The sequence below is a fragment of the Paenibacillus sp. J31R122 genome (assembly GCF_056269185.1).
In genome coordinates this window covers 173,015-288,357 of record NZ_JBWDNM010000003.1, presented here as the reverse complement: position 1 = coordinate 288,357, position 115,343 = coordinate 173,015, and the positions used below count along the sequence as shown (strand labels likewise).

The 115,343-nt window shown below is 42.3% G+C and carries 103 protein-coding genes, 1 tRNA gene and 2 pseudogenes (2 of these 106 running past the window's edge); 34 read left to right on the top strand and 72 right to left on the bottom strand.

Translation table 11 applies throughout. The features are described 5' to 3' along the window. Positions 1-340 carry the start of a Gfo/Idh/MocA family protein gene (locus AC0YN7_RS07590; RefSeq protein ID WP_475809351.1) on the bottom strand. The gene continues 656 nt to the left of window position 1, outside the view, so the window shows 340 of its 996 coding nt (coding positions 1-340); the start codon lies at positions 338-340; its stop codon lies off the left edge, out of view. A 122-nt stretch (positions 341-462) separates the two neighbouring features. Between AC0YN7_RS07590 and AC0YN7_RS07585 the strand changes: the two genes are divergently transcribed. The 3 genes from AC0YN7_RS07585 (at position 463) to AC0YN7_RS07575 (ending at position 2,903) form a co-directional block, all read left to right on the top strand. Further along, a complete protein-coding gene (locus tag AC0YN7_RS07585; protein ID WP_475809350.1) occupies positions 463-1,299 on the top strand; it encodes a helix-turn-helix transcriptional regulator in 837 nt (278 codons plus the stop codon). A gap of 117 nt (positions 1,300-1,416) precedes the next feature. Continuing rightward, complete coding sequence (locus AC0YN7_RS07580) at positions 1,417-2,496, top strand: Gfo/Idh/MocA family protein (protein WP_475809349.1); 1,080 nt, start codon at positions 1,417-1,419, stop codon at positions 2,494-2,496. Positions 2,497-2,624: 128 nt separating this feature from the next. Further along, a complete protein-coding gene (locus AC0YN7_RS07575; protein WP_475809348.1) occupies positions 2,625-2,903 on the top strand; it encodes a hypothetical protein in 279 nt (92 codons plus the stop codon). A gap of 54 nt (positions 2,904-2,957) precedes the next feature. Here the strand turns inward: AC0YN7_RS07575 and AC0YN7_RS07570 are convergent, their stop codons facing one another. The 4 genes from AC0YN7_RS07570 to AC0YN7_RS07555 all read right to left on the bottom strand — a co-directional run bounded on the left by AC0YN7_RS07570 (position 2,958) and on the right by AC0YN7_RS07555 (position 4,963). Beyond that, positions 2,958-3,503, bottom strand: a complete 546-nt coding sequence (locus AC0YN7_RS07570; RefSeq protein ID WP_475809347.1) for a class F sortase — start codon at positions 3,501-3,503, stop codon at positions 2,958-2,960. 134 nt (positions 3,504-3,637) lie between these two features. Next, a complete protein-coding gene (locus tag AC0YN7_RS07565; RefSeq protein WP_475809346.1) occupies positions 3,638-3,946 on the bottom strand; it encodes a hypothetical protein in 309 nt (102 codons plus the stop codon). Between the two features lie 300 nt (positions 3,947-4,246). Further along, complete coding sequence (locus AC0YN7_RS07560) at positions 4,247-4,423, bottom strand: hypothetical protein (protein WP_475809345.1); 177 nt, start codon at positions 4,421-4,423, stop codon at positions 4,247-4,249. A gap of 60 nt (positions 4,424-4,483) precedes the next feature. Beyond that, positions 4,484-4,963 carry a hypothetical protein gene (locus tag AC0YN7_RS07555; protein ID WP_475809344.1) on the bottom strand — a complete coding sequence of 160 codons (480 nt, stop codon included), beginning with the start codon at positions 4,961-4,963 and terminating at the stop codon, positions 4,484-4,486. A gap of 284 nt (positions 4,964-5,247) precedes the next feature. Between AC0YN7_RS07555 and AC0YN7_RS07550 the strand changes: the two genes are divergently transcribed. Beyond that, on the top strand, positions 5,248-6,087 hold the full coding sequence (locus tag AC0YN7_RS07550) for a DegV family protein (RefSeq protein WP_475809343.1): 840 nt from the start codon (positions 5,248-5,250) through the stop codon (positions 6,085-6,087). A gap of 29 nt (positions 6,088-6,116) precedes the next feature. Here AC0YN7_RS07550 and AC0YN7_RS07545 read toward each other — a convergent pair whose 3' ends face one another. Together AC0YN7_RS07545 and AC0YN7_RS07540 are read right to left on the bottom strand one after the other, a co-directional pair. Continuing rightward, complete coding sequence (locus AC0YN7_RS07545; RefSeq protein ID WP_475809342.1) at positions 6,117-7,628, bottom strand: oligosaccharide flippase family protein; 1,512 nt, start codon at positions 7,626-7,628, stop codon at positions 6,117-6,119. A 92-nt stretch (positions 7,629-7,720) separates the two neighbouring features. Further along, positions 7,721-8,839 (bottom strand): amidase domain-containing protein, encoded by a 1,119-nt coding sequence (locus AC0YN7_RS07540; protein ID WP_475809341.1) that lies wholly within the window; start codon positions 8,837-8,839, stop codon positions 7,721-7,723. A gap of 236 nt (positions 8,840-9,075) precedes the next feature. On the opposite strand from AC0YN7_RS07540, the gene AC0YN7_RS07535 reads away from it, so the two are divergent. Next, positions 9,076-10,074 (top strand): NAD(P)/FAD-dependent oxidoreductase, encoded by a 999-nt coding sequence (locus AC0YN7_RS07535; RefSeq protein WP_475809340.1) that lies wholly within the window; start codon positions 9,076-9,078, stop codon positions 10,072-10,074. Positions 10,075-10,140: 66 nt separating this feature from the next. Here AC0YN7_RS07535 and AC0YN7_RS07530 read toward each other — a convergent pair whose 3' ends face one another. Continuing rightward, positions 10,141-10,788 carry a helix-turn-helix transcriptional regulator gene (locus AC0YN7_RS07530; RefSeq protein WP_475809339.1) on the bottom strand — a complete coding sequence of 216 codons (648 nt, stop codon included), beginning with the start codon at positions 10,786-10,788 and terminating at the stop codon, positions 10,141-10,143. Between the two features lie 206 nt (positions 10,789-10,994). On the opposite strand from AC0YN7_RS07530, the gene AC0YN7_RS07525 reads away from it, so the two are divergent. The 4 genes from AC0YN7_RS07525 to AC0YN7_RS07510 all read left to right on the top strand — a co-directional run bounded on the left by AC0YN7_RS07525 (position 10,995) and on the right by AC0YN7_RS07510 (position 12,791). After that, complete coding sequence (locus AC0YN7_RS07525; RefSeq protein WP_475809504.1) at positions 10,995-11,351, top strand: HesB/IscA family protein; 357 nt, start codon at positions 10,995-10,997, stop codon at positions 11,349-11,351. Between the two features lie 38 nt (positions 11,352-11,389). Beyond that, the gene (locus AC0YN7_RS07520; RefSeq protein WP_475809338.1) at positions 11,390-11,641 is read left to right on the top strand and encodes a DUF1450 domain-containing protein; all 252 of its coding nucleotides are present in this window, start codon (positions 11,390-11,392) and stop codon (positions 11,639-11,641) included. 101 nt (positions 11,642-11,742) lie between these two features. Continuing rightward, positions 11,743-12,357, top strand: a complete 615-nt coding sequence (locus AC0YN7_RS07515; RefSeq protein WP_475809337.1) for a superoxide dismutase — start codon at positions 11,743-11,745, stop codon at positions 12,355-12,357. A 194-nt stretch (positions 12,358-12,551) separates the two neighbouring features. Continuing rightward, complete coding sequence (locus AC0YN7_RS07510) at positions 12,552-12,791, top strand: indolepyruvate ferredoxin oxidoreductase subunit alpha (protein WP_475809336.1); 240 nt, start codon at positions 12,552-12,554, stop codon at positions 12,789-12,791. Between the two features lie 65 nt (positions 12,792-12,856). Here AC0YN7_RS07510 and trhO read toward each other — a convergent pair whose 3' ends face one another. The 4 genes from trhO to AC0YN7_RS07490 all read right to left on the bottom strand — a co-directional run bounded on the left by trhO (position 12,857) and on the right by AC0YN7_RS07490 (position 16,996). Further along, positions 12,857-13,762: an oxygen-dependent tRNA uridine(34) hydroxylase TrhO gene (trhO, locus tag AC0YN7_RS07505; RefSeq protein WP_475809335.1), complete on the bottom strand. Its 906-nt coding sequence runs from the start codon at positions 13,760-13,762 to the stop codon at positions 12,857-12,859. A 183-nt stretch (positions 13,763-13,945) separates the two neighbouring features. Beyond that, the gene (locus AC0YN7_RS07500; RefSeq protein ID WP_475809334.1) at positions 13,946-15,097 is read right to left on the bottom strand and encodes an NAD(P)/FAD-dependent oxidoreductase; all 1,152 of its coding nucleotides are present in this window, start codon (positions 15,095-15,097) and stop codon (positions 13,946-13,948) included. Positions 15,098-15,120: 23 nt separating this feature from the next. Beyond that, positions 15,121-15,834 (bottom strand): methyltransferase domain-containing protein, encoded by a 714-nt coding sequence (locus AC0YN7_RS07495; RefSeq protein ID WP_475809333.1) that lies wholly within the window; start codon positions 15,832-15,834, stop codon positions 15,121-15,123. Next, positions 15,827-16,996: a type III polyketide synthase gene (locus AC0YN7_RS07490; protein WP_475809332.1), complete on the bottom strand. Its 1,170-nt coding sequence runs from the start codon at positions 16,994-16,996 to the stop codon at positions 15,827-15,829. The genes AC0YN7_RS07495 and AC0YN7_RS07490 overlap by 8 nt, the downstream gene beginning before the upstream one ends. A 207-nt stretch (positions 16,997-17,203) precedes the next feature. Here AC0YN7_RS07490 and AC0YN7_RS07485 point away from each other — a divergent pair, with 207 nt between their 5' ends. Further along, positions 17,204-18,022, top strand: coding sequence for a DUF4358 domain-containing protein (locus tag AC0YN7_RS07485; RefSeq protein WP_475809331.1), 819 nt, complete (start codon positions 17,204-17,206; stop codon positions 18,020-18,022). A 197-nt stretch (positions 18,023-18,219) separates the two neighbouring features. On the opposite strand, the pseudogene AC0YN7_RS07480 reads toward AC0YN7_RS07485, so the two are convergent. Both AC0YN7_RS07480 and AC0YN7_RS07475 read right to left on the bottom strand, forming a co-directional pair. Continuing rightward, positions 18,220-18,396, bottom strand: a pseudogene (locus AC0YN7_RS07480) (NAD(P)-dependent oxidoreductase); the annotation flags it as partial. A 29-nt stretch (positions 18,397-18,425) separates the two neighbouring features. Beyond that, positions 18,426-19,187 (bottom strand): AAC(3) family N-acetyltransferase, encoded by a 762-nt coding sequence (locus AC0YN7_RS07475; RefSeq protein ID WP_475809330.1) that lies wholly within the window; start codon positions 19,185-19,187, stop codon positions 18,426-18,428. Positions 19,188-19,328: 141 nt separating this feature from the next. On the opposite strand from AC0YN7_RS07475, the gene AC0YN7_RS07470 reads away from it, so the two are divergent. From AC0YN7_RS07470 to AC0YN7_RS07455, 4 genes are all read left to right on the top strand, one after another. Continuing rightward, positions 19,329-19,691, top strand: a complete 363-nt coding sequence (locus tag AC0YN7_RS07470; protein ID WP_475809329.1) for a PadR family transcriptional regulator — start codon at positions 19,329-19,331, stop codon at positions 19,689-19,691. Next, positions 19,678-20,700, top strand: a complete 1,023-nt coding sequence (locus AC0YN7_RS07465; RefSeq protein ID WP_475809328.1) for a permease prefix domain 1-containing protein — start codon at positions 19,678-19,680, stop codon at positions 20,698-20,700. Before AC0YN7_RS07470 ends, AC0YN7_RS07465 begins: the two co-directional genes overlap by 14 nt. Before the next feature lie 35 nt (positions 20,701-20,735). Continuing rightward, a complete protein-coding gene (locus AC0YN7_RS07460; protein ID WP_475809327.1) occupies positions 20,736-21,416 on the top strand; it encodes a Crp/Fnr family transcriptional regulator in 681 nt (226 codons plus the stop codon). A gap of 79 nt (positions 21,417-21,495) precedes the next feature. Beyond that, entirely contained in the window at positions 21,496-22,344 is an 849-nt protein-coding gene (locus tag AC0YN7_RS07455; RefSeq protein ID WP_475809326.1) for a DNA alkylation repair protein, read from the top strand. 433 nt (positions 22,345-22,777) lie between these two features. Here AC0YN7_RS07455 and AC0YN7_RS07450 read toward each other — a convergent pair whose 3' ends face one another. The 6 genes from AC0YN7_RS07450 to AC0YN7_RS07425 all read right to left on the bottom strand — a co-directional run bounded on the left by AC0YN7_RS07450 (position 22,778) and on the right by AC0YN7_RS07425 (position 27,840). Further along, positions 22,778-23,239 (bottom strand): DinB family protein, encoded by a 462-nt coding sequence (locus tag AC0YN7_RS07450; RefSeq protein WP_475809325.1) that lies wholly within the window; start codon positions 23,237-23,239, stop codon positions 22,778-22,780. Positions 23,240-23,254: 15 nt separating this feature from the next. Further along, positions 23,255-23,761 (bottom strand): HugZ family pyridoxamine 5'-phosphate oxidase, encoded by a 507-nt coding sequence (locus AC0YN7_RS07445; protein WP_475809324.1) that lies wholly within the window; start codon positions 23,759-23,761, stop codon positions 23,255-23,257. Positions 23,762-23,800: 39 nt separating this feature from the next. Continuing rightward, the gene (locus AC0YN7_RS07440) at positions 23,801-24,580 is read right to left on the bottom strand and encodes an ABC transporter ATP-binding protein (protein WP_475809323.1); all 780 of its coding nucleotides are present in this window, start codon (positions 24,578-24,580) and stop codon (positions 23,801-23,803) included. A gap of 1 nt (position 24,581) precedes the next feature. After that, positions 24,582-25,571 (bottom strand): FecCD family ABC transporter permease, encoded by a 990-nt coding sequence (locus AC0YN7_RS07435; RefSeq protein WP_475809322.1) that lies wholly within the window; start codon positions 25,569-25,571, stop codon positions 24,582-24,584. A gap of 16 nt (positions 25,572-25,587) precedes the next feature. Further along, on the bottom strand, positions 25,588-26,601 hold the full coding sequence (locus tag AC0YN7_RS07430; protein ID WP_475809321.1) for an ABC transporter substrate-binding protein: 1,014 nt from the start codon (positions 26,599-26,601) through the stop codon (positions 25,588-25,590). 588 nt (positions 26,602-27,189) lie between these two features. Continuing rightward, positions 27,190-27,840, bottom strand: a complete 651-nt coding sequence (locus AC0YN7_RS07425; RefSeq protein WP_475809320.1) for a GntR family transcriptional regulator — start codon at positions 27,838-27,840, stop codon at positions 27,190-27,192. Positions 27,841-28,050: 210 nt separating this feature from the next. On the opposite strand from AC0YN7_RS07425, the gene AC0YN7_RS07420 reads away from it, so the two are divergent. The 3 genes from AC0YN7_RS07420 to AC0YN7_RS07410 are packed head-to-tail and all read left to right on the top strand — an operon-like array spanning position 28,051 to position 30,996. Then, the gene (locus tag AC0YN7_RS07420) at positions 28,051-28,755 is read left to right on the top strand and encodes a PIG-L deacetylase family protein (protein WP_475809319.1); all 705 of its coding nucleotides are present in this window, start codon (positions 28,051-28,053) and stop codon (positions 28,753-28,755) included. A gap of 43 nt (positions 28,756-28,798) precedes the next feature. After that, a complete protein-coding gene (locus AC0YN7_RS07415; protein ID WP_475809318.1) occupies positions 28,799-29,839 on the top strand; it encodes a zinc-dependent alcohol dehydrogenase in 1,041 nt (346 codons plus the stop codon). Continuing rightward, complete coding sequence (locus AC0YN7_RS07410) at positions 29,836-30,996, top strand: mandelate racemase/muconate lactonizing enzyme family protein (RefSeq protein WP_475809317.1); 1,161 nt, start codon at positions 29,836-29,838, stop codon at positions 30,994-30,996. The genes AC0YN7_RS07415 and AC0YN7_RS07410 overlap by 4 nt, the downstream gene beginning before the upstream one ends. A 113-nt stretch (positions 30,997-31,109) precedes the next feature. Here the strand turns inward: AC0YN7_RS07410 and AC0YN7_RS07405 are convergent, their stop codons facing one another. Next, complete coding sequence (locus AC0YN7_RS07405; RefSeq protein WP_475809316.1) at positions 31,110-32,090, bottom strand: ROK family protein; 981 nt, start codon at positions 32,088-32,090, stop codon at positions 31,110-31,112. 259 nt (positions 32,091-32,349) lie between these two features. Between AC0YN7_RS07405 and AC0YN7_RS07400 the strand changes: the two genes are divergently transcribed. Further along, positions 32,350-33,030 (top strand): cupin domain-containing protein, encoded by a 681-nt coding sequence (locus AC0YN7_RS07400; protein WP_475809315.1) that lies wholly within the window; start codon positions 32,350-32,352, stop codon positions 33,028-33,030. A 1-nt stretch (position 33,031) separates the two neighbouring features. Here AC0YN7_RS07400 and AC0YN7_RS07395 read toward each other — a convergent pair whose 3' ends face one another. From AC0YN7_RS07395 to AC0YN7_RS07380, 4 genes are all read right to left on the bottom strand, one after another. Beyond that, positions 33,032-33,919 (bottom strand): DMT family transporter, encoded by an 888-nt coding sequence (locus AC0YN7_RS07395; protein WP_475809314.1) that lies wholly within the window; start codon positions 33,917-33,919, stop codon positions 33,032-33,034. 201 nt (positions 33,920-34,120) lie between these two features. Next, a complete protein-coding gene (locus AC0YN7_RS07390) occupies positions 34,121-34,555 on the bottom strand; it encodes a MarR family winged helix-turn-helix transcriptional regulator (protein ID WP_475809313.1) in 435 nt (144 codons plus the stop codon). Between the two features lie 147 nt (positions 34,556-34,702). Then, positions 34,703-35,737, bottom strand: a complete 1,035-nt coding sequence (locus AC0YN7_RS07385) for an NADH:flavin oxidoreductase/NADH oxidase (RefSeq protein ID WP_475809312.1) — start codon at positions 35,735-35,737, stop codon at positions 34,703-34,705. 236 nt (positions 35,738-35,973) lie between these two features. Continuing rightward, a complete protein-coding gene (locus AC0YN7_RS07380; protein ID WP_475809311.1) occupies positions 35,974-37,137 on the bottom strand; it encodes an MFS transporter in 1,164 nt (387 codons plus the stop codon). A gap of 131 nt (positions 37,138-37,268) precedes the next feature. Between AC0YN7_RS07380 and AC0YN7_RS07375 the strand changes: the two genes are divergently transcribed. Then, a complete protein-coding gene (locus AC0YN7_RS07375; RefSeq protein WP_475809310.1) occupies positions 37,269-38,183 on the top strand; it encodes a LysR family transcriptional regulator in 915 nt (304 codons plus the stop codon). On the opposite strand, the gene AC0YN7_RS07370 is transcribed toward AC0YN7_RS07375, so the two are convergent. From AC0YN7_RS07370 to AC0YN7_RS07340, 7 genes are all read right to left on the bottom strand, one after another. After that, entirely contained in the window at positions 38,147-39,130 is a 984-nt protein-coding gene (locus tag AC0YN7_RS07370; protein WP_475809309.1) for a FecCD family ABC transporter permease, read from the bottom strand. The genes AC0YN7_RS07375 and AC0YN7_RS07370 overlap by 37 nt on opposite strands. Beyond that, positions 39,131-40,150, bottom strand: a complete 1,020-nt coding sequence (locus tag AC0YN7_RS07365) for a FecCD family ABC transporter permease (protein WP_475809308.1) — start codon at positions 40,148-40,150, stop codon at positions 39,131-39,133. Between the two features lie 23 nt (positions 40,151-40,173). Continuing rightward, positions 40,174-41,181 (bottom strand): ABC transporter substrate-binding protein, encoded by a 1,008-nt coding sequence (locus AC0YN7_RS07360; RefSeq protein ID WP_475809307.1) that lies wholly within the window; start codon positions 41,179-41,181, stop codon positions 40,174-40,176. A gap of 161 nt (positions 41,182-41,342) precedes the next feature. Continuing rightward, on the bottom strand, positions 41,343-42,938 hold the full coding sequence (locus AC0YN7_RS07355; protein WP_475809306.1) for an ABC transporter substrate-binding protein: 1,596 nt from the start codon (positions 42,936-42,938) through the stop codon (positions 41,343-41,345). 325 nt (positions 42,939-43,263) lie between these two features. Then, positions 43,264-43,935: a hypothetical protein gene (locus tag AC0YN7_RS07350; protein WP_475809305.1), complete on the bottom strand. Its 672-nt coding sequence runs from the start codon at positions 43,933-43,935 to the stop codon at positions 43,264-43,266. After that, complete coding sequence (locus tag AC0YN7_RS07345) at positions 43,928-44,614, bottom strand: hypothetical protein (protein ID WP_475809304.1); 687 nt, start codon at positions 44,612-44,614, stop codon at positions 43,928-43,930. The genes AC0YN7_RS07350 and AC0YN7_RS07345 overlap by 8 nt, the downstream gene beginning before the upstream one ends. A gap of 14 nt (positions 44,615-44,628) precedes the next feature. Continuing rightward, positions 44,629-45,258: a YhbD family protein gene (locus tag AC0YN7_RS07340; protein WP_475809303.1), complete on the bottom strand. Its 630-nt coding sequence runs from the start codon at positions 45,256-45,258 to the stop codon at positions 44,629-44,631. Positions 45,259-45,550: 292 nt separating this feature from the next. On the opposite strand from AC0YN7_RS07340, the gene AC0YN7_RS07335 reads away from it, so the two are divergent. The 8 genes from AC0YN7_RS07335 (at position 45,551) to AC0YN7_RS07300 (ending at position 54,603) form a co-directional block, all read left to right on the top strand. Then, entirely contained in the window at positions 45,551-47,392 is a 1,842-nt protein-coding gene (locus AC0YN7_RS07335; protein WP_475809302.1) for a sensor histidine kinase, read from the top strand. After that, positions 47,373-48,890 (top strand): response regulator transcription factor, encoded by a 1,518-nt coding sequence (locus AC0YN7_RS07330; protein WP_475809301.1) that lies wholly within the window; start codon positions 47,373-47,375, stop codon positions 48,888-48,890. Before AC0YN7_RS07335 ends, AC0YN7_RS07330 begins: the two co-directional genes overlap by 20 nt. Positions 48,891-49,026: 136 nt before the next feature. Beyond that, positions 49,027-50,307: an ABC transporter substrate-binding protein gene (locus AC0YN7_RS07325; RefSeq protein WP_475809300.1), complete on the top strand. Its 1,281-nt coding sequence runs from the start codon at positions 49,027-49,029 to the stop codon at positions 50,305-50,307. Between the two features lie 81 nt (positions 50,308-50,388). Then, a complete protein-coding gene (locus AC0YN7_RS07320) occupies positions 50,389-51,270 on the top strand; it encodes a carbohydrate ABC transporter permease (protein WP_475809299.1) in 882 nt (293 codons plus the stop codon). After that, positions 51,267-52,094: a carbohydrate ABC transporter permease gene (locus AC0YN7_RS07315; RefSeq protein WP_475809298.1), complete on the top strand. Its 828-nt coding sequence runs from the start codon at positions 51,267-51,269 to the stop codon at positions 52,092-52,094. Before AC0YN7_RS07320 ends, AC0YN7_RS07315 begins: the two co-directional genes overlap by 4 nt. Before the next feature lie 25 nt (positions 52,095-52,119). Further along, positions 52,120-52,905: an endonuclease/exonuclease/phosphatase family protein gene (locus AC0YN7_RS07310; protein WP_475809297.1), complete on the top strand. Its 786-nt coding sequence runs from the start codon at positions 52,120-52,122 to the stop codon at positions 52,903-52,905. Positions 52,906-53,034: 129 nt separating this feature from the next. Continuing rightward, positions 53,035-53,817 (top strand): HAD-IIA family hydrolase, encoded by a 783-nt coding sequence (locus AC0YN7_RS07305; RefSeq protein WP_475809296.1) that lies wholly within the window; start codon positions 53,035-53,037, stop codon positions 53,815-53,817. A 78-nt stretch (positions 53,818-53,895) separates the two neighbouring features. Continuing rightward, complete coding sequence (locus AC0YN7_RS07300) at positions 53,896-54,603, top strand: MgtC/SapB family protein (RefSeq protein WP_475809295.1); 708 nt, start codon at positions 53,896-53,898, stop codon at positions 54,601-54,603. A gap of 76 nt (positions 54,604-54,679) precedes the next feature. Here the strand turns inward: AC0YN7_RS07300 and AC0YN7_RS07295 are convergent, their stop codons facing one another. The 3 genes from AC0YN7_RS07295 to AC0YN7_RS07285 all read right to left on the bottom strand — a co-directional run bounded on the left by AC0YN7_RS07295 (position 54,680) and on the right by AC0YN7_RS07285 (position 59,902). Further along, entirely contained in the window at positions 54,680-56,371 is a 1,692-nt protein-coding gene (locus AC0YN7_RS07295; protein ID WP_475809294.1) for a type 2 periplasmic-binding domain-containing protein, read from the bottom strand. Between the two features lie 107 nt (positions 56,372-56,478). Beyond that, positions 56,479-58,086, bottom strand: a complete 1,608-nt coding sequence (locus AC0YN7_RS07290) for a response regulator transcription factor (RefSeq protein WP_475809293.1) — start codon at positions 58,084-58,086, stop codon at positions 56,479-56,481. Continuing rightward, complete coding sequence (locus tag AC0YN7_RS07285; RefSeq protein ID WP_475809292.1) at positions 58,067-59,902, bottom strand: sensor histidine kinase; 1,836 nt, start codon at positions 59,900-59,902, stop codon at positions 58,067-58,069. Before AC0YN7_RS07285 ends, AC0YN7_RS07290 begins: the two co-directional genes overlap by 20 nt. 240 nt (positions 59,903-60,142) lie before the next feature. Between AC0YN7_RS07285 and AC0YN7_RS07280 the strand changes: the two genes are divergently transcribed. From AC0YN7_RS07280 to AC0YN7_RS07265, 4 genes are all read left to right on the top strand, one after another. Next, positions 60,143-61,000, top strand: coding sequence for an ABC transporter permease (locus AC0YN7_RS07280; RefSeq protein WP_475809503.1), 858 nt, complete (start codon positions 60,143-60,145; stop codon positions 60,998-61,000). Positions 61,001-61,124: 124 nt separating this feature from the next. Further along, the gene (locus AC0YN7_RS07275) at positions 61,125-61,997 is read left to right on the top strand and encodes a carbohydrate ABC transporter permease (protein WP_475809291.1); all 873 of its coding nucleotides are present in this window, start codon (positions 61,125-61,127) and stop codon (positions 61,995-61,997) included. 364 nt (positions 61,998-62,361) lie between these two features. Then, positions 62,362-62,769, top strand: coding sequence for a DUF6855 family protein (locus AC0YN7_RS07270; RefSeq protein ID WP_475809290.1), 408 nt, complete (start codon positions 62,362-62,364; stop codon positions 62,767-62,769). Between the two features lie 178 nt (positions 62,770-62,947). Continuing rightward, positions 62,948-64,408, top strand: a complete 1,461-nt coding sequence (locus AC0YN7_RS07265; protein ID WP_475809289.1) for an MFS transporter — start codon at positions 62,948-62,950, stop codon at positions 64,406-64,408. Positions 64,409-64,523: 115 nt separating this feature from the next. Here the strand turns inward: AC0YN7_RS07265 and AC0YN7_RS07260 are convergent, their stop codons facing one another. The 19 genes and pseudogenes from AC0YN7_RS07260 to AC0YN7_RS07170 all read right to left on the bottom strand — a co-directional run bounded on the left by AC0YN7_RS07260 (position 64,524) and on the right by AC0YN7_RS07170 (position 83,112). Next, entirely contained in the window at positions 64,524-65,168 is a 645-nt protein-coding gene (locus AC0YN7_RS07260) for a formylglycine-generating enzyme family protein (protein WP_475809502.1), read from the bottom strand. Between the two features lie 59 nt (positions 65,169-65,227). Beyond that, the gene (locus AC0YN7_RS07255; protein WP_475809288.1) at positions 65,228-65,557 is read right to left on the bottom strand and encodes a DUF4180 domain-containing protein; all 330 of its coding nucleotides are present in this window, start codon (positions 65,555-65,557) and stop codon (positions 65,228-65,230) included. An 89-nt stretch (positions 65,558-65,646) separates the two neighbouring features. Next, positions 65,647-65,716: transfer RNA gene (locus AC0YN7_RS07250), tRNA-Phe, on the bottom strand. Continuing rightward, positions 65,688-66,869, bottom strand: coding sequence for an MFS transporter (locus tag AC0YN7_RS07245; RefSeq protein ID WP_475809287.1), 1,182 nt, complete (start codon positions 66,867-66,869; stop codon positions 65,688-65,690). Before AC0YN7_RS07245 ends, AC0YN7_RS07250 begins: the two co-directional genes overlap by 29 nt. A 30-nt stretch (positions 66,870-66,899) precedes the next feature. Beyond that, on the bottom strand, positions 66,900-67,715 hold the full coding sequence (locus tag AC0YN7_RS07240; RefSeq protein ID WP_475809286.1) for a MerR family transcriptional regulator: 816 nt from the start codon (positions 67,713-67,715) through the stop codon (positions 66,900-66,902). A gap of 235 nt (positions 67,716-67,950) precedes the next feature. After that, the gene (locus tag AC0YN7_RS07235) at positions 67,951-69,273 is read right to left on the bottom strand and encodes an MATE family efflux transporter (RefSeq protein ID WP_475809285.1); all 1,323 of its coding nucleotides are present in this window, start codon (positions 69,271-69,273) and stop codon (positions 67,951-67,953) included. A 207-nt stretch (positions 69,274-69,480) separates the two neighbouring features. Next, positions 69,481-69,723: a DUF1801 domain-containing protein gene (locus tag AC0YN7_RS07230; RefSeq protein WP_475809501.1), complete on the bottom strand. Its 243-nt coding sequence runs from the start codon at positions 69,721-69,723 to the stop codon at positions 69,481-69,483. Positions 69,724-69,725: 2 nt separating this feature from the next. Beyond that, positions 69,726-69,818, bottom strand: a pseudogene (locus AC0YN7_RS07225) (Lrp/AsnC family transcriptional regulator); the annotation flags it as partial. Positions 69,819-69,948: 130 nt separating this feature from the next. Continuing rightward, a complete protein-coding gene (locus tag AC0YN7_RS07220) occupies positions 69,949-70,572 on the bottom strand; it encodes a hypothetical protein (protein ID WP_475809284.1) in 624 nt (207 codons plus the stop codon). Positions 70,573-70,783: 211 nt separating this feature from the next. Further along, complete coding sequence (locus AC0YN7_RS07215; protein ID WP_475809283.1) at positions 70,784-71,572, bottom strand: DUF817 domain-containing protein; 789 nt, start codon at positions 71,570-71,572, stop codon at positions 70,784-70,786. Between the two features lie 474 nt (positions 71,573-72,046). Then, positions 72,047-72,358: a hypothetical protein gene (locus AC0YN7_RS07210; protein ID WP_475809282.1), complete on the bottom strand. Its 312-nt coding sequence runs from the start codon at positions 72,356-72,358 to the stop codon at positions 72,047-72,049. A 266-nt stretch (positions 72,359-72,624) separates the two neighbouring features. Further along, positions 72,625-73,341: a hypothetical protein gene (locus AC0YN7_RS07205; protein ID WP_475809281.1), complete on the bottom strand. Its 717-nt coding sequence runs from the start codon at positions 73,339-73,341 to the stop codon at positions 72,625-72,627. Then, entirely contained in the window at positions 73,338-74,210 is an 873-nt protein-coding gene (locus AC0YN7_RS07200; RefSeq protein WP_475809280.1) for an ABC transporter ATP-binding protein, read from the bottom strand. Before AC0YN7_RS07200 ends, AC0YN7_RS07205 begins: the two co-directional genes overlap by 4 nt. Then, positions 74,207-74,572, bottom strand: coding sequence for a GntR family transcriptional regulator (locus AC0YN7_RS07195; RefSeq protein ID WP_475809279.1), 366 nt, complete (start codon positions 74,570-74,572; stop codon positions 74,207-74,209). The genes AC0YN7_RS07200 and AC0YN7_RS07195 overlap by 4 nt, the downstream gene beginning before the upstream one ends. 737 nt (positions 74,573-75,309) lie before the next feature. After that, positions 75,310-76,047 carry a pyruvate formate-lyase-activating protein gene (gene pflA, locus AC0YN7_RS07190; RefSeq protein WP_475809278.1) on the bottom strand — a complete coding sequence of 246 codons (738 nt, stop codon included), beginning with the start codon at positions 76,045-76,047 and terminating at the stop codon, positions 75,310-75,312. 36 nt (positions 76,048-76,083) lie between these two features. After that, positions 76,084-78,354, bottom strand: coding sequence for a formate C-acetyltransferase (pflB, locus tag AC0YN7_RS07185; RefSeq protein ID WP_475809277.1), 2,271 nt, complete (start codon positions 78,352-78,354; stop codon positions 76,084-76,086). A gap of 24 nt (positions 78,355-78,378) precedes the next feature. Beyond that, entirely contained in the window at positions 78,379-78,975 is a 597-nt protein-coding gene (gene mobA, locus AC0YN7_RS07180; protein ID WP_475809276.1) for a molybdenum cofactor guanylyltransferase, read from the bottom strand. Between the two features lie 23 nt (positions 78,976-78,998). Then, entirely contained in the window at positions 78,999-81,605 is a 2,607-nt protein-coding gene (adhE, locus tag AC0YN7_RS07175) for a bifunctional acetaldehyde-CoA/alcohol dehydrogenase (protein WP_475809275.1), read from the bottom strand. A gap of 640 nt (positions 81,606-82,245) precedes the next feature. Beyond that, entirely contained in the window at positions 82,246-83,112 is an 867-nt protein-coding gene (locus AC0YN7_RS07170) for an AraC family transcriptional regulator (protein WP_475809274.1), read from the bottom strand. A 323-nt stretch (positions 83,113-83,435) separates the two neighbouring features. On the opposite strand from AC0YN7_RS07170, the gene AC0YN7_RS07165 reads away from it, so the two are divergent. Next, positions 83,436-84,362 carry a phosphotransferase family protein gene (locus AC0YN7_RS07165; protein ID WP_475809273.1) on the top strand — a complete coding sequence of 309 codons (927 nt, stop codon included), beginning with the start codon at positions 83,436-83,438 and terminating at the stop codon, positions 84,360-84,362. 273 nt (positions 84,363-84,635) lie between these two features. On the opposite strand, the gene AC0YN7_RS07160 is transcribed toward AC0YN7_RS07165, so the two are convergent. From AC0YN7_RS07160 to AC0YN7_RS07145, 4 genes are all read right to left on the bottom strand, one after another. Then, positions 84,636-87,536, bottom strand: coding sequence for an endo-beta-N-acetylglucosaminidase (locus AC0YN7_RS07160; RefSeq protein ID WP_475809272.1), 2,901 nt, complete (start codon positions 87,534-87,536; stop codon positions 84,636-84,638). Between the two features lie 44 nt (positions 87,537-87,580). After that, entirely contained in the window at positions 87,581-89,254 is a 1,674-nt protein-coding gene (locus AC0YN7_RS07155; RefSeq protein WP_475809271.1) for an extracellular solute-binding protein, read from the bottom strand. 82 nt (positions 89,255-89,336) lie between these two features. Next, positions 89,337-90,998, bottom strand: a complete 1,662-nt coding sequence (locus tag AC0YN7_RS07150) for a response regulator (RefSeq protein ID WP_475809270.1) — start codon at positions 90,996-90,998, stop codon at positions 89,337-89,339. Beyond that, complete coding sequence (locus AC0YN7_RS07145; RefSeq protein ID WP_475809269.1) at positions 90,995-92,737, bottom strand: sensor histidine kinase; 1,743 nt, start codon at positions 92,735-92,737, stop codon at positions 90,995-90,997. Before AC0YN7_RS07145 ends, AC0YN7_RS07150 begins: the two co-directional genes overlap by 4 nt. 928 nt (positions 92,738-93,665) lie before the next feature. Between AC0YN7_RS07145 and AC0YN7_RS07140 the strand changes: the two genes are divergently transcribed. Next, positions 93,666-95,999 carry a carbohydrate binding domain-containing protein gene (locus AC0YN7_RS07140; RefSeq protein ID WP_475809268.1) on the top strand — a complete coding sequence of 778 codons (2,334 nt, stop codon included), beginning with the start codon at positions 93,666-93,668 and terminating at the stop codon, positions 95,997-95,999. A gap of 111 nt (positions 96,000-96,110) precedes the next feature. Further along, positions 96,111-97,709, top strand: coding sequence for an S-layer homology domain-containing protein (locus tag AC0YN7_RS07135; RefSeq protein ID WP_475809267.1), 1,599 nt, complete (start codon positions 96,111-96,113; stop codon positions 97,707-97,709). Between the two features lie 120 nt (positions 97,710-97,829). Here AC0YN7_RS07135 and AC0YN7_RS07130 read toward each other — a convergent pair whose 3' ends face one another. The 14 genes from AC0YN7_RS07130 to AC0YN7_RS07065 all read right to left on the bottom strand — a co-directional run. Next, complete coding sequence (locus AC0YN7_RS07130) at positions 97,830-100,496, bottom strand: hypothetical protein (protein ID WP_475809266.1); 2,667 nt, start codon at positions 100,494-100,496, stop codon at positions 97,830-97,832. After that, positions 100,493-102,460 (bottom strand): DUF4838 domain-containing protein, encoded by a 1,968-nt coding sequence (locus AC0YN7_RS07125; protein WP_475809265.1) that lies wholly within the window; start codon positions 102,458-102,460, stop codon positions 100,493-100,495. The genes AC0YN7_RS07130 and AC0YN7_RS07125 overlap by 4 nt, the downstream gene beginning before the upstream one ends. A 13-nt stretch (positions 102,461-102,473) precedes the next feature. Further along, a complete protein-coding gene (locus AC0YN7_RS07120; protein WP_475809264.1) occupies positions 102,474-103,484 on the bottom strand; it encodes a Gfo/Idh/MocA family protein in 1,011 nt (336 codons plus the stop codon). A 15-nt stretch (positions 103,485-103,499) separates the two neighbouring features. Beyond that, the gene (locus AC0YN7_RS07115) at positions 103,500-104,264 is read right to left on the bottom strand and encodes an MBL fold metallo-hydrolase (RefSeq protein WP_475809263.1); all 765 of its coding nucleotides are present in this window, start codon (positions 104,262-104,264) and stop codon (positions 103,500-103,502) included. Continuing rightward, positions 104,240-104,629 carry a RidA family protein gene (locus AC0YN7_RS07110; RefSeq protein WP_475809262.1) on the bottom strand — a complete coding sequence of 130 codons (390 nt, stop codon included), beginning with the start codon at positions 104,627-104,629 and terminating at the stop codon, positions 104,240-104,242. The genes AC0YN7_RS07115 and AC0YN7_RS07110 overlap by 25 nt, the downstream gene beginning before the upstream one ends. Before the next feature lie 2 nt (positions 104,630-104,631). Further along, complete coding sequence (locus tag AC0YN7_RS07105) at positions 104,632-105,822, bottom strand: M20 family metallopeptidase (protein WP_475809261.1); 1,191 nt, start codon at positions 105,820-105,822, stop codon at positions 104,632-104,634. A gap of 11 nt (positions 105,823-105,833) precedes the next feature. After that, entirely contained in the window at positions 105,834-106,535 is a 702-nt protein-coding gene (locus AC0YN7_RS07100; RefSeq protein ID WP_475809260.1) for a GntR family transcriptional regulator, read from the bottom strand. A 62-nt stretch (positions 106,536-106,597) separates the two neighbouring features. Beyond that, entirely contained in the window at positions 106,598-107,617 is a 1,020-nt protein-coding gene (locus tag AC0YN7_RS07095) for a galactitol-1-phosphate 5-dehydrogenase (RefSeq protein WP_475809259.1), read from the bottom strand. Between the two features lie 15 nt (positions 107,618-107,632). Next, complete coding sequence (locus tag AC0YN7_RS07090) at positions 107,633-108,775, bottom strand: aminotransferase class V-fold PLP-dependent enzyme (protein ID WP_475809258.1); 1,143 nt, start codon at positions 108,773-108,775, stop codon at positions 107,633-107,635. A gap of 120 nt (positions 108,776-108,895) precedes the next feature. Further along, a complete protein-coding gene (locus AC0YN7_RS07085; RefSeq protein ID WP_475809257.1) occupies positions 108,896-109,774 on the bottom strand; it encodes a carbohydrate ABC transporter permease in 879 nt (292 codons plus the stop codon). 13 nt (positions 109,775-109,787) lie between these two features. Continuing rightward, positions 109,788-110,693 carry an ABC transporter permease gene (locus tag AC0YN7_RS07080; protein ID WP_475809256.1) on the bottom strand — a complete coding sequence of 302 codons (906 nt, stop codon included), beginning with the start codon at positions 110,691-110,693 and terminating at the stop codon, positions 109,788-109,790. Positions 110,694-110,802: 109 nt separating this feature from the next. Then, entirely contained in the window at positions 110,803-112,545 is a 1,743-nt protein-coding gene (locus tag AC0YN7_RS07075; RefSeq protein WP_475809255.1) for an extracellular solute-binding protein, read from the bottom strand. A gap of 105 nt (positions 112,546-112,650) precedes the next feature. Further along, the gene (locus tag AC0YN7_RS07070) at positions 112,651-114,081 is read right to left on the bottom strand and encodes a response regulator transcription factor (protein ID WP_475809254.1); all 1,431 of its coding nucleotides are present in this window, start codon (positions 114,079-114,081) and stop codon (positions 112,651-112,653) included. Further along, on the bottom strand, positions 114,074-115,343 hold the 3' portion of the coding sequence (locus AC0YN7_RS07065) for a sensor histidine kinase (protein ID WP_475809253.1). Its footprint extends 503 nt past the window's final position; 1,270 of the gene's 1,773 nt are visible here — the last part of the coding sequence; its start codon lies beyond the right edge, outside the window; its stop codon occupies positions 114,074-114,076. Before AC0YN7_RS07065 ends, AC0YN7_RS07070 begins: the two co-directional genes overlap by 8 nt.

Sequence of the window (115,343 nt, the reverse complement as noted above, 5' to 3'; positions counted from 1 at the left end):
CATCTTCCATCTCTGAGGCTTCTTTCGCTGTTAAAGCAAGCGGCTTCTCGCATAAAATATGCTTTCCAGCTTCAGCGGCACGAATCGTCCACTCTCTATGTAAATGATTTGGGAGCGGAATATAGACGACGTCTATGGAATCATCCTCTAATATAGCTTCATAGCTTCCATATGCTACAGGAATGTTGAGCTCATCAGCCGTTTTTTTGGCTTTTTCAATATCTCGGCTTGCGATGGCTGCTACTTCATTTAATTCAGAAAGATGTACTCCGGGAATCACGGCACCTCTTGCTATACTCGCACAGCCAAGGATGCCCCATTTTAACTTTTTTGCTGTCATGCTATAATCACCTCGAAATTTATTTTATGACTATATTGCGATTATAAGAGTTTAACAATAAAATTAAAATAATATTATTTTGTAGTTAATTGAAACAATATTGTCATCCGAGGTGATCAATCTTGCAAAGACAAAGCGTACTTGTAACTTTGCCGCATACACCGTTATTCTGCTTCCCGGAATCCGTTGGCTTTTACCAAAACCAACCTAATCATGCCGTGTTGAGAACGGCCGGCTCATTAAACAATTTTAACATTCATTATGTGACTTCTGGCAAAGGGTACGTCGAATATGACGGTGAAGTTCATACCTTAGAGACCGGGGACGCTGTACTATACTTTCCATTGCAACGACAGCATTATTACAGCAGTGAGGATGATCCTTGGAACGTACGTTGGTTTCATTTCTATGGCAATGGCTTGCAAGATTATATGATTGAAAGAGGACTTCATAAGAGCCAGCTCTGGACACTTCGTCAGACTGCTGACTGGGAAAACGCGCATGAAGAGCTTCTGGTGGAAACAGAGACGCACCGCATGCTGCATCCAACAAAATTATCTACGCTTACCTATGCATTGCTAGCCATATTTATCGAGCAGGCTATTCCATTATCAACCAGTAAATCCATTACTTCCGGCAACCGCATTATGGAATTGCTTCCTATCATGCAGCAAGAAGCAGCACAGCCCTTTATTTTAGAGCAGTGGGCTAAGCGTGCAGGCGTTAGTACTTACTATTTCTGCAAATTATTTCGCAGTGTTATGGAAATGACTCCTATGGATTTCATCACACGCTGTCGTTTGCAAATGGCTAAGCAATGGCTGCTCGAGCGCAAGGAAGCCAATATTGGTCAAATTGCAGCGGATGTCGGTTATCCAAGTGTAAGTTATTTTAATAAGCGGTTTATGGAGCACGAAGGCATGACTCCGACTGTTTATCGACAAATTCATAGTTTATAGCTTAATTTTTGCGCTGATTATGTCATAATATTATAGTCAATTGTCCTTTTTCCAGTATTTCAAGCTTCTTTGCCCTGTGCTACATTAAAACTATCAATATGCAAAGGGGTTATCTTAATGACTAACATGATAAAAATTGGAATAATTGGAAGCGGAGGAATCGCAAGAGCTCATGTTTCCGCTTATAAAAAAATGCCAAATGTTGAAATCGTTGCGATTGCAGATAGCATTCCTGGAAAAGCGCTCGACTTTATTAATCAAGAACAGCTTCCAAATGCCAAAGCATTTGAGGATCATAAGCAGTTGTTGGAGCTGGACATTGACGGCGTAAGCATTTGTACACCAAACTTTGCCCATCATGAGACGGCTGTCAACGCTCTAAATGCCGGCAAGCATGTACTAGTTGAGAAGCCAATGTCCGTTACGTTCCAGCAATCCATTGAAATGGTCGAAGCAGCTCAAATCAGCGGCAAAATGCTGTCCGTCGGCTTTCAGCCGAGATATGACCCCAATATGAAATTAATTAAAAATATTGTGGATTCAGGTAAGCTTGGCAAAGTATATTTCGTGGAGACGGGTGGCGGAAGACGCAGAGGCATCCCCGGCGGTACTTTTGTCCGCAAGGAGCTTGCAGGAGCAGGTGCCATGGCCGATATCGGCTGCTACTCACTTGATATGGCGCTGCACGCGCTTGGAAACCCTAAGCCGCTCACTGTATCGGCTTATACGTCCAATCATTTCGGAACTAATCCTAAATACTTCAGTGATGCTTCGAACTTTGACGTCGAAGACTTTGGGGTAGCCATGATACGGCTGGAAGGCGACATTGTCTTAAACTACAAAATAAGCTGGGCGATGCATATGGATACTCTTGGCGCGACTATGTTTTTAGGAACGGATGGAGGCTTGAAAGTTACTCCTGCCGGCACTGGACCGTGGAGCGGCGTATGGGATGGCAGCGTAGGCAGCATGACACTTTATAATGACGTTGTTAATCAGCATGTGGAATCTATTATTCCAGTCATTCAGCACGGAAAAAACTTGTTTGACGAGAAAGTGATGGACTTTGTAGCAGCTATTCGCGACAAGCGTCCTGCTCCTATTCCGGGTGCAGAAATACTATACAACCAAGCGATTATCGATGGCGTGCTGCGTTCGTCGGCTAGTAAGCGAGAAGTAACGATTGAATTGCCATAATAGTGATCTATAGAAGAATTGTTTGTCGATAAATAATCAGTTCCTAATTCAAGTTGTGACAAACACTGCAAAGCTTATTTGATAAGATAGTTTTCCAGTGTCCTTCAACAATGAATAGGAGTGAAAAAATGGAACAAATTATTAACCAGCACTTCACGAATGAAACCATTACATTTGATGGATTTAGTTTTGTAGGTTGTACCTTTACCGATTGCGTCATTATTATTACAAGCTTGGATTTCAACTTCGAGAGCTGCTCTTTTTATGGATCAGCCATTCATGTCAATCCAAAGCTCCCGATTTTTGAAATATCCCATCGTCTATCGCAATCCATATATGATAACGAAACATCCTGCTTTCGAGATAATTTCAGCTATCCTAGAAATGTCATTTCGCTTCCCGTTTAAATTATCATTCAAAATCCCCTCCGTGCAGAACAATGAAATACTGCACGGAGGAAATTATATAGATGATAAATGTGTGAACACAACTAATCTTTGCTCATATTCCCTTTTTTCCTTATTAAAATTCCCAGAACAAGTAATTAGATTCAAATGCGCTTCATCCGACTTTCCAAATATTTTCTTTAACGGCGCATCCGATGTTGGGTATGATTCAATATTTTCTACGATATAGACCAATTTCTGTCCCTTTTTATCCATTACAATAACTTGATTTCCAACCTTCATTTTTTTTAAATGATAAAATACTGCAGAGCCAGTATGATTATCTACATGCCCCGCCATCACAACATTTCCGATATCTCCAGCTTTTGTGCCTGGAATTAATATTCCCACTCGCTTCGTATTACCAGGAACACCCATTTGACCGTTTTTCAATATTCCAACCGGTTCAACTACAGCATCAATATTAATTGATGGAATTATTATTTTTACTGGCGTGAATACATTTTTTTTAATTTGACTAGGTTCATGTTTTTCTGGAACACGTTGATCTGGAACACGATGAACTGGAGTTGGCGTGTTTAGTATCTTCTGCTGTGGCACTTGTCTACTCTGTATAATTTGTTCTTTATCATTACATCCGCTGCATAAAAGAACGACAGACATCACCAAAAGTAGTAACACATTTTTATTCATCATATTATTAGAAAAGAGAAGAGGGTTTCCCCTCTCCTTCTTTAATTACTTGCTCCGCCAAAGCCTGTTTTTGGCATTTTAGGAGTTTCTTCAAGAGCTTTTAATTTCTTTTTATCTTTTGCGATTTTAGCGTGGAGCTTCTTTTCATGTACGCTTTTGGCGTGAAGCTTCTTTTCATGTGCGCTTTTAGCGTGCATTTTTTTCTCATGGGCTTTCTTCTCGTGCGCTTTCATTTCATGCGCGCTTTTAGCGTGCATTTTTTTCTCGTGTTCAGTAGGTGCAGCAGATACTGCTGATGCAATACTTAGGAATAGACATGTGGAAAGAACTACGGATACAAGTTTTTTCAATGTTAAACCTCCGTTATTATTATTTTTTCCCCATGACCTAATATAACCTCACCACGTATATAAATTCTGACTCATATCATCCTTTTTCATCCAATATAAGTTTAGGATTTAAGCTATGGATTAGAAATCCATAGCTCTCCGCCGTTTGTTATTTTTTTGAAAGCAGGTTCCTTAAACAAGAAAAAAGACATGGAATTTGAGTTCCGTGCCTTTTAAAACGCCACATTTAAGCAATATTAGTTGTCAGTTATACAAAAAAACTACTCTATGTAGAGTAGCGTGAATAATCATATAATTTCATTATACCGAGGAGATAATGCCGCGATTTAATTTCTTAGCATAATTAATAATGCTCTCATACTGTGTCTTGGCAATTCGGCGCTCTGACATAGCAAGCTGAGGATTTTTTACAATTTCGGCAAGCATTTTCAGCTCCTGCATTTCTTCAGCGGTCACTTTGACCGTTATTTTGGCCATATAATCTCCCCTCCCCATATAGTTTCGATATTATACGCACCTCGGCTAAAGAATTCCACGCTATGGCAGCGGTGCTTTTGGATTTGACTCAACTATTTCTTCTGGGACACTATTCGCAAGATCGATGTTCTGCTTTCCTTTCAAATAGGATAAGCCTGCATATCCAGCCAATAAGGAGCTGCTGATTACAGCAAAATCATCGTCAGTCTTCGCCATGGATAGAGCCGTTTTTGCAACAATCCCCGTTCCAATTGCAATTAGAAGATCTCCAAGAAAACCGAGGTCAATAAAAATTTTCTTCTTCGCATTTCGTTTATATCGAAGTCCTATAAGAAAGATCAAAAAGTAGTACACGCGTTGGAAGCTCCTAACAAACCAATTTGTTGATAATATAATTTCTTCCTCATCATATTCTATGACAAGTTTCGGTAATTCGATTATGCCATTTTTGACGAAATGACCAATTAGACCACCAATTAGGCTCATAGAAATCGGCAAGCCGAATACCTTCAGAAAATCATGCAAACTTGAGATGACCATCTGACCGCGACCACCTTTCTAGAAAAAATACAATAAAATCGAATATGTACTATTTCAACTGTATGTAACAGATCGGCGGTTCACCACTTTTTTTTGAACAAAAAACAAGGGTGCTATTCCTTCTTATAAGTGAGATACCAGATGAACTCGATTTGACGCTCGTTATGTCAGGTTATACATGCAGAATTTGAATCTCTCATACTTAACGTAGTAAACTATATGAAGGGCCAGTAAATGCGGCATCAGTATTGGTGGTTTAAAATAGCAACTAAGGAGACTAACATATGCCTGGTATAAGGATAGTAACAGATTCCACCACAGACTTGCCGAAGGACATACTAGCAAAATATCAAGTAGAGGTTATCCCGTTAACTATATATGTGGATGGGGAGACCTATGAAGACAATGTGACGATTGAACCTATTGAATTTATTCATAAAATGAAAAGCTCCGAAGAGCTTCCGAAAACATCACAGCCAGCCGTAGGTGTATTTGTAGAAGCCTATGACCGTCTCGGGAAAGATGGAGACACGATTATTTCTATTCATATGACTAGCGGTATGAGCGGAACGTATGCATCGGCTTATGCAGCTGCTGAGATGTCTTCAAGCAACGTAATTGTCATTGATTCACAAATGATTTCACAAGCACTTGGCTTTCAAGTTATAGAAGCAGCAAAAATGGCGCAGAAAGGCTGTTCGACAGAGCAGATTGTTGACCGCTTAAAAGATATTCGTAATCGTACGACTTTGTTTGTCGTCGTAGAAACGCTCGATAATTTGGTCAAGGGGGGACGAATTGGAAAGGCAAAAGGCTGGATAAGCACCATTCTAAGCATTAAACCAATTGCAATTATTGAGGAAGGCGTGTATACACCGTTCGCTAAAGTGCGTACCTCATCCCAAATTATAAAAAGACTGATGGAGCGGTTTGAGCAGGACATTCTAGGGAAAGAAGTTACCGAAATCGGAATTTCTCATGCGGATAATCTGCCGGTAGCGGAACGGCTTCGCGAGGAAATTGGCCGGATTACATCCACAAATGTCCAAATTCGTCCAGCTACTCCAGTCATCACAACTCATACGGGCTCTGGGGCTATTGGCTTTATGTATTGTACAACCTAATTGATCCATGAGCTGCATTGTTAGTTGCGCTATGATTTATAATTGTAAAAGAGGCGTACAAGTATATATAATCCGGCTGCTCCACTGAACATAATCATTCCTAAATAGGATTTTATTATTTCGGGTAAGTCATTTATTATAGGAAAAATGAAAAATGTAGTTACTAAAAGAATGGCACATGCAATACTAATGACATCCATCAATACCAACTTAAGACGAAATATATAAGCCCATCCCTGCCTTAGGGCACATAAATTCCATACAACTGCTACAAATTCTAAAGCGAGTATGCCTATGGCTGCCCCTGCATATCCAAAACCGGGAATACGGACAAGAAAGTAATGTGATAAAGCAGACACACAAATACCGGTAATGAGTCCTGCAAGCGGTACTTTCTTGCGATCCTGCGCCCATAGCATACTTGTCGTTAATTCTCTTAAGCCGACCAATAGCGGTATAATTGCCAGATAGCGTATTGGCGCTGCCGCTTCCTCCGTACCGAAAATAAGTTTAGAAAGCTCCGACCCATACACCAAGAGAAACATTCCAGACGTACATCCCCAAACCCATCCGAGTTCAAGCGCTTTTCGCATTCGTAGATAAAACAGATCATTTCGTTGTTCTCGCCAATCGGTAACGATTTTAATGGTCACCGTATGAGACAATGCAGCTGTGACTATGGTTGGCATATAGACAACAATGACCGCCATACCGGTAATGACACCAAACATAGCGGTTGCTTCTGAAGCAGTATGCCCTGCTGCCTGTAACCGGTTCGGTATAACAATGGCATCAAAAAAATCTGAAAGGGGGACAAGCATTCGTGTGAATGCGATGATCAGTGAGGAGTGGAAAAACCACAACAAAACAGAACGACTCGTCTTCATAGACGAGTCTCCCCGATCATCAGAGACCTCTTTTTCTTTTCTGCTTGAAAATACAAAAAATAAGATTAATGCGAAGAAAGCTAATAAAGCACCAATAAAAGTGCCAAGAATACCGCCGCCCACAGCAATCGGAGAACCTTTATGCAAAAAGAGTACAACGAGTATTAGCATAGATGCTACACGGACTGCTTGTTCAATTAATTCCGAAACAGCAATCATCCCGTAGTTTTCCAGACCTTGCAAATATCCTCGCAGCAAACTAAGCAAGGGTACTGCAAATAGCGCGGGCGCCAAGCAGCGGATAGCAAAATCTAACTTAGGATTTCCTAGCATATTGGCAATATCGGACGCGAACCAGAAAGAACAAAAACTAATGACTCCGCCAAAAATGATTATTACTGTAGATATAATTTTGAACCAAATCCAGCCTTTCACAGCATTTTTCGCCGTGAACATAGCTAATACGGTTGGAAACCCTCCAGTTATAACCATGAGTACGAAGCCATAGTAGGAATATACCAATTGGTACATCCCTACCCCTTCAGCTCCAACCAACCTCGTTAAAGATATCCTTCCAAATAAACCAATCACTTTCACTATAAAAATAGCGCTAGTTCGTAACGCCGTTTGTTTGAACAAAAGCGGCAGCTTCATTGCCTCACCCCTAGTTGACTAACAACCTGTCCTTTTTATTCTATGATAAAAAGGATTTAGGTATGTCCCATAGAGGCTGATATGCTTGCTGATTAATCATTCATATGAATAAGAATGTAACCAGTATGCTTGTCCCACCCAAGATCAAAAGGCACTCGGTATCGGTCAGCTGTATGAGAATTGACTAACGGATAGCCATTTTCGTCAAAACCAGTCACAATTGAGAAATGATCAACATCGCCGTGAAGCACATACGCAATTAAATCACCAGGCAATAGTTCTGAAATGGCGCCATTCGGATATTTCTTAGTTGGATTGACGATCTCAGTAAATAAGCCTTGGACAATGACCTTTCCATATCCCGAACGGAGCAAGTAGTTTTTAAATCCATCAGTCTGCACCCACGACTTACTGCCCCCTACCGAATAGAAATAACGCCAGCCGCCTGACATTTGCAAGCCGCCGCCTTCATCCTGATCACCGATCACCTGAGAAGCAAAGTTGGTGCAATCACCACCCTTACTTGTATAGTCCATATATTTGGGGTTGTAGCGATGATTATTTCCTGCCCCCCATGCAATTCCCGCATATTTATTGGCAAAAGCGACCGCTCGTGTACGATTGTATTTATTTCCGACAGGAACTTCCTTTTTATATTTGGCAGATGGAGCAAATCCTGATGCAGTAACTGGTATCAATTTCGAATTCTCATCAAGGGGGTCCAAATACCATTCTTTATAAAGATACCATTCACCCTTCATTTTTTTTAAAGTGAGCGCATGTCGGGTGCCAATACCGAACGATTGAGGGGGTAATATTTTATTCAAATAGACATAACTAAGCTTTAATGATTGAACCAGCGACACCTGTGCCGTGTTTCCTTCAATCTTGATACGAGTAATTCGAATATCGCTCACTGCTTCTACGAAATTAATTCCTCTTTGTTCTCCCCAAGCATGGATATATTGGTTTCTATGTAGCTCTTGACGCAATGCGTAGCGACTCGCCGAATGATCAAGCAAATAGAACATCTCGATATGTTCTTTATTAGTTTGGCTTATTAAATCAGCTCGTCCTTTATATAATTTGTTCAAAAAAGACACTACCTCTTTATTCGGTTCTGATCCTGCTTCTAGAAGTGGAACTCCTGACATAAAAATGACGGCAAAAATAACAATTACTTTTATAGTCCATATTTTGTATACGTGCATCGTTTCTTACCTTCCTCCTTTGCCTCTACACTTACTATTTTCCAAATGAATGCTCTTCATCCCAAATGCGAACTTTTGGTTTTTTTTGCAAACAATTTAAAATAGCTGCTCTGAGCTAAGCAGCAATCGGGGTTTGCAATCCTCTTTGACACAAGCTTGAATATAAGGTAAGTTATACAGTATAATATTATATATAAATATATAAAATATATAGTAATCAAAGGAGAGAACTTCTAGTGAATGCTGAACAACTAGATCAATTTACAGACATTACCATAATCGGCGGTGGTCCAGCCGGTATGTTTGCTGCATTTTATGCAGGAATGCGTCAGGCAAGTGCTAAAATTATTGATAGTATGCCACAGCTTGGCGGGCAGCTTACGGCTCTTTACCCCGAAAAATATATCTATGATGTTGCTGGATTTCCTAAAGTAACCGCGCAGCAACTCATCGAAAATTTAAATATACAGATGAACCAGTTTCCAGTGCAGGTTTGTCTGGAGGAAATGGTTCAGCAAGTGATCAAAAAAGATGAGCATCATTTCGAAATCATCACGAATAAAGCTACACATTACAGTAAGTCGGTCATTATAACTGGTGGCATTGGCGCATTCGAGCCTCGTCGATTAGAGTTGTCTAATGCGAGTCGTTTTGAGAAAAAAAACCTTGATTACTTTATAAATGACTTAAGCTTATATGCAGGTAAGCGGGTTATTATAAATGGCGGCGGCGATTCTGCTGTAGATTGGGCTCTTATGCTTGAGCCTATAGCAAAAGAAGTGAAGCTTATTCACAGACGAGACAAGTTTCGCGCACATGAGCATAGCGTAGAAAATCTTATGAAATCGAAAGTTAATGTAGTAACTCCCGCAGAGATCACCGAGCTGCATGGTGATGAGCAAATTGAGAAAATCACAATCACATTTAATAAGTCTGGTGAGACACGAGAAATCGAATGCGATGCTCTGATCGTAAACTTTGGTTTTGTCTCTTCACTTGGACCCATTTCAGAATGGGGATTAGAGATTCAAAATGGTTCCATTGTCGTTGACACCCGAATGGAGACCAATATTCCGGGAATTTTCGCAGCCGGCGATATTACAAGCTATCCAGGTAAATTGAAGCTCATAGCTGTCGGATTCGGAGAGGCTCCCACTGCAATAAATAATGCTAAAGTATATATAGATCCAACTGCAAAGCTATCACCTGGCCATAGCAGTAATATGAAGCTTTAAACGTAAACGATTAACGAAGTCCTCTACGGTAAAAATAAAAAAACAGTGAGATGTCTTTTAGACGCCTCACTGTTTTTTTATTTTTTTAATCGAATACGTACATCTCTGTCCATCAGAGGCAAGACACTCGGTACGCTCAACTTTAGCATCTCCAAGCACAGATTCAAACAATTGCAATTCGCACTGGCAAGCATGCTGATATTTCGAAGCGACTTGTTCAATCGGACAATTGTGTTCCTTTAATAAAAACTCATCATCATTAATCTTCTCTACCTCGACCATATAACCATTCTCGTTCTGAATATCTGCAAGTGTTGAGACTCGCTCAGATAAGTCTTTATCCTGCATGCTTGCATCGTATTTCTTTACCATTTTATTTTTTCGTCCTTCAAAGAGCTGTTCTAGAGCCGACTCGCCAAAGTTTTCCGTAATCTCATCTAATAACTCAAGTGTTAATGTCTGATATTTTTTAGGAAAAAAACCCTCAGCATGCTCGGTTAAGTAATAAACAGCTGTTGGTCTGCCCATTGATTGTCTAATCGTCTTTGATGCTATAAGGTTATCCCTCTCTAACGATTGAATGTGCCGTCTAACAGCCATAACCGTTATTCCTAGCTCTTCGGTAAGGTCCTTGGTTGTTAAGTCACCTTTCGTTTTAATAAGCTGGAGAATGAATTCCCTCGTCGAAAGCTGTCCTTGATCTATAGTTGTCATCTATATTCACCTTCCAATACATATCAATTTATGCCCCACAAGCTCATAATGAATACTGCAATAATATCATTTTCTAAAATTTATGTCTCTACCCCCGTCCCAAAATTACAATTGATCTTTTATATACAATTATATATACTAAATATAATAAATCAAATTTATTTCTTACATTTATACTTAATTTTATATAGAGAGGTGTATTAGTGATGATAGAAATAAGCAAAGCTGCAGAATCGATTATATCTCAAATGATTTCTGATGCTGAGATCGCAAACACATTTTTAAGGGTAGGCATTGAAGATGGGGGCTGCAGCGGTTTATCCTATCAAATTAAACTGGATGATACCCTTTTGCAAGAAGATAGCTCCATGCAAAACGAGGGTTTTAAGGTGGTATGGGACACACGCAGCGAACCCTATTTACACGGCTTGAAGATTGACTACATCGAGCAAGGAATGACAGGCGGGTTTACAATTGATAATCCGAATGCAAAAGCCACTTGCGGCTGCGGGGCAAGCTTTAGAACAGCAACGTTTCAAGGTACCCGCAAGAAATGTGATTAATCACTTGTGAAGAGCAACTAATCACTTCTGTTAGGAGTGTGTTTAACATCGGTGTAATTCTAGTTGAAATATGCAATTTAAATGCTTTAAAGGACATCTATCTAGCCGAAATTGAAGATACCTCTCCCCTCGTTTCAGTGATCCAAATGGAGTGTTTAAATTGTTGTGGCCTTTGTACCGTCGCTCCCTTTGCACTCGTCAATGGGAAAAGAATATTCGGGAAAACGTTGGATAAATGCATCGAGAAAATAAAACAACAAATTCAGAAAGAACTGACATTAATCCTTTAGTCCAATATTATATACTATTTATACATTTATATTGATTAAGTATGAAATCTGGTGTACGATGTAATTAGAACTTAAACATCTATTTTTAGGAGGAATCAATTATGACACATCAATTACCGGCTTTACCTTACGCGAACAATGCACTTGAACCACATATTGACGAGCAAACGATGATGATTCACCATGATCGCCATCATAACGCTTATATAACAAACTTAAACGCGGCGCTTGCAAATTATCCTGAGCTTCAGAACAGAAGCCTTGAAGCTTTACTGCAGGATCTAAATCATATTCCTTCGGAAATCCGCACTGCCGTTCAAAACAACGGTGGCGGACATGCAAATCACACTTTATTTTGGGAATCAATCGGACCAAACGGCGGAGGCAAGCCAGCAGGTCATTTAGCTGAAGCTATCGAACAGGAATTAGGCGGCTTCGAATCGTTTAAGGAGCAATTCAATAAAGCAGCAGCTACTCGATTTGGAAGCGGCTGGGCATGGCTCAGTATGGACAATAGTGGAAAGCTCGTTATTTCAAGCACTCCAAACCAAGACAGTCCTCTAATGGAAAACTTGACACCTCTTCTTGGGCTGGACATATGGGAGCATGCTTATTATTTAAACTATCAAAATAAACGTCCGGATTATATCAACGCGTTCTGGCATGTTGTTCAATGGGATGTCGTGTCAAATCGGTACGAATCTGCAAAAAAATAATTTTTCAACACTGCCGCATAGCCCAGCCTAAACCCCATATGAGGTGCAGAAATGCACCTCATTTTCTGTCCGTTTGTAAAGAGGAGTATAACCTTAGGACAAAGAAAACATTAATCTTTCCGTTTCCGAAATCATAGACTATATATAGCTAAACGTTACGTAACAAACAAAAATAATATAAAGGGTGAGGACTAATGGGATTTGTAATAACTGAAGCTTGTATTAACGAGAAAATGGCGGATTGCGTAGATGTTTGCCCAGTTGATTGTATCGCGGAAGGTGACGATCAATATTTTATTAATGCGGATATTTGTATTGATTGCGGTGCTTGTGAAGCCGCTTGTCCAGTCGGAGCCGTTTATTACGAAGATGATCTTACAGACGACCGGAAGAAATACATTGATAAAGCGGCCCAGTTCTATAGTAACCAATAAGTAGACTGGTATATTACGAAAGGAGTCCCTAAGCCAATAGCCTAGGGACTCCTTTCGTTTTTCAATTAAATTTCCAGCTCACAGGCTGCCAAAATATTAAGCTCCTCTTCACATTCCGCTGAACAGAACCCTTTGGTCTCCTCTTCGCATTTCTCACAGCAAATATGTCGTTCATCACATACGTTATCTGTACAGTTAATATAACGGTCGGAAGGTTCATTACAGTGCTTGCAGGCTGCTATAATCCGATCTTCTTCCGTCTGATTGATGGTGACAGATATCCGATCGTCAAATACATAACATTTACCATCGAATAATCTGCCCTGCACTTCCGGGTCTTTGCCATAAGTAACAATACCGCCATCCAGCTGATAAACATTCTTAAAGCCTTGATCAAGAAGCACACTGCTTAATTTCTCACAACGAATACCGCCCGTACAATAAGTAAGAATCGGTTTATCCTTGTATTCACTTAAATTATCCAGCAGCCACTGCGGAAATTCCTTAAATGTTTCAACCTCTGGTTTGATTGCATTACGGAAATGGCCAATATCATATTCATAATCGTTTCTACCGTCTATAACGATAACATCGTCCCTTTGCAAATACTCATAAAATTGCTTTGGAGCTAAACGCTGTCCAGTATTTTCTATATAATTAAGTGGTTTATTATAACGCAATGTAACGATTTCCTGTCTATGCTTGACATGCATTTTTTTGAAAGCATGCCCGGTCGATGGGTCTATCTTAAAGGCAATATCAGAGAACAACGGATTGCTGCGAAGATCCCTCATATATTGCTCCGTCTGCTCCACCGTTCCAGATACCGTGCCATTTATGCCTTCCTCTGCGATAAGAATTCGGCCCTTAACTCCTAAAGCCTTGCAATAGGCCAAATGGTCAGCTGTCACCCGTTCAGAATCATTTATTTGAACAAATTTATAAAATAATAGTATTTGGTAATTATCCATTTTGATTACACTCCTCAAAGATATGATCCAATTACGTGCCTTTTTATATGGTAAGCATTCACGTATATCTATTATAGCATCACAAAAAAAGAAACTCTAAGTGCAAAATGAATATTAATCTAACAAAAATCACCATGAAAAATAGGCCCGAGAAACATCTCAGGCCCACTCTTCATCTATAGGCTAACTATGCGTTTCCTTCAGTCGAGTTGCCTGAACTAATTTATAGGCTAAATCCGGCATCACCTGTGCTGCGCCTAACAACATCCGAGGTATAATCGGGACATTAAACAATGCTTGCAGCAGCCGTCCCCATCGCAATGGACGGTTAAAATCTCTACGGAGTGCCCTCGTATATTGCTCTTCCCACATGGAGAGGGTTATTTCACCGCTTAAATAGCGATGAGCAAGCGGCTCGCATAGCTCAGCAGATCGCAGCGCCATCGACATCCCATCTCCGCATAACGGCGCGATCATTTGTGCCGCATCCCCCACGTGTGCGATTACATCCCAAGCTATCGGCTTGCGCTTCAAATCAACCGGCGCGACAGCAGCTTGGCTCCCCTTCAACGCTTCAGCATGTGCCAGCTTTTGCTGCAGCTTCGGATTTCTACTGGCAGCGGCTGCAATTAGTCCTAGTATTGATTTATCCGAGTTACTAAATGCTTTCCGCGTCAGCAATGCTGCAACGTTTACAAGTCCACCCTCAATTGGCGAGATACCTAAGTAGCCGCCGCGAAAAAAATAAAGCTCTACTGTTGGACCGATATCTACACCTGTAAAGTGGGATTTCACACCCATATACATGCGGTTTGCGGCCGCAGAGTCAGCAGTACTTCCTCCTAAAATTCCTGATCGGCGATTTGCCCCCCATGCTGCAATCACAGCACGCACATGAAACGTTTTATTTTGTTGACCGTTTTTCGTTTCAATCTCGTAACCCTTATCCTTTGCATTCACGGAGGTAACCGTAGTAGCGGTGCATACCTGTACGCCAGATTTTTCAGCCTCAAGATGCAGGGCGGCATCCAATGCGTAACGACTCATCCCTAAGCCAACGCCAGGCAAAGCAATTTCCAAAGTATCCCCTTCACTAGAGATCAAGCGTGTTTGATTGATTAAGCTAGGATGAAGAGACTCTACAAGTCCTCGCAAGCCAAATGCGTTCAGCATGCTTCTAGATTCCGGAGAAAAAAACTCTCCGCACACCTTATGCCGCGGGAAATGCTGACGATCGAGCAATAGCGTTGACCAGCCTTTATCCGCCAATGCTTTGGCCAGACAACTGCCAGCGATTCCTGCTCCAATAATAGCTACATCATGGGTAGGATTCATCCTCTTCAACTCCAATTAGTGAGTTAGCCTTTTGGTTTCCCTATGACGACTGAATAACGAAACAATGGTCTCCAAAAATAGCGCATTTGAGGCAAGCTTAAAGCTTCCTTCAACTGCTTCCAATCTTCCGAGCGAAAGCCTTTCGCTACGGACAGAGGTCCGTCATTCAAGATGTATCGGTTATTCGATATGATTCTCGCCGTAAGCCATACTGCCGACCACGCTATCCAATGCCTATGTATATCATTAATGACAATTCCTAATCGGGACGCCTTCAGCATGCTGTTTACAACATCCGGAAGCTCATTCGCTGCAAAATGATGAACAAACTGTGTTCCAGTAATAACATCAGCGCTCGTCTCCGGAAGTGTAAACAAATCACTTCTTAGCACATGGATTCGAGGCTCATTTTTAAAATAAATTTTTGCTTCCTCACAAGCTTCTTCAGTAATATCAACTAATGTAATGTTTAAATCGATTTGGTTGGTATCCGCCCACCGAAGGAGACGTTTATTTACATCCCCCGATCCGGACCCGATATCTATAATCGAAAACCGTTGCGGCTTGCCGGCTTCCATCCATAATCTTCTTATTCCATACAGAGTAGGGCCAGCGGCGCCAAAGATTCGATTAAGCCTTCGAAGATGCCGCAGCGCAACGCTCAGCTCCTCGCCTCCAACAGACAAATCATCCATCAACTCAGGCTCCAAAGCCCGTTTCTTCAACCTTTTAAACACTTGCGCCACTTAGAAGCTTTTCTTGAATAATAGGTGAAGGCATATAAGTGATTTGAATCATCTCTGCCGTAAGGCCAGGACCAAATGCTAGCGCTATGCCATTTTTCGATTCAGAACCGCTGTTTCTTAACTCCTGCCTCATTTCATGAAGTACGAATAATATAGTAGCGGAGGATACATTTCCATAATCACGAAGAATGGTACGGCTTGGTTTCGTTTGCTCATCTGTTAGCTTGAAAGTTTCTTGCAAAATATCAACAATTCCTTTCCCTCCCGGATGAATGGCCCATAGATCCAGCTCAGTATGGCCAAATTCCCCGCTGTTCATACGCTCGATTTCCGCAGGAATGAATTTACCTATCAGCTTCGGTATTTCTGGGGAGAGATAGAGATCAAACCCATGCTCACCTAGCTCCCACACCATCTCTTTGGCAGCTTCCGGCAGAAGAACCGAATGGACATGTCCTAATTGAAAAATCGGCAAATGCTTTTCACATGGAGAACCAATCACGCAAGCTGAAGCACCATCTCCAAAAAATGAAGCAGCATATAAGGCCTCTCGATTGCTGGAGGGTTGAATATGTAACGTGCATAGTTCTACGCAGACAACTAATACTTTGGCAGATGGATTACTCGCTACGAGCTGCCGTGACAAGCATACAGCCTTGAGCCCAGCGGCACATCCCAGGAAGTTAAGCGGGATTCTGTTGACCGTTGCAGCTAAGCCGAGTTGACCTACTAGAGCTGCGTCCATGCCAGGAAGAAATTGTCCCGTGCAGCTAACGGTGATGAGATGAGTAATATCAGCTGCTTCTACTCCACTGTCCGATAAAGCCTTAGTCGCAGCACTAAGCCCCAATGGAAGCGATTCTCGTTTGTAGGTTTTCATACGTTCAGTAGTTGTAGGTACTCCGTCTATCGTTATTCTCGGAAAATATCGACAAGTCTCAGCCGACTCCAGCAGGTTAGGTTCACAGGTATAGCGGTTTTCTACTCCGCATTGTTTAAATATTCGCTTTGCCCAGCGCGCGGAATCAGAATTCCCGCTTAAAGCTTCAACTAATCGCTTTGAAGTATCTGCTTGATCCATTCGATAATTCGGGACAGCCGTCCCTATGCCTAACATGGCTATAATCGGAGCTGCTTGTTCTTCCATATTCATTATCCATCCCCTCTATTTACATCGATTCATTTTATTTAAAGATCGGACAAGTTTTGACTATAAGCATTACTATTCGAATCTTACATGCGATATGACACAGATGTTAAAGGTACTTCAAATCTCCGATTAAATAATATAATGCAACATTTATAACAAAGGCTGCGTCTCTAATTTTGGGAAATATAACCGACGAGGAGAATGTACATAATGAAGAAACGTTTTTTGGGTATTTTATTAACTACTATTTTATTGGGGAACTTGCTTAGCGCATGCTCCAGCAACGGAGAATCGAATGGAAATAAGGAAGTTGCTACCAATACACCCACTACGGAAGCAACAGCAACTCCGGATGTAACGCCAAGCAATAGTCCTGAAGCAACAGTAGCACCAAGCGATGAGGCTGCTCCAAGTGATCAAGCTCCGGATCCTACCAAAGCGCCTGCGCCAAGTGAAGAAGCAGCACCAAGCAAGAAACCAGCAGCTACTAAAGAGCCAGCGGCTACCAAAAAACCTGCTCCTACCCAGAAACCGGAATCAACCAAAAAACCAGAAGCAACAAAAAAACCAGTTCCTACTAAACAGCCAGAGCCTACCAAAAAACCTACTCCTACCAAAGATCCTGAACCGGTAGTAATGCCGTCGGCTAAGGAAATGTTGGACAAAATACTCGAAGAAGTTAAACAGCCTTCACTTTCGGAAATGGATAGCGATATGATAAAAGAAGCTTATTATATGGATATGGATTTACTTAGTGAATTTTCGGTCCGTACGCCTATGATAAACATCAAAGTCAACGAGATCGCCATTTTCAAGGTTAAAAAAGAAAAAGATATCGCAACTGTAAAAACCGGGATCAAAAAACGTGCGGAAGACGTCGCGAAGCAATACGAATCTTATCTTCAAGACCAATACGAGATCGCCAAAAACTACAAAATTATTACAAATGGTAATTATGTCATGTTCATCATTTCAGAAAGCGCTGATGATTTAGAGAAAGAATTTGCTACCTTCTTCACGAAAAAATAATATCAAACGAAAAATACCGATGAATGGCTCATCGGTATTTTTTAATGGGAAGAGTGTACTCTCCGTCATGTAACGTTTTCTTCACTTGCTTAATGCATTATCATAAAATCTGTCTAATTCAATTGAAGTCACTACTTCTGTCGGAATTCCTGAGCTACCTATCAGCTTGAGCTCTCTTTATTATTCCTTTATTAACCGTAAGCAGCTGGACTTACGAAAGTCCACTTAATACCTGTAGCATTTCGCAAATCTTCAAGGTTTTTACCTTGATTAGAAGCTGTCGGTTTATAAATGTCAGGGAATTCCGGTGTGTCGATTAGTCGAACCGATTGGGCCTCGTCAACATAGAGACTGCCTGCACCGTCTACAACGAGAGGATTTTGTCAAGCCAGTAGCTCCTCGACTATTCACTCAGCGGTTCATTATCCGAAAATAAATCAGGATTATGTATCAGCATACCGGAAATAATATCCGTCATCTTCACTGTATCGCACACCCACATATTGGCATCCCCGAATTGGGATTTAGTGATCGCTCCTTGTTTTTCAAGCAGAACCTCCACCTTCCAGAAATGCTCTGACCATGACAAACCATGATGTCTGCGAGACGGCACAGCCATCTCTGTTCCATCTTGTAGGACTGTATATAGCTCTTCATGAGTGTCGGTTAATCTTCCCGGAATATCAACCCACTCCTCAATACCGTGGATGAACGTATTTCTACGCAGGTCCACCCCTACTAGAAGAATGGCTGCCTTTCGATCAAGCAGCTTACCCCAGGCGGATTCCCGATGACAAGGTGTATCGAAGCGTTCACCTCCAGCTACGAATAAAGCAGCATCCTTACCTAGTGCAGCCACTGAATGAGTCGGATGGCAAGAACGAAGTACACCTGCTCGTTTCCGAAACAGCTCGGGTAAAATACCTACACAGGAAGGTGATGACTCCACATAAAATCTCGGGTTTTCCGCGTTGATATAAGACCAAGTATGTGTCGGCAAAACAAGCAATCCTTCTCGCATATACTCAGACAAGGCATCGAGTACAGTGTCAGCCCCACTCTCTACTTCTCCTATGCTTTTCATAGAGGAGTGCATGAGCACTGTGCCCGTCCTATCAATTCCCGCATGATCAAGATGGTTAATTAAATCTAATTTATTATACATATCAGGCTCTCCTTTGCTAGTTTTGACTATTATAAGCTTAAATCGGCAATTCGTGAACAGCATAATAGTAATAAAATATTTTTAATATCATATTCACAATAGTGTGCGCCATACAGTATAATACGATCAGGAGTTGGTAAAATGAAGGACACAAACGAAGTAATCAGTGGATTAATGCAGGAATTACGACGCGGAACAATTATAATCGGCGTATTAAGCCAGTTGTCTGAGCCACAGTATGGCTATTCATTGGTTTCCGTACTCGAGGAGAAAGGTATTGCAGTTGATCCCGGCACCTTGTATCCACTGCTGCGCAGACTAGAGAAACAAGAGCTTCTACAAAGCGAATGGGATACGAACGATACCCGTCCACGGAAATATTATTCACTCAGCCCTTTTGGAGAGGAAGTATACGCTCAACTATGTCAAGAATGGAGAAATATGATCACGAGCGTGGAAGGCTTGATTACTCATAACGGAGGAGAAAAAGATGGAACTGATTAAAAGGTATATTTATGCTGTTACCCACAAATTGCCGCAACAACAGCGGGCGGATATCGAGAAAGAGCTGCAAGGCCTAATCGAGGATATGATCGAACAACGACTTCATGAAAGCAGTGACTACGATTCAGCAATTGAGGAGGTTCTACTTGAGCTAGGGAATCCGAATACTTTGGCTGCAAAATACAGAGGTAATCAGCGCTATCTGATCAGTCCCGTATTGTATGACAGCTATTTCACTGTCTTGAAAATTGTGATCATTTCCATTATCATCTCGCTTACTGTCGTGTTCGCGATAGATTTCTTCTTGGATCCCTTACAAGTACAAGTACTTGAATCGTTCATTGATTATCTTGGTTCATTGTTCAGCGCTACTCTTCAAGGCTTTGCCTGGGTAACGATCATATTTGGGATTATAGAATATGCAGGTGTTAAAACTCCGAAGATCAACCAAGACTCCAATAAGGATTGGAAACCCTCTATGCTTCAGCCAATCCCCCATTCTAAAGCTCAGATTAAGCTCAGCGAGCCTATTACAGGAATTATTTTCACTATATTATTTTTAGTTCTATTTACTGTTTCCGATCATTTACTAGGGATTATTAGATTTCATGAAGGACAATCGTCAATTATTCCGTTCTTTAATGAAGCTGTATTTCGCGGATATTCCCCGTTAATCTGGCTTTTAATCGCACTTGGAATACTGAGAGATTGCTTGAAAATAATAGCAAGAAGATGGACTATGAATCTCGTTTATTCCCATGTCATCATTAACATCATCTCATTCGTTGTTGGCCTGATCATTTTTACGAATCCAGACATATGGAATTCGCTATTTTTGAATGAATTAGTTGAGCATGGTTTACTTGCCCAAGGCAGTGAAGATTTTGACTGGGTATCCTCTTTATGGAACCGAGGAACCGAAGGATTTGTTTATATCATTGGAGCAGTTTACTTATTCGATACAATTAATGTGTGCTACAAAGCATATCAATTGAAAGATCACTCTTAGAAATTATTCATTATGAGCAACAGCATGGAGGAAAAATGGATAACATTTTATACCTATCACAATTCAATCTACTAAATAGTCTCTCTATGGAGGACTTAATAGAAATGGATGAATTAACTTCGATTACAATTTTCCCAAAAAACACGTTTATTCAATCTCCGGAAACCTATTCTGAAGCGCTTTATTATGTGAAAGTAGGGAAGGTTCGCTTATGTAAGCTAAACGCGGATGGTAAACAATTCACTTTAGATATACTCAGCGAAGGAAATGTGTTTGGCGAAATGGATGCCATTTCATTGGGGACACGGGATATGTATATAGAAACGTTAGAAGAATGCCACATCTGTTTAATGAATAGAGATAGATTTGAAGATTTTATGATTCAACGTCCTCGATTTATGATGAGTTTAATAAAAGTGATGAGTGATCGCATTATATCCATGAGCAGTTTAACTCAAAATCTCGCCCTCGGAAACCTGCAGGATAAAATTTTGCATACGATTCTAAAGCTTTCTAATCAATTTGGAAGCGATAGTAAGGATGATTATTGCAAGATTGATTTACCTCTTTCTCATCAAGAAATCGCTAATTTAGTTGGCGCAACAAGAGAGTCCGTATCGATAGCTTTGAAAAAGCTTACGGAAGAAAAAATGATTAAAACAGGTTTGAAAACGATTTATATCCGTCGAGATCTTCTCTCAAACAACGAACTGTAATCTACATTACATCTTTCTTTATCTTATATAAGTATTGTAAAAATAATTACAATTCATCATATAGAGGAGAACGTATTTCATGGATAAAGAAAAGACAGCAGCACTATCTGATTTCATTACACAACGGAAAGGTGCCCAAAAGATTGGCGACATTCCGAATGAAGTAATTCAACTGCTTCAGAAAGGGAAACTGCAAAGCGTAAATCTGACAGAATGGCTGGCTGTCGATCATGCGCTGCTTCTCCAAAATGTGTTTGATGAGCTTGGAATACAGCACGAGTCTGCTTCATTCCAAGCAGGACTAGATCATTTGAAAGAAAAGAAGATGATGAAAATCATACCCGCTATTGCTCGGGAGTGGCTTAACCTGCTAGAGCGGAGATCAGATGAGCAAAGAACCCAAATCTTCGAAGCTCTTGCTACTCACCAATCAGACAGCGTCCGCTGCTGGGCTGCCTATATCATTGGGCTTGATCAGCGATTGTCTCCAGAAACTAAACTGACAGGCATCCGTCCTTTTGCTGCTGATACCCATTTTGGCGTACGTGAAATTGCATGGATGGCCGTGAGAGAATCGATTTCCAGCCACCTCATGCAATCCATTGCTCTGTTAAACGATTGGGTGATGGATAAGGATGCCAACATTAGGAGGTTTGCCATTGAATCGATTCGCCCGCACGGCGTCTGGTCTAAGCATATTATCGCTTTAAAAGAGAACCCCTCTCTTGCTATTTCGCTTCTAGAAGCTGTAAAATCCGACCCGATCAAATATGTTCAAGATTCTGTGGGCAATTGGTTAAATGATGCAAGCAAAACCAATCCTGACTGGGTGCTTCAGACCTGTCATGCATGGTTGGAAGATTCAAATACGAAGGAAACAAAACGAATTGTAACGCGGGCTAAGAGAAGCTTATTGAAAACTACGTAATGGACGCGAAGGATTGATAGGCGAGGCGATTAGATTGGATATTGTCCATTCAAACACCGAATACTTCTATGTTCCAATGAGTTTGAATGGAAAAGATCCAATCAAATAGGTAGTTAGAAGCTCTTTGTCTGCGGAACAGCCGATTAGCTTGGATGAAATACAGTCTAGGACAAATATAGCGTTTTTGAAGAAGAGCTGAATGTATGAAATACAGTCAAAGACTTGCCCCACACTACTGCACTCCTTCAGTAACAAATGCCGTTCATTAGGCTCATTTTCATCATATTTTTGATTTTTCTAATCGTAACAGGATGGTCTAATTTCACAGCCAACTTTACCTTTATGCTGCACGCCAAGACAAAAAAAAGCATTTCGACTCAAGCTTGCTTGAGTCGAAATGCTTAGATATTCACTTACTAATAAGAAAGACATATTATACTGTTGTTTGGGGAGTTTCTTTACTGCGAGCATTTTTCTGAATAAGAGAAATTTGCCCGGAGTGAATCCCCGTGTGATACATTAGTCTACCTATAGCTTCTAATGGTGTCGATGTTCCGAAAGACGACTCAACAGGCTTATGCCATGCATCCTCAGGAAGCGCACGCATTGCTTCTAGCAAATTTTCGTTGGAAGATGTCAGCAGCTCAACTAATTCTTCTATCCTAGTAGTAAGCGCCGCGTCATCACCTTTGCTCCTATTATCCTCCACCGGTTTACTCTTACCAAAAAACCAATCAGCGAACATATATTCAACTTCTGCGCTATGACGAATTAGAGATTCAATTGTCGCCGAACCAATCTGCAAGCCGAGGTCCTGTTCAGGCAATGCCTTTACCGTCTTGTGGAAACGTTCTTGAATCGCCTGCCAAATCGGCAGCACTGTAGAATAAATCATTCGGGGTTCACTCCTTTAAACCGTTTCTTTCTTCTTATCAATTACAACATGTTCGAATTTATTCGCATCTACATCCAGATCAAATGCCATGCCGAATCCTACAACATAACGGCCATCAACAGGAGTCATCTCAAACAACGAGAAATCAAGTCCGCGCAGCAAATCCATCATTTTCGCACCGTGATCGTTATTGAACAGCTCGAATATATCCTCATGTCCATCATTGCCGATATTGCTAGCCGTACAATTCCAACGTACCCGTTCTGTTGCAAACTTATTGTTTGTTTCGGACTCGTCAGCAATAAGCATCACATCAACAAAATCATTGCTTTCCATATATCTATAGTGATCGGCGATCTTGCTGATATATATGTAGAGCTTGCCTTCTTTCTTAACGAACGGCGCATAACTAATGAATGGCTTGCCTTCATCACCTATTAGACTCAAAATAATAATTTTGCGAGTCGCGATAAAATTCAAATAATTTTCCTTATTTTTCTCCAAATCAACTGGTTTTTTCAAAATAAACCCTCCATCAATCATATTCTTACCTTCATTTAACTACCTAACCGTACTTAATAAATGGATTCGCGGCTTCATCTCAGAAGGAATATATTGAATTTCTGAATCCATCCGATAAACCTTTCGGATCATATCCGTTGTCATGACTTGATTCGGTGTGCCGCTCATCGCCTTTTCCCCAGCCTGAACGACAACAACACTATCACTGTAACGAGATGCTTGATTAAGATCATGAAGAACCATCACAACGGTCATGCCCATATCTTGGTTAAGCTCTCTAACGAGCTCTAGTACTTCATGCTGATGAGAAATGTCCAAGTAAGTCGTCGGTTCATCTAGCAACAGAATTTTCGGACGCTGCGCAAGAGCCATAGCAATCCATGCTCGCTGTGATTCACCACCGGACAAAGAAGCGACCGTACGATCCTTATAGTCTGTCATATGTGTCTTATCAAGCGCCCAACTGACGATTTCCATGTCATCATGATTTAATTTTTCGAACCATTTTTTATGAGGATATCTACCGTAAGAGACAAGATCGATCACGGTCATATCACTCGGCGCTTGGTTTTTCTGACTAAGCATGCACATTTTACGAGCAACTTGTTTGGCAGTCATTGTTTTCAAGTTTGTACCATCGAGCACCACTGAGCCTGTATGATAAGGAATAAGACGCGATACTGCTTTGAGCAAAGTAGATTTTCCTGAACCGTTCGGTCCAATTATAGACATAATCTCACCTTGTTTAACGGAGAAGGAGAAGTTGTTGATGATACTCTTCTGCTCATAACGTATAGACACAGAATCAACAGTAAACATGTTAGAATGCCCTCCTTCTCATTAGGTACAGAAAATACGGTGCCCCGATAACAGCCATAAGTATACCGGAAGGTATATCAAGAGGTGAGAACAAGGTACGCCCCCCCGTATCGGCAATCAACAGAACAAGCGCTCCAAGCGCCATACTCATTGGCAGCATGTACTTATAATCAGAACCAACCAGCATTCTAGCCATATGCGGTACGATGAGACCAACAAATCCAATCATGCCGATAGCCGCTACAGAGATAGCAGCTAAGAATACAGCCAATAACGACAATAATATACGAATTCGATTCACATTCTCGCCTAGATTAGACGCGACTTGGTCGCCCAGCCGAATAATATTCGCCTTGCGAATGGCGAATATGGATAGAATCCAACCGACAATAGCATATGGATAAACCATTGATAAGGCCATATTTCCTTTCGCTGCCAGACTGCCGTTAAGCCATTGAACCGCGGCTGGGAGTCGATCGCTGTACATAATTGTAAGAAATCCAATTACTCCCCCGCACAAGGCATTCACCGCTACACCAGATAAGATGATTGTAATCGGTGAAATGCCATTCCGTCTCCATGCTAGTGCATAAACAATAGTCGCTGAAACTAATCCCCCAACGAAAGCGGCAATCGGAATGAATTGCGTATATTCAGGTGCTGCCAGCATAATGACAAGCACACAAGCAGCTGCACCGCTGGTCACGCCCGTCAAACCAGGATCAGCTAGCGGATTACCCATTACAGCTTGCAAGAGCGCGCCCGATATCGCTATATTGGCCCCAATGATCAATGCCAGTAATACACGCGGCAATCGAATTTCCCATATGATTGTGGCATTAACCGCTTTGGATGATGAACCAAATAACGTTTTTAATATTTCAGGTATCGAGATGGGCACACTGCCTAGTCCAATTGCGATTATCGCGGCAACGATTGCAAGTCCTAACGTTAAAATAACAATCAGCCTGCTTCGAGATGTATTTATCACACGCTATCTCCTCTAGCTATTCATAGAAATAATTTGCGATTTCAGTCAGAGCCTTCTCCACATTAATGATAGAGGTTACGCCAAATATACTGTAATCCAAAATATGAATTTTATCGTTTTTATATGCGGATAGCTGAGTCCATGCGGTATTTTTTTCCACTTCTTTCTTAAACTTGTCTTCTGACGCACCATGATCACCTGAAGCGAGTACAAGAATAATATCTGGATCAGCCGCTACTACATTCTCCATATTAATTGGAGAGTATGCCTCAGTCACTTTAAGTGCGGACGTCGCAATATTGTCTGCACCAAGCTTCTTCACCAAGCTGCCTAGGTAAGAGCGCTCACTCATTACCATGAAGGAATCCGAAGTTCCGATAACAAGCATAACGCTTGGAAGTTCCTTGCCTTCAGCTAGTTTGACCAACTCATTTTCCTTATCCAAGATTTTGGTCAATGCAGCGTTCATCTCATCGATTTTATTAAAATAAGTACCCAATACTTTAATGCCTAGTTTCAGGTCCTCGAATGATTCCGTTCTTAAGTATGCTTTCTCCAGCTCAAGGCCTTCCAAATTTTTGTCTAATGTGCTGCGCAGTGATTCCGCGCCAAGAATCAAACCTGGCTCAAGCTTAGTAACAACTTCAAGATCCGGTGCCATCGGTGAGCCAATTCGCTCAATTTTCTCGAAATCCGCTGGGATCGGATTAGTGGATGTTGGCACGCCAACAGGTGTTACACCAAGCAAGTAGAGCATCTCTGTTAATGGTACAGAAGTCGTAACAATACGCTCCGGCACAGTAGAAGGAAATTGACTCAACGATTCCTTGAACAACGCTTCATCGACACCATCGTTCTCTAAACTATATACAGCGTCAGTTTTCTCGGCTGTGTTACTCTTGTTCGTTTCATTACTTGGAGAATTTGTTGCCACCTCGCTTTTAGGCTGATTTTCCGCCGTATTGGTCGATGAACATGCCGTCATCACACTAAAAGCACCAATAAGCATTAGCAATAATAACTTTTTCAAAATTTACCCCTCCGCATATGTATGTTTTTGATAATCATTTACCATTTTAAATGATAATGATTTTCATTGTCTCTTTCGGTTATTATGATAATGGTTATCACTATCATCTGTCAAGCAAATTATTGGAAATCTTGTCACGTCAATCCTGGGGTATCGTTTTGGATGCTTAATAAGGACGATCCCGCTCACTCAGTTAGTGCAATATATGAACAATTTTAAGAAGTTATAAGACGAAAAAGAGCGGGACAAAGCCTATATTAGACTTTACCCCGCTCTTATCGTTATAGTAAGAGAGCTAGTTTCCCTTATTGATTAATAATGTCATCGCTTAAAATGGCAATAGAACAGTTAGAAACATTAACGTCAATTTCGTGAAAATAGACATTTTCATTCGTTTCAACACTGGTAAGCCATAGCCCCCACCGAATATAAGATACATTAATATTAAAAAGCCCCCGCCGGGGGCTTCAAGTTCTTTCAAATAGGTTCCATCAAGTAAAAACGGCTATCGCCGTCCTCTGGCGGACAATCGTTTACGGTGAATTTTAAGCGTCATTATAAGTGTGAAACTTATAAATTCTTATAATTTTAAAAAAGAAAAGACTCCTCACCCTCCAGATGGCGTTGAAGTTCTAACAAGATCAAATCCAGGTCCTTCGTCATCAGTTTGTCCAACAAGATTTGATGATCCCTAACGATCCGATTGTTAGCGTAGTAGCCGACATTCTTGATGAAGTGAAGCCGCGTTTGATTTAGAATGCTATTCCACGTCATGAGCACCGTTCTTTCATTGGCCCTATTAATAATCATTTCATGAAATTGCACATCAAGCTCAATCAGCTGATCCAATTGATTTTCCTCAAAGCAGCTCGACATTCGATCAACAACCTGTTGTAATTGTTCGAAAAAGGGTGTATCCATTTGTTCGATATATCTCTTGATCACGAACTGTTCAAGATGCAGTCGAATCGGGATTAGAATGTCTTTGACTTCATCCACTTCAATATCTGCAACTACCGTCTCACGATACGGATAAGTGATCAGTAACCCTTCTCTTTCCAATTGACGGATCGCTTCCCGAACAGGTCCCCGACTAACCCCCATCTGATCGGCAATATCAGTTTCCTTTAGCCGACTCCCGGACTTTAATTCTCCCTTAAGAATGGCATCCCGTATATCGTTCGTTACTTTTTCTCGTAGAGAGATACTCGTCTGCTGATTAAAAGTAAAACCAGTCACAATTAGCCCCCCAATATCATTATTCTAATAATTCACTTTGTCTTTACATTACTGAGATGATTGTATTTTGTCAACAAAATCTAAATAACAATCAGATATCAGTAGAAAGACAACTTATCATCTTCTCTCAAAATTTAAATATTGTTGACAATATTCAAATTCATATGGTTTAATCTTCTTGCGAACGTCTTAATCAGTGGAGGATGAACAATGAGAGTATTGGCAATTGGCGCACATCCCGATGATGTCGAAGGCTTGTGCGGGGGTACATTAGTAAAATGTGCAGCAAGAGGCGACCATGTCACAATTATGATTGCTACAAATGGTAACGTAGGCTCACCAACGCTGAGCCGTGAAGAAATTGCCGCGATTCGCAAGAAAGAAGCAGAAGCATCTGCGGCATTAATAGGCGCAGATCTCATCTGGATGGGATATGATGATGAGTTCCTTTTCCATGATCGCGAGACACGACTAGCATTCATCAATGCCATTCGCAAGGCGAATCCTGATTTCATGATCGTCCACGGTTCTAATGATTATCATCCTGATCACCGAATAAGTGGAGAAATTGCTATTGACTGCCGCATTCCTGTAACCGTACCGCTAATTGAAACGGAATATCCGCCAATGAGCAAAATCCCCCATGTTTTTATTATGGATAACGTCGGCGGGATCGGATTTGACCCCGAGGTGTTTGTCGATGTCTCCGATTGCTTCGAGCTGAAAAGTCAGATGATGAAGTGCCATAAGAGCCAGGATGAGTGGCTGCAGCATATGTACAATGAGGACTATGTCGAAATGTTGTCTAGACCCTCTATCATTAGAGGGATGACCATTGGTGTAAAGTATGCAGAAGCTTTCCGAAATCTCCCAATGTATCCTGTCATGGGTGGATCGCATCTGTTACCGAAATGAAGCTTAAATGCTTCAGCAAGCTTGGATGACTGGAGGGGTATCTATGGAACAGCATATGAAGATCTGGGAATGGACAGGGGAAAATGAAGTGCAAATGCGACATAATCATCGTGAGCCCCCGGGTATCGGCCAAGTCGAAATCCGAATTGAAGCGATCGGGATTTGTGGTACGGATCTACATATATTGAGCGGTCATGCCAAGTTCAGTTCTCCCCCACTCCCATTAGGACATGAATTAGCTGGCCGCATCGTGCGAATTGGCGAGCATGTTACAGGCTGGTCCATCGGAGATCGCATCTGCATTGATCCATTAATCAGTTGTGGACGCTGTGGGCAATGCCGTGCGGGACATAAGCATCGCTGCCTTGCTGCAGGTGAAATCGGCCTGCATCATCCAGGAGGCTGGCAGCAATATTTGACTGTCCCCGCGGCTAATCTGTATCTATTACCTGATTCGATTAGCTTCGAAGAAGCTTCTCAAGCGGAGACGCTGCACTGCTGCTTAGGCGGTATTGATAAATTAACGATACGCTTAGGCATACATGCAATTGTAATGGGTGATGGACCGACGGGTTTATATTATGTGCAGTTGTTGAAAGCAGCAGGCGTTAATTGTGTTACATTGATGGGTATGAATGAAAATCGGCTGGCACTCGGTCGATCATTCGGTGCGGATCATTGCGTGAATATACGATTAATAGATCCGAAGACTTTGCCTTTAATGAATACACAGGATATTGCAATTGATGCAGCAGGAACAGAGGCGTCGTTACAAGCAAGCATAGACGCATTAAAGCCTGGAGGGCAATTATTGCTGTTCGGACTACCGGATAAACCAATTAGCGTCGATATTCAGACAGTAGTCATGAAGGAGCTCAGACTTCTCGGCTCGACGAACGCCCCTGACGTATGGCCCCGAGTTATCGATATGTTGGCCAGCAATACGGTGAATGTGAAGGCGCTCATCACCCATCGTTTCGGTTTCGATCAATTAAACGAAGCTTTGGTGTTTGCCCGCAATCATCCTGATGAAACAATCAAAATTATAATTAGCAATGAACATGACGAGGAGGTACTCAAATGAAAATAACTGCCGTCAAGACTAAAGCGATTAAGATTCCTTTCTTTAAAGGTGAAAAATGGTCGGGAGGAACGAGATACAGCGCCCCATCTCTTATTGTCCAAATTGAGACGGACGAAGGTTTAATCGGTGTAGGTGAAGCGGTAGGGCCTACAATACCCGTTATTCAAACCGTCGTTGATAAAGAGTTTACCCCTTTCTTACTAGGGCGCGATCCGATGGAATTAGAATCCATACTGCACCAATTGGAACAATACAGTGTCAATTGGAAACAAATCGGTTACTATGGGCTGGCTGGGATCGAGATGGCACTGCTAGATTTGCGAGGAAAAATATTGAATACACCGGCATATAATTTGCTTGGGGGACAATGTAAATCTGAAGTGGCTTTTTCAGGTTATATCTTTATCGATTCACCAGAAAATAATGCAGAAGAAGCGCGAAAATTTGTTGCTGCGGGATATACGGAATTGAAGCTGAAGGTCGGCCGGGACATTGATCTGGATGAAAAACGTGTGAAAGCCGTACGCGAAGCAGTCGGGCCGTTCGTGAAAATCCGTATTGATGCCAATCAAAACTGGAGCGTTCCAACGGCAATCAAAGCGATTCGCAAGATGGAAAAATATGATTTGCAGATGGTTGAGCAACCAACTCGTTATGATGATGTCGACGGTATGGCCGCAGTAAGCCGGGCAGTCGATGTGCCGATTATAGCCGATGAAGGCTGCGCAACGTACGAGGATGCGTTGCGGTTAATCGATAAGCGGGCATGCGCATGCTTTTTGGTGTACCCATCAGAAGCAGGCGGCATCTTGAAAGCGAAGCAAATCGTTGACTTAGCGAATGAAGCCGGTATTTGGTGTGTCACAGGAAGCTGGGCAGAGACGGGTATCGGTACACTCGGCAATGTGCATTTTGTTGCTTCATCGCGGAATTTCCCTTTTGCCAATGATACCCACCTCAACTTTATGACTGGCGATTTACTTCGTGAACCTCTTGTTTTTAATCAAGGTAAAATCGCTTTGCCACACCGTCCAGGATTCGGAATCGACCTTGATATTTCGAAGCTTGACCATTATGGCAGCAACTTTGAACGAGAGATGGTATTTTACGATCCTCAAGATCCGAGCTTCCAACCACGTATTGGTCAAATCCTGTAAATCCATCATCTACATAGCAATGTTAATAGGGCAATCCCTTAAGGTTCTGCTCAAGACTTAAGTGATTGCCCTTCTATAATTCCAAAGATAACTTCTTTATTGCCTTGAGCGATTTATTCCGTGCCCAAGCCTTCCAAGGCATGCAAAGAAACCGACAGGCTCGCATAATCCCCTACTTGTTCATTAAGACCTGCGGGCACAACCTGACATACAGACAAGGCATAACTTAATGCCTCACGTTGCAATTCTTCCATAACTATTGGCTCTAGAATATGTAGCTGTCTACTATAAATACTGCCAATCACAATACGCTCCGGATTAAGAATGTCCACCAATAAAGCGAGTCCTCTCCCTAGCTTTCGGCCTACTCGTTCATAAATTTCTAAAGCAAGCGGATCGCCTTGCTGGGCAGCTTCTCCAACCTTCTGAGCTGTGATCAAGGACAATTCTTGTAAGGTTCGGCAGAATGACGGCGGGTTACCCGCTTGGATTCTTTGCTGAGTCATAGCTTTCGCTAACTGAGTGATCCCGCCTCCACTGCAGAAGCCTTCAAAGGAACCTGCTTTGCCATAACCAACAGGTCCTGTGTCTTCCATCCTCATGTGGCCTACTTCACCAGCCATATCATTCGTACCACTATATAGTTTACCATCTAATATGAGTCCTGCTCCCATGCCCGTACCGAAGGTTAGAAATATCATATTGCTGCAACCTTTGCCTGCCCCCCATTTCCACTCTGCTAGAGCACAAGCATTGGCATCATTTTGCAAACCCACGGTTACCTGATATTGCTGTTTAAACGGCTCTATGATGTCAATCATATCCCAATTCGGAAGATTAGGAGGTGACAGTATAAGCCCTCGTTTGCTATCCAATGGACCTCCACAGCTAATTCCAATGGCTTCAAGGGCGCCCGGGCTATAACTTTGAAGCAATTCTTCTAAAGTAGCCAGCAACCTGTGAATCGTTTCTGTCGGAGTCGAAGGTGTTGGAAAGCTCCGTTTGACAATTAGCTCTATTTCAGCATTCATCAGCTTGCCCAAACTTACCGCGCATTTGGTGCCTCCAATATCAATTCCAGCTAATATTCTCATAATGGAAAAAGGCCTCCTCTAACAAAATGCATAACGCATGATAAATGTAAGATGTCGCTCTTGGATATCCGGTGCACTGCCTCCGCTGCCACAGACCATCACCTTCCCCTTGTGAGCATATTACGTTGACCCAGTTATCGATAGATTTCAAATGGATGAACCAACCGAGCTTTAAAATACAATCACTTTCTCTTCATCGGGCACATAAGATAACCCATCAGTCAAAGGCCTATGTTGAAATGAAGGGTAGGGAATAAAAGTGACCGTTTCTTATATAGACTATACCTCACCATCCGTACAATTTACGTACGATGTGAATACCAATACTTTTTTCAAGAAAGATAATTCAAATTTTATTAATGTTCTTTCCATCAACCAACTAAATACGTTAGGTAATGTTTCTCTGCTCGATATTTATCTGAGCACGGGAAATATAATCGAGCCCCATACCCATCAAAATGCGAGCGAATTGGTTTATTGCATTTCAGGTGCAGCCGTTGTTTCTTTGATTAATCCATTTACGAAAGAGCTTCTCAATTTCCCTATCCAGCCAGGTCAAGTTGCTAACGTACCTCAAGGCTGGTGGCATTATGAAATTGCTACCGTCGATCATACCCATTTATTAGCCATATTTGATGCTCCGATTCCTGAATTTATTGGCGGTTCTGACCTGTTGCGATTAACACCGGCGAGTGTGTTTGCTCATTCGTATTGCCTCAATGAGGAACAAGTGAAAGAAACACTAGCTCCCATTACAGAAACCGTGGTCATCGGACCACCTCTCAATTGCAATCAAACTAGAGAGCAAAATCAAACATCAGCCAATCCATCACAATCTAATCATGCTTACTACAACCAGGCGTATGGACATATGCCGCATCAAAATTTTAATTATGCGCAGCAGCAGCCTGTTATCGGCAATGGCTGGAGATATAGGTAGCTCATTTCCCACGAGAAGGCCGCTTGTTTACAAAAAAGATGCTGAGAAGAATGAACACGAGTCCTATCAGTAGTGAAAGGGTAAATGGCTCATTTAAGAAAAGGGTACCCGTCAGTATAGCTATTAATGGTATTAGAAAAGTAAATGAAGCCACCTTGCTCGCTTCGCCGGAATCCATTAACTTATAAAACACCAACCATCCGATTGCAATGACAAATATAGATATAAATAACAAAGTCAAAATAAAAGCTGGCTTCCAAGTTACGTCGGACCAGCTTTCAATACTCGATCCTAATACGGTCATGAACAAACCGCCTATAAGTAATTGAAGTGTAACTAGCCAGATCGGGTCCACGCGTGGGCCTGTTTTTTTGACATAAATCGTTCCCAATGCCCAACTGAGCGCTGATCCCAGTGCCAGCAAAATGCCTGTGACAGAAATATGGCCGGACAAGCCGCCTGCTCCGCTGCAGATGATGCCCACCCCAGCAAAACCGAGAATGAGTCCCCCAATTTTGAAACCGTTCATCCGTTCTCCGAGCCACATCCATGAAAATATGCCGACCAGTACTGGTTGAAGAAACACAATGGCTGAGAAAAGCCCTGCAGGTAAATATTCTAGACCTATCGTTTGAAGACCATAATACAAAATCACATTAACTAGTGCGGATATCAGATAAATGGCCCACGTTTCTTTGAAATGCAGGCTTTTATATCTTGGAATAGCGATTATTAAAAGTAGAATGCCTCCCAGAAGCGTTCTTGTACCTGAGAATAGTACCGGCGGCATATACGTCAACGCGAATTTTGATAAGGGCCAGTTTATTCCCCAAACGATAATTAAAAAAGCAAGCAGCAGAAAAGTTTGCAGCCTCGATAGCTTTTGCATGTATAAAACCCCTTGGTGTCAGATTCCCCTAAATTAAAACATAAAAACTATCATACGCTCCTTCCTCCGAGTTATCAATTACAATTATTATTCGCAAAAAAACCACATCATTGAATGTGGTTTGGTCCATCCTTTTGACTCCTAATGGAGCCTGCCGCCTAATAAATACGGGCGACAGGTCATTTAGTAATTAGGTAAATTCTATTGTTGTTTTGCACGAAGCATTTGTTGCAGCAGCTTTTCTATTTCATTTTCAGGAAAAGCTGCTAATAACGTTTCTTTAAAGGTTTCTTGAGCCCTGTCGATCTTGTCTTGACCTATTTGTGTCAAAGAGGTGTAGATGCTTCTGCGATCACTATCGCATGCATGCCTTTGCAAAGCTCCACAGCCTTTTGCCTCAAATCGGCTAACTAGCCTAGATAAAGCACTCTGGCTTAAACCAACCATCGACTCCAAATTTTGCAATTTCAGTTTTTTCTCCGGTGACTCAGACAAAAATAACAACAAATAAAATTCTTTTAAAGACAAGCTATGCTTTTCTTGTAAATTAGCTTCTAATTCATTCGATACGTTCATTTGTATATGCGATAATGTCAACCAGTTCGTTATAAGGTCATTGTTAAGGATATTTACCATCTTACAATTCCTCTCCAGAGCATAAAGCTATTGATGAATTTATTGAACTTTCCTTATGTTATTATAACATTAGCATTATCAATAAACGACCATACCTTTATGTTTTCATGTCTCGCACAAACACAGCACCGATTTTACTATTATTTATTATTTCTTTCTAGGAAATCCAAGTCCATATTGTTTAGGAATAGCTGTTTCTTTACTAAGTTGAACTGCAGCCTCTAATGTCCAATATGGATTTCTCAACATTCCCCGTCCTACCGCAACAAGGTCAGCTTCCTCATTGCCGATTACCGCATTGGCAAGCACTGGTTCATCCAATCTTCCGACCGCAATAACAGGAACATTTAGGCTTTGTTTATATTCTCGTGCTAACGGCACTTGATAAGCTGCATGTGTCCCTGGTTTTCCTGCAGCTGCAATAGGTCCTTCACCGCCAGCGCTGATATGGAAAATATCTGCTCCCGCTTCTTTATATACCTCGCTGAACTTCAAGCTCTCGTTAATGTCATATCCGCCCTCTACATATTCCTTAGCAGAAATACGCATGATTAAAGGCATATCTGTCGGCATTACACTTTTTGCGGCATGAATGACTTCTTTACCGAATAAAGCTCGATCTTGTCCATACTCATCAGTTCTGCGGTTTGTAAGCGGCGAATGAAACTGGTGAATGAGATAACCATGCGCTCCATGAAGCTCAATGACATCAAATCCCGCTTTGACAGCCCGTTCTACGCCCAAACGGAATTTCTCGACCATCTCTTTCACTTCCTCAGTCGTCAGCTCCCTTGGAGTTTTAGACTCAGAATTAAATGGAATGGAAGATGGAGCTACAGGAACCGCCGCGTCTTCGGCCTTGCGTCCAGCATGAGCAATTTGAATGCCTACTTTAGCGCCATAGGAATGGCATGCTTCAACAATTTTGGCCAGCGCAGGAATCTGATCATCGGACCAAATTCCGAGATCAAAATCCGAAATACGACCGTCAGGCTCAACGTCCGTCATTTCAATAATAATTAATCCTGCACCGCCGATTGCTCGACTCACATAATGTATATAATGCCAATCCGTAGCGATTCCGTCTTTGTTTTTAACAGAATATTGGCACATAGGGGGCATAACCACACGATTTTTCAGCTTTAACCCCATTGTTTCATAAGGTGTAAATAAATCCTTCACGATATCTCTCCTCTTTATATAAGATCTAAGATCAGTATGCTCATGAGCACAAACATTTAAGAAAATATCTTAATGCATGCACATGCATATAATATATTAGAAATTGAAGCTGCTGTCAACAATCATTGATACCTACTTACAGTGAAGAAAATTTGAAAATGTAGAAAGAGATAAAAGTTAAAATCCGAACGACTGCAATCTCGTTCGAATTTTCTCCAAGCAGCCTATTTATTTGTCTATCCGCCTCTAACCTCGGATTTCTCTGATACTTCACTGTTGTTAATTTGTAACTGCACACTGATCATAACCAGGATTACAACGAGCATAGTCACAAGAGCAGGTGTAAAGCTTCCCATATTGTCATAGATCAAGCCAATAACAAGAGGCCCCATTGCACCAATGATATATCCGCCACTTTGCGTCATCGCTGACCATGCGCCAGCTTCCTCAGCTGTTTTTGTTTCAACAATCGGCAGCATTAAAGCAAGCGGAAATAACCCACCTGCACCTATGCCAAGGCATATTACTGCAGGCATCATTGGCAAATGCAGCAAAAGCATTATAATACCAACAAGTTCAAATAAGCTGCAGAGCACCAGAAACAATTTGCGATTGCCAAATCGAGATACTATCGATGGCAGAGTCATGGCTACCGGTATTTGCACAATTGTAAACACCGTAAGCATCATCGCAGCGCTTGATTTACTATAACCAAAGTTATGAGCAATTGGTGATATCCAAGCTGTTAAGGAATAAAACATACTCGACATTAGCCCAAAAAACAAGGTCATTTTCATTGCGCGCTTGTTATGAATAGGAAGCTTGGAGCGCGCTGAGTGATCAGTTAATTCCTTTCGCTTAATAAGTCCCGCCCAAATGATCAATGCAACCAGCCCAAGTACAGACCAGCATGCAAGTGTTAGGGAAAGGCTCTGATTCGTACGTGTATAAATTGGAATGGAAAACGCCGAAGCTATTCCTGCACCAACTGTCATCGATACAGAATACACGCTCACAATACCTGGATTTTTTGGGAAGTATTTTTTAATAAAACCAGACAATAACGGTCCAGCTATGCTGATGCCTGTCCCTGCGATAACAGCGGTTATAATCAGCATAGCTCCCGAGCTTCCAACACCTCGCAAAGCAGTTGCAACCGTAATAAGAATTAAAGCTATAAAAATGGTGCGTTCCAGTCCTAAGCGATCACGAATAGTAGTCGCCAAAACAGCAAACACACCCATACATAATACAGGAAGCGTAGTCAACAAGCTTGCCGTTAAGCCACTCATACCTAAGCTTGTTTGTATAGTCTCCAGTAATGGAGCAACAGATGTAATGGCTGGTCTCAAATTCAATGCTGCCAAAAAAATCGCAAGTAATAAATAATATTTTCCCATCTGACTTCTGTGTCACTCCTCTATTTTTTTCAATTTAAGTAACTTGAGTATAGAGGTTGATTAAACATTGATCAATACTATCATTTCTATTATTATAATAGTAATTATCTATTATAATAAGGGGCATTTCGATGGACACTCGACATATTCATTATTTTTTAGCCGTTTGTGAGCATCTACATTTTACAAAAGCAGCCAATGATCTTGGAATCAGTCAGCCAACGCTAAGCCAACAGATTCGTGTACTTGAGGACGAACTTGGAACGCCGCTTTTTGACCGAATAGGCAAAAAAATTGTTTTAACAGAAGCTGGGTCACTGCTGCGCCTCCATGGAGGGAAAATGCTTCAAGCAGAGCAGGATGCAAAAAAAAGTATACTTGAGCTCTCTTCAGGAGAACGAGGAACTATCCGTCTCGGTGTTCTCCCTTCAGATTTGGATTTCCAGCTAGTACCCTTGTTTATTCATTTTCATCAGAAGTTTCCTGCTGTACAGCTCCAAGCTTTTTCGACGCTCCGTATCCAAGAAGAGGTTCTCGGCAATAAGGTGGATATTGGCATTGGACTAAGAAGTACATCGGACACTCGATTAGTACAAGTACCTCTTGGTTCGGAACCTTATCATTTGCTTGCTTCCACCATAAATCCGCTAGCTGACAAGAAGGAAATTAAACTTCACGAATTAGAACATCTCCCTATAGTCATGTATCCTCGAGGCTTTCTTGGACGTGATCTTGTAGAGGATGTATGCAGAGAGCAAGGGTTTTCCTTAACGACTGTTATGGAAACAAGTACAGCTACTTCACTTCTTCAACTCGTCCGTGCCGGTATAGGCGCTACAATTCAGCCTAGAAATATGCTGAAAGGCCTGCCGAATCACAATGATATCGTATCCATTCCTATTACTGAACACACGCCATTTCGCCATTTAGAGCTAGTATATCGTTCCGACCGTTTTATAAGCCATGCTCAAAAACAGCTGGCAGAATGGCTCATCGATTTTTTCGGCTCCTATTTCGCTGATATCCTGCCTCTCAAAAGCAAATAAACAAAATACGGGGCACCGATCAACGATGTAATAATACCTACAGGAATTTCTATCGGCGCTATCACAATACGTCCTACCGTGTCGGCAAGAACAACTAAAGCTGCCCCTAGTACAGCTGAAGTGGGCAAGCTCAGACGAAAGTCAGATCCGACCAATAATCTTGCGAGATGAGGGATTATTAGACCGATAAACCCAATCGTACCAGCAACCGCCACCGCACTCCCAGCTAACGAAACTGCGATAATAATCATCATCAGCCTTGTCCGATTAATTTTCGAACCTAAGCCGACTACTGTATCTTCACTTAGCAGAAGAACATTTAACTGACGGTAACTCAGTAGGGCTGCTATTGTGCCTACAACTGTCCATGGCCATATAAGATCCACATGCTCCCATGTGCGAGCATATAAGCTGCCTTTGAGCCAGACAAGTGCCTGCGCCGCAGTTGGGGCAAACTTCACAATCATTAATGTGATAAGAGCCTGTAAGCCACTGCTCACAGCGACTCCGCAAAGCACAAGGCGATCAGGTTTAATTCCTTTTTTATATGCCAATAAGAAAATAAGCAAACCCGCACATATTGCACCGCCAAACGCGAAGAAAGGTAGCATATTTTGTGAAAATTGAGGAAATGCCAGTATGAGGATGACCGTGGCCAACCCGCCTCCGGCGGTTATCCCGATGACATCGGGTGCGGCAAGAGGATTTCTTGTGACACCTTGCAGCATGGCACCGGCTATTGACATGTTGATACCAACACATTTGGCAATAATCAGACGTGGCAGCCGATAATCAAAAACAATACCTTCTCTCTGGGTAATCTCTTCTACTAACTGACTAAATGGAATGTTTACAGCCCCGAGACGCAAACTAAGCACGATAAATATGAGTAAGAGTAGACTTCCTACAAAAATAGTAAGCCTAAAACGCTGTTTTTTATTATTCATTTAACTATCCCCCTTTTTCCGGCGCATCAGATATAGAAAGAAGGGGGTACCTAAAAGTGCAGTAACAATTCCAACAGGTGTATCTGTAGGATACAAGACCCATTGCCCGCCTATATCAGCGGCAAGGAGCAGACAAGCTCCGGCTAATGCTGATAAAGGAAACACGACTCGATAGTCCGTCCCAACTAGTGACCTGACCATATGGGGAACCATTAAGCCCACGAATCCGATTGGGCCTGCAAGGGCTACCGCTCCGCCTATAATGACAATAATGATGCAAAAAGCGAATTTGCGGAGGCGAGCCACATTTTGCCCAAGTCCCATAGCCACATCCTCACCCAATGAAAAAATATTAAAGGACTTTGCAAACAATAAACCTATCAAAGTACCAGGAACAACACAAAATAGACTTAGCTTTACATCTATCCATGTGGCTCCTGATAGCTTGCCAGCCATCCAGTATAATATTTCGGATAAGCTATCTTCATTAAGTATTAAGAATCCAGTCGTTAAAGAGCCCATGAATAAGGCGATTGAAACTCCCGCTAGCAACAGACGAGTTCCTGAATAGCCTCCACGTTGAGACAAAATAAAAACAAGACTCCCTCCCACAGCAGCACCGATAAAGCCAGCAATGAGAATTGTGACCGATACATCCTCCAGTCCGAACAAAACCAATGATAAAACAACAAAAAAGCATGCCCCTTGATTAATACCTATAATTTCTGGATCAGCTAATGGGTTCCTTGTTATTCCTTGCAACAGGCACCCCGCAACAGCTAAGCCGGCGCCTAGTATGATAGCCAACACAACTCGCGGAAGTCGGACTCCCCAAACTTTATAGGCCAGTAAATTCGATTCTTCTCGATTCAACAAGTCCGACCAATTACTCCAATTTAGCCCTTTCACACCGGCAAAGGTGCCAATAACTCCTAAAACAATTACGAGTACAAACAATCCTACGAACAGATAGGGAGCAGACTTTGTCTGCTCCCGCATGCCCGAATGCAGTTGTTTCACTGCTCCACCTCCCGGGTATGATATTATTTATCGCCTGCCATTATTTCCAATGCTTGATCAATTATGAGTTCTGCCGCACGTGGTCCGCGGCCTTTAGACCAAAGATCCCGACTCACTATAATAGCTTTATTCTCTTTAACCGACTTTAAGTTTTTATAGATTGGATTTGCCAGCCATTTTTCAGGTTCTCCATAAACAAAGAGATAGTCAGGGTTAAATTCGCCAAGCCGTTCAAGACTAAGTTTAGCAATATCTGTTTTACTTTCGGCAGCCGTATTATCCTTTTCACCTTCAAACAAATAATTAGTTCCAATCCCACTTAGCAGTGAACCTACGAATGAATTTTTAAGCCATACTGTTGATTCATCTTCAAACGCACCAACAACCAAAACACTAGGAGCCGTCTTCATCTTTTCCATACCTTGCTTAATTTTGGACTCAATATTTTGCTTCACCTTTTCACCTTGTTCTTTTTTGCCAACCACATCAGCAAGTAGGCTTAGATTAGCCAATACTTCCTCGTAATTGTCATCGTCAAAAGCAATGGTGGGCGCAATATCAGAGAGTTGATCCTTAATCATCTCGTGTCGATCTGGATTCGCGATAATGAGATCAGGCTTCACGGATGTGAGTACTTCCAGATTCGGCTGTTTCGCTTGACCTACATTGGTGATGCTTGACGCGTCTAATTTATCAACGAGATAATCGGGAAAGCCAGACTCCCCTATCCCTACTGTAGCGATAGGCTGAATATCAAGAACACTTAACATATCGATAAATGCATAGTCCAGTGCGACGATCTTAATTGGTGTTCCTTTTATCGTCGTTTCACCCCATGCGTGCTTAATAATCTTCTCTTGTGACGCATTTCCTGTATCAGAAGGCTGTGGTGTCGCTACTGTTCCACTAGAATTATTCGTGCTGCCAGCATTCGTACTTGAACTCTCCTTATTATTCCCATTACAACCAGCCAATAATAAAAGACTCAAAATAACAACAATTGAAACTGTTGATTTTTTCATACCAAACATCGTTCATTCTCCCCCTAAAGCTTTTCTGTTCTTCTCACACTTTCAAGTAGTATTGAGTATCATTCTCATTTGTATGCTTAACAGATTATAAACGGTAGACTTCAATTAAACCATGAACAATTTTGTTCCGTTTTTTGAAGCTTTTTGTTATTTGAGAACTTTCATCGGGGAAGGAGCAAGTTCAAGACATTGTCAATCATCAGATCATGACTTAATGCTGAATAATCAATCCATGGAAACATGTCTATCATATACCATTGATGATTTCGTACCGCTGTAGATTGTTTCCATTCTACACTTTCTTGTACATGCTGCCATAACTTCTGATCGGCTGCTTTGGATGAACACATCATGAAGATAATGTCAGCGTCATACTTCGGCAGTTCCTCAATTAATATTGTTTTTCTCCAATTAATCCCCTTCACTTCCTGCGGCGGGGTTATTTGAAGATCTTGATATAATACACAGCCCATATTACGGTCCATTCCATATACTCGTAGCTTACCGCCAATAATTCTCAGTATAAGTGCTGTTTTATCACCTATCTCCGCTCTTAAGGCTTCCTTAGCCTGTATCGCTTTTTTGTCGTATCGGTGCATCCATGCTTTTGCTTCCTTATGTTTCCCCATAATGTTCGCAATCTGTAGAAATCTCTCTCTCCATTCCGACTCCCAGTAGGAAATAACAACCGTTGGAGCGATTTGCGATAGGTCTTTGTTCTGCTCCCCCCATTCACGATTACTAACAATAATGTCAGGCTGGAATCGAATCAAGTCATCTAGTTTATGCGGATCATAGGACACAATTAGATGGGAATTTTTCAATTGATCTTTAAGGTGAAAATGATTCCAATTTGATAATCGAACAGATACATGAGGCGTCACTCCCAAGGCTAACAGATCACCGTTAAAGCTATGCCGCATAATAGCAATTTTCTTTTGATGCGTTCTCAAGTAATGAGCTGGGCTGTTCCCTGTTTCTTTCTTAAACATTCGGCTAAAATAAGACTCTTCATTGTACCCTACCGATTGAGCAATATTCTGGAAAGAACTATTAGACAGGAGTAACAATTCTTTAGCGCGTTCTATCCGCAGCTTGGTGATATAGGATGTCAAGTTGACTCCCTTGATCTTCTTAAATAAACGGGAATAATAACTCGGGCTATAGCCTGCCATTTGGGATAGAAGCTCAAGTGAAGTCATTTTCATATAATTCTCTTTCAAGTAGTCGAAGGTAAGCTCCATCCCCTTTATCGAATCATCCGTTGGTTCTTGAATTTCCTTCATGACCATGTAGATGAATTCCATGAACAAGCTTGTTTGCCGATATTCCCTAAGATCAGCCTGTTCTTCTGTACTTTCATACAATTGTTCTAACAAACGGAGCACCTGCAATTGATTCCCGACATATACCTCTCCCTCAATCGGAAATTCAATCCCTTCCTCCTTAAACAACTGCCATTTTCCGTTCGTTCGATACCGACTCCTGTACGAATAAGAGATCATATAGAACTCCATCGGTTCTAGTGGCTTAGATGTGGCTTGAACTTTTTTTCCTTTCTTCAGAAAAAATGTTTTGCCCGCCTCAGCTAGATGGGTTTCTCCATTAATGCTTAAGGTACCAGTACCTCTATTAACAAACATAATTTGATAGGTTGATAGAAAATGTGAGTCCAGCCGCCATTCATCTGTACATAGAATGTGCTCGACGCGGGAGACATGAAATATCATCTCATTTAATTGTTTAAATATGTTCATTGTTCATTCCTTCCCAAACCGTTCAATTATAGAAGGTCTTCCATAATGACTATTATAACAAAAAAGGCAAGCCGAAGTGCTTATACGACTGTGCGCTTGATATCCTTTTTTTGGTTATTAATTTTCACTTCGACTCCATACCTAACTAGACTGAAGTTACTACAAGACTCTATTTATGTCGACTGACCAAAAGTATCATAACTGTAATCTCGGCAAAAATGCCAAAACCCTTGATTTCTCAGTGGTTTTGGCATTTGTTTCATGCTCGTATCTAGTTTGCTCGTATTACTCACGCTATGCCATCTATGCTTCATCAACATTTAAATCACAGCTTTACCTGTTGCTTCACAATTGCGTTCTTGTGGACCTTCAGTGTATCTCTGTACTCCACCATCTCAATTTCACAATCCGTACCTACGATTACATGTTCACCTCTAACCATATCAGCCTTCGTATACTGGAGCTCCACACTGTCCCCTTCTATTAATCCAGCATTAAAAAAGGCCACTTCCGTATTCTTCATCAGCTTCAGAAGTCTACCAGCTTTGCTTCGTTTGATTTTAATCATGCTGCCGCCAACCTCCTTGGCACCGCTAGGACCGAACAAACTTATAACTAGACGGTCCGCATTCAGCAATCCATCCACACTGGCTGCGCCGGAAAGCTGCAGCTCCTCCGCTTCACAATCACCCTTTACATCTAGGTTTCCAGAAAAATTTAACCGATCTATCCTTAGCCCCTCAGTTGTCTTCACCTCACCCCGACCTCGCAAGGAAAGTCCGTCAAGGCTGCCATTAACGATACATTCGCCTGTTATCTTTATATCTTTCGCTCGGAGGCTTCCAGCTATATGTGCTTGCCCAGTCAAGCTCAGCTTATGGCAATCTACATCCCCGTTAAATTGACACTCTCCTGTTATGTGTACATTTTCATAAAAGCCGCCCGCTGACGTTGTCGTGCCTAGTATTTTCAATTGAGTCCGGATCAGTTCAGTCATTCAACTTCTCCTCCTTCACAATTTTCGCACCAGGGTGAACGGTTAGCTTCGATCGATATTCTACACGTCCAATAGAGCAGCCTTGGCCGATATTTACGACATTGCCCCTAACAATATCCGCAGTCGTAAATTCCAAGTCAATATAATCTCCCTCAATTACCCCTGCACGCAGCTCGGATTTTAATTTCGGAATCATGCCGCTCCAGAGCTTACTCCAGACACCCTTCTTCTCTTGCCGGATAACAAGGCTTTCCACACCAATCTCACCGACTTTCCCCTGCCCATAGAGGCAGAATTCTACTTGGCCCGCACTTAGCAAACCTCCGACCGAGAAGCCTCCCCTGCCAGTAAAATTCTCAAGCTCACAATCGCCCTTTATACTCATCATTCCGTTCAGTGTACAGCTTTCGCCACTAAGACCGCCCCCGATTGTAAGCATACCGTCAGCCTTCATATTTCCAAATCGCAGATTGCCCTTCACTTTCATCCTGCCATTACATTCCATTTCCTCTGCCGTAATGTCAGCATTCAAATGCATAAGCCCGTTCCCTCTAAAATTACGCGTCACTATTGAGCCACTGACGTTGCCAACACCATCTATATTAACGTTATCGTACGTTCCTCCTCCCGCACCACTAACCCCGTTTATAATCAAATCCGACGTCTGATTTTTCTCCATAACCCTTCCCTCCATTAAGAAAGCTTACCTTTTAATTGTTCTATTAAATCTCCATGACTTAGTTTAGCAACAAGTCGGACACCTTCGTCAAATACTAATTCAGTTGGCGAATGCGCCATAATAAAGGAGGTTACCCCCATTTTCCGGATAAAAAAGAGATCCCAGCTTTTCCCCTCAAACTTCGCAGCCTTCTCCTTCAAAGTTTGAAAGAGCAGCTCTGCTTCATCCAAACTCAATTCCCCTCTACTAAGAAGGTGATCAACAGTATATAAATGAACCAGCTGTTCGAAAGTATGTTTTCCTTCCATACTCGACAACTCGCCGAACTTTTTCAAAGTAACCAACGAAACAATGTTACGTTCTTCAATTTCTCCAGCCGTTAATGTAGTACCTTTAAATGAAGAAATATCGGATAACTTACCCGCTAGTTCATCTAAAGAAAGATCGTCCTTCATATTTATAATATTATCGATACGGGCTAGAATACTTTGTTTAGGAAAAAAGGTTTCCTGCCCTGTAAATGTAGATTTACGAATAAACCACTCATCCGGAATCAGCTTCTTTCGCTTCCAACGATACAATTGTCCATACGAAATACCGGTTAAATCCAGCAGCTCCTTTTTTGAAATCAAGTCCTTATCCATTAAATCACCTCGACATGATCGTAACATAACACTGTTACGTTGTAAATGCGAACTGCTAACATTATGCGATTTGCATTACTAACAGAAAAAACAAAAAAACGAACCCTAGGTTCGCTTATTTGAATCTAAAATTTAACTAAGAACTTTTAACAATCGACTGCCTATTCAATTCAATTTATATGGTATTCTGTCATAAGCGATATTAAAGAGACCTATTTTGGAAAAATATGATTACGTGTACGGTTTCGTGAGCCGCATCACCATTGATAGACAATCTAGAGGAGGATTTCAGATGCTGCACCGCTATTTATTCAAGCCATTTCATCGGACAACGTTCCGAAGCAAGCTCGTTTTAACGTATCTAATCATTATAGTCATTCCCGTTATATTGGCTTTATTCCTATCGGGGCTACAATTGTACAAGCAAACCAATTCCGATTATGAAGACATTCTGACACAACTAAACACCCGAACGAACGTCACGATTGACGACTTTATCAATAATCTCTCACGCAATACTTTTTTTTATTTAACGGAGACCAGGCTGAACACCATTATGCAGAAAACAAAGCCTACTTTCGATAAGCAAAAAATCGACGATTCGAATTATATGCATAGCTCTCTGGAGCAGTTCGTCTTGATCAATGGCAATATTGCTATGATATCTGTACTTGCGCCTAATGGGAATATCTATGGTAGCAAACCAGAAAAAGCCGTAGAAATAGTGAACACAATCCACGACATTGGAAAAGAAAAACTTAAAACAAGCAATTTTGTTGTATCTGTCCCATTACGGCCAGGGACGATGGAGCATAAAAACGAGCATATATCTATCGTACGTTATTTATCTGATCTCAATTCCAGAAATAATAGAGAAGGCTACGCGAAGATCGACATTTATTATAATGCTATCGAGAACATGCTGGGTGGCATATCGTCAAAAGAGGATTTGAAATTCGGTACAATCGTCCTCTCCGAAGATACAATCATCTACAAATCTGATGGCCGCATCAACCAATTCAATGAGCCTGAAACAGCTCAGCTCCAGACGCCATTTAAGGATTTAACCGTAGGTACTGATCATATTTCTCAAGTGGAGTGGAACAAGCAATTATATATGGTTAGCGGAAGTATTAACCCTGTAACCGGATGGAAGATCATACAATACATTCCGGTTAATCAAATATACAATACTTTTTTAAGCAATACGCTAAATTATGTTCTCTTCAGCGTATTGGCCTTAATTGCATCGTTGACGTTTGCTTTTTTCTTTCATAATTATTTTATTAACCCTATCCTAAAATTAAGTAGTTCTATGAAAACAATAGATACCGATCATTTGTATAAAGTCATGCCATGGAGTGATCGAGAGGATGAAATTGGACGACTTATTAATAGCTATAACGCGATGATCGAACGCTTGAAATCGAGTAGAGAATCAGAAATAATGTCTAGTCATCTGCAAAAAACAGCCGAGCTTAAAATGCTGCAGTCTCAGATTAACCCCCATTTCTTGTATAACACGTTGAATACGATCCATTCGATTTCCGAGCTTCATCGAATCGATACGATTTCAATCATGACTAAGAGCTTATCCAGCATCTATCGCTACAATATTAAGCATGGGGATGAAGTTACGATAGAGAAAGAGCTAGAGCAGATCGATAACTACATCAAAATTCAGCAAATTCGTTTCTATAATAAATTCCTCGTAGAATACGAAATAAGCCCAGAGGTTCTTAACTACAAACTTTTGAAATTTTTGATCCAACCGATAATTGAAAACTCATTTTATCACGGATTAGAGCCAAAGGGCGGGGAAGGCACACTAAGGCTAACGATCAAGCAGCGAAAACATTTCCTTTTCATACGTATTCAAGATAACGGTGTCGGAATAAAGGAAGACAAGCTCAATGAATTAAAGGCACTTTTTGGAGAGAGTCACTCTCACTCTATCATCAACAATGAATCAGAGCGCAACTTTGGACTTAGCAATGTCCATTCTCGTATTAAGTATTTCTATGGCGAGAGCTATGGGATACAGGTAGCCAGCAGTGAAAATAAAGGAACTTCTATTACCATTCATATACCAATCAACAAGGAGATGTACAACATTGAAAATTCTAGTGGCTGATGACGAATTTTTTGCTAGAAAAGCCGTCTTACAGATGGTTTCTGACTGGGACGACAAGGTTCAGGTATTGGAGGCGGAAGACGGTAATTATGCACTAGAGGCGCTCAAAGCCTCCCATCTTGATCTAGTTCTTACAGATATCCGCATGCCTGGATTGGACGGCATCGAGTTATCTGCCTATATTCATCTCCATTATCCACAAACCTCTGTTATTATCATTAGCGGATATGACGACTTCTCTTATGCCAAGGAAGCTATTCGTTATAAAGTGGAGCATTATTTACTAAAGCCTATTGATCGGCAGGAATTATATCCCTTACTTAATCAAATAAAAGAACGTTTTGAAGTTAGTTCAGAATCTAAAAGAGAACTAGCTCTAATCAACTATCTATATGGAGAAAAGAATTCTGCTATTCCCTCATTTGCAACTGATGAGAAGATTCAGTGGTATCAGACGTTCGTAATTTGGCAAAACCCTCTGCAAAACGAATACCTGAAGGATAGGCTCAAGAAGGAAATGTCTCTGAGCGGCTATGATCTTGTTGTAACGAGCGATAAGCATCATAAACAGCTGTTAATCATATTGATTCTTTGCAGGCATGATGCTGTGAAGCAACAACTAAGCGGGCCGCGCTTCGGGTGTAATACCATCATACGGCAATGGCTAAAAGAACCAGATAGTTCCTGCCTTGCCGTTGGGAGCAGTCCCGCCTCATCGGATTTACTAGCTTTAGACGAATCTTACATGGAAGCACGGCTCGCGGCCTTGCAAAGTCTCATAACCGCTACTAGAGAGATTGTAAGCAGTGCTGAAATATCGACAACCTTCACTTATGACGCCCAGCTGATTAAGGAATGGACAGACCGTTTCAACCGTAAAATAGTAAGCTATCAACTAAAAGATGCAGACGAGATGATTCATACCTGGATCAAGACAGCCTCAGAGCAGCGGTTTTCAGTATATATGATTCAAGATTGGTTCGCTGCTACGGTCAATCTCCTGAATACGCTTATTGATCGCAGCAGCGAGGAGTCCGCCACCGTTCCTTTTATTAGGCAGCGCAGCTTATTCGAATATACTTCTATTCATGAATTACAGCAGAAGCTAATAAAGAAGCTGCATATCGTGTGTGAGCAATTAAAGCAAGTGTCAGACAAAATGGATATTATCGAAAATATAAAAAAAGAAGTGGATATTCACTATAAACAACGAATCATGCTAGAGGATTTAGCGAAGAACAAGTACTTTGTAGATCCAAGTTATCTGAGCCGTCTATTCAAAAGAAAAAGCGGGATGGGTTTTGCTAACTACTTGCTCTCTGTGCGGATGGAGAAGGCCAAGCAAATGCTTGAAAGCTACACGGAGCTTTCCGTCTCAGAGGTTGCAAGTGAAGTAGGCTTTAACGATTACTCTTACTTTATCCAAATGTATAAAAAATGTTATGGCGAAACACCTGGGAAATACAGAAACAAAAAAAACCTGTTTGAATTGGAATGAGAAAAAGAGAATAATCAAAATATTAAGCAGTTTTGTCCTATTAAGAGGGTCAGTTCTCTCCTATTTTAATCAGCCAACTCCTTGCTACAATGAGACACGTACAACAAGTAACAATACAAAAAAGGGAGCTGTGTAAATGAAGAAAAGTTTGATAAAGAGCGGAATCGCTGCTCTAGTATGCCTAAGTATGGTGACAGCTGCAGGATGTTCAAGTAACACTCCTGAAAGCGCACCCAACAATTCTAAAGGAAATGCCGGAGCCAGTGGCGAGAAGGTAAAGATTGAATATTTCCAAATGAAGCCGGAAGCTACCGAAGTGGTCAATGAACTGATCAAGCAATTTGAGGCAGAAAACCCGAACATCACTGTAGAGCAGAACAATGTACCGAATCCAGAGAATGTATGGACGATGCGGGTATCAACAAATGACGCTCCTCCTATATTTACCCATTACCCACATAACTCTGTGTTTCAACAACTTGCCAAAGAAGGCCGCGTATTGGATTTAACCAACGATCCTTTGATGGCCAACGTTCAGCCTGCTATCGCGGATTTAAGTAAAATTGACGGAAAAAATTACGTAGTTCCAATTGGAGTTGCAACGCTTGGCGTTTACTACAATAAGGAAATTTTCGAGAAATTTAATCTACAGCCTCCGACTACTTATGCGGAGTTCATCGAAATAGCTGAAAAGCTGAAAAATGAAGGCGTTACTCCTTTCTATTTCCATGATAAAGATTTCAACGGCATCCGTCAGGAGGTCGTGTACAAAATGGGTCAAACTATGCCAAATATCGAACAGTTTTTGGATGAAGTCATGAATGGTAAAGCACATATTACTGATAACCCTGACTTTAAACCTTTTGCACAATCCATACTCGATCTTCGCCAATACGGTCAAAAGGATCTTATGGGTACCGGTTATGATGATGCGCTTCGTGAATTCGCCAATGGAAAAGCAGCGATGTGGTTCACAGGAATTTGGGCGATCAAAGAAATCAAAGAATCAAATCCTGACCTGAAATTTGAATTATTCCCGCTTCCTACAGTGAATGCTGCAGATTTGAAGACACAAGTTTCTGTTGATACAGCAATTGGACTTCCTGAAAACGGGAAAAATCAAACTGAAGCAAGAAAGTTCCTTGAGTTCATGACATCCAAGGAATCTGTAACGACCTACTTGAAATTAGGTGGATATCCATCTGGAATTAAAGAAGTTGAATCTGGACTTCCTGAGATCGTCTCTCTTACCGAACTCATTACAGCAGGAAAAGTCTATCCTACGATCGAACGTCTATGGCCGCCAGGAACAAATGCTGAAGTAGGTAAAGCGACACAGGAAATGTTCGTTACAAAAGACGTTGAGCAATATTTAAAAGCTCTTGACACTATCTTCTTCAACAAATTCAATCAATAACGAAGACCAAAAAGGCGGAAAGACCTTGCAGTCGTTAAGCGTTCAAGGTTTTTCCGCCTTTCTCTACGATGGAGGTCGATTATGAATATACGAAGCATCAAGCCAGGCATCACATTTATTCTACTTACAATCCCTGCAGTCTTGCTATATGCCGTCTTCTTTCTGGCCCCTGTCTTCATCGGGCTTTACTACAGTATGACGAACTGGGATGGATTCTCCTTATCCTACGATTGGGTTGGTCTGAAAAATTACATTGCTATTTTGCAAGACAAACGATTTATGAATGGTTTAATGTTCACCCTGCTGTATACCGTAATTATTGTAATAGGTAAATTAGGTGTCGCTTTAGTCCTTGCATTACTGCTAAGCCAATCATTAAAGTTCCGTGGATTATTTCGTTCCATCTATTTTTTTCCAGCCGTATTAAGCATGATTACTGTAGGTATGATGTTCAATCAATTTTTTTATTCGCTCTTTCCTCCTATTGGAGAAGCACTTGGTATCGAATGGTTATCCCGCAATATACTCGGACATAAAGATACAGCCATCTTTGGCGTTGCATTAACGAATATATGGCAAGGCTTTGCTGTTCCTATGGTCATTTTTATAGCTGGTCTCGCAAGCGTACCCAAGGATCTCATGGAAGCAGCTGTTATTGACGGTGCCAGTTCAAAACAACGGTTTTTCTCAGTTACAGTTCCCTTCTTAATTCCAATGTTGACAGTGAACGTCGTGCTCGCTATAAAAGGCGGACTTACCGTCTTCGATTATATCGTTGCGATGACAAACGGTGGACCATCGAATTCAACGGAATCACTTGGATTTCTCATCTATCAACATGGCATGAGCGAGATGAAATTCGGTTACGGTACCGCAGAGGCAATCTATGTATTCCTACTAATCGGCTTCATTTCATTCATCCAGATCAAGCTGCTATCGAGGAAGGAGGTCGGACAACAATGAAAAAGCATAAATCGTATTATATTCTCAGTTATTCTTTCCTTTCGATCGGTGCTTTGTTCATATTGGCTCCGATCTACTTAACGATTGCTATTGCGATGAAATCGAGAGCAGAAACAACCAAAAGTTTCTTCGCTCCTCCGTCCAGCCTATACTTCGATAATTTCATTCAGGTCATTAACAAAGCTAATTTTTGGCAAATTTTCCAAAACTCTGCCTTCATTACTATTGTATCTCTTCTTATTATGGTAATCGCTATTCCAATGGTATCCTATGCGATCTCCCGTAATATGAACAAGCTTTACTATAAGTGGGTCTATACCCTCATTCTAATGGGTATATTCGTTCCCTTTCAGGCCATCATGCTGCCCATTTACAAGCATATGGGCAACTTGGAATTGCTTAATCAAACCGGCCTTATCATTATGTACGTTACGCTATCCTTTGCACAGGGTCTCTTTCTTTGCGTTGGGTATCTAAAAAACATACCGTTAGAGCTCGATCAAGCTTCCAAAATTGATGGTTGTGGTGTTTGGCTCACCTTTATTCGGATCATCTACCCATTGATGCTTCCGATCGTTGCAACCATTCTCATATTGAATAGCTTATGGTTGTGGAATGACTTTCAATTACCACTCATTATGCTAAACCGTCACCCTGATTTCTGGACACTGCCATTATTCATTTACAACTTCAAGTCAGAAGTTAGCTTTGACTATAACTTGGCATTTGCCGCATTTACTCTTTCGATGGCGCCGATCACTATCCTCTATGTTTTTACACAGAAATACATTATCGGAGGACTTACGGAAGGCTCTATCAAATAAAAGGTAAGTAAGGAGAATATCCAGCATGAATATGACTGCGATGACTTTGAATTTACGCATTGATATACCAATCGACGGTGACAATGCTTGGCCTCACCGCTTACAGGCTGCCGCTGCTCTTATTCAAGAGTCGAATCCTACTTTGCTCGGAACACAAGAAGGCAAGTACGGAATGCTTGAGGACTTGGATAAATTACTGCCTGGTTACAACCGAATCGGTGAAGGACGTCTAGGCTATGAGAGCGGTCAACCACAGCAAGACGAATGCTGCGCAATCTACTATAAGCATGCGGAACTTAATGTTATAAAACATGGGCAATTTTGGTTGTCTGAGACTCCTGAATTGCCTGGCAGCAAGAGCTGGGATAGTTGCTTGCCCCGAATTTGCACTTGGGTTTGCTTCGAAATGAAGAAGCAGTCTGGAACCCGCTTCTATATCTTTAATACTCATTTCGATCATCTAGGACAACAGGCTCGGGAAGAAAGCTCCAAGCTGATTATTGCACGTATTCAGCAATTACGCGGGGAAGAATGTCTCCCTGTTCTGCTCATGGGTGATTTCAACGCACATCCAGACAATATCGCCATTACATTACTTCAGGAGCAATTTGTTGATGCTTACTCGATCTTGAACGAGTCTGTCGGATGTACATTTCACGCGTTCGAAGGCGGTACTGAGGGTCAACCCATTGACTACGTATTCACTACATCAGATGTTGAAATGATAGAAACCGTTGTCGATCGTAAGCTGCGTGATGGAAGATATCCTTCCGATCATTATTCGATTGCAGTAACACTTTCTCTAACTTAAAATGCAAGGATAGCTTCATTCGAATAGGAGAACCATGATACTCTTTCTATCATTGAAAGATCTATCGTGGTTCTCCTGCTCTATCTTGAGTTTCTAGCAAAATTGAACCACATCAAAGGAGAATAAACAATGAATCAATATAAAGGTTATATATTTGATTTGGACGGTACCATTTATTTGGGGCAAAATGCTATTGAAGGAGCCGTGAATACGGTAAATCGTCTATTAGCCGATGATAAGAAAGTACTTTTCCTTACTAACAAAACAATAGATTCCAGACATAATTATGTCAAGAAGCTAAATGGCCTCGGCATACCTGTCACAATAAACGAAATCTTAAGTCCTGTCATTGTCACCCTAAGTCTACTGCGTGAACGTCACCAAGGACAACAGGTATATGTTATCGGAGAGCAGATTTTCAAAGATGAGTTGGAAAGAGAAGGTGTCCTTTTTGCAAGCACCCCAGATGAAACCGATGTAATTGTTCTATCATGGGATCGCAATTTTCACTATGATCAATTGAATTTCGCTTACCAAGCCATCAAACGAGGAGCGAAAGTGATAGCAACTAATCCCGACAGAACCTGTCCAACGCCAGACGGCGACTTACCCGATTGCGGCAGTATAATAGGAGCCATTGAAGGTGCGACAGGAGTAAAGATCAACGACATTGCAGGAAAGCCTTCCAAGCATATGGCTGATGTAGCCCTTAATGTGCTTAACTTAACGGCCAAGGATTGCCTCATGATCGGTGATCGTTTAGAAACCGATATCTATATCGGCAAGGTTTCGGGTATGCATACTGCACTCGTTCTAACAGGCACTTCTCGTCCAGAAGACGTCTTACAAGCAGAATTCCAACCCAATTATGTCATAAACTCCGTAAATGACATCTATGAGATAGCGAATTAATGTACATCTTGGATAATAATCTGCAGCTAAAGCTGATTTATCATGAAAGGTGTACAGCTAAGAAAGGCGTGAAGATTCATGATCAGTATCCATATTGATTGGCTCACTATCATTATTCGATTGCTCATAGCGGCTTCTCTCGGCGGAATTATTGGGTGGGAACGTGAGATCCGAAACAAGCAAGCAGGTTTTAAGACCAACCTGCTCGTATCCGTAGGTTCATCGCTCATTATGATTACTTCAATCTATGGCTTCGGCGATCTTATTAATCATCCCAACGCTCGCTTCGATCCAGCACGGTTGTCTGCACAGGTCGTTAGCGGTATTGGATTTCTTGGAGCTGGTGCTATTATGCGTCGTTCCAATCACATATCCGGTCTTACGACAGCAGCGATGTTATGGGTTGTAGCGGGTATTGGCTTAAGTGTTGGCGCGGGCTTTTATGTTCCTGCTGTCGCAACCACCTTAATCGTCGTTATTTGTACCGTTGTCATGCGTAAAATCGAAACCCGATTTGTTTTGACGAGCGTGGATGGCACTATGCAAATTATTTTAAAAGAAGATGTTCTGAAATTAGAGGATCTGAGAACATTAATGGAAAAAGAACGCTTCGAAATTCATAACGTATCAGTAACCCGCCATGATAAGCCAGACTCCTCCTATAAAACATTAACCGTTGATTGCAGCATTCGACTTAAAAACAATCTGGAAGTCATGCCCATTATGGAGCGATTTGAGCAATTAAGTGGCGTTATTGAGATTACTTTCGATTGGAAAGGCAAATAAAATATGGACAAAAAAACTCCGTCTCTACTTAAAGAGACGGAGTTTTACCAATGATGAAATTGTTATTCATCAATGATTATTTTTGTGATACAGATTGGAACCATTCATTAACTTCTTTCGTTACTTGCTCGCCACCGTTTGCATTCCAATTTTTGACGAATTCGTCGAAAGCATCCACAGGCAATTTGCCATAAATGATTTTATTGAATGTTTCTAGCTCGGATTGACGAAGAAGGTTCCATTTTTCGATCATTGTAGGCGTTGCTGCGCCTGTAAAGTAATTTTGCTTACGGATGTCTATTTGTGACATAACAACCTTCGCTGCATACCAGTTTTCTGGTTTGCGGAATTGAGCCTGTTGCTTCTCGTATGGTGTTTCCGGCTGCGCGCCGTCAGCCAGCTTAACTAGCGATGACATATACAGGTTAGGAATACGAGCAGGACCAGTGATGTACGGGAACTTGTCGAAGAAACCATCAATTTTTTCTTTGTCGCTTGTTGGTTTGCCATCTACCATAGCCCAGTCATAACCTTCAGCAAAGCCAAATTCGTACTTGCTGCCTACAGCTGGGTTAGCCAGGTTCTCAAGCAGGTAGTTGTAATAAAGAATAATAGCTTCTGGGTGTTTAGCGTCTTTGTTAATCATGAAGCTGCTGTTAACGCCTGAATTTTGCCATTTTGTACCCATCTTGCCATCTGGTCCAGCAGGTACTGGATATGCTTTGTATTGTGAACCTGGTACGTTTTTCAACAAGTCTGGAGCTGGCCAGTCTGGAACCCAGTTCGCGCCAGGCAATACGCCAGCGTTTCCTTTTGTCCAAATCTCAGCTGATTTTCCTTCGTCCCATAGTGCGGAGTCTGGGTGAATGTAGCCTTTTTCTAGCCATTCCTGAAGCTTAGCAAGTGCTTGCTTTGCTCCCGGATTAACAGAGCCGTATTCAAGGTTGCCGTTTGCGTCTTTGTTCCATTGCTCTTGAACAGTACCATATGCTCCGAACAGCCAGTCAAGACCGCCCATCCATGTGTTCGTATTGTTCTTCAAGGAAATTGCAAGCGGATAGACATCTTTCGCAGCCAGTCCGTCAGGGTTTTCGTTCTTGAACTTGTCCATGATGATCTCAAGGTCCGCAATTGTTTTTGGAGCTTCAAGCTTCAGCTTTTGCATCCAATCTTCACGAAGCCATAGAAGTGTATCGTCGTTGTCCGTATATTCCATAATCGGAAGGTTCCATTTTTTGCCGTCCTTCGTGAATGGATACCACAACTCAGGATTGTTTGCTGTATGGTCTTTCCAAACTTGGGTTGCATACTTCTCAAACAACTCATCAATTGGAATAAACTGCCCAGAATCAATTAGTTGATTCGTCAGCACTGCATCAGTAGGCACCATGACAAAGTCAGGAAGCTTCTCGCCGGACGTAAGCGCCAGCTGAAGCTGCTGCTTATATTGATCGCCGCCTGCAGGATACCAAGTGTCTTTATGTTTCATCCCTAGTGTCTCAAGCATCCAACGGTCATGAACGTTATTTTCCTTCGATTCACCCTTGGTGTATTCCTTCGGCATAATAACCGTACTAATATCAATCGGTGGATCGTATTTGCCTTTTTCAAATGCGAGATCCGCTTCGGATTTCGTTGCTTCAGTTGCTGCCGGGTTATTCGTACTCTTGTCGCCAGCGTTTCCTTTGTTGCCGGTATTGCTGCTGCAAGCCGACACGATTAACATGATGGCGATTAGCGGCATCCAAACCTTTTTGAATTTACTCATTTCGATTTCCCCCTACGGTGTAAGATTGTTACAACTGTTACTTTACCAACAGGTCTAGGAGGTCATCTATATGATTTTTTTAGTTTCCATAGGACTCTGTCATGTTGTTAGTTTTCTTCCCTATATTCTTGGGGTGTAGAACCGAATTGTCTCTTAAAAACTTTGATAAAATAAGCTGGATCCAAATATCCGATCTCCGCGCTGATCTCATAAACCTTCTTATCTGTTGTCTTCAGTTTGTGGCAAGCTGTCTCCATCCGAAGACGGAAAACGAAATCACTTACTCCCTCTCCTGTTTCGATCTTGTACAGCTTAGAGAGATGTGTCGGATGTAAGTTCACATGGTCTGCCAACGCGCGCAACGATACGTCTAGGTGCAGGTTCGATTCTACAAATCGCTGTATTTTCTTCACATATACGGAACGAATATCTTTGACATCATTGGACGTGCCTTCCTTCAGCTTGCCTAGTGCCCCAAATGACCAGCTTCGTAGCTTGCTGATAGAGGCAAAAACCTCCCCGCTTTGCAGCGGCTCGATGTCTTCGCACAGCAATCCGACAAGTGTATGACCGTTGCGATGAGCAAAATGAGTAAAGGATGATGCTATAATATACCCTGCTTCCAGACAATGCTCCCAGGAATCGGACCATTTCTCATCCAACTCCGCAAATACCTCTACCAGCTTCTGTTCCGCCGCATCCCAACGACCGGCCTCGAGCAGATTCTTCAAGCCAGGCGGAGCGTGAATGATATCCAAAGCTCCATGGGACACATGACTCCCCAAATCGCCCGCCCGCATAACAAATTCCCGTTCTTCTCCAACGATTTGCCTGAAATAGTCGAGTGCGTGACGATATCGGTCCGGAAGCTTATCAGGAAATTGGAACGGCTCCGTCGTGACGATGGACAGAGATCCTTTCAGAAACTGCTTTACTTTCGATTGAAGCTGCATAGCGGACTTCTCAAGCTTCGTTTCATTGCTGACGCTTTGAAGCTCATCTTTGAACTGGAGCAGAAACGCTAGGTAGCCATGCTCATCCTTGGCACCCCATACATGTGCGAATTCACCAAAAATCTCCTCGGCTATATTTATAATGGCATACTCCATTAGATGCTGCCCATTATTGCGATACTGCCCGAACTCCTCCTCCATTCTAACCAGCAGCAGCGCGCATTCCCCAAAACGAATAGGCAAGTTGTAGCTTTCAAGCTTCCGGCTCCATTCGTCTGCAGCAAGACGCTCTCCGCGCAAAGCGTTTACCAGCAATTGTCCTCGCAAAACAGGGAGATTTTCCCTGAGGGTATATTCGATTCGCTCATAGGAGCTTATTTCTCCCCACTCCGCCTCAAGTTGGTCAACAGCCAGCTTTACCGCTCCGAGCAATTCATTGTCAGTCGGCGGTTTAAGTAAATAATCCACTGCGTGGTGCCGGAGCGCTTCCTTCGTGTATTCGAAATCAGAATAGCCGGATAGAATAATGCATTTGATTTTTTTGTCACGCTCGCGAATTTTCCCTATCAGCTCGATCCCCGTCATCTCAGGCATTAGAACATCAGAGATAACGATATCGATCGGATGAGTTTCGAGAATTCGCAGCGCCTCTTGTGCGGAATACGCTTTATGGACTTGTTCGATGCCGAGTGTGTGCCATGGCTTGGTCGTAGATAGATTATCTACCCAGTGGGCTTCGTCATCAACGATGATCATTTGCATTTGGCCGTTCTCCTTCTTGTTTGGAATGATGATGCTGTACTTCTGCCGAAGCGAGTTCCCACACCATTTCAGTCCGAAATCCTCCAATATCCGATTTCGTGAAGCTAATATGTGATTTATCCCCGAATTGATGGATAATCCGCTGATTTGTATTCCAGAAACCATAGCCCATGTCTTCCTGCAGTGGCCCCTTCATTTTTCGGTTGAGTGACTGCAATTGCTCCTCTGTCATGCCGGGGCCGTCGTCATCGATATAGAGCTTGCAGAAGCCGTCCGACATTTCACCAGTAATTCTGATTTCCCCCGAAGAATAGGTTTTTCCAACACCGTGAATAACGGCATTCTCTACGATAGGCTGCAGCATCAAACGTGGAACATGCTGCTTCAGCATCTCATCGGAAATAGAGATATGATAATGAATTCTGCCGTTGCGAAGCTTTTGAATATCCAAATAATTAATGATCAACTGGATTTCTTCGTTCAACGACGCCGTCGGCCGCTCTATTCGAGTCATATATCGATAATACGCGCTCAAATTGTGACCCATCGAAACGACAGCCTCTTCATCCTTCATTTGAGCCATATTAATCATATAGCCGATGCAATTGTATAAAAAATGTGGATTGATCTGAGCCTGTAGTTGCTTCAAGGTCGCTTCCCGGGCCCTTAGCTTCTCGTTCAGCACATTCTCAATCAGGCTTTGGATTTGCTGTGACATATCATTGAACCGGTAGAACAAAAACGCAAACTCATTATTCACATTAGAATCAATCCGTACAGAGAAATCTCCACGCTGTACGCTCTGCAGACCGCGAATCAGCTTACGGATTGGACGTTGTACATTCCGGTACAGCAGTACCGATGCGGAAATTGCTACCACGAAGAGCAGCGCCATCGCCATATAGAAAAAGTTGCGACTGAATGATAACGGTCCCAGAATTTGATCAATCGGTACAACATCCACCAAATACCAATCCAAATATTTTGATTTAACAGAGCTGAGCAGATAGCGTTTGTTATCTAGCTCCACAACTTCCTGCATCGTATCTTCTAAGCTTTTCCCGTCCAAAAAACGAACAAGCTCATTCGAAAGCTGCTCACTAGCGCTGCGGTTTAAGATCGGTGTTTCTCCCTTATGATAGAACAAGGGATCTCCTCTACCGCCTGCCTTATACGTGTCCAGCATATTCTGAATATTTTCATGGTAAAAGCTGGCTTGTACGATCAAGTTACTGCCTTTAAGAGCATCCTGCTGCCCTAATGAATCGGTATAAAACCAATGAAACGCTTTCTGCTGATCCGTATTAGCAGCTTCTACATCGCCATAGGACCATTTGCCCGTGACATTTCTTTTCAAGTAATCATCGTCATAGATAACCATGTTGCTATAATTCGATATCGCCTCTTTGTTTAACTGCGAGTAGACAGTAAACTTGACCGGCCATATGCTCGTTATTCCGGACTGCAGCATCATCTTCTCCTGAATGACGTATCTCGTCTGCATTTTGTCATAGCGATCGTCCCAAATGTTTAATCCATTGAATTTGCGAACGTTCGGGTCTCTTGAGAAAGTCACCACGAAATCCATCGTTTGATTGATACGCGAATCAATTTGGCTGGATAGAAATGAGAGCTGCTTACTATTCGAAGCCTGAAGTTCCTTGTCGATAACATGAAATGAGACGCTGTTGGAATATGTGAAAAAAACGATGATCGGTATGAATAGTATGATGATCAACCCGTTCATTTTCGCGAACAGGCTCATCTTGAAGCCCATCTTTTTTCTGACAAAACTTATGCCTCTGCCCAGCTTCATTTGCCTTCCCCCCAGAAAATGTCCCTAACAAAACCCTATCGATCCTAACAATGTCTTATAGTTCGATGTAGGTTCGTGTTGTTATTATATATAGCAGGGCTTCACCTCATATACAAATGAAATTTTATGGAACGGGAGAGAGCTATGAACCAAACTACAACATCAGATATCAATCTCAAGGCCACCACCCGAAAAGTGAAAAAAAGAACAGGGTACAAAGTGCCGTGGATTCTCCATCTTATGGTGCTGCCAGCTGTACTGTCAGTTTTTGTTTTTTCCTATTTGCCAATGTCGGGCATTATTATGGCTTTTCAGGATTATAAAGCGTCACTCGGATTCGCCGACTCTCCATTTGTCGGTCTGAAACATTTTCGATACATGTTCGAAAATGACTACTTCATAAAAATAACTATGAACACACTCTTATTTGCTTGTTCCAAGATTTTTTTGAATTTATTGATCCCCTTCACCTTCGCCTTGTTGTTAAACGAGGTCAGGAATATGGGATTCAAAAGATCCATTCAGACGCTCGTCTACTTGCCTCACTTTCTTTCCTGGGTAACCCTTGGAGGAATATTAATCGACTTGCTCTCCCAAACCGGAATCGTTAACCAGTTTCTGACGAGCGTGTTCGGTATAAAACCGATTTTCTTCTTGGGCGACGGTACCTGGTTCCGAATTACGATTATTTTCAGTGATGTTTGGAAGGAATTCGGCTTTAACACAATCATATTCCTTGCTGCGCTTGCCGGGATAAACCCAGCAATGTACGAAGCGGCAGAAGTAGACGGAGCAAGCCGACTTAAGCAAACTTTTTATATCACAATACCGTCACTCATACCGATTATCATTGTGGTCGCGACACTCGCACTAGGCAACGTGCTGAATGCGAACTTCGACCAAGTATTTAACCTTTATAGCCCGATGATTTATCAGCAAGGCGATATCATTGACACGTTCGTTTATCGACAAGGCTTGCTGGGCGGGCAATTCAGCTTCGCAACGGCCGTCAGTCTATTCAAATCGGTAATCAGTTTAGTGTTAATCGTTATTTCCTACCGACTTGCATATAAATTCGCCGGATATCGAATTTTCTAGAACAACTAGCACGAATAAATAAGATCAATCTCGAGTGTCCTTAATTATATCTTTTCGCTCGATACAAACGTGCAACGCCGTCCTGCGGACGGCGAGGCCGTTTTACTTGAAAGGGTGACCGCTTATGTATCACAAAACGCTTTCTTACCGTATTTTTAGCGTGTTCAACTATGTCCTGCTTGCAATAGTATCCATCGTTTGTCTTCTACCGTTGTATCACTTACTGATGGTTTCCTTAAGTGACTCTGCTCCCGCCAATGCAGGACTTGTTACGTTCTGGCCAATCGATTTCACGTTAGAAGCTTACGCTACGACGTTCGATAATGAAAACTTTGTAACATCCCTTTGGGTATCAGTCAAACGTACCGTGCTAGGTACAGCGCTAGCTTTGACTGTGAACTCTCTGGCAGCGTTTGCTCTTTCCAAAGATAATCGTATATTCAGAGGCAGAAATGTTTACCTATGGTATTTCGTCATCACGATGCTATTCAGTGGCGGCCTCATTCCAAGCTACATTCTTATTATGAGGCTTGGCCTTTTGAACAACCTGCTCGCTTTGATTTTACCGGGTCTCGTTGCGGTATACAACATTATCCTGCTATTGAATTTCTTTCGTACCGTACCCAAGGAGCTGGAGGAAGCTACATTTATCGACGGAGCCGGACATTTTAGAAGCTTCATATCGATTTATCTGCCTATATCCTTACCGGCCATTGCAACGATTTCCTTGTTTACGATGGTGGGACATTGGAACGCGTACTTCGACGGACTTATTTATATGAAGGGATCTGAGAATCTCCCGCTTGCGAGCTTCATGCAAACCCTCATTGTCCAAGGAAGTACAACTGGCTTTGATCCTGCAGTAGTTGCCAACATGTCGCAGCGAACACTCCGAGCATCACAAATTTTCATCAGTGCTCTACCAATTTTGCTCGTTTATCCGTTCCTACAGCGTTTCTTCGTTAAAGGTATCGTCATCGGAGCCGTTAAAGAGTAGGCACCTGATCATAAAACAAATAGTCGCAAAATATGGTCTGTCCCTCGAAAGGGACAGACCTTTTGTTTTATTAAGCCTATATGGTTTCTGACCGTCCACAATTGCATGTGCTGCATGGTCTTGTCCATCTTCTCCAAGTAGAATAGTCTCTTCTACGTGGTTCGTCAAGTAGACTACTTCCAGTAAAATCGCCGGCACCTTGAGGGACGCTCGTCCGGATCGACGAGTCAAGCAATAGCAGATCAGGTTTAAATTCCTCTATATCTCATAATCCATCTGCCTTCTGATTGGTGCTTGATAAGTGTCAAAGAATCAAATAAGATTACTCTACATCTACATAGAACAAACAAGAAGGAGTAAATACATGTCCTCAGTAAAGGGAACAAAGGAAGATCCTTGGAAGTTAAAAACACCGCCTCAGACATCTGAATACGAAATGTATAAAGATGAAAAAAACGGTATAGAGGTTTTAGTCTGCACCGTTGGGAAAACAGTGCTGCATTATGATTATCGCTGTATTGAAGACCTGCACAATATGCTCAAGCATCAAGGTGAATGGATCGAGCTGGGAAGTGCCGATGAGCAGAAACCGGCAAAAGAAGGTACAGTTGAAGCATGGGGTCGCTCGTCTGAAAATCCCATTGGCGGTTGGTATGGTATGAAAAAGGGGCTGCGCGGCAGATTTGGAATGTATATACCTCCTTTAATGGAGGAGCTGGGGCTCGCGGAAGTTGAGCATAACCCACGGAACAATCGGATGAGAGCAAAATAAATGAAGCATAAAACATCGACTAGAGTCGGTGTTTTTTTTATATTAGAGTCAAATTTGTGTCTATTCCCCTCTTTCGCGTCTCTCTTTGCATTCCCACTCCATTACCGCCTGTTTTACTAGCCCAATAAAATGTTAGAATAGAGTATTCAGTTCAAAATAAAAGTTAGGAGCATAACAAGTGCGTGTACATCCAATTTACATTTTACGTATAACAGGACTTTTAGATGGTATTTCATTATTAGTTTTACTAAGTATCGCTATGCCCATGAAATATATTTGGGGGATAGACAAAGCTGTAACGGTTGTCGGAAGTATTCACGGTGGTATTTTTTGTTTATATGCACTAGCTATACTTTATTCTGCCATTCGAGTGAAGTGGAACCTTCTTTGGCCTGCTGCAGCACTAATAGCAGCTTTTATACCATTTGGCAACTTTGTGCTTGATTGGAAGCTTAAGAAGGCACAGGCCAAATATAGTGTGAAGCCTTTTAACTATGCGCTGCTCGTGTATAGTATTGTGTTTTTTTCCTTTTTTGATTTATTCTCACAACTGCCAGTCATGAGTACATTTGCGACTTCTGTCGGTGCTAGCTCGTTTGTTGTAGGATTTGTCATTGGGCTGTATTCGTTATCTAATACGCTTGGCAATATTTTATCCGGTATTATGACTGATAAAGTCGGACCTTTCAAAATATTAATGGTCGGATTGCTTTTATCAAGCATTGCTTTGCTGCTTTATCATTTTGTTGATCAACCCTTATTCTTAATAATCGTTCGACTCATACATGGTTTTGTCGCCGGGTTAATAGTTCCAGCTGCTTTTACATTCTCAGCTAATACGACGATCAATGATCAGCATGGAAAAAAAGTCGCCTTTACCGGAACATTTGTGGGACTAGCCGCTATTATCGGCCCTGCTTTCAGCGGAATAATGGCAAGCAAAACCTCCGTACCGTTCGTCTTTACTTGCGTAGCTATATTGGGATTTTCACTTAGTATCCTGTCAGCCATTTTTCTCAGAAAGTACAAGATAATGAAAAAAGGGAAGGACAATGCTGTCAATCAATCATCCGTCTCGATCTTCAATGCAGATGTAATAAAAGCTTATGGCGGTGCCTTTTTCTTAATGTTCTCACAAGGCGTGATCGCTTATCTATTACCCTTGCATGTTCAAACTCTTGGATATGATTCCAAATTAAGCGGCACCTTAATGAGTACTTTTGGAATCATTGCCGTTCTAATATTTGTACTTCCTACTAATCGTATTTTCGATCGTGTCGCTTCATCAATAACGATGGTCATAGGAGTTGGCTTAATGGGAATAAGCCAACTGCTGATTAGCCAATCAACAACGACAATAGCACTTTATTTCGTGTTAGGTTTATATGGAGTAGGCTTCGCCTTCTTGTTCCCATCTATCAATACGATGCTCATTAAAGCTACTCCAGCTGAGCTGCGCGGGAAAGCATATGGTTACTTCTACGCCTTCTTCTCTCTAGGTGTAGTTGCCGGTTCCTCTACGTTAGGCTGGCTGCCCTTCAACATAATCGAAGGGTTTATATTCACAGGAATCATACTTTTGCTATTTGCCGCTTTCGTCGCCTTCAACAAGCAAAGAGAACACGTATTAAACCACTAGCGAAGTACGTACAGTACCATCAATAAAACAAATCAACCACTTCCAGAGGACGTGGTTGATTTGTTTTATTGTGAAGTTCATTTAACTCGCTCTTCTATCTTGGGGTGTCGCCACCTTACAGGGACCTCGCAAGTCGAAAACCGAGATCATCAATTCGAAACGTAGGGTGACTCCGGCGGCGGCACGTCGACCCACAGCCCCTAGCCTCTTCCGCCCAGCTTCCACCTCGGAAAACTCTGTAGGAGCCATATACTTTCTCATCGTATAAATCCCAACACCATTCCCAAACATTCCCTAACATATCGTAGAGCCCCCACGCATTTGGCAGCTTTTTACCTACCTCATGTACCATGCCTTCAGAGTTTTCATGATACCAAGCTATACCATCAAGCTCGCCGTACCGATACCCAGTTGTTCCTGCTTTACACGCATACTGCCATTCCGCTTCCGTAGGAAGACGATAGCCAGCCGCTCCCCAGTTACAGACGACACTCTCACCATCATCACTTATCGAGTAATATTCCTTTAGACCTGATTGCTGAGATAGCAAATTACAAAATAAGATCGCATCCTCCCATGAGACATCCACGGCAGGAGCCTGAGATTCATCATTAGGTTCAACAGTCTTTTGTAATATTGAGTAGAGTAACTCTTTCGTGACAGGTACCGGTGCAAGCAAAAAAGAATTCACCTCTACCGTCCATGCAGTCTTTATTCGATCGTCCCTTAAATCAATATGACCAGCAGGAATTTTCACCATTGGATACTCAGCCTGACTACGCAGTGCTTCTATCACCTATCTTCCTCCCGTTCCATCTTCTACTTCAACATGCTTAACTTTTCAATCGCTTCTTGTTCGGTCGGCAAGAAAAAGAAATCATTTCCGCTATTACATTCATAGATGAAATCTTTAAGGCTTTGACTTGGATACACAGAAAAATCTCCAATAAAAGCAACCTTCACACGATAATTGATGAACTTCTGAAGGATTTCTCCTGCAAGGCGTGTTTTCAAATCGAAAAAGCTGTCACTCAGCACGGATTTGTTTATCATAATACGATCGCAGCCCGCTTCATAATGTACAGTTGCCATACCTACTATCATCGCTAGCTGCCCGTATGCAGCGGTTGGAGAAACCTCTATAGACATATGTCATAAAATCTACATAATAACTTCCAATTTGTCAATTTAAAATACAAACAAACACGTCCAGTTGGGCGTGTTTGGTATCATATGTATGGTGGAGACTAGGGGGATCGAACCCCTAACCTCATCGTTTTCAGCGATGCCCGCTCATAGCTTTACGGTCCATGCTGTAGCTGAAAAAGGTCAGCAATGACGCAGTGATCGCAACGATCCCTCCGACCCAGGAAACATCGATGAGTCCCTTATTCGTCGTGACAAATCCCCCAAGAGCCGATCCAAACGCGATTCCTACGTTTACGGATACAGGAACCAACGATGAAGCCAAATCTTTCGCAGACGGAAAATGTTTATCTGCTAAATCAATGAAATACAATTGCATGGTGGAGTTCATTGTATAAACAAAAAGAGCAATCAATAATATACTAATCAATGCCGTCACTATTGAATTAGAGGAAACATACAACGACGTGAGGATGGCAGCTTGTATAAGAAACACATACCGCAGCTTTCCTATCCCGTTTCGAATCGCTATTTTACCGCCAATTAACGTACTGAAGACGGAAACAACACCATAAAGTAAAAACACAAGGCTAATATACCGGTTAGGCACCGAGAGCACTCCTTGCAGCAGAGGAGTTAGATAGGTGTAAATGGTATATGTCGCTCCAATACTTAATGCAGGAATAAAAAATGCGATGACAATACGCGGATTGGTTAATAAACCGATTTGCTTTTGCAATGAACTCTGCGTACCCTTCAGCCCTTTGGGTATTGTCGCCGAGCTTGCGATTAGAGAAACAATTCCCAAAACTGCGGTAAACCAAAAGGCCATTTGCCAACCGCCCCATTGTCCGATATAGGTGCCAAGCGGCACCCCGATTACGCTTGCTATTGTAAAACCCGCAAATATAATCGAAATAACCGGCCCCCTTTTGTCGGCAGGCACCGTTTCACTCGCAACCGTCATTGCGAGTGCGATCAATACTCCGGTAACAACGGCAGTGATCATTCTGGAAGCAACAAGCAGTGCGTACGACTCGGATAAAGCGGTTATGATGTTGGCTGCAATAAATATCCCGATCAAGGCAAGCATTAACGGGTACTTGGAAAATCGGCTGAATATAGCCGTCAAGATTGGCGTACTTACTGCAAACGATATGGCAAAAATCGATACAAGGGCTCCTGCTGTTGAAATGGCGATATTCAAGTCATCTGACACTTCAGTGAGCAGCCCGACAATAACAAATTCACTCGTTCCCAAGACGAAAGTTAATAAAAATAAATTGAAGACCAGCAGCTTGTGTTGTTTCGTCAAAGGTGAATCTCCTCTCCTTATGATCTTCAGTCATGCTCTTTCTACAGCGATCTGGACCTCGGCAACGTGAGATTCCGGATCGCTTGATTTTTCATGGGGAAGACAGATTTCGCGACGCGGCTCATTCTCCTTAATGCGATATCCGTTCCGTTCGATCCATAATGCCAATTCCGTGCTTGCAGTACAGGGGCTAGTCGTCCGGCAAAGATGAATAAGCGTGGCCATCATCGGAACTTCCGGCAATCGTTTTACCGTAAAGGGAGGACGGCTCGGTAAATCTAGCGTCAGCGGACGAGCTACTTCGATGTCGATCTCATCCTCGCTATCTTCGCAGCCGTGCCAAAGTACAATTTGAGGTGTAGAGGACTGGATGGAATTCCCTAATTGATCGTCCAATTGTTGGAAAAGCTCTGGAATTTGCCTATGTGAAGATTTATGGCGGTAAGACAGCACAAGTTGAGGAGCAACCTCCTTCAGAATGATATCGTGTGAATTCAGGTTTTCACCTTCATTATCGATGAAACAAAGTCGTTCCTTGATTTGAGCAAGTCTGGCCAGCTCCTTATCCAAGTTAGACTGAATCTCGTTTTGCTTTAGCCGAAACATTCCCCTGATTTGTTCGAGTGAGATTTGCTCTCCTATCATCTGGCGAATTTGGTCTAATGAGAAGCCCAATTCTTTATAAGCTAGAATACGATTGAGTTGAAACATTTGCTCAGCGGAGTAATACCGATACCCTGTAAATTTGTCGGTGCGATCCGGCTTGAGCAAGCTCAACTGGTCGTAGTAACGAAGCGTCTTAACGGACACCTGGCTGATTTTTGAAAACTCACTAATTTTAAACATCACTACATCTCCTTGCTTAAGAAGTTCTATTTCCCCTTGGTCTTTACCGAGTATAACTCTCCTGTCAAGGGGAGAGTCAAGCTATACGGATATGCTGTTTTAAGTAAAGTAGATTTAGAAGGCCTTCCGACACCCATTTTGCACCTCAGAAAGAGGCTGTCCCAAAAGGTCAATTGACCTTTGGGACAGCCTCTGATTATTTGACGTTTTATATCGCAAGCCGTTCCATACACGCCTATATCAGCTTATGTCTATACCACTTGTCCCCTTTAAATCGCCATGCGAAGATCAATCCGCGTATGCCCCATTCAGCGACCATAGCCAGCCATACGCCCATCAGACCAAATTGAAGGGTAATTCCCAAAATATAGCCGAGAATGATACGGAACAACCACATCGAGAGCAAGGATGCGATCGAGGTGAATTTTGAATCCCCGGCTGCGCGTAATGCTGATGGCATAACAAAGCTTAATGACCACAGGAAAGGTTGTGCTATCGATATCAGCAATATAAGCGAGAATATCGCAGGGACAATCTCTTTTGGCGGAGAGTAAATACTGACTAGCAATGGATAAAAAGGCAATATGATAGCCGTTACCAGCACGAAAAATACGGTGGAAAGGCCCATAAAGGATTTAATAAATTTCCTTGCATCCTGGATATCTCTTCGCCCGATACACTGCCCGACAACTGTTACAACGGCAACGCTCAGTGCAGTTCCCCCGATTTGAAAAAGCATCGATAAGGAGTTGCTAATCGCATTGACCGTTATGGCTAATGTCCCTAATTGTACAATAAACGTTTGTGTTAATAATTTTCCTCCATTGAAGAACATTTGCTCCGCTGCAAATGGAATTCCGATGAACATAATTTTTTTTAAAATTGTAAAATTAACTCGCAGTGCATTGCTTATTTTAAAGCGGAGCGTCTGATTATATTTCAACAAATAGATTAATGAAGCAGCCATACCCAATACTCTAGCTAGAATCAATGAGATTGACAGTCCAATGACTCCCATATCAAATAACTTAATTAGTACAATGTTAAAACCAAAATAAGATAAATTCAAAATTAACGATAAGACCAGACAAGCCTTAGTCTCTGCAACACCTCTCAGAACGCCGGTCACAGCTTGATAAATGGCAATAAACGGATATGAGATACAACTGCCTATCAGAAAAATCTTCGCGTTGTGTAATACATCGGAATCAGCCTTGCCAAAAAGCAGATTTAAAGCGGATGTATGAAATAATATAACGAAAACACTGATCACTAAGGATACAATTGCTACCGCGGAAATGGCTTGCGATGCAGCCTTAGATACCATCTCTTGATTTCCGCTGCCTTTATATTGCGCCACAATGACTGTACCGCCTGTCGCAATAGCGACAAACAGATTAATAATGAACATATTAATCGAATCTACCATACTCACTGCACTGACAGCTGCAACGCCAGAAGAACTTATCATCGCTGTATTCATTAGACTTATCAGGACGATGAAAGCTGAATCCACAAATATGGGAATAATAATGGCGAAAACTTGTTTGTAATCCATTGAGTTTCCCGTGAAATATTTGTTTAATAAAGAAACGCTTTTTTGTTGAATACTTGATCCTATTCTAAGCAAAGCATCATCACATCTTTTCTTGAACTCTGTAGAGAGAGAACTCTCGTTGTCTAACTGCTTCGCATTATTATACCACTGCTATGCTAAGTACACGATTTTTTATTACATAAATCAGGTTTAGAGGAATATACCACTTCAATTATTTAGGTAAGTTTCTCTCAGAAACTTTATAGATTGGTTGATTAGTGCTTTTAAAACATCAATATCAATGTCTGCTACTTTGTTGATGTAGAGGCAGGCTTTTCCTGACGTATGTTTTCCGAAGTCCCGCAGCAACGTCTCTCGTTCCGTATCACCTGTCGCAAAATACAAGCTGATCTTTGCTTTTCTAGGTGAAAATTCTGTCGAAATTGAATTAATGCTACAGTAACATCGTATATTTACTTACTAATTATAATAGATAACTTATAATTAACATGTTTGTTTAATTCGATTAAAAATAAGTCTAATTCATGGTTGGATGGAAACCTACACGAAGGGTCTTTCCAACAGCATATTAGTACCTGACGATGGAGAATCTATCTCTTTATAATCCTTACTCTGGTCTTGGTTCAAAAAAAACGCAACCCTTATCAGGTTGCGTTAAATGTCTTTCCACGCGTTTTAGTCCAAGCCGTGTTCATTTCGAATATCGTACAAACCTTGAACCAGCAGTTCCCCAGGATCTCGGTTCAGCTGCAAATGTGTTAACAATAGATGCAAAGGAATCGCGCATACGTTATTTCCTTCTATGATCGTTGGAAATCCAGCTTCAAAAACCGGACCATGACTTTCGTTCCACGCTAAACCCGCATGTACCTGCTCTGGAGCAAACTCTTCACTTACAGCTTTTATACATTGCGGAACGAGTATTTTGTCGATTATCGCTTTAGCCTCGTCTTCGCTTGAAGCCGGTTGTGGAAGGGATTTCCCACCCTTGATTTCCATAAGATCTACGAAAAATGAAGCCATCCACACTGCAGGATCATTGCCCGATTGGAATCTGGCGATTAACTCGCGTAGAAAAAAACCGCAGGAATATACACTATCCAATTCGTCCTTAACATGAAATACAAAAACCGGGCCGTAAGCTTCCAAATTCAACACTTGTCCTTCAACGTCGTTAAACTGCCTTTTTAAAGCAACGAGGCCATTATGGTGGACAGCCTTTATAAGCTCTGCCCAATTCTCCTCGGTCATAGCAGTTTGCTTGCTGTTTGCTTCCTCGTTTATTGTCTCATTGTTCATTTTCACAGCTCTCCTGTCTCTTATCATACCATCTAGTCAGTTGCACCTCGTAATTCGCTCGGTAACCTTTCTGCAATCCTGGCATGTATTCCTCATTTGATTACTTCCATTATAGGCATGTATCCATTAATCTAGCAATCACTCTACTATAGCAAAATTCCTCCAACTAAAAAAACAACTTACGAAGTACTCGAATTCTTCTAAGCTGTTCTCAAATTAGGGAACATGAATCGTTCTTTGTACGACCAGCTTTAACATATTTAAGCTGAGCCACGATGATGACACTAATGATTACCAGAAGAAACCACGAGCTGATCTTACTGAAACTAACCATCTGCCAGGCTTGCTGCTGATCAGGGTATTTCCAAGCATCAAAAAATGTGGCTATATTCTCCGCTAACCAGATAAAAAAACCTACAAGGATAAAAGCAAGCGTTAAATGCATTCGATAAGTTGTAGTCCGTACTCGAAATATAATCCGTGTTTTCCAGAAGACAATAAACACAAGCGCCGTCAGCCACCAACGAAAATCGGGAATAAAGTGATGTGTGAAAAAGTTTAAATAGATGCCCCCTCCAAGCAGCACCGAAGGCGTAAACCCAGGCCAGTCTGTCATGTCCATTCGTAGTCTCCGCCATACCTGACACATAAAGCTTGCTACACTTGCATACATAAATCCGCTATAAAGCGGGACACCGAGCAGCTTTGTATAGCCAGGCTCAGGATATGCCCATGATCCCATCCATACCTTATATAATTCCAGCAACAAACCAATAACGTGAAATATACAGATTACTTTAATTTCATCACGTGTCTCTAATCCGCTGCGGTACATAAAGTATTGCACACCAAGCAGTATCAGTAGAATGGCATCATATCGATAAATGAAAGGTAACTCTATTACGCCTGAGAGAGCTAAAGTTCCAAAGATCGCAACAGGGAAAATACAGCTCATCGCCTGATGATAGCCAAAATGCAATAGTTGAATGATTGGTTTCAATTATGTTTATCTCCTCTCCATGCCAGTTATCAGTTTTAACTCAAGAATAAAGGCGAAATCACTTTTTAAAAAGAGAAAATTTCTCGTTTAATATTTCTTATTTAACGTATTTCTTAATGGATAGCTGTCCTGTATAGAAGCATCCTGCCCCTGTCAGCCAACAACAGAAGTCAAACACTTTAGATAGAGCGTAAAGATAAAAAAAACGACATCTCTGTCGTTTTGAAGGTGCTCTCGCGGCTGAAGCTGATGTTTCTGCCACTATCATTGGAATGAATTTCAAACCCAAAACCTCGTTAGTAGCTTCAGCTATCAATTGATGTTCCCGGTATTCCAGCTATACTCGTATTCGACTCCTGTCAAACCTCACCGTTAACGATTGACTTGATCGTCAACGATAATTCAAACCTACGCGAATGATTTTACCTAGATTTGTCACACATGGGCTCAGCTGAAGATCTTCTTATCTCTATTCTAAAACCCACCAGTAAATCGTAAAGTACCAAACAAATCCGGAACATGATAGTTAGCAATCCCGATCTGAGTCCAAGCTTGATAATGCCGCATCCCGCTTCGATCATCATCGATGCGGAAGAAGTTCACTCTCCACTCCGTTCCATGAGTGAGATACTGCTTAAAATTCGGAAATGGAATGGTGAGCGTGTAAATCCTTTTCTCACCCACCACATCAACTGAGGTGACAAGGCCCTTCGTTTCCCAGTCGTGATCCAGCGTGAATGCAAGTGGATCGTCCTCATTATCATGAGTAACCCAGACGTCGAACACAACATTGTTAGGGCTAACTACAATTTCAGCATATTCCTTACCGAGGCCTGTATCATCTATGAAAATCTCACAAACGTCCTGATCCTACAACGGGTCATTTCGGTTCTTAAAATCAGAGATACTGCAAAAGTGCCGTTATATCAATACTTTCTCACCACCGACACACAGCACTCCACATGACTCGTCAGTGTAATCTTGCGATACAAAACTATTTTAATCGGTCTGTATGATGGTTCTAGGCTACCCCTGACTCTTTTTCCCAACGATCACCTCCCTTTCTTCGGCCTAGGATGCAATGGCGCATGGCGCATCATCGGATAAGTGGCGAATAAAGCAGCCAGACTCACGAACCCAATTAAAGTAACAACCTCCATGGCATTCATCTCGATCGAATACCCATTGAATATGCTTGAGAGAATTTTTCCGTAATATAGAAATAAACCGAGGATCGTCACGGACATGAACATGACCAAAACGCGCGTGAATCCCACCCTGTACAAAATTGCGCTTATGAGAAAAGTAAATCCAAATAAAGCAAAACCGACCATCAAGTCAACCCACAAATAAGAGAAAAATTGATACTCTTGCAGAAATAGTCTCGCAGGATGCAGGATTTTCGCTTCAACCATATACTGCTTAAACACGGTCACCAACACATATTGACAAATATTCAGGCACAATATGGTCAATGAGATTGCAGCCAAACTTACGCTGTAAAACACTTTCATGAATTGTACACGCGTGCTTCCTGACGCTATTGCAAGTGCAAAAAGCTGCTTGAAGCCAATAATTGAGAATAAGGCAATAAAGAAATACGCTGGCCCTGATATCGCAGCAATTGTAGTATCATTAAGTTTGAAGATAATTGCGAGGATAATCCATACGATAGTTAGTGGGATGGTTATGAACAGCAGTAATAACTTTCCATAATACCAATATACCTCCTCAAACACTAATCGAAATACACCCTTCCATGAACTCATGCAATCACCTCCGTATCTTCTGTAATATTCAGCAAGTAGTCCTGCAAATCTACTTTGTCAATCGACAATCCAAGATTATGAGCTTGTTCCTTCCACTGCTTCGTGTATGGAACATCAAGCATGACTCTGATTTTTGACCCAAGTGCAGTTTGCTCCAGCACCCTATGATCGTTGACGATGCTCATTATCGTATTCTTTTCACCAGCAAGCCATATTCCTTTCTCGCGAAGGTCTTCAATCGGTTGATGAAGCAACAGCCCACCATTATGCATAACAATCAATGCATCACATAGTGGTTGGACTTCTTCGATATGATGCGTCGAAATCAGAATGAGACGAGGCGTTTCCTCATGGCTTTCTCTTAATGCTTGATACATTTGTTTCCGCACCGCGGCATCCAAACCATTCGTCGGCTCGTCAAGTATCGTCACACTCGCATGGCTTGATAGTCCAATAATAAACTGGAGTGCGGACTTCATCCCTTTTGACAGCTTGGATATTTTCTTGTGTTCATCCAGTTTGAAGGTTTTAACTAGTCTGTCCGCGGTAGCTTGATCCCAATTGGCGTTGAAGTACCGCCCGAAGCGAAGTGCGTCATGCACGCTCCAAATCGCACTAAACGGATGATCCTCTTGCATATAGCATATATTCTGTATAATTGCAGAATTGCCGTACGGTGCTGAACCATTAATTTCAATAGCTCCACAATCAGGCCGTAGATGACCAGCAAGAAGCCTCATCAGCGTTGTTTTGCCTGCACCGTTACGCCCCCATAATCCCGCGATCACTGGCTCATTCTCTTCGAATGAGATACCTCGCAGAACTGAAACTTTATCATATGAATAAGTTACCTCGTTTACACGAATCATTCATTCTCCTCCTCGATCAATTGAACAACTTCTTGCACACTTAAACCAATTTTTTTCGCTTCTTCTAATAGTGGCATAATATATTCTTCACGATATTGCTTCTGCCGTTCCTTTAGTAATTGCAGCTTTGCTCCATTCTCCACAAACATGCCGATGCCGCGTTGTTTGTAAATAATCCCTTTATCTGCCAATTCCTGAAGACCTCTTCGGACAGTCGCCCGGTTAATGTTATAGAAACGCGACAATTCATTCTCGGATGGTACTTGTTCCCCTTCCTTCAGTTGTCCTTCTACAATCTCATCCATAATCATTTGGGCAATCTGCTGAAAGATCGGCTGAGATTCATCTAATGTCGTTTTCATCAATAACCGCCTTTCCGATCTAACAATCGAATACTTGTATGGTTGGTTACCCATATATACAACTATACATGTCATGAGAAATTTTGTAAATAGAACTTTATCTATGCGTGTCCATTGCAAGACTCTCCCCTTCATTGCTACTTCACTTTGCTGATTTACTTTCTGAAGATGCCCATTCGATGAAGCAGGTCGCAGAGGTTAGACGCATCCCAGCAATCCTGAAAAAGCAAGAAAGCCGACCTAAAGGTCGACTTTCTTACTTCTATATTGCTATTGGTAGTAGTAAAACAGGTAATGGTGTACTCCTAGCTGAGCTAAGCCCCCTGTTACCCATAAGCAATACAATTGAACGATGCTGTCACATCTCATCTATTCCTTGCGAACCATCAATATTGGGCACTCTACATGTCAGGAGTGCTGAAAAATCAATACAAAAAAACGACCTTTCGTTGCCTATCTTCGAACGCCAAGTTGTCCCATTCCTATTTTATATTCAGTCCTTCCGCAGGTAGTTGCAGCAGCCTACGTACTATGACTTCTGCTGACTTCTGTACATTCAACATGACTTCACAAGCCGCCGGCTTCCTTCAGATTCCACCTCACGATGGACACCCTTGCCTTAAGCTATGGCTACTATTGCCTTCGCCATTCGGAACTTTAACCCTAGAGATAGCGCACATACTGGGCGCACACAAAAAAAGACGCGCAATGGTTGCGCGTCTTAGATAATACGGTAACTAAGAACGATATGACGCAAGTTTTCGAGCGTCCTCGATTATTTGCCCCGCACGTTCGACTTCCAGATCGCTGGGCGTTGGTACTCCTTCTAGCTCATAAACCCGTCCAAGCTGCTGCCATTTATATACGCCCATACGATGATATGGCAGTAATTCGAATTTCTCAACATTAGCAAGCTGTCCCATAAATTCACCTAATGCGATCAAATCCTCAGGTTGGTCTGTAATACCCGGAATAAGCACATGCCTGATCCAAGCCGGCTTATTACGCTCTGACAACCATTTGGCGAATGTTAGTATCCGATCATTAGGCTGTGTAGTAAGCCACTCATGCTTTTCTTTATTGATTTGCTTCAAATCAAGCAATACAAGATCTGTATAATCGATAAGTTCGCTAGCGTTAGTCGTATCGCAAAATCCTGAACTATCCAATGCTGTATGCAAGCCAAACCTTTCCTTGCAAGCTTTAAACAGTTGAGCGACGAATGGAGCCTGAAGGGTTGGTTCTCCTCCTGTAACTGTTATCCCCCCGCCAGAACCCCTGTAGTAAGGTAAATAGTGCTCAATCTCCTGGAGGATTTCATCGACAGTTACTTGTCGCCCTGTTGCGGTATCCCATGTGTCAGGGTTATGGCAAAACCGGCATTGCAGTGCGCATCCCTGCATGAACAGGACAAAGCGTATACCGGGGCCGTCCACGGTGCCGAACGTTTCCATGGAATGAATGCGACCTTTCATGCAGGCCACGCTCCTTTCGATGATAGATTCAAGTTGTTAGATTTTCCCATGGAACGTGCGGCTAATGACATCCATTTGTTGTTCTCTTGTCAACTTAATGAAGTTTACGGCATAACCCGATACACGTATCGTAAGCTGAGGATAATTTTCTGGATGCTCCATCGCGTCCATAAGCTGCTCTCGATTAAAGACGTTGACATTGAGATGATGACCGCCGCTTATCGCATAACCGTCCAGCATTGCAGCAAGATTGTTGTAGCGTACATTGTCTTCTTTGCCGAGTGCTTTAGGAATGATCGAGAATGTATTCGAAATACCGTCCAAGCTGTGTTCATAAGGAATTTTTGCGACCGAAGCCAGTGAAGCGAGCGCCCCTTTTCGATCACGTCCGTGCATAGGGTTGGCACCTGGAGCAAAAGGCTCACCAGCTTTGCGGCCGTCTGGCGTACTTCCCGTTTTCTTTCCGTAAACGACGTTTGAAGTAATCGTAAGCACTGACAATGTCGGAATCGCATTACGGTACGTCTTATGCGTGCGAAGACGGGCCATAAATCCTTCTACCAGCCCAATAGCTATTTGGTCAACACGGTCATCATTGTTGCCATATTGCGGGTATTCACCTTCGATTTCGAAGTCAATCGCAATTCCCTTTTCATTACGAATAGGACGAACTTTCGTGTAACGGATGGCGCTTAAGCTATCGGCTACAACTGATAATCCTGCTATACCGCATGCCATCGTTCTTACGATATCTCTGTCGTGAAGCGCCATTTCAATTCGCTCATAGCAGTACTTATCATGCATGTAGTGAATGACGTTCAATGTATTCATATACAGCTTTGCAAGCCAATCCTGAACGATCTCGAAGTTTGCCTTCACTTCTTCATAATCAAGCACTTCCGACGTTAATGGTTTAATAGCCGGACTGATTTGAATGCCAAGTGTCTCATCTACGCCACCGTTTATCGCATAGAGCAATGCTTTAGCAAGATTGGCACGTGCACCGAAAAATTGCATTTGTTTCCCGATACGCATAGCAGATACACAACATGCAATTCCATAATCGTCTCCAAAATGCGGACGCATAAGATCATCGTTTTCGTACTGGATCGAGCTAGTTTCGGCCGAGACGCGTGCACAATACTTTTTGAAGCTATCTGGCAACGCTGTTGACCAAAGAATCGTCAAGTTAGGTTCAGGCGCAGGTCCGAGATTATAGAGCGTATGAAGGAATCGGAACGAGTTGCGCGTCACATATGATTTCCCGTTTAGCCCCATGCCGCCGACAGCTTCAGTTACCCAAGTTGGGTCTCCGCTGAACAGCTCATTGTAATCTGGCGTACGTAGAAATTTCACAATTCTCAGTTTCATAACAAAATGGTCTACTAGCTCTTGAGCATCGTGTTCTGTTATTGCGCCTTCTTGTAGATCACGTTCGATAAAAATGTCTAGGAAGCTGGATACACGTCCAAGACTCATCGCTGCTCCGTTTTGTTCCTTAACTGCGGCAAGATAGGCAAAGTATAGCCATTGTACAGCTTCATGCGCATTGGCAGCAGGTACAGCAATATCGCAGCCATACGTAGCAGCCATTTGCTTCAATTCGGCTAGACTGCGTATTTGCTCGGAGAGCTCTTCGCGAAGTAATATGACATTCTCTATCATATCGTCTTCTTCTAATTGGAGAAGTTCTTCTTTCTTAGCTTTAACGAGGCGATCAACACCATATAGTGCAACTCTGCGATAGTCTCCGATAATCCGACCACGACCATAAGCGTCTGGCAAACCTGTGATGATGCCGGCTTTACGCGCAGCGCGCATATCAGTCGTGTAAGCATCGAAAACACCTTGGTTATGCGTTTTCCGCAGTTCGGTAAATATGCGCTCAATCTCTGGCGATAGCTTATAACCGTAAGCTTCACAAGCATCAGCTGCCATTCTTACTCCGCCAAATGGCTGAACGGCACGTTTCAATGGAGCATCGGTTTGCAATCCAACTATCTTTTCTTTATCCTGATCAATATATCCGGGTTCATGCGACGTAATGCTGGATACTGTATTGACATCAATATCGTGTACGCCGCCTCTATCCCGCTCCTCCTTGAGCAGCTCACTAACCTGTGCCCACAGCGCTACGGTATTTTCCGTTGGGCTTGCTAAGAAGCTTTCGTCACCTTCATATGAAGTAATGTTTCTTTCAATAAAAGATTGGACGTCGACCTTTTCCTGCCAGTTCCCTGCTGTAAAACCTCGCCATGCCACTTGTGTTTCAGTCTGCTTCATGATTTCCTTTTCTGTCTTAGCCATGACTTAACACCTCCATTTTGTACATCAAGATTGATACTGAGATAAGCGATAATAATCGTTCTCGTCATGAATAGTTCGGGTGAAACGACAATCGATTCCATGCTCGTTAAAGGTGGATTCTCTCATCTTTAGCCAATTGAGCTTATGCAGCAGTACCGAAGCTTCATTATTTCCACTGCTAAGCTGATCCCCGATCTGATCCACACATGAACGATCAAATAGTCCATGCAGAGGGTGTGCGCGGCCATCCACCCAAGGGATAACCGCGTCTATACCTTCACGCTTCTGAGATAAAAGCAGGTTTGCAGCATCAGCTGACGGAAAAGGCATGTGACAGCCGAGTATCCAGACATCTATATTTTTAGAGAGTGCGAGTCCTGCATGTATGCCGCTTAATAAGCCATTGCCTACAAAGTAATCGGTAATAATGCGTATATCTCGATCAACGGAACGAAGAAACGGCTTCGGATCATTCGTAACAATCGTAATTTCACTGCAGATGGTCTGCATCTCACGAATTTGTTTCTGCAACAAGGTCTGTTCTTCTAGTTGAAGAAAAGCCCGATTCTGCCCATTGACACCAATGTGATCGCCACCTGCCAATATAACGCCAGATATCATGGGTATTACTCCTTTCCGGAGGGTCAGAATTTGCCGTAGAATGCATTCCGGTAAACGTCCGCAAGTTCTGTTACAAGCGGCATACGCGGATTGGCGGTTGTACATTGATCCTCGAAGGCACGGTCGGCAAGATAGTCAACTCTTTCTTCGAAATCGGTTGGGTCTATTGCTAGGTCTTGGAATTTCTCTGGAATACCGAGAGATTGGTTCAGCTTGCGGATCGCTTCAATTAAGCTGTTAACTCCCTCTGCGGTTGTCCGGGCAGGCAATCCGATGATGCGAGCAATTTCTGCATAACGTTCATCAGCAATGAAGTGGCTATATTTAGGGAATGAAGTGAATTTTGTCGGTTTTTGTGAGTTGTATCGAATAACGTGCGGCAACAGTATCGCATTCGTACGACCATGTGCCGTATGGTATTGACCACCCCACTTATGCGCTAAGCTATGGTTGATACCAAGGAATGCATTTGCAAAAGCCATACCGGCAATTGTGGAAGCATTATGCATCTTCTCCCTAGCTAATGGATCTCCTGTATGATAGGATTTCTCCAGGTTTTGGAATACAAGGCGAATCGCATGAAGCGCTAGTCCATCTGTATAATCACTCGCCATTACCGACACATACGATTCAATTGCATGAGTAAGTACGTCCATTCCAGTATCTGCTACTGCTATCTTCGGAAGACTGTACACAAACTCAGGATCTATGATGGCTACGTCTGGTGTCAATTCATAATCAGCAAGCGGATATTTGGTATGCCCTTCATTCTTGTCAGTAATGACCGCAAAAGATGTAACCTCAGAACCTGTACCCGATGTCGTCGGAATGGCTACAAACTTAGCTTTATCGCCCAAACGCGGATATTTGTAAATCCGCTTGCGAATGTCGAGAAACTTCTGTTTCAACGAATGGAAGCTAGTTTCCGGGTATTCATAGAAGAGCCACATTGCTTTCGCCGCATCCATTGGTGAACCGCCGCCTAGTGCAATAATACAGTCAGGCTTAAAGCTATCCATTACTTTTGTGCCGCGTTCAACCGTTTCAACGGATGGATCTGGCTCGACGTTAGCGAACACTTCAATTGCGACAGGAGTTGATCGCTTCCGCAAATAGTATTCAAGCTTCTCTACATAACCAAGCTTAACCATCATCTCATCTGTGACTATCAGAATACGGGAGATATCAGGCATTTTCTCCAAATATTGCGTAGCGCCTTTTTCGAAATAGATTTTAGGCGGTATTTTGAACCACTGCATATTGACGGTCCGATAAGCGACGCGTTTGATGTTCAGCAGATTCACCGCTGATACGTTCGAAGTCGTCGAGTTGTGTCCGTAAGAGCCGCAGCCAAGCGTTAGCGATGGCAAGTTTGTATTGTACAGATCTCCGATAGCGCCATGCGTCGAAGGCGAGTTTACAATGACACGGCCAGTTTTGAGTTGACTAGCATAAGCATGTATAACTCCATCATTGTTCGAATGGATAACCGAGGAATGGCCTAATCCTCCAAATGCTACGATCTCCGCTGCGCGTTCAATGCCCTGCTCAGCTGTCTTCACTTTATAGCAGGCCAGTACTGGACTGAGTTTCTCTGCCGATAATGGGAAATCAGCTCCGACGCCTTGTAATTCTGCAATTAAAATTTTGGTATCTGAAGGAACTTCAATACCCGCCATTTCGGCAATTTTAACTGCTGACTGTCCAACGATTACTGCATTGACTGCACACTTTTCACTATTAATCACGAGCTTTGAAACTGCCTCAGTCTCGGCTTGCTTTAGGAAATAGCAGCCGTTATCCTTCATTAGCTTGCGTACTTGGTCGTAGATGACCTCTTCGATGATGACCGCTTGTTCGGAAGCACATATCATTCCGTTATCAAACGTTTTTGATAAGATAAGATCCGTTACCGCTTGTTTAATATCCGCGGACTTTTCAATAAAGCAAGGTACGTTGCCTGGGCCGACCCCAAGCGCCGGTTTGCCAGTACTATAAGCCGATTTCACCATTGCCGATCCGCCTGTAGCGAGAACTAGAGCAACGTCAGGATGATTCATCAGCAGTCGTGTTGCATCCAAAGATGGTGTTTCTACCCACTGTACACAATGCTCAGGTGCGCCGTTAGCTACTGCAGCATCACGTAATGTTTTCGCCGCTTCCGCACTGCTTTTTTGCGCGGATGGATGAAAGGCAAAGATGATCGGATTGCGCGTTTTCGTTGCAATAAGGGCTTTAAACATCGTAGTTGAAGTTGGGTTTGTAACAGGCGTTACCCCAGCAATTATTCCGACAGGCTCAGCTACAAGGCGGTAATTTTCGAATGCATTCTCCTCAATTACACCAACTGTTTTGTTGTACTTGATACTATGGTAAATATATTCCGTCGCAAAGATATTTTTCGTTATTTTGTCTTCATACACTCCACGGCCAGTTTCGTCAACTGCCATCTTCGCAAGCATCATATGTTTATCCAGTCCGGCAAGCGCCATAGATTGGACAACCCGGTCGATCTGCTCCTGATTCATAGATAGGAATGCTTCCTGTGCAGCTCTTGCTTGCGAGACTAGTCTGTTCACTTCCTCTTGTGCGGAACTTTCGCGATCTAATTTGACTTCTTTAACAGCCATCGGCTTCTCCTCCTTGGTGATCTTCTTAGGAATCTTGCATCTCCTTGATGGTTTAATCATATCGAAATCACTATTTGCTAACCATGACATTAATCACAATGAACTGTATTTATCTGCAAAGAATATATTTATGAGAAGAAATAGTCCATATCCGTCAAGATTTGTTCAAATGGAGATTTAGAACGAAGCGCCGCCAAAGTGGGGAAAGCAGAGGAGGCAAAAAGACGAGTTGAAGAAAAAAGACGGAGTACGCCACGTATGAGCATGGTTATGTTTATATAAGATTCAAGATATATCAATAGATTGTAACTGAATTACGATATTTTGTAACAACAAACAACATAGCTAATTACCCCGTCCCATGATATTGTCTCTTCTGCTCAATACAAAAAATAAAAGAATAGTTATTTTTCAGGATATAGCACATCAGGCTCAGCTTGACTTTCGTACCATCAATATTACACATTCTACATGAGTGGACTACGTAGTGTCGGATTCTTTCAAAAAATAAAAGTGCCCGACAACCCCGCAGATTTTATAATCCCTTATATTAGCCGAGTGCAAAAAAGGATGGGGGACGGGGGCTTGGACACGAAATGCTCAACATATGTTCTAAGCTGCTGATTATTAGCGGAACGGTTTACTTTTTCTCTACAGGGATCCAAATTTCGCTTTTATAGTTTGGACTATTAGTATCACTATTTGTAAAGAGAATTTCAGGACCTTCTGCAACTTGATAATCAGATGAAGGAAACCATTCAGCATAAATTCGTCCCCATACTTCCTGCATGTTGGCGGGATTACCAAGGACAGTGAAAATTGCCCAAGTAGAGGCTGCAACATGAAGAAAACCCAGACCTAATAAATCTTTTTTTGTTGTTGCTACACCGATAAGATGATCAAGTTCAGCCTTTTCCTCATTTTCTCTTTCCCTAATATTAAATGAAGCACTATATCCTCCAAGAGGTTCAACATTTGCAAGAAATTTCAGCTTGGAGTAAACGTCACCTGTTATTTTCGTCAACATTTCTGTTATAGCAGGATTTTCTCCTTTATAAACGAGAGGGATTCTTTCTTTAATACCTACAATTGTAAATGCTTCTTTTTTTTCAATTCGATAATTTAATTCGCTTCCTCCGGTAATGGTTAATTGAAAAGTCATGCGCGGAAAAGATTTCAAGGATTTCCCGGTTTTATTAACCTCGGAAGGGTTAATACCATGTAATTGATAAAAAGCTTTCGCGAACGAATCTGGTGAATGATAGCCATATTTGATGGCAACGTCGATAACTTTCATATGTTGCCCCTTTAATTCAAAACCAGCCATGGTTAACCGTCTTCTTCTAACATATTCAAGTAACGTAATGCCTGCTAAATAGGAAAACATTTTTTTGAAGTGAAATTCTGAACAGCGAGCTATTTTTGCTACTTCAGCCATATCTATATCATTTTCAAGGTTCTCCTCAATACAGGTTAAAGCATCGTTCATATGTTTCAGTAAATTCATGTCTTACACATCCTGTCCCTGATTATCATAACTTCTATCAAAGAAATGCTCTCAACAATTAGTATTTATTGTATAGGGTCTTTATTCTAACTAAGTTTATTACTGTTGATCCGACAAAAGAAATATCAGAATTGTCGGGAACGATGTTGGTAAAGTTGCTAATGTTTGTTTAAGAAGGGAGCTTCTTAAATGAACTATTTTTCCACGGTGTTGCCTGGTTTAGAGCGCTTTAGGAGAATTGATAGACGTTTCTCAGCAGCATCAACTATGAATTAATGAAGACGAGAATCAGCATACATTGTAATAAGGGAGGATGGGAATAGATGACTGTATACGAAAAACCAACATTGGAAACTTCGGAAGTGGAAGTTGTGCTGAGTAAATATTTTGGTTCGAATGTGATTGGGGTAACGCCATTAAAAGGGGGTAATTTAAGCGCTGTATTCTCCTTTTCGGTTTTTGATAAGGAATACGTTATTAAATTTAGCAACTTAGCAGGGAGTTTTGAAACTGAAAGATTTATTTCAGGCCTCTTAACATCACAGGGAATCCCGTTTCCTTCTTGTCTCGGGCTAGGTAAATTTAAATCATTTAACTATCTAATTTCAGAAAAGATCAGTGGACTCAATCTGGCAAGTTGCTCTCCTGAGCAACAACGCCAATTGCTTCCGGAGGTCATTCAACTTCTAACTCGGATGAACCACGTTGAGTTAGGTAAAACACACGGTTATGGATTCATAAATACGAGCGGGAATGGTATATATAATTCTTGGAGGGAACATGTAGTTGCTATTAATGCAGAGGATCAGGCGGGCACCTTCTGGGATGGGTGGTACAGCTTATTCAAAACTTCTTGTCTGGAGAAAGATGTGTTTGATGAATGTTATAACCGTTTATTGGCCTATTCCAGCTATAATGAACCACATCGGTATTTTATTCATGGTGATTTTCATCAGTTTAATATTTTATCTGATGGTCAACGTATAACCGGTATTATCGACACTAATGGTAAATATGGTGATTTTCTTGTCGACCTTGCAACATTAGACTGGCACTTGAGGAAACTTGATGTGATCCAGGAATACCAGAGTTATCAGCAACAGGTTGGCATTTCCATTCCTAATTTTAAGGAAAGAATAATTGGGGCAAAATATTACAATGGATTGATCGGATTACGCTTTTATGCGAAGATGGGATGGAATGATGCTTATTTCGGACTTCGCGAAGAGCTTTTAAGATTGACCAATTAATACTTATATGAAGTTCCGCTAAAGGATACGATAGTAAAACTGTAAATTGGAGAGCCCTCATATTCTGATGGCTCTCCTTATTAATTTTTTTGTAGCAGTGCTCCGATCTCTCGACATAATCCCAACCCACATTTGCTCATGGTGATCTGAACCCGTAAAAAGATCGTCCTACAGACAGCACAAAGCCGCCACCCTGCTAAGAGTGACGGCTTTGTTGTGAATGGCGAATACAATATCAGTACAGGCCCTTCCGAATCAATCTTTAAGTTTATCTTACTTGTCGGCTAGGGTTCCAAATGGAATTTCCACCGGCTCAGACTTATTGCCGCTGAAGTCTTCCAGCACCACTTTAATTACGCCAGAAGTACCCTCAACTTTGAGTTTGGTTAAATCGTCGATACCTCTTATAGCATAAGCTTTCCCGTCCTTAAAGGTGATTTGTCTGCCATCTTGCCATGCATACAAATGCCACCAGTCATTGGATGTTGGGCCTGACAATTTAACATAGGAACCGTTCATGGTTGCTACGCCTTCGTATACATCGGAATTATTATCTATTAACACACTAGTTTCATCCGTGTAAGTGATCACTTTTCCCTTAGCATCCAAAAGCGAGATTCTAACGGTATACGCACTTCCATCTGTATAAGGAATTTTAATTTTAGCTGAATCCGTTCCTTTTTTCAAAGTAGTAGAATATACATCATCGTGTGAATAGTTTAAGCTCACATCTACTTTTACCTGTTCATGCTTCAAGGAAGGTGTGTTCCACGATACGGAAATCGATCCCTCGTATTCTTTCGTTTCAATGTTTTTAACTGATTTGCTAAAATCCTTTTTAACCACGGCTGGCTTACTTTCACTTCCGTCAGCGCCAACTGCGGTAACTTTAATTTCTACATTACCCTTAGGATCGTATAAAGACTTAATATAAAATGTGTCGTCATAGATTCCGCCCAAGTATACTTCTCGACCATCATCATATTTCGCATATACATTGTACTTCTGTACTTTGCTGTAGTCTTCCAAATCCCATGAAATATACATTTCGGAAGTATCAAAGGATTTATCAATTTTCAAACCTGTTGGAGCTTCAGGCTTAGCCAAAGTGCCATCCGTAATTTTGATTTCACCAATATTGAATTGATAATCTTTAATCGTACCTTCTTCCGGTGTAAATGCCATACCGAAAGCGGCTAAGGTTCTACCAGCATAAGCGGACAAGTCAAGATTCTTTTGAACCCATCCCTTGGTCATTTTGTTAGCACCACTTGGAATTTGAACGTATTCCACTTTGGATGGAGCGTCTTCAAAAATCAATCCTACTTTAACGCTGCTTGCATCGGTAGCAGATGGTTTATTATACGTAATGTTTAACTTGGACGTTTTTTTAATATCCATTTTAGTCTTGTAAAGATTCACAAAGTTCGTTGCATCCAGATCACCGAAGACTACTAAAGAACTGCCGCCATTATACGCACCAACCTGAGTATAGTCATGTCCTGCGCTATATTTCTTTCCATAGTCGAAATCTACATTTAACCGTGTGCCTTCTGTATCAATGCGCCATTGCCATGTTGGCAAGTAATCTTGGATATTAATGTTTGCCCATTCATGATTATTCGAAACTTGACCGTCTACAAAATACTGCATACCATGTCCGGTATTAAAGTTGGTGTTAAAGTTTGAACCGTCAATAACGGATCTTTCCGAGATAAATGCTGCCAGACCTGGCCAAGTCTTAAAATCCTTACCCTCGAGATCCTTACCTTCGTTTGGTATTGCACGGTTTGGATCATTGGCAGTTTTAACAGGGTCAGGGGTAGCATTTAGAACTGCACCAACCAATTCATCATGAGTCATGTCAGCTGAATCAAGCGTACCTTTTCCTTCAGCATATGTTGGAGCATCAGCTGCACCTGAATACCATGTTCTTTCTCTTGCCGCAATATATTTGTAGTAATCGGGGTTGCCACGTCTGTTTTCTGTGTATTTATTAGGTCCAGAATGACCAAAGAGCTGTTCATCCAAATGCTCAAAGGCCGTAGAGCTGCCCAGGGAAGCTATGCCTGTTCTAGGCACCAAGTTTTCATCGTAAGTGTTGTATAACGATCCACGCATGCCGCTAAACCCTGTTTGACCGGCTTCGAACGTATTAAACACTGTATTTCTTGGATCTAGACCTAATGACTTCATGGTTTCCACGGAACCGTCCACCATTGCTTTACTTGGGTCCGGATTCATGTACAGAGAATGAGCAGCAACGGTTTCATCGCTAGGGTCCTTGACCCAGTTGCTGAATTCCTTCGCGTTTTTATTATAGTAATCTATTTTACCCCATTTACTTTCGTTCTCCTGACCATAAAGATTAGAAGCATAGACTTGAACGTAAATCCCCTGAGAAGTCATGGCACGAAGAAACTCTTCATATACCGGCATAAAGCTGGCAGGAAGTTTTTCTTCCGCATTCACAAAGTAGCCGTCAAAGCCGTAATACTTAGCCATTTCAACAAATTTATCCGCGAGTGGGAATCGTCCATTTTCGTCTTTATAAATAAAGTCATCCGTATGCTCTGTTCTTGGGAAGAAAATAGCACCTAAAGCTTTAACACCGTTTTTATGAGCGGCATTGGTATACGCCGGGTTAGGAATATTCAGCACACCAAACTCATACTCACGCTCCCACCAATCGGCTTCAGGATTAAATAGCGAGTCCGGTGTTGGGTTCGTCACTACACCATGCCAGGATGCCGTATAATCAACATATTGCCAAAAGTTAAATAGATATTGGGCGAATTGATCATTATAAATGGTTGGATTAAAAAACTCGTTGCCATAATCACCTGTTAAGAGCAAGCTTTGAACTTCCTGATCCAACATAGGATTAGCCTGTGTTGGTTTAAAAGATTCATTTCGTTGCTGAAGCGGCACTTCGGCTCTCATAAATTCATAGTACTCATCTTTTTCAGGAGTCCAATCCAGGATATCCTGTTTTCTGTGTCCATGATAAACGGGTTGATTTTTACCCTTATAGCCTTGTTCATCTATGCGGGGAGGGAGAGTATCGCCACCGGCCTGTACGACCGCAGCGTTAGGGAGAATCATACTAATGGATAAGATGGATGCTGCAGCAATAGTCACGTGTTTTTTGAATTTTACTCTTTTTACTCTCATAGTTACATACTCCTCTTTTTATATTTATATAGTTTGTTATTTTACTATTTGTTCTGCGCGGCCTTCCACGCATTAACTTCATGCGTTATTTGCTCTCCGCCTAACTTCAGCCAGTCCTGAGTGAATTTGTCGAATTGGTCGATAGGAATCGCACCATAAATAATTTCAGTAAAAATTTCGGTTTCCATTTTCTCTAAGGTGGCTTTCTTCTCTCCCATCGTATCAGTCAACGCACCACCATAGCCTTCGGATACAATTTTCCCGTTATTCCACAGTTGCTTCAGAACCATCATTGCTCCTTCGGGACCGTTCTGATATGTCTCGCCGTAGAAATTCAAATCTCCTTGACCAAAAGCTATGATCTTATCGTAGGTAGACTTTTCCTCTGGATTTAAATGGAATGGATCGCTTTGCTTTAGCGCGTCAGATACATTTTGTGTCCGCTTCAAATCTTTGTCCGGAGCGACCATATCCACAAACGCGAATTTTGCCACCGTAATGCCTTCGCTGTCTACGCCATATTTCAAGTAATCCGCAGAAGGGCCATACAGCTTTTCCATAAATAAATTAGCCATTTTAACCACGATTTCGGGATGATCGTAGCCTTTTTTGACAACAAAGTAATAATTTGCTCCAAAAGGCAACTGAACCGAAGCATCACCGCCGTTCACGGATGGGATCGGATAGGCTCTCCACTCGGCGTTAGGGTTCTTCTTCTTGTTATCCTGAAGCGGCCATTGAGAAGCCCAGCTAGGACCAAAGAGTAGACCTACACGGTCATTCACGATCGATTCCGCCACTTTGGAGGCATCTTTGATACCGAATTCCTTGTCCAACTCACCGGATTTATACATTTCCGCTAATTGTGCAAGCGCGACTTTGACCTCAGGCTGAATACTTCCGTACACGAGATTCCCTTCATCATCTTCCATCCATATGGTCGGGAAAGCACCATAGGCATTAAAGAAGCCGTTCAGGGAGGGATAGCCATTAACTACATCTTTGCTCAAAGCCACACCGAATGTATCCTGCTTGCCGTTACCATCCGGATCCTTTGTTGTAAACGATTTCGAAGTGTTCATCACATCCTCCCAAGAAGTTGGGGTTGGAAGATGAAGAGCTTGCATCCAATCTGTCCGTAACCACATCACCGACGTTTTAGCGCCGATCATTGGTTCGGTTTTCGGCATGGCAAATAATTTCCCATCAAAAGTAGAGGACTGTAACGCCATCGGATCCTGTTCGAAGATGTTCTTTACGGCAGGTGCTGCATATTGCTTATACACATCCGTGAGATCTTCAATCATATTGGCCTCAACCAGCTGTTTCAATTGGGACGAATTCACCATCATCAGATCCGGAATATCCCCCGACACGATCGAAACATTTAGCTTCTGCAAATATTGAGCGTCGGTCCCTTTTACAATCCAATCGTATTTCAGGTTAATTCCTATCTCCTTATAAAGAGATTCCCAAGCATTTTGGGTCTCCGACTGGCCTGAGGGATACACAACGTCTTGCGTAATGAATTTCACTGCCGTGACATCAATCGACGGATCATACTTTCCCTGTGGGTCTACTTTTGTTTCCCGTTTGATGACCGTAACCGAATCGACCGATTCGGCGTTCTTGGTTTCATTTTCAATACAACCAGATAATGTAACTGTGAAAAATAATAGAATTGACAGCGAGAAACATATCAAGTTTATTTTTTTCATATCTAAGATCTCCCACAACGTTATTATAAAGTCCGAATGTGTGCATAAACTAGTTTCCGTTTGTTACATTTGTATCTTTTATTTACTCACTGTGCTTTCTTTTGAGTTCCCTATATTCTTGAGGCGTCAAATTCGTAGCCTTTTTGAAAAAACGATGGAAATATTGTGATGAGAATAAACCAAGCTCCGCTGCAATTTCATGAACTTTCAGTTGATCCTGCTCCAAAAGCACCTTCGACTTTTCAAGCCGAACATCATTTATGTAGTTCGATAATCCTTGAAACGTCAGTTTCTTGTAAAGCCTGGACAAGTAGGAAGGATTACGGCCTACGACCTCACCGATTTTCGTCAGCGACACATCGCCAGATATATGTTTCGTAATGTAATTTTGAATTGTGCTTATCAGTTCATGTTCTTGCAGATTCACTCCTGTCCGTTTTTGATCAAAAATTCTCCTTGCGATCAACATAAATTCTTCACTGATCTGGTGCCAGGATTCAAATCGTTCAATCTGTGTAAACTTGCTGAGGTCCCTCTCGTTCGAAGAGTCTCCTACTGCTTCCTTCAGGCTATGAGGCAAAAATACCGAAACGATTAAAAAATATAATTCCAACTGGATCTCACTCGGAAACGAGTCCGCTTTAGAGCCAAACCGCAGCAACTCCTCCAACGTATCAAAAAAGCAATCCTCATGTCCGTTTACGATGCACGCTTTTAAGTACTCAATTTTATGTAAATGTACAGAGGAGAGGCTTCTCTCGGCAGCAGAGTCCTTATCATTAACCTCATTAGGCTGTTCTTGCAAAATCACTTCTTTCACCATACCCGGCCCGCTATAGAGCATCAAGTTCAGTAGATCGAATTTCGGCGTAAGTGCAGCCCACTCTACAACATCCGCAGCGAGTACAAGAGAGACGGGGCATTTTAACAGCCTCAAGTATGTCTCTTGGATTTCCTTCAGCTTATCTCTGACGAAAGCGATCGTTTGGGTCCATGCTTCCGGTACTGATTCGACATCAGCAGGTTGGAGGAAGAAGACCATCTTATTTTTTTCATAATTCATCGCCAGCGACAGTGTTAAGGGCATCAGTAACTCTCTCGTAATATTGTCGAACGCATAATAAAATAACGACCGGTCTTTTGCGCTATGAATGTCTCTCCAGTCATCAATTCGTACAATCATGAGCAAACAAGGTAACCCAGCGGAAAGCCCGATGTGCAGTTCATCGAATTTCTTATGAATAGCATCTAGTGCTTTATAATCCCCCTGCAAGATTTCGTTCATATATTGCTGCTGCATGTATGGAAGAGCTTTCAGATTTTGCTGCTTGGCATAAATTAAAAGGGCGTTGATATCCCTCTCCTCTTCTAATTCTTTAGCCGCACGAAGGATGGACTCTACAATTTTCTCATTCCCTTCCATTTTTAGAATATAATCCACACTTCCTTGACGAGTAGCTTGTTGAATATAGGAAAAATCACTATAACCGGTTAAAAAAATCACTTTGGCTTTCGGCCAATGCTTCGTAATCTCTTGGTGGAGCTCCAGTCCACTCATGCCCGGCATGCGTATATCAGAGAGCACAATATCGACTTTGTGTCGTTCCAGACAGTCCAGAGCCTCCCGCGAGGTAGATGCCGCATGAATATCCAGTTCGATGTTCGTGATACGTTCGCATAATCGAACCAGTCCGTTTAAAATCAGCGGCTCGTCATCCACAATTAATATGGAATACAACATCATCTACCATCCCCTTTCAATATGAAAATTCTCATTATCACGCCTAACCCACCCATTTCATTTCTATATGCTTCAAGCCCTGATTGGGAGCCAAATTTAATCTGCAATCGCCGATGTACGTTAACCATCCCTTTCGTTTCGATCCCGGATGCAGCCGCCATACCGAGTCTATTAGTTATTTGCAATAGCTCCTCATCCGTCAACAATCTGCCGTTGTCTTCAAAACGTATTTGGAGCACGTCCCCCTCTACGCTATTCGATATGTTCAAAATGCCGTCCGAAGCTCTGGACTCCAGTCCGTACATATACGCATTCTCAATAATAGGTTGCAATATCAAACGCGGTACATTCATCGCTTGAAAGGTTTCCGATATTGGATCGAGCTTCACCTTAATGCGATCTCCAAATCGCATCGATTGAATGTTGATATATGCCTCAGCATGTCTCACTTCCTCATATAGCGGTAATTCTGAGTTGGCGTTCCTAGTAATGAATTGAAAATAATGTCTTAAGTAATTTACAAACTCCTTGGCTTTTTCCACATCTTCAAATTCAATTAATTGGTACAAAATAAAAAAACTGTTATACAAAAAATGAGGATTGATCTGGGACTGCAGCTGCTTGAGCTCGGACTGCTGAGTGCGTATTTGATGCTCGTAGACTTCATGGATCAATGATTGAATCTGTTGTACCATCTTATTGAACTGATCTGATAAGTCCTTAAACTCGTCACGGCTCTCCTGCGTGATCCGAACAGTTAAGTCTCCTTGTTCCACCTTACCAAAGGCGGTTACCATCTTCCGCAGCGGATTGCGAATAGCTTTAAAAATCCAGTAAGGAAAAAGAATAATAACCATTACAGACAGCACAAATAAAATCCAAAAAATCGCGTTAAACTTGGCAAATTCACTAAAAATAAGCTTTTCAGGCGTAACTATCGCCAGCTTGATCCCGTATTCCGGTGACTTTTGCATCGAAACCAAATATCGATCTTCGTGATATTCGACGACTTCGCTGATGTTCGAGTTCCCTTGCTCTCGCTTGAATAAGCTTGTCAGCTCATCGTTTAATTCATTGATTTCAAGATTCATGATATAATTGTCGCTGCTATAGAAATACAATATGGCTTCTCCCTGATCTACCACATTGTTCAAATCTTTTAAGATCTTCTCCTGATTCACTTCAACTTCAATCATGTATGCCGGATCTCGGTCGGAGAAGGAATCATCGGGGTAGAAAGAATTAAGCAGCAGCTTATTGCCCCGCCACTGTAAGGGAGACAGCTGGTACCTCGTCTTATCACGAATCTGCTGCATCTGAGAAACTGTAACCCCGTCTTCAAAACCATCGGACTTGATTCGTTTGTTTATTGAAGGAATATAAGCGGTTATGTCTGCAATATAGGAGCTGGAATTTCGAATCAATGCCAATTTGCTTTCCAGCCGTAAAATGGATTGTCGCAGTTCATTTTGCGACAAGACAGGCGCTATCGTTCCCAGGGTCATTAAATCCTCGTCCACAACGAGGGACTTCATAACTTGATCCATCTTTTGAATCTCATTGGTTAATGAGTCCGAATAAAATTGGACATTATTCTCCATCGATTTCCAAATCTGTTCCCTGAGACTGCTGGCCACTTGTTGGTTCAGGAATATACCCAACATATATACCGGTAATATAGCTATCAGAAAACCTATGAGTAGCTTTGGATAAATGGTAAACCATTTTCTCTTCACTTTCATGATCACTTCCTCCTAAAAGTTGCTTAAAACACATGATGATATCTTTCGAAGTGGTACGAAAGTCAATTAAATCCCATTAATACCCATAAATAAATATATAAACAAGAGCATCAAATCAGTAATCATTAAAAGAAATTCCATATTTCATTATTTTATTTTCTATCTAATATCGAAATCTATGAAAAAATGTTGTGATCTTGTGAATATTTAAAGTTCATAGAAGCATTAGAAAAACACCTGTACATTGTAACAGGTGTTTGGGTTAATGAATTAAAAAATGAGGAATGTTTTATGATTTATGTTCAATATCCTCGTCACTGCGAAAACTTATTCGTCCAGAATACACAAAACCCGCAAGAGGCCACCTTAGTTACAGTGTCCATCTTATGGGTTACAGTTCAAAACGTGCGACCCCTCAACTATTGCCCCGTATTCAGTTGTGATGAAACTCGTAAAAATAGCTAGCTTTTAGTTAGCTCTATACTCAAATCCCACATTCTCTCCATATTTTCACGATCACTCGCGTATTTGGGGTAACTTGCCGAACCTAATATATTTTTCAATTGTGCTTTAGCTGACCAGTAACATGATTAGATTCATCCGAGGTACTGGATCAAATATTCTGATCTAATAATTCAAGATTAAATAAAATGAACATACGACTGCTAAAATCCTGACATATGCTTCGGCTAGAAGTAAGTTTATAGTAGCGATGTACACAATGTATGCGCTATCATAACTGTCTCTTTTTAAGAAAAAAAATTTCCTATTCTCTATATATAATCCTTAATCCTTTATGTAGTCAATATACTGCGAGTTGAATATTTGAGGGGGTGATCTTTATCGTTCATCAAAGGCAATAAGAAACTCACAGCTGTAAAGTAGACATGGTTTCAAAATAATCGTGTTACAAAGGAGAGCGTTGAAGGTGGAACTAATTAAAAACCCAAGAAGAATGAAAGTATTTGGTTTTTTTGTCGCAATAAGCTTAATTCTTAGTTTGATGATTGCCAAACAGGTTTCAGCTGCAGATGAAGATTTCCAGATCGGCGTATTCTGGGTGCCTCCTGCTGCTTACACCAACGAGACTCATTACGATTACCTCAAGGAAGGACATGTAAACTGGATTATTAATGTCGCTTCCACAGATTTGAACAGCATAGAAGTCAACAAGAAGATGCTCGAATTAGCAGCTGAAAGAGGCATGAAAGCTGTAGTTGCAGATTCAAGATTCGATAAAGTATATAATAATACCGCTACTGACGCTGAAATTGCTGCAATGGTGAACGACTATAAAGGTCTTCCTGGTTTGGGCGGTTATTATGTAATGGATGAACCCCTATTTGAAAATATCACTTACTCCGGGCATGCTTATCAACAATTTCTGCAAAATGATCCAGATTCGGTACCTTATTTAAACTTATTGCCTTATGTTTGGAATAAGCCGGAATATGAACAGTATGTGGATGAAATCATCGCTGCAACTCCCGATCTTAAATATTTAACTTTCGATAATTATCCTTTCAGAACCAATGGTACGACTAATTTTGATATCCTAGATGATTATTACACTAATTTAAAAATTATTAGAGAAAAGGGTTTGGAACATAACCTGAAAACAGGAGCCTACATACAAGCAGCTGGTTATTTTGATATGAGGCGTCCGGTTGGAGACGAATTAAGGTATAACGTATTTACATCACTTGCGTATGGTATGAAAGCTCTTTATTGGTTTCCGTATTGGCACCCGGGCATGCCTTTCGAAGGGGCAATCATTAATACCGACGGAACAAAGACGGATCTGTATGAGCCGTTCCAAAACCTGAATGCTCAAATTGAAAAGTGGGGCCCCACTTTAATGAAATTGAACTCCGTTGACGTTTATCACTCAGGTGTGATGGCAGCTGGAACGAAAGCTGTTCCCTCCGACTTTTTCTGGAAACCTGAGAATTCCAGCGATAACGTGATCATCTCCTATTTCACCGATGCAAACGGTAGGAAATATATTATGGCAGTTAATAGAGACTATGCGAATACAGCAACTCTTTCTTTCCATGTCAATTCTAACCCTACTACGATCAAAGAAATTTCCAAAGTTACAGGCTATGAGGAAAGTACGAATTATAATGCGTCAACTGGCATGGTTTCGGCTGAATTTGCTCCCGGTGAGGGACGGCTTTATGCTCTGCCGACGGAAGGTATGGGTGAGCTTCTGGTAAATCCGGGCTTTGAAGACGGCTTAACGGGATGGACAGCATACAATCCAAGTACATTGACATCTGTTACAGAACCAGTTAATTCAGGTTCTAATGCGCTTGAAATAAGTGCAAGGAGTATGAACTATACGGGCGCGATGCAGGATATAAAATCAATATTGTTAAGGAACGGACAAGGAACCTATGATTTCGGAGCCATGCTCCGCACGAAGTCGGAAGATAAGCAAACCATGTATGCAAATATATTTATTAACGATAGTAAGGGAGATCATTATTTTAATGGATCTTTTGTAGAGGCTGATAACGGAAGTTGGGTACTTTCATCCGGTTCGGCTTACATTACTTGGACGGGCGAGCTGAATTATGCACGAATCTATACAGAATCGGAAGCAGGAACCGGCATTTATTATGTGGATGATTTCAGTCTGAAGAAGCCGGATCAACCAGCAAAATTCAAAACCACTTTATCCGCTAATATGAGCTCTATCACATCCGGGACAGAATTTAAAGTAAGCTTTGGATTAAGCGATATTACCCACCCTGTTTACGCACAGGATATCAGTTTGGATTATAATCCTGCCATCATGGAATTTGTATCAGCTAAGTCTTTAAAAGAAGGGGTCAGCCTTGTCGAAATTGTTAAGGTACCCACCGGAAAGCTTCGTTTAATTATTGCTAGTGAGGGTCCAGAACACGCAATTACTGGTAACATACCAATCATAGAACTAACCTTTAAATCGAAAAAGGTTTCTCAGACAACATCCGGTTTAATCTCGATTTTAAACGCTATGCTAGCGGACGTTAGCGGGAATGAACATCAAGCAGCTGCATCTTCCGTTTCAGTAGAAGTCATGAAAGGCGGTGGCCCTGGCGATATAAACGAGGATGGCAAAATATCAATTGGTGATCTAGCCCTCGTATCCGCTAATTATGGCAAAAACAGCAACAGTTCTGATTGGCAAACTGTGAAGAAAGCTGATATTAACGGCGACGGTGTAATTGATATCCTTGATCTTTCGGCGATTGCCAAAAAAATCATCAGCTAGAATGAATAGGGAGGGGAATTCTTCCCTCCCTATATAATTGCAAGCATGTCCTTTCACAATTTCTCCGAAAACGTATGAGTCAAAGCCTGCATCCATGGAAAGGAAGGCGTTATGAAACGCAATTTATTAACTCTCTTAATAATTACTTTGCTTGGTTTGCTCTTGTCGTTTCCTGCGGGCGCGAATGCAGAGAAAGCACCATCTTTCCAAATAACCACTCTTGGTGCAGCTGATAATAAAGTGATCGTGAGTATGATAGGTAAAAATATGGTAGATTTATATGGCTATGAAGCACGATTTACGTTTGACCCTAAACACCTTGAGCTGGTGGAAACTACGTCCAATCTCGGCGGTTTCTCCATATCTCCGAAGATCCATGGTAACGAAATCGTCATCGCCCATACAAAAATCGGTAATGTACTCGGTAAAAATGGAGATTTTGTCATCGGTACCCTAACATTTAAGTCTAAGAAACTCGGACATTCCACCGTGGCATGGAAATCAATTAAGGCAGTGAATCACAATTTAGGCTATCAAAGTTATTCACTAAAGGAAAGTGTTTCCGTTAGTTCAACGAACATCGAAACGCCCAATAATGTTCAGGGTTCCGTCAATGTGAGTAAGGAAGACTTGAATAATATCAAAGACGGTAAAATTGTGATTGAAATTGTGGACGGAAAGCAAAGTGTCCTGCTCCCTGCGAGAGCCGCTGGGATTATCGGCAATAACAAGCTCGAATTGAAGTTTAAGGACTTATCTGTTTTCCTTCCTGTAGAAGTGCTGAAAGACTTACAAGATCTGTTATCCTTCGATGAATTGGAGGATTCAAAAATTTCCTTCAACTTCAATAAAGCATCTGTGGATGTTAAGAATGATCTATTGACGAATGCATCGAACAAAGCAAAGGCGAAAGTAACGGCAAACGGAGATATCATTGAATATAGCTTATCTGTCATCACTGCGAAAGGCAAAGTACAGAAGCTTACGAAATTCAATAAGTCTATTACGTTTAAGCTTAAAGTTAACTTTAGTGCACAAACAGATTTGCTTGGCCTCTACTTTATCACTGATAGCGGTGAACTTGAGTACTCAGGTGGTGTGATTGCAGACGGATATATGACTGCAGAAGTAAGCCATTTCAGTAAATATGCTGTTCTAGCATTTGATAAATCGTTTGAAGATGTTGCCAATACACATTGGGCGGCACTTGCAATTAAAGAATTAGCGGCCAAGCAAGTCGTATATGGCGTAAATGATACCCAATTCCTTCCTAACGCTAATGTAACACGCGCTGAATTTGCCGCATTTGTTGTTCGTGCTCTTAGACTAAAAGCAACAGCAGGATCATCATTCACAGATGTGAACAACAAAGCATGGTACGCTTCAATAGTGGCCGCTGCAAAAGAAACTGGAATCATTAAGGGGCGCAGCGAATCTGTCTTTGCTCCAAACGAAACGATTACCCGTGAAGAAATGGCATCAATCATTGTACGAGCTTATGAATATAAGATCGGGATCAAAGCAACGACTGAGCAGCACGATACTTTTGTAGATGCGAAAGAAATCTCTTTATGGGCTAAAGCTGATGTGAACGCTGCGTTCAAGCTTGGTTTTATCTCTGGGCGCGGGGATGGACGGTTTGCACCGAAAGTATGGTCGACGCGAGCTGAATCATCACAAATTATCGTGAACCTACTTAAAAAGCTATAGTGGAATTCCAAAATCAAAATAAAATGAAACCTTCTGCTCGATGCAGAGGTTTCATTTTTTTTCGTTTTTTTCTCCATCTGTAGTTAATGCTCGTCTTCTTCCTTGCTTATGCAGGTACGTTTATTCCGGTTTCATTGTTTCCACTTCTTGCTGCAGCTGCTCAAGGATGAAGCCGCAATTCATCATCTTTTCCTTTAAATCCTGAACCGTATAGTAATAATGATTGCTCGCTTCAAATCCGATCCGGGAATCTCTAATTACGAGATCATACAACAGCCCGACATTATCCGTTTCCTTGTGCACGATATTCATAAGCTTACGAGACAACTTAAGACGTGTATCCTCTTGTTTCGTCGCAAGATATCGGTTGCGAGTTCTGACGAATTCGATCTGCAAATAGGTGCTATGGAAATGAAAATATGCTGCGGAAGCTGCTGTTACTAAGCTGTCAAACTCGCGCTCAGCTTCAGGAAGTACAAACTTGCGCGATTTCTCTAGTAGCTGTAGTCCCTTCTTCCAACCACTAGCCAGCATCATAAACTGCTTGGCGAATACAGACTCCGGGTAAATTCCGCGCCAGCCCTGAAGATCATCATATGGAAATCCGATCATCGTTGCGTCGAATCCAGTAGGCTTCATATACAGCAGGTTAGCCGGTCCGTAATTTTGCGGAGCAGTATATAGGACGTTCAGATCAAATGGGAATTCTCGAAATGCACGGCTGAAAGCGTTAGTTGCTTCAGCTATCAATTGTCCCGCCACATTGCCGAATTTCCCTTGTAGCAGCGCACCTATTCCGATTAACTCATTGTCAGTGTCTCCCTTGTCAGTATCCCAATAATATTCTGCCGCTAACTCCAGATTGAGCGAAGGATAACCGCCTAACGTCCAGCTTAGCATCAAAGCGCTGACCCCAGAAGCGTCGAGACGATTCAGGTGCTCTTCAAGCTGCTGAAAAACAGGTAGGAACGGTACCGCCGAGCATTCCCATGTATTGTTGAACTGAACCTTCGCCGCAGTACGTAACCCACGGGCGTTCGCCGTCCGCCAACTATGCAGTGACTTCTCACCAGGTCCAACTATGGACATCGAGTAGTCAATGACCTCTCCCGGTATTCCAGCTATATTCGTATTAATCGCCTCTTCACTCACACACATGACGATCGCTTGATCCGGAAGAGCATCAATGGCAGAGGCAATATCCTGCTCCGTCCAGCCCACTTGATGGGACCATCCCCATGTCCAGCAGAGAATACGCGCATCCGGTTTCTCACGAACAGCACCTTCCACGATCAGACGGTTGACTTCTGCAACCACTTCACTTACCTTGCGCTGGCTGCAGCGAGGACAATTCGTCACACCACCGGCGGCGCGCGAATAACAATGCGTCCAGTTTTCCGACATTGTAATGGTAATTAAACCAGCCAAATCAGGTACCTCGTGAAATAAATGGGCTATACTGCTGCTGAGCAACTGTTGAACATCCGGATGGGAAGTACACAGCATGCCCTGTCCATCCTCGGTGTGACCTTGCCAATCAGGCTTATCAGCAAAAAAGGAAACAGGCATAGAACGTGGTTCATTACAGTACAAGTAAACGCCGATGCCGTAATGAGCGGCTCGTTCTACCAACTGACGAAGGCCAATTATACGTTGCTCCGAATCCACAGATAATTCTGGCGCCATATCCCATGGCACCAAACTGTACAGAACACTTTGCAGCCAAATCCCATTGATGCCTGTTTCAGACAATCTTTCTAGGAGATCGTCTGGGAACGGATTTAACTCAGGTGCAAGAAGCGGATCACCATATAAAGCGCTGTAGGAGTATATGATGCGCGTATCAAACTTCGTTGTTCTTTGGTAATTTCCTGCGATGATATACGGAACCCCACGTTTTTGCATCTGCGCGGCAATCCATTGCAGTCCTCGCATGATCCCAGCATCATCAACAGCACTGATCAAGATCTCATTCTTATGAGCATCCGCTGTGATCGTATGACTCTCTGCTAACCGAGTTCCGTCCTTTATGATTGCGATACGCATAACAGGCCCCTCAATCAAAGACGTCGATGGATGTGAGCATTGTTGAATAATCCATTTGATTCCCCAGACCTGTTCATGCTTCGATATGAATCGTTTGACCGACGTTCCCACAGCTGAATTCCCCTGTGGACAAGCAATAGTCCAGAGCGTGTCAAGCCTGAGTTCATCCGGATCCACTTCCCTCACAGGTGCAACATTTCGTATATTTTCTACCTTATATTGATCAAGAAAATCAAAAGGCTGTTCCATTCGTCTTAGCTGTGCTGAAGTTTCCGACTGTAAGTCGAAGCGATCAGTCAACGTTTTTCTTATGCGCTGAGTTTGTGCTCGTTCCTCCGCGCTTAAAGGCTGATAATGGATCGGTTCCGTCCAAGGCTTCATACTGCCTAACTTGATCCAGAGGAAGTCATCCTCTTTCAACGTGAACGCCAGACGTTCCTCTGTCCATCCGAGCAACTGCAGCAGCTGCTCGAATGAAAGCAGATGCCAGTTCGCTCGGATAATTGTAATATATCCTCTTTCAAGCCATTTCTGCTCGATATTCACGAGTGAATCTTCAAGTCCGAGATCACTAGCCGCTTCTCTAATTTGCGCTTCTGTAGCACCTAGTACTTCGGCAACTCTACCGACAGGCACTAAGCTCCAATTTCGCCATATGACAGCCTGCATACGTGTAGGGAAATGTGGAAAATTCAATGCTAGCTTGTCTTGGTTAGCGTGCAGTTCGAGTATCATTGTCAATCCTCTAATCTCCCTTCAAATTTTCTTGCAGAAAAAACCTGATCAAACACACCAACAAAATTATACACATCAAATGCATGGTGACAGCTGTCCTCCATCTGCCACACTCTTTTTTTCACGTCTTCCCATACATACTGAGCTTGGATGACATCTTCTCTATCAAGCAGCTCTAAACCACGAGTAAGTTCTTTCCAAATTTCTGTGTGAAGCTTCATATATTTCCACGAACTGGTGTGGCATTCGTTATCCTGCTTAATATTATTCTCGATCACAGACTCGAATTGATGAATAAGCGAATTAACGTTTGAAAATAAAAATTTACTATCGATCTCTTTCCGATCAGATATCAGATCCAAATTAAGTTCAAAATAAAGTTCCGACAGCTTCATCGCATAATTCAAGCATGCCATTCCATCTCTTCCATAAGCGCTTGCAAAATAATCCTCTGCCATATCACTGAAGCTTAGCTCTTTGTTCCATAATGTTCGGGCCATGATCGACATAGGAAGCCCGTTTGGAAAGAAGGATCTCTGGACCTGACAGCTGACAAATCCATTCAGACCAAGCTGTTGCAAATGAAGGATATCTTCATATAATATTTTTGAAATTTGTAAATAACCAGGGTCTCTTTGATGCGCCCACATGAAATGGTAGTCGAAATCAAAACTGTCGCCTTGAAACTGATTCCTCCAAGCATTAAGATAGCTTATATTCCCTTCCACGGATTGCGGTAAATCCAGCTTATTTCTTATAAACGTTGGAACATCTGGAACACTACTAATCGCAGCGAATGATTGCCGATATGTTCGGGTTATTGGAGCGAATTGCATAACAAAGCGACTTGGATTGACAATTCTTTCATACTCGGGTGGCCACATAAGTTCATGATAGATGAGAAATACAATGCGGGTTTCCAGCCCTCGATTCGTCAAGACTTCGTCTAATTCATTCATTAACTTGACATACAAATCGGAAGGCGTTTCAAGTACACATCGCTCGCACTCGCATTGATTATTGGAGCCGTCCGACAACCAAACATGCAGCAAATCGACCTCCGGATGCAAGGATGCATAGAGTTCGATTTCCTTGATCATTCTGCGGCGGGCTTCAGGATTCGAATAACAAAGCTCCGTATTAATGGGAATTCCCTCCCATAATTCACGCTTACCGTTCACTTGAGCGAAATACGGAGTGATCTCAGGATCAATCTCTTCTTCCCATTTCTCCCAGCTCAGCCCCTGGATTCCAAAAGGAGCGCATGTCCACCCATGCCCAACAGCTTGATAGATCATTCCTCTTTTTTGAATCTCATGCTTTGCCGCAGCGACATATGTTCTTGCTGATTCCACTTTGAAATCTTCGGTATGATTCTTAAGAGGGTTATTCAAATGGCTGTACCATCGTTCAAAGAAATGATAGGCTTCTCTGAATTGAATAAAATAGCTGTTGAATCCAACCTTTGCCATCCAATCGATCATCTCGGTGACATGTTCAACACCAACCGCTCCTTCCATACATATTCCTCTGTATCGATAAGAAGCTCGCTCCTGCACATTTATGGTGAAGGACCTAAAATCCGTTTGCGGTATATATTCACCATCCACTCCCGGTCTCACCCATCTACAACCCAGTTCAAACAGAAAACGATAGACCGAGAGCAGTACGCTGCGCGGATTCCCCCCGGTTACCCGACCATTTCCATGAGATACTTCGATCATTATCTCATCATCGTAAGGGTTCTGTTCATCAGCAGTGAATGAAGCAGATAGAAAATCGTTTGATAAGCCGATCCATAGACCATTTTCGCTCATCTCATACTTTTCTACGATTTTGAGAGTCATGCTGCAGTTTGAAATCGCTCCCAAGTAACGGACTAATTCTTCTCCTGCAAAATGGATCGTTTGGTTATCATGTTCAATCACGTAAACACAATTCTCCTGCTGTAGGTTTAAATCACGGAACATCTTACTCTCCCCCTCACAACGTTGCCACTCCAAGCACAATTTCTTGCCCTTTCTCACACGAAGCGACGATCGCATCGGCAACTTCAACCCCATGAACGGCGTCGGCGAACGAAATAACGGAGGGCTCTTCACCCTGTGCTATACAGCGGCAAATATAAGTCAACTGCTCACGTAAGCTTCCAATTGTTTGCCCATGAAGGTTCACATGTATATTCATATCAGGCGTTAGTCTGCCTCCACCATCCCATATGTGCAAGCCCGAATGGCTCGATTCGAAGTGTGCCGTTCCGTTTTGGCCGATCACTTCGATCGCGTCTGCAATTTCAATGCCTGCCGCGTCAGGTGTCATCCAATTGCTGTGTAGGACGGCAATTGCACCATTCTCGAATTCAAGGTTAGCCCAAAGCACTTCTGGAGAGGCGGAGTCTGATACCGTTCTTCCGTAAGCCCTTACCTTCACGACCCGACAACCGGCATACCAAATAGCCAAATCAATATCGTGTATCATTAGCTCGTAGACCGTATGCACTCGCTTAAAGGTATCGAATAAAAAGTTCTCTCTGGCCCGTTTCATATACATGCTCACCGGAGTACCGACCTTCCCCGAATGAATCGCCTCTTTAATCGCCGCATAACGGGGATCGAAGCGGAGCAGATGACCAGGCAGCAGCAGCCTACCGCTGTCTGCGGCTGCAGCCTGCATTTCCCGTGCCTCTTCCGGCCTGGTTGTTACCGGCTTCTCGACAAGGACATGCTTGCCCGAGCGAAGCGCTTTCAAGGTTGGCTCTAGATGTTGACTTTCGAAGGTAACTACACTGATTAAATCTATATCATCGTTTAGTATCAGGTCATCCGAATTGGAATAAAGCTGCTTAATGCCGTATTTCTGCCTAGCTAGTTCCAGCCTCTCTGGCGAGTTGTCGCAGACAGCCACTACCTCCACTTGCCAGAGCGAGCAAAAGGCTTCAAGATGATTCATCCCCCATCTGCCCAAGCCAAGAATACCTACTTTTACTTTGTCCATAAGTTCACTCCCTCTCTATAAATTCGGCGGAACCTCCAGCCGTTCGAAGCAAGCCTGTGCATTCTCGATATGCTTCCAAGCATCGGTTAACAGAAACATGCCATGCCCCGGAAAAAGGCTATCGATGTGGAGTTGGTGCAGTTTGACGACCGTATCCGCATATTCGGAAATGATACAATCCCAAATGTTCTGGATAACAACCTTTCCTCCGGCAAACACAGTATCCCCACTGAACAACAGCTTTCTCCCATCCCTCTCAAACAGAAGAGCAATATGACCCCGTGCATGGCCCGGCGTATCGATTACCTTCAGTACGGTATCTCCGATGACGATCTCATCATTTTCCTGTACACCCCGGGTAACAGAGCATCGCGGAAATTGGTAATCCTTCGGATACACACCCGCTTTTACCGCAGCAATGATGCTAACCTTATCTCTGTCTCCCCACTCAATCCAGGGTTGGATTTCCTTTGAAGTTATTACCGCAATTCCATACCGATGTTGAAAATAGGCAGCACCTGCCGCGTGATCGCCATGTCCGTGGGTAAGCACCAAATACTTGATTTGTGAGGGAGCGATACCTATGCGTTCTATATTCGCAACGATCTGCTCGGGATTCACTCCGCCCCCTGCATCAATCAGTGCATACTCCCCATTGCCTCCATCCAGCAAATAGACATTGCAATCCATCGAATCGCTGATCTGAGCGCCAAATTTACCGCTGCCGACCATGAAAATGCCCTCGTCGAGCTTGATCATGACGGAATGTAAGCGATACACTCAATTTCCACGCGCATGCCAGTAGGAAATTTGCCAATTTCAATTGTGCTGCGAGCTGGCGGTTCCTCTTGGAAAAATCTACGGTAAGTCTGATTGTATGACTCAAATTCGTTGAGGTCATCAATAAAGGAGGTCACCTTGACGACATGCTCTAATGAAGTTCCGGCGGCCTGTAAAATTTCACCCATATATTCGAGTACGATGCGCGTCTGCTGTTCCATATCTCCCGGGAACAACAGCTCTCCCGTCACGGTATCAAATGGACATGTTCCAGCTACATAGACCATATCGCCAAGCTTTACGGCTTGAGAATAAGCACCACTTGGTTTCGGCGCCTTATCTGTATATATAATTTCTTTTCTCATCGCTAGCCTCTCTCCTCTTGATTACCCTTATAGGTACAGGCCAATTGATAATAAAATTCAGCCGCCTGAACAACCTCATTGACTGTAACCCATTCTTCGGCAGAATGAGCCTGTTCGATCGAGCCTGGGCCATATACAATAGAAGGAATGCCTTTCCATGCTTGAAGCTTACTTGCATTGCTTCCGTACGTAACGCCTCGCAATGATGAATTCATACCAAGCGTTTCGGCAGCCTGCTGCGCCGACCGTACAACTGCAACGTCATGCGGTGTGTTTAATGCGGGATCGAGCAGCAGCGGTTCTATGGTTAGCCCCGTTTCGCTCAACTCTGCCCTTATATCCCGTTCAAATTCAGATAATACCAGCTCTGGCGACTCCCCCGGTACGATACGGCGATCGACGCTAATTTCACAGGATTCCGGAACGATGTTAATCTGACTGCCTCCGCTGATCGTGCTCACAACAATCGTTGGTTTCCCGCACAATGCACTCCTGATCGTCGCCAGCTCCGGCTCCACGCGCTCCCGTATATAGCGGACGACGTCCATCATCGCATAGATGGCATTCTCTCCCTTGTGCGGAACCGAGCTGTGTGCGGACTTACCGTGCGTCTGCACAGTAAATCGAGCACAACCCTTATGCTCCACGACGATGCCAAGCTCTGTCGGCTCGCCAACAACAGCTCCTGATAACGGAAAATTAAGCGACATGAACTGAGTTAGTCCCTGGAAGGCGTATTCCTCGTCAACTGAAGCACAGAATACAAGATCCGCGTTCAGACGCTCTGGATGTTGCGCGCATTGTTCCATCATGTGAATCATGCCGGCCAATGCTCCCTTTGTGTCGCAGGCTCCCCTACCATACAACCGACCTTCGCGGTAAGTAGGTACAAACGCATTTTCCATACTCCCGATCGATACAGTATCCATGTGTGCCTCGAATAGCAAAGCTGATTCCGGCTTACCTACCCGCAATTCAGCGATAATATTGTCACGTCCATCAACAACAGGCTGCCGGGTGACCTGTAGCCCCGCCTTACGCATACGCTCCTCGATATAATCAGCAACGTCTCTCTCTCCTCGCGCATCCTCCGCATAATGTGGATTTACGCTTTGAATGCGCAGCAGATCGTCCAGAATCCGTACAGCTGGATGCGCTGTACTTTCGGTATCAACCGCCGATGATAAATCCATCCTTCTCACTCCTAAAGCCAATTAATGTGATCGTATGACCAATCCTTCGTCTCAGGCAGCTCCCTGAATTCGTTGAACGACCGAAAAATATGTTGGCGCATTACCTTCTCAGCGTGATCCGGATCGCGGCGTACAAGCGCTTCAATCAGCTCCGCATGCTGCTCGACTTCCTTTTTTTTCGTGGATACCCGTCCAAGCATTCGAGCCGCAAGCGCAATATGAAAGGTGATGGAATCATAACTTGCGCTTAACCGGGACTGATTGGACAACCAAATGATGCTTTGATGAATAAAACTGGACTCCTGCAACAAGGAATCAACAGTATCGTCTTCCAACTTCCTCTTCATCTCCTCGAAGTGCTGCACCAAAGCATCTATTTGACTATCGGTAGCAAGCTGAACAGCGAGCCGAATCGCTAGCCCTTCCAGAACAGAACGAAGTGAATACACTTCGTAAATATCCTTCATGTCAAATGTGCGAACCATCGGTCCCTTGTTTGGCAAAATCGTAATGATGCCTTCACCCGATAATAAACGAATTGCTTCCCGAACTGGCGTCTGGCTAATGCCAAGCTCCTTCGCGACCTTCGTTTCCACGATACGGTCACCTGGATAAAGTTGCCCATCCAGAATTTGCTGCTTGATATACTCAACCAAATCAACGCTCATGCTTTGTTTTTGCAAAAAGGTTTGTCTCGTTATTGGTGCTTTCATAGGTATACCAGCTTTCCAAAGCGAAATTTATTCTGCGACAATATTGACCTGAGAAATCACAGTTAAGGCTTTAGTAATATTTTTCCGCTTGTCACCTTGCCAGCAACCAAATCAGCAAACGCCTTATCCCCCTCAGCAAGCGGTCGAATCTCTGTCCAGCCCTCTTCTGTTATTTTTCCTGTGGTTAGCAGATCTACAGCATCATGAAAATCCTCACGCGTATAGCAGAACGATCCTAGTATTTCGATTTCACTACGTATCAAATGATTAATAGGCAGTACCGTTTCATCTATTCCAAGACCAATGTTCATGAAAGTTCCGCCTGAATTAAGCAACTTCATCGCTGTTTCTCTGGTCGGTTGGAAGCCGGCAGCATCGATTACGACATCGATCCCTTTGGATCCAAACACTTGCTTCGTCCGCTCTTCCAGATTGCCCTCGAGCGCATTAGCAGTTTCTGCGATCCCGACACTTCGGCACATCTTCAATCTTTCCTCATTCGTATCGACAATCATGACCTTCGATGCACCAAGAAGCACTGCTGTCTTGGCACAGAGCAAACCGATACCCCCCGCACCGAAGATGACAACATTGGCAAATGTATGTCGTTCCATTGCTCTTCGAGTTGCCCGAAGCGAGCAAGCAAGGGGCTCAGCAAGAGCAGCACGATAAGAGCTCACTGATTCAGGAACTACCACTGTAGTATCGGCCGGAACAATCGCCCACTCCGCAAATGCCCCTGGATGATGAATACCAATTATTCTTCTGCTCTTGCACAATTGGGGCAACCCTTTTCGGCAGCCAGCACATTCTCCGCAGGAGAGAAGAGGATTAACTACAATTTTCTTACCTATTAACGCTTTATTAACTTCATCACCGACCTGCTCTACAATTCCGCAAAACTCATGTCCCATAATCAAAGGGGGGGTGCGAAGGCTGTTATGCCCCATATACCCTTCTATTTCCGAGCCGCAAATCCCGACAACCTCGATACGTACCAGCACTTCATTAAACAGGGGGATGGGGCGTTCCCGATCTTCCCAGTCCATTCTTTCCGCGGCATTCCACACTAACGCTTTCATCTAAGTACCTCCATTCTATTTCATGGCCGTTTCACGATCATTTTTGAATGATTCCAATGCATTGAACAGCTTATTTATATCCTCTTCATCGTTGAACAAATGAATGGATATCCGAAACCGTCCGTCTCCACCCCATACGTAAATATTATGCTCGCTTAAATAACGAGCAATGGATTCTCCTTCTTTGGCAACTACGCTGATGTTCCCTGCCCTTTTGTCAGGGTCTTCGGGCGACATCACCTCATAACCACATTCCAGAAGCCGATCAATGACTTTGCTGCCAAGCGTCAAAATATGCTTCTCAATCTGATCGATTCCATGCTCCAGTAGGAGACCTGTCGAGAACCGGGTTGCATAGACCGTAGCGTAGCTCGGATAACCTAGCTCGAAGCGGCGAGCATCTTCATGAAACTTGACGGATTCGAAACGGTCCGAGCCAAACATATCGTGAACACTTCTCCATCCTACTGAACGAGGCTGAAACGCCGCTGTTCTTGCAGGGTTTACTGCGAGAATACCCATACCATGAATGGATAGTAGCCATTTATAGGAGCTGCATACCACAAAATCCGATTCACTCATATCAACCGAAACTGCACCAAGCGACTGTGTAGCGTCGAGTAAAAGCAGTGTTTTGGTATTCTTGAGTTGCGCATATAATGAACGGTAATCTAATCTAGCCCCACTCAAATAACTCACATGACTTGTCATGACCAATCGCGTACGCTCATCCACTTGCGCCATGATGTCTTCAACGGTTATTCTCCATTGCCTATGATTCACAACCCGAACTTCCAGCCCCTTCTGCTTCATCAAGACCCACGGCAGAACACCTGAAGGAAATTCCAAATCATTGATCACAATATTATCGCCATCATTGAAATCTAGCGATTGTGCAATCATAGAGATCACTTCCGATGAATTGGACAACAAAGCAATATCAGATGGCTTGCCGTTTAAGAGCCTCGCTAAATTAACTTTGCATGCTTGCTCGATTTCGGCGTTATGATCACGTCCATGCGGTCCTTTGCTTCTATAGTTGAAATAATCAGCTACGGCATCCAGACAACCCTGGTGCGGAGGAACTTCAGCTCCATTGTATAACCAAGTTTGATCTTGTAATCCGACAAAAGACTGCTTATTAATCAATGCATTCATAGGCTTCTCCTAGTCTTTTTTAATAATGAAATCATTCAAGGTCCATCTGATGCACCAGTCACAAAGGCGTACCGACTAGCAGCATAGAGCACTGCTAGTCGGTGTAAATGTCCGCTGAACTTACCCTTTGATTGAGCCAACCAACAAACCTTTAATAAAATATTTTTGTAGGAAAGGATATACACAAGCAATTGGCAAAACGGTAATGACTGTAATGGCCATCTTAAAGGTTTGTGGTGTAATGGCACTCATTTGCTTTTGCCCCTGATCTCTTAATTGCTCTAGCGAATTGATTTGATTCAACGTGTTATACAGCACATATTGCAAGGGGTACAAATTAGGAGACATCGTGTTATAGATTTGTGTATCAATAAAAGCATTCCACTGATTGACACATTCAAACAACACAACGGCGGCAAACACAGGTGTACAAATCGGGAATATCACTTGAAAAAATAGCCTAAAATCGTTCGCCCCGTCGACTACGGCAGCTTCCTCCAACTCCTTAGGCAATCCTTCAATATACGTTTTGATTAACACCATGTTGAAAACGGAAACAGCACCTGGAAGAATATAGATCAAGAAGGTTCCCTTCAACTGGAGATAACCCATCAACAGATACATCGGGATGATCCCGCTGGAAATGTAAAGCGTAAACACGAAATATTTGCGGAAAAATTTCACACCGCCCAAATCACTGCGCGTGAGCACATAAGCACCCATGGAGGTGAAAAACAACATTACTGCAGGACCAATCAATGCACGTGCGATCGATACGAGGGCCCCTTTTAAAACCGCAGAATCCCCGAGTGCTTTCACGTAAGAATCAAACGTAAATCCTGTTGGAAACAGAACAAGTCCGCCCTTCAGCATATTCGGACTGCTCAGGGAATAGCTGATGATATAAATGAATGGAAATACCATGAGTAACAAAATGAACAGCATAAACAAAAAATTGCCGATATCGAATAGGGTGCCGCTTATCGTTCGTTCCTTCATCTTGTTCTCCTATCTAGAATATGGCTTTCCCCGTTGTTTTTTTGGCGATGGTGTTGACTGACATGATAATAATGAGACTTATAATGGTCTTCATAATGCCAACCGCTGTCGCATAGGGATAATTAAGCAATTGCAGTCCGTATCTATAAATGTATATATCGAGAACCTCCATCTTCTCCCAGTTCGTTGTATTGGTGAACAGGTAAAACTGCTCGAAGTTGGAATTAAGTATCCACCCACTGTTCAAAATTAGTAGTACAATTAGGGTCGGGATAAGGTTCGGTATAGTAATGTGCCACATTCTCTGAAATCGGTTAGCTCCGTCTATTTGGGCGGCCTCATAGAATTCAGATGGAATCGAGGCAATAGCTGAAATAAAAATGACGCTGTTGTAGCCCAAAAATTTCCATACCCCTATTAGGATAATAAAAGCCCACGAGTACATAGGATCCCCAAGCACATTAATGCCTTCGTCGATCCATCCCCACTGCACTAAAGTTTCATTTATCGCACCTGAAGAGGTAGCAAACAACGCGCTTGAAAGAGAGTAGATAATGATCCAAGATATGAAAAAGGGAAAAAAAGTAACGGTCTGAATCAGTTTACCGAAGAAACGCTGTCGGATTTCATTTAATAGAAGAGCGAACAGGAAAGCCGTTCCTAAGTTGGCAAAGAGAGCTCCTATATTAATCGAAAGTGTATTTCGTAATAGGTACATATAGTCATTTGTTTCCGTGAAGAACGCTTTGAATTGCTGCAATCCAACCCATTCCGAATTGAACAAAGGAAAACCGGGCTGATAATGAACAAAGGCAATCATCCAGCCAAAGAGAGGAACATACGAGAAAGTAAATACTATCAAGACAGCCGGTATTAGCATGGCATACAAATATCGTTGTCTAACGATTTTTGTGATCATAATTTATCCTTTCCGCAACTCGGAAGAGATGAAGAGAAGCAATGAAGATTGAACCGATTGTCGATCCAAATATCCATTACTCTCATCATCCTCAAGCCCTTAACTCACCTTATTTTAGTTGATTTAGCTGTGCTTGCTTTTCCTGATAGAGTCGGTTATATTCATTGATTACAAGATCCGGATTCAGTTTTTGGTACTCGCTGACGATCGATTGATACAAGGTATCGAATTCTTCATCATTTTTTGGTTTGATGATCAAGTTAGTAGAATTTTTCACACGGAAATCGACCATCTTCTGATGCAATGTACCAAGATCAGATGTAGAGTCTATGGAAACCGTTCCAGCAATACCGGTATTGGCCACTTCTCCGGTCTCTAAATAATAATCCTTGGAGCTCTCCCAGCCCAATGCGTTATAGGCTTCTCTCATTTCTTTTGTCAAGCCTAATTCATCTTGAATGATTGGATCGAAGCCCATGGTGTAAGGAACTCCGTCCTGTCCGTTCGTCAATACATTACCTAAGAAGTTGAACAATCCGAATCCTACGCTTCTTTGTGCATCCATATCAGTCAACGTCTTCTTGTAGGCTTCAGTCGGTACACGTTTACCATCGACAATCGTATATTCTTCTCCTTCGAATCCGGACTGCAACAAGACCCGCCCTTCCTCAGTCGCTGCCCACGCCAGCAATTCCTTAATTCTCTCAGGTTGCTTGGCATTTTTAGTAATAGCGAAAATATCGAATGGGCGTGTATCCTCTACGCGAATTTGACGTTTCTCGTTCCGCTCCATCTGCGTCATACTGCGAACTGGCATGTTGATATATTGCATCTCTGGATGTCCGGCGTCGATTAATCCTTGATTCGCAGTTGACAGTCCCCATACCACATACCAGGAAGACAACACCCTGCCACTATTGAGTTTCTCAACAAATTGATCGTATTTATCTGTGAATGAGTCCTTATCTAGTATTCCTTCTCGATAAAGCTTATTGAAGAAGCCCAAGCTTTCTTTCACATATTCATTCGTCATCGTGTCTTCAAATTTTTTGTCTACCTGATTCCAAATGACTCCCATATTTCCGGCAGCCGCTGTATACCTTCCACCCTTCTCATACATGATGGTGGAAATACCTTGCATTCCCCAAGGCTCAGCGAAAGGTACAACCATACCAAGTGTCTTCTGACCGTTTGTAGTCGGATTATCCTTCAATGCCTGCTTTAGGAATTTAATATAATCCTCAGTTGACAGTAAATTCGGCCAACCCTGCTGCTTAAGTACGTCGGTCCGCACTCCGATATCGAGAACCTCTATATAATTTTTGAAATCAACCGGTACACCACCCTCCCACTTGTATAGCTTTCCGTCTGGGGCAGTCAATTTCCATAATGGGATTTGCACGCTGAACATTTTGGCGAAGTCTGGTGATTTTTCCACAAAATCATCAAGTGGAAGCAGAGCGCTGGCACGCACATATTTATCAAACGTGGCATTGTCCCGAATTGTGATGATTTCCGGATAATCTCCACCAGCCAACATCAGATTTAATTTATCTGTATAATTGCCCGGTGTTTGAACAAAATCAAATACGATATTAAATTTCTCTTTAATAGCTTTTCCGATTTTAGTTTCGTCGCTTCTTTTAATCTGATCATTATCTTGGGTAAGAATTTTTATGACATATTCTTCTTGCGGAGGCACTGCAGCCTCGGTCGTGCTGCTCGAAGTGCTCTCCGGGCTAGTACTTGGTTCAGTTGCAGATGGAGTAGAATTTCCAGAACTACACGCCGCGGCCAACAAGACACAACCAATCAGAACCATTAACATAAGTTTTCTTTGAGATGCTTTCAATTCAATATCCTCCCTTTGTTTTCAACTACTTTGTTAACGCTTACAGTTTATAGGATATATGATGTACAATCTCTTTCATATGTTTATACGTTAGTGGCGTTATGTCTATATTTTACCCACTTCCTTACGATGTGCTTCCCGGTACTGCGATGCGGTTAGACCCATACATTTTTTGAATGTTTTGGCAAAATGGAAGTAATCCAAATAACCAGAGCTTTCCGATATTTCTTGAATGGAAAAACTCGTTTCGATTAATAATCTACAAGCATTGGCTATTCTTTTCTTAGTCAAATACTGCAGGAAGGTTTCGGAGGCTTCTTTTCGAAACAATTGGCTAACATAACTTGGATTCAGATTCATCTTTTCAGATATCATTTGCAGAGAAAGATCTTCTTTGAAATGCTCGTCAATATAAGCCACGATTTTGCCAAAGGTGGTTGGAGGAAGGATTTTGGGGCTTGGCGCGAAGGAACGATTGTAATGGTTCAGTAGCAGAGATTTTAGATAAGCGATCATCTCATTTACATGACTGAATCGATTCGATAATTGCTGATAGGACAATAATTGCTCTTCTTCCAGATTATAAACATGGAATAAGACCATATTATATAGAGACACTGCGTTCCTTATCGTAAACGATCCCTCAGCAATCAAAGATTCGATTTTCTCGGTCAGTTCATTAACAAGTCCCGAATTCCGAGTCTGATTCAACTTCCATAGAATCTCCTTGATCTCAGCTAAATTACCGCTTGGAAAACGAGTACTCCAAATCCCCTTATTTCCAGTGATGAAGAAGCGATGTGCTGCGACACTTGCATCCCCGATCGAATTAATGAGGTTCGTGGGATCATACACACAGTTACCAATTCCAATGCCTGAAACCCCTTCTGGAAGCTCTTGGGGAAGCGAATCTGTTAGTACTGTTGTGTGGCCACCTCGAATGATATAGGCTTTCAGACTTTTACCTATCTGCAGAGAAATATATGGAACTCCCACTGGAATTTGCAGATTAGCGGTGCCCACAACAACGACGGCCGCCGCACCGATTCTCTCATCCCAATCAAAACCTAACTTGCTCATAGTTTCTAGCAACAGCTGGTTTGAAAATCCTTCGTTCTCCTGAAACATAGTTAACAATTCCATATGAAGGATGGCTCTATTCCTTTGCTGCTTCTTGCTAAATTGGTCCAACACCTCCACAATTTCTGCCTCATCAAATGGCTTTAGACAATAGGATAGCGCCCCGTATTGAATCGCCCTTCTGGCATATTCGAACTCCTTATATCCAGACGTTACAATAAAGCTAATATCCCTGTTTAATTCATTGCTTTTTCTTATTAATTCCAAACCATCCATTCCTGGCATACGAATATCAGTAAACACCAGATCAGGCGAAAGTTGCTTGATTTTCTCATACCCATCTATTCCGTTGAATGCTTCAGCTATAATCTCATATCCGAGAGATTTCCAGTTGACGATCGACTTTAAACTTTTTACAATCCATTTCTCATCATCTATCAGCAGTACTTTAAGCATTAGCTTCTTCTCCCCTCTGTGGCAGCAATAGCTGAACCTCTGTACCCTTGTCCTCTTCACTGGCAATCCTTAGTCCATAAGGAGTACCATAAGCAGTTCTTATGCGGTTGTGAACGTTTACAATCCCGAGATGTTCATTATCGTTATTATTGATTCGCTCAAGAAAGTCCTCACCCGCAGCCAGTTCCGCCTGGATGGACTCCAATTTTTCATTTGTTATTCCAAGCCCATCATCCTTGATCCGTATGACGATATCACCTTCTAGTGTCATCTGTCCTCCGAGCCACAAATTCCCCTTTACCATTCTGTTCTCGAGTCCGTGAGTGATTGCGTTTTCCAAAATTGGCTGAAGAATCATTTTGATAACCCTATATCTTAATAACTCCTCTGGAAACTCAATATGAATCTCAAACCGGTCGTCGAACCTGAAATGCTGCAGCTTTAAATAAGACTTTGCGATATCCAGCTCTTCACCGAGTTTAACTATATCCTGACCTTTAATACTATATCGAAGCATCTTGCCCAGCGCTGCAATCATATCTCGTATTTCCATTGCACCGACTTCATTGGCCATTCCTCGCAGCGATTCTAGCATATTGTACAAAAAATGAGGATTTACCTGCAGCTTTAAGAATGCGAGCTCCGCCTGCTTCTTCAATAATCCCAATTTCATAATTCTCGTTTCAGATGATATAACTTCATCGGTCAAATGATCAATTTCATCCAACATACCGTTGAACCTATCGGCCATTACCATAATCTCGTTATATCCAATCAACTCTATTCTCTTTTGACTGTGATAGATATTCTTGACCTTCTGGACCTGAATAAACCTCATAAAAGACTTGATTGGCTCAAGTACGTTACGGCTGATTACCCAAAGTAGTAAGCACATGAAGGGGATAAAAATGATCAAAATCCACCCGTATACAACTTTGATTTTTTCCAATCCCCGGAACAAATTCTGTTTCGAGTAGATGTTCACTATTCTCCCTTGAAGATCAGGCAACTCCGTTGTTTGAATGATGTATTTTTCATTATCCTTAATCGCGGCGGTATCCAGTTTTCTCCCGATCATCGCCATATCGTTGCTAGAGGAAACCGTCCCATTGCGATCCAATACATAGAAGTTTCCAAAGCCATTCTCAAGCATAGTGTTAAATTTCGGAAACAGTGCGTTCAAATCCAATATGACAATAAAATAACCTAGCGTATGCGATGGATATATGTTGTTAATTTTGGAACCGATAATAAAGTAATGA

What these genes read in the sequence shown, in the direction of transcription:
- AC0YN7_RS07580 (WP_475809349.1), top strand. Translation starts at nt 1,417, where the DNA reads ATGACTAACATGATAAAAATTGGAATAATTGGAAGCGGAGGAATCGCA.
- AC0YN7_RS07575 (WP_475809348.1), top strand. Translation starts at nt 2,625, where the DNA reads ATGGAACAAATTATTAACCAGCACTTCACGAATGAAACCATTACATTT.
- AC0YN7_RS07560 (WP_475809345.1), bottom strand. Translation starts at nt 4,423, where the DNA reads ATGGCCAAAATAACGGTCAAAGTGACCGCTGAAGAAATGCAGGAGCTG.
- AC0YN7_RS07555 (WP_475809344.1), bottom strand. Translation starts at nt 4,963, where the DNA reads ATGGTCATCTCAAGTTTGCATGATTTTCTGAAGGTATTCGGCTTGCCG.
- AC0YN7_RS07550 (WP_475809343.1), top strand. Translation starts at nt 5,248, where the DNA reads ATGCCTGGTATAAGGATAGTAACAGATTCCACCACAGACTTGCCGAAG.
- AC0YN7_RS07545 (WP_475809342.1), bottom strand. Translation starts at nt 7,628, where the DNA reads ATGAAGCTGCCGCTTTTGTTCAAACAAACGGCGTTACGAACTAGCGCT.
- AC0YN7_RS07540 (WP_475809341.1), bottom strand. Translation starts at nt 8,839, where the DNA reads ATGCACGTATACAAAATATGGACTATAAAAGTAATTGTTATTTTTGCC.
- AC0YN7_RS07530 (WP_475809339.1), bottom strand. Translation starts at nt 10,788, where the DNA reads ATGACAACTATAGATCAAGGACAGCTTTCGACGAGGGAATTCATTCTC.
- AC0YN7_RS07525 (WP_475809504.1), top strand. Translation starts at nt 10,995, where the DNA reads ATGATAGAAATAAGCAAAGCTGCAGAATCGATTATATCTCAAATGATT.
- AC0YN7_RS07515 (WP_475809337.1), top strand. Translation starts at nt 11,743, where the DNA reads ATGACACATCAATTACCGGCTTTACCTTACGCGAACAATGCACTTGAA.
- AC0YN7_RS07510 (WP_475809336.1), top strand. Translation starts at nt 12,552, where the DNA reads ATGGGATTTGTAATAACTGAAGCTTGTATTAACGAGAAAATGGCGGAT.
- trhO (WP_475809335.1), bottom strand. Translation starts at nt 13,762, where the DNA reads ATGGATAATTACCAAATACTATTATTTTATAAATTTGTTCAAATAAAT.
- AC0YN7_RS07500 (WP_475809334.1), bottom strand. Translation starts at nt 15,097, where the DNA reads ATGAATCCTACCCATGATGTAGCTATTATTGGAGCAGGAATCGCTGGC.
- AC0YN7_RS07490 (WP_475809332.1), bottom strand. Translation starts at nt 16,996, where the DNA reads ATGAATATGGAAGAACAAGCAGCTCCGATTATAGCCATGTTAGGCATA.
- AC0YN7_RS07485 (WP_475809331.1), top strand. Translation starts at nt 17,204, where the DNA reads ATGAAGAAACGTTTTTTGGGTATTTTATTAACTACTATTTTATTGGGG.
- AC0YN7_RS07475 (WP_475809330.1), bottom strand. Translation starts at nt 19,187, where the DNA reads ATGTATAATAAATTAGATTTAATTAACCATCTTGATCATGCGGGAATT.
- AC0YN7_RS07470 (WP_475809329.1), top strand. Translation starts at nt 19,329, where the DNA reads ATGAAGGACACAAACGAAGTAATCAGTGGATTAATGCAGGAATTACGA.
- AC0YN7_RS07465 (WP_475809328.1), top strand. Translation starts at nt 19,678, where the DNA reads ATGGAACTGATTAAAAGGTATATTTATGCTGTTACCCACAAATTGCCG.
- AC0YN7_RS07460 (WP_475809327.1), top strand. Translation starts at nt 20,736, where the DNA reads ATGGATAACATTTTATACCTATCACAATTCAATCTACTAAATAGTCTC.
- AC0YN7_RS07455 (WP_475809326.1), top strand. Translation starts at nt 21,496, where the DNA reads ATGGATAAAGAAAAGACAGCAGCACTATCTGATTTCATTACACAACGG.
- AC0YN7_RS07450 (WP_475809325.1), bottom strand. Translation starts at nt 23,239, where the DNA reads ATGATTTATTCTACAGTGCTGCCGATTTGGCAGGCGATTCAAGAACGT.
- AC0YN7_RS07440 (WP_475809323.1), bottom strand. Translation starts at nt 24,580, where the DNA reads ATGTTTACTGTTGATTCTGTGTCTATACGTTATGAGCAGAAGAGTATC.
- AC0YN7_RS07420 (WP_475809319.1), top strand. Translation starts at nt 28,051, where the DNA reads ATGAGAGTATTGGCAATTGGCGCACATCCCGATGATGTCGAAGGCTTG.
- AC0YN7_RS07415 (WP_475809318.1), top strand. Translation starts at nt 28,799, where the DNA reads ATGGAACAGCATATGAAGATCTGGGAATGGACAGGGGAAAATGAAGTG.
- AC0YN7_RS07410 (WP_475809317.1), top strand. Translation starts at nt 29,836, where the DNA reads ATGAAAATAACTGCCGTCAAGACTAAAGCGATTAAGATTCCTTTCTTT.
- AC0YN7_RS07405 (WP_475809316.1), bottom strand. Translation starts at nt 32,090, where the DNA reads ATGAGAATATTAGCTGGAATTGATATTGGAGGCACCAAATGCGCGGTA.
- AC0YN7_RS07395 (WP_475809314.1), bottom strand. Translation starts at nt 33,919, where the DNA reads ATGCAAAAGCTATCGAGGCTGCAAACTTTTCTGCTGCTTGCTTTTTTA.
- AC0YN7_RS07390 (WP_475809313.1), bottom strand. Translation starts at nt 34,555, where the DNA reads ATGGTAAATATCCTTAACAATGACCTTATAACGAACTGGTTGACATTA.
- AC0YN7_RS07380 (WP_475809311.1), bottom strand. Translation starts at nt 37,137, where the DNA reads ATGGGAAAATATTATTTATTACTTGCGATTTTTTTGGCAGCATTGAAT.
- AC0YN7_RS07375 (WP_475809310.1), top strand. Translation starts at nt 37,269, where the DNA reads ATGGACACTCGACATATTCATTATTTTTTAGCCGTTTGTGAGCATCTA.
- AC0YN7_RS07370 (WP_475809309.1), bottom strand. Translation starts at nt 39,130, where the DNA reads ATGAATAATAAAAAACAGCGTTTTAGGCTTACTATTTTTGTAGGAAGT.
- AC0YN7_RS07360 (WP_475809307.1), bottom strand. Translation starts at nt 41,181, where the DNA reads ATGTTTGGTATGAAAAAATCAACAGTTTCAATTGTTGTTATTTTGAGT.
- AC0YN7_RS07355 (WP_475809306.1), bottom strand. Translation starts at nt 42,938, where the DNA reads ATGAACATATTTAAACAATTAAATGAGATGATATTTCATGTCTCCCGC.
- AC0YN7_RS07350 (WP_475809305.1), bottom strand. Translation starts at nt 43,935, where the DNA reads ATGACTGAACTGATCCGGACTCAATTGAAAATACTAGGCACGACAACG.
- AC0YN7_RS07345 (WP_475809304.1), bottom strand. Translation starts at nt 44,614, where the DNA reads ATGGAGAAAAATCAGACGTCGGATTTGATTATAAACGGGGTTAGTGGT.
- AC0YN7_RS07340 (WP_475809303.1), bottom strand. Translation starts at nt 45,258, where the DNA reads ATGGATAAGGACTTGATTTCAAAAAAGGAGCTGCTGGATTTAACCGGT.
- AC0YN7_RS07335 (WP_475809302.1), top strand. Translation starts at nt 45,551, where the DNA reads ATGCTGCACCGCTATTTATTCAAGCCATTTCATCGGACAACGTTCCGA.
- AC0YN7_RS07325 (WP_475809300.1), top strand. Translation starts at nt 49,027, where the DNA reads ATGAAGAAAAGTTTGATAAAGAGCGGAATCGCTGCTCTAGTATGCCTA.
- AC0YN7_RS07320 (WP_475809299.1), top strand. Translation starts at nt 50,389, where the DNA reads ATGAATATACGAAGCATCAAGCCAGGCATCACATTTATTCTACTTACA.
- AC0YN7_RS07315 (WP_475809298.1), top strand. Translation starts at nt 51,267, where the DNA reads ATGAAAAAGCATAAATCGTATTATATTCTCAGTTATTCTTTCCTTTCG.
- AC0YN7_RS07310 (WP_475809297.1), top strand. Translation starts at nt 52,120, where the DNA reads ATGAATATGACTGCGATGACTTTGAATTTACGCATTGATATACCAATC.
- AC0YN7_RS07305 (WP_475809296.1), top strand. Translation starts at nt 53,035, where the DNA reads ATGAATCAATATAAAGGTTATATATTTGATTTGGACGGTACCATTTAT.
- AC0YN7_RS07300 (WP_475809295.1), top strand. Translation starts at nt 53,896, where the DNA reads ATGATCAGTATCCATATTGATTGGCTCACTATCATTATTCGATTGCTC.
- AC0YN7_RS07295 (WP_475809294.1), bottom strand. Translation starts at nt 56,371, where the DNA reads ATGAGTAAATTCAAAAAGGTTTGGATGCCGCTAATCGCCATCATGTTA.
- AC0YN7_RS07290 (WP_475809293.1), bottom strand. Translation starts at nt 58,086, where the DNA reads ATGCAAATGATCATCGTTGATGACGAAGCCCACTGGGTAGATAATCTA.
- AC0YN7_RS07285 (WP_475809292.1), bottom strand. Translation starts at nt 59,902, where the DNA reads ATGAAGCTGGGCAGAGGCATAAGTTTTGTCAGAAAAAAGATGGGCTTC.
- AC0YN7_RS07280 (WP_475809503.1), top strand. Translation starts at nt 60,143, where the DNA reads ATGGTGCTGCCAGCTGTACTGTCAGTTTTTGTTTTTTCCTATTTGCCA.
- AC0YN7_RS07275 (WP_475809291.1), top strand. Translation starts at nt 61,125, where the DNA reads ATGTATCACAAAACGCTTTCTTACCGTATTTTTAGCGTGTTCAACTAT.
- AC0YN7_RS07270 (WP_475809290.1), top strand. Translation starts at nt 62,362, where the DNA reads ATGTCCTCAGTAAAGGGAACAAAGGAAGATCCTTGGAAGTTAAAAACA.
- AC0YN7_RS07260 (WP_475809502.1), bottom strand. Translation starts at nt 65,168, where the DNA reads ATGGTGAAAATTCCTGCTGGTCATATTGATTTAAGGGACGATCGAATA.
- AC0YN7_RS07255 (WP_475809288.1), bottom strand. Translation starts at nt 65,557, where the DNA reads ATGTCTATAGAGGTTTCTCCAACCGCTGCATACGGGCAGCTAGCGATG.
- AC0YN7_RS07240 (WP_475809286.1), bottom strand. Translation starts at nt 67,715, where the DNA reads ATGTTTAAAATTAGTGAGTTTTCAAAAATCAGCCAGGTGTCCGTTAAG.
- AC0YN7_RS07235 (WP_475809285.1), bottom strand. Translation starts at nt 69,273, where the DNA reads ATGGATTACAAACAAGTTTTCGCCATTATTATTCCCATATTTGTGGAT.
- AC0YN7_RS07220 (WP_475809284.1), bottom strand. Translation starts at nt 70,572, where the DNA reads ATGAACAATGAGACAATAAACGAGGAAGCAAACAGCAAGCAAACTGCT.
- AC0YN7_RS07205 (WP_475809281.1), bottom strand. Translation starts at nt 73,341, where the DNA reads ATGAGTTCATGGAAGGGTGTATTTCGATTAGTGTTTGAGGAGGTATAT.
- AC0YN7_RS07200 (WP_475809280.1), bottom strand. Translation starts at nt 74,210, where the DNA reads ATGATTCGTGTAAACGAGGTAACTTATTCATATGATAAAGTTTCAGTT.
- AC0YN7_RS07195 (WP_475809279.1), bottom strand. Translation starts at nt 74,572, where the DNA reads ATGAAAACGACATTAGATGAATCTCAGCCGATCTTTCAGCAGATTGCC.
- pflA (WP_475809278.1), bottom strand. Translation starts at nt 76,047, where the DNA reads ATGAAAGGTCGCATTCATTCCATGGAAACGTTCGGCACCGTGGACGGC.
- pflB (WP_475809277.1), bottom strand. Translation starts at nt 78,354, where the DNA reads ATGGCTAAGACAGAAAAGGAAATCATGAAGCAGACTGAAACACAAGTG.
- mobA (WP_475809276.1), bottom strand. Translation starts at nt 78,975, where the DNA reads ATGATATCTGGCGTTATATTGGCAGGTGGCGATCACATTGGTGTCAAT.
- adhE (WP_475809275.1), bottom strand. Translation starts at nt 81,605, where the DNA reads ATGGCTGTTAAAGAAGTCAAATTAGATCGCGAAAGTTCCGCACAAGAG.
- AC0YN7_RS07170 (WP_475809274.1), bottom strand. Translation starts at nt 83,112, where the DNA reads ATGAATTTACTGAAACATATGAACGATGCTTTAACCTGTATTGAGGAG.
- AC0YN7_RS07165 (WP_475809273.1), top strand. Translation starts at nt 83,436, where the DNA reads ATGACTGTATACGAAAAACCAACATTGGAAACTTCGGAAGTGGAAGTT.
- AC0YN7_RS07160 (WP_475809272.1), bottom strand. Translation starts at nt 87,536, where the DNA reads ATGAGAGTAAAAAGAGTAAAATTCAAAAAACACGTGACTATTGCTGCA.
- AC0YN7_RS07155 (WP_475809271.1), bottom strand. Translation starts at nt 89,254, where the DNA reads ATGAAAAAAATAAACTTGATATGTTTCTCGCTGTCAATTCTATTATTT.
- AC0YN7_RS07150 (WP_475809270.1), bottom strand. Translation starts at nt 90,998, where the DNA reads ATGATGTTGTATTCCATATTAATTGTGGATGACGAGCCGCTGATTTTA.
- AC0YN7_RS07145 (WP_475809269.1), bottom strand. Translation starts at nt 92,737, where the DNA reads ATGAAAGTGAAGAGAAAATGGTTTACCATTTATCCAAAGCTACTCATA.
- AC0YN7_RS07135 (WP_475809267.1), top strand. Translation starts at nt 96,111, where the DNA reads ATGAAACGCAATTTATTAACTCTCTTAATAATTACTTTGCTTGGTTTG.
- AC0YN7_RS07125 (WP_475809265.1), bottom strand. Translation starts at nt 102,460, where the DNA reads ATGTTCCGTGATTTAAACCTACAGCAGGAGAATTGTGTTTACGTGATT.
- AC0YN7_RS07120 (WP_475809264.1), bottom strand. Translation starts at nt 103,484, where the DNA reads ATGGACAAAGTAAAAGTAGGTATTCTTGGCTTGGGCAGATGGGGGATG.
- AC0YN7_RS07110 (WP_475809262.1), bottom strand. Translation starts at nt 104,629, where the DNA reads ATGAGAAAAGAAATTATATATACAGATAAGGCGCCGAAACCAAGTGGT.
- AC0YN7_RS07105 (WP_475809261.1), bottom strand. Translation starts at nt 105,822, where the DNA reads ATGGATTTATCATCGGCGGTTGATACCGAAAGTACAGCGCATCCAGCT.
- AC0YN7_RS07100 (WP_475809260.1), bottom strand. Translation starts at nt 106,535, where the DNA reads ATGAAAGCACCAATAACGAGACAAACCTTTTTGCAAAAACAAAGCATG.
- AC0YN7_RS07095 (WP_475809259.1), bottom strand. Translation starts at nt 107,617, where the DNA reads ATGAAAGCGTTAGTGTGGAATGCCGCGGAAAGAATGGACTGGGAAGAT.
- AC0YN7_RS07090 (WP_475809258.1), bottom strand. Translation starts at nt 108,775, where the DNA reads ATGAATGCATTGATTAATAAGCAGTCTTTTGTCGGATTACAAGATCAA.
- AC0YN7_RS07085 (WP_475809257.1), bottom strand. Translation starts at nt 109,774, where the DNA reads ATGAAGGAACGAACGATAAGCGGCACCCTATTCGATATCGGCAATTTT.
- AC0YN7_RS07080 (WP_475809256.1), bottom strand. Translation starts at nt 110,693, where the DNA reads ATGATCACAAAAATCGTTAGACAACGATATTTGTATGCCATGCTAATA.
- AC0YN7_RS07070 (WP_475809254.1), bottom strand. Translation starts at nt 114,081, where the DNA reads ATGCTTAAAGTACTGCTGATAGATGATGAGAAATGGATTGTAAAAAGT.